General features: G+C 59.9%; 109 protein-coding genes, 4 tRNA genes and 1 riboswitch (1 of these 114 only partly in view). Of the genes, 70 read left to right on the top strand and 43 right to left on the bottom strand.

Going from position 1 to position 112,254, the window contains the following annotated elements; all coding sequences use genetic code 11:
• Positions 1–270, top strand: the 3' portion of a protein-coding gene (locus AC07TV_RS14545) for a S49 family peptidase (protein ID WP_494649088.1). The gene continues 693 nt to the left of window position 1, outside the view; the window shows 270 of its 963 coding nt (coding positions 694–963); its start codon lies beyond the left edge, outside the window; the stop codon is at positions 268–270.
• A 3-nt stretch (positions 271–273) separates the two neighbouring features.
• Here the strand turns inward: AC07TV_RS14545 and AC07TV_RS14540 are convergent, their stop codons facing one another.
• Both AC07TV_RS14540 and AC07TV_RS14535 read right to left on the bottom strand, forming a co-directional pair.
• Entirely contained in the window at positions 274–981 is a 708-nt protein-coding gene (locus AC07TV_RS14540) for an SAM-dependent methyltransferase (RefSeq protein WP_494649087.1), read from the bottom strand.
• Positions 981–1,562, bottom strand: coding sequence for a Maf family nucleotide pyrophosphatase (locus AC07TV_RS14535; protein WP_494649086.1), 582 nt, complete (start codon positions 1,560–1,562; stop codon positions 981–983). Before AC07TV_RS14535 ends, AC07TV_RS14540 begins: the two co-directional genes overlap by 1 nt.
• A gap of 36 nt (positions 1,563–1,598) precedes the next feature.
• Between AC07TV_RS14535 and AC07TV_RS14530 the strand changes: the two genes are divergently transcribed.
• The 9 genes from AC07TV_RS14530 (at position 1,599) to AC07TV_RS14490 (ending at position 8,169) form a co-directional block, all read left to right on the top strand.
• Positions 1,599–2,162, top strand: coding sequence for a YceD family protein (locus tag AC07TV_RS14530; RefSeq protein ID WP_494649085.1), 564 nt, complete (start codon positions 1,599–1,601; stop codon positions 2,160–2,162).
• Between the two features lie 18 nt (positions 2,163–2,180).
• Positions 2,181–2,360, top strand: a complete 180-nt coding sequence (rpmF, locus tag AC07TV_RS14525; RefSeq protein ID WP_117608599.1) for a 50S ribosomal protein L32 — start codon at positions 2,181–2,183, stop codon at positions 2,358–2,360.
• Between the two features lie 54 nt (positions 2,361–2,414).
• Positions 2,415–3,443, top strand: a complete 1,029-nt coding sequence (gene plsX, locus AC07TV_RS14520; protein WP_494649084.1) for a phosphate acyltransferase PlsX — start codon at positions 2,415–2,417, stop codon at positions 3,441–3,443.
• Positions 3,444–4,403 carry a beta-ketoacyl-ACP synthase III gene (locus tag AC07TV_RS14515; protein ID WP_494649083.1) on the top strand — a complete coding sequence of 320 codons (960 nt, stop codon included), beginning with the start codon at positions 3,444–3,446 and terminating at the stop codon, positions 4,401–4,403.
• 16 nt (positions 4,404–4,419) lie between these two features.
• Positions 4,420–5,346 carry an ACP S-malonyltransferase gene (fabD, locus tag AC07TV_RS14510; RefSeq protein WP_494649082.1) on the top strand — a complete coding sequence of 309 codons (927 nt, stop codon included), beginning with the start codon at positions 4,420–4,422 and terminating at the stop codon, positions 5,344–5,346.
• Positions 5,347–5,349: 3 nt separating this feature from the next.
• On the top strand, positions 5,350–6,090 hold the full coding sequence (fabG, locus tag AC07TV_RS14505) for a 3-oxoacyl-ACP reductase FabG (protein WP_494649081.1): 741 nt from the start codon (positions 5,350–5,352) through the stop codon (positions 6,088–6,090).
• Between the two features lie 73 nt (positions 6,091–6,163).
• Positions 6,164–6,400, top strand: a complete 237-nt coding sequence (gene acpP, locus AC07TV_RS14500; protein WP_066883607.1) for an acyl carrier protein — start codon at positions 6,164–6,166, stop codon at positions 6,398–6,400.
• Positions 6,401–6,471: 71 nt separating this feature from the next.
• Positions 6,472–7,707, top strand: a complete 1,236-nt coding sequence (gene fabF, locus AC07TV_RS14495; protein ID WP_494649080.1) for a beta-ketoacyl-ACP synthase II — start codon at positions 6,472–6,474, stop codon at positions 7,705–7,707.
• 24 nt (positions 7,708–7,731) lie between these two features.
• Complete coding sequence (locus AC07TV_RS14490; protein WP_494649079.1) at positions 7,732–8,169, top strand: hypothetical protein; 438 nt, start codon at positions 7,732–7,734, stop codon at positions 8,167–8,169.
• Here AC07TV_RS14490 and nadB read toward each other — a convergent pair.
• On the bottom strand, positions 8,144–9,724 hold the full coding sequence (gene nadB / locus AC07TV_RS14485) for an L-aspartate oxidase (RefSeq protein ID WP_494649078.1): 1,581 nt from the start codon (positions 9,722–9,724) through the stop codon (positions 8,144–8,146). The two genes, AC07TV_RS14490 and nadB, sit on opposite strands and share 26 nt — an antisense overlap.
• A 170-nt stretch (positions 9,725–9,894) precedes the next feature.
• On the opposite strand from nadB, the gene rpoE reads away from it, so the two are divergent.
• The 13 genes from rpoE to nagZ are packed head-to-tail and all read left to right on the top strand — an operon-like array spanning position 9,895 to position 20,039.
• A complete protein-coding gene (gene rpoE / locus AC07TV_RS14480) occupies positions 9,895–10,494 on the top strand; it encodes an RNA polymerase sigma factor RpoE (RefSeq protein WP_494649077.1) in 600 nt (199 codons plus the stop codon).
• A 2-nt stretch (positions 10,495–10,496) separates the two neighbouring features.
• Positions 10,497–10,931: a SoxR reducing system RseC family protein gene (locus AC07TV_RS14475; protein ID WP_494649076.1), complete on the top strand. Its 435-nt coding sequence runs from the start codon at positions 10,497–10,499 to the stop codon at positions 10,929–10,931.
• 24 nt (positions 10,932–10,955) lie between these two features.
• Positions 10,956–12,377, top strand: a complete 1,422-nt coding sequence (locus tag AC07TV_RS14470; RefSeq protein WP_494649075.1) for a DegQ family serine endoprotease — start codon at positions 10,956–10,958, stop codon at positions 12,375–12,377.
• Positions 12,367–12,612, top strand: a complete 246-nt coding sequence (locus AC07TV_RS14465; RefSeq protein WP_494649074.1) for a glutaredoxin family protein — start codon at positions 12,367–12,369, stop codon at positions 12,610–12,612. Before AC07TV_RS14470 ends, AC07TV_RS14465 begins: the two co-directional genes overlap by 11 nt.
• Before the next feature lie 59 nt (positions 12,613–12,671).
• Positions 12,672–14,462 carry a translation elongation factor 4 gene (lepA, locus tag AC07TV_RS14460; protein ID WP_494649073.1) on the top strand — a complete coding sequence of 597 codons (1,791 nt, stop codon included), beginning with the start codon at positions 12,672–12,674 and terminating at the stop codon, positions 14,460–14,462.
• Positions 14,463–14,470: 8 nt separating this feature from the next.
• A complete protein-coding gene (gene lepB / locus AC07TV_RS14455; RefSeq protein ID WP_494649072.1) occupies positions 14,471–15,259 on the top strand; it encodes a signal peptidase I in 789 nt (262 codons plus the stop codon).
• Between the two features lie 6 nt (positions 15,260–15,265).
• Entirely contained in the window at positions 15,266–15,619 is a 354-nt protein-coding gene (locus tag AC07TV_RS14450) for a DUF4845 domain-containing protein (protein WP_494649071.1), read from the top strand.
• A gap of 3 nt (positions 15,620–15,622) precedes the next feature.
• Positions 15,623–16,291 (top strand): ribonuclease III, encoded by a 669-nt coding sequence (gene rnc / locus AC07TV_RS14445; protein WP_494649070.1) that lies wholly within the window; start codon positions 15,623–15,625, stop codon positions 16,289–16,291.
• Positions 16,288–17,172 (top strand): GTPase Era, encoded by an 885-nt coding sequence (gene era / locus AC07TV_RS14440; RefSeq protein ID WP_494649069.1) that lies wholly within the window; start codon positions 16,288–16,290, stop codon positions 17,170–17,172. The genes rnc and era overlap by 4 nt, the downstream gene beginning before the upstream one ends.
• Positions 17,169–17,897 carry a DNA repair protein RecO gene (recO, locus tag AC07TV_RS14435; protein WP_494649068.1) on the top strand — a complete coding sequence of 243 codons (729 nt, stop codon included), beginning with the start codon at positions 17,169–17,171 and terminating at the stop codon, positions 17,895–17,897. Before era ends, recO begins: the two co-directional genes overlap by 4 nt.
• Positions 17,894–18,649, top strand: a complete 756-nt coding sequence (locus AC07TV_RS14430; protein ID WP_494649067.1) for a pyridoxine 5'-phosphate synthase — start codon at positions 17,894–17,896, stop codon at positions 18,647–18,649. Before recO ends, AC07TV_RS14430 begins: the two co-directional genes overlap by 4 nt.
• Positions 18,646–19,023, top strand: a complete 378-nt coding sequence (acpS, locus tag AC07TV_RS14425) for a holo-ACP synthase (RefSeq protein ID WP_494649066.1) — start codon at positions 18,646–18,648, stop codon at positions 19,021–19,023. The genes AC07TV_RS14430 and acpS overlap by 4 nt, the downstream gene beginning before the upstream one ends.
• Complete coding sequence (nagZ, locus tag AC07TV_RS14420) at positions 19,020–20,039, top strand: beta-N-acetylhexosaminidase (protein WP_494649065.1); 1,020 nt, start codon at positions 19,020–19,022, stop codon at positions 20,037–20,039. The genes acpS and nagZ overlap by 4 nt, the downstream gene beginning before the upstream one ends.
• A gap of 53 nt (positions 20,040–20,092) precedes the next feature.
• Here nagZ and efp read toward each other — a convergent pair whose 3' ends face one another.
• Complete coding sequence (gene efp / locus AC07TV_RS14415; protein WP_226405584.1) at positions 20,093–20,650, bottom strand: elongation factor P; 558 nt, start codon at positions 20,648–20,650, stop codon at positions 20,093–20,095.
• 39 nt (positions 20,651–20,689) lie between these two features.
• Complete coding sequence (gene earP / locus AC07TV_RS14410) at positions 20,690–21,781, bottom strand: elongation factor P maturation arginine rhamnosyltransferase EarP (protein ID WP_494649064.1); 1,092 nt, start codon at positions 21,779–21,781, stop codon at positions 20,690–20,692.
• A 15-nt stretch (positions 21,782–21,796) separates the two neighbouring features.
• Here earP and AC07TV_RS14405 point away from each other — a divergent pair, with 15 nt between their 5' ends.
• The 9 genes from AC07TV_RS14405 to AC07TV_RS14365 all read left to right on the top strand — a co-directional run bounded on the left by AC07TV_RS14405 (position 21,797) and on the right by AC07TV_RS14365 (position 26,327).
• A complete protein-coding gene (locus AC07TV_RS14405) occupies positions 21,797–22,444 on the top strand; it encodes a uracil-DNA glycosylase (protein WP_494649063.1) in 648 nt (215 codons plus the stop codon).
• Positions 22,445–22,453: 9 nt separating this feature from the next.
• Positions 22,454–24,265 (top strand): excinuclease ABC subunit UvrC, encoded by a 1,812-nt coding sequence (gene uvrC, locus AC07TV_RS14400; protein WP_494649062.1) that lies wholly within the window; start codon positions 22,454–22,456, stop codon positions 24,263–24,265.
• A 5-nt stretch (positions 24,266–24,270) separates the two neighbouring features.
• Positions 24,271–24,849, top strand: a complete 579-nt coding sequence (pgsA, locus tag AC07TV_RS14395) for a CDP-diacylglycerol--glycerol-3-phosphate 3-phosphatidyltransferase (RefSeq protein ID WP_494649061.1) — start codon at positions 24,271–24,273, stop codon at positions 24,847–24,849.
• 54 nt (positions 24,850–24,903) lie between these two features.
• Positions 24,904–24,979: transfer RNA gene (locus AC07TV_RS14390), tRNA-Gly, on the top strand.
• A gap of 54 nt (positions 24,980–25,033) precedes the next feature.
• Positions 25,034–25,107 (top strand) — tRNA-Cys (locus AC07TV_RS14385).
• 7 nt (positions 25,108–25,114) lie between these two features.
• Positions 25,115–25,190, top strand: a tRNA-Gly gene (locus AC07TV_RS14380).
• A gap of 70 nt (positions 25,191–25,260) precedes the next feature.
• A tRNA-Leu gene (locus tag AC07TV_RS14375) sits at positions 25,261–25,346 on the top strand.
• Positions 25,347–25,357: 11 nt separating this feature from the next.
• Complete coding sequence (locus tag AC07TV_RS14370) at positions 25,358–25,819, top strand: DUF1178 family protein (protein ID WP_494649060.1); 462 nt, start codon at positions 25,358–25,360, stop codon at positions 25,817–25,819.
• A gap of 160 nt (positions 25,820–25,979) precedes the next feature.
• Entirely contained in the window at positions 25,980–26,327 is a 348-nt protein-coding gene (locus AC07TV_RS14365; RefSeq protein ID WP_494649059.1) for a phage protein NinX family protein, read from the top strand.
• Here AC07TV_RS14365 and AC07TV_RS14360 read toward each other — a convergent pair.
• The 6 genes from AC07TV_RS14360 to AC07TV_RS14335 form a co-directional block, all read right to left on the bottom strand.
• Positions 26,321–29,416 (bottom strand): error-prone DNA polymerase, encoded by a 3,096-nt coding sequence (locus AC07TV_RS14360; RefSeq protein ID WP_494649058.1) that lies wholly within the window; start codon positions 29,414–29,416, stop codon positions 26,321–26,323. The genes AC07TV_RS14365 and AC07TV_RS14360 overlap by 7 nt on opposite strands.
• An 18-nt stretch (positions 29,417–29,434) precedes the next feature.
• A complete protein-coding gene (locus AC07TV_RS14355; protein ID WP_494649057.1) occupies positions 29,435–30,904 on the bottom strand; it encodes a Y-family DNA polymerase in 1,470 nt (489 codons plus the stop codon).
• Positions 30,837–31,568, bottom strand: coding sequence for a translesion DNA synthesis-associated protein ImuA (gene imuA, locus AC07TV_RS14350; RefSeq protein WP_494649056.1), 732 nt, complete (start codon positions 31,566–31,568; stop codon positions 30,837–30,839). Before imuA ends, AC07TV_RS14355 begins: the two co-directional genes overlap by 68 nt.
• On the bottom strand, positions 31,565–32,170 hold the full coding sequence (gene lexA / locus AC07TV_RS14345; RefSeq protein WP_494649055.1) for a transcriptional repressor LexA: 606 nt from the start codon (positions 32,168–32,170) through the stop codon (positions 31,565–31,567). The genes imuA and lexA overlap by 4 nt, the downstream gene beginning before the upstream one ends.
• A 67-nt stretch (positions 32,171–32,237) precedes the next feature.
• Positions 32,238–33,584, bottom strand: a complete 1,347-nt coding sequence (locus AC07TV_RS14340) for a deoxyguanosinetriphosphate triphosphohydrolase (protein ID WP_494649054.1) — start codon at positions 33,582–33,584, stop codon at positions 32,238–32,240.
• Between the two features lie 35 nt (positions 33,585–33,619).
• Entirely contained in the window at positions 33,620–34,030 is a 411-nt protein-coding gene (locus AC07TV_RS14335) for an acyl-CoA thioesterase (RefSeq protein ID WP_494649053.1), read from the bottom strand.
• An 87-nt stretch (positions 34,031–34,117) separates the two neighbouring features.
• Here AC07TV_RS14335 and AC07TV_RS14330 point away from each other — a divergent pair, with 87 nt between their 5' ends.
• Positions 34,118–35,764 (top strand): electron transfer flavoprotein-ubiquinone oxidoreductase, encoded by a 1,647-nt coding sequence (locus AC07TV_RS14330; protein ID WP_494649052.1) that lies wholly within the window; start codon positions 34,118–34,120, stop codon positions 35,762–35,764.
• Between the two features lie 89 nt (positions 35,765–35,853).
• Positions 35,854–36,651, top strand: a complete 798-nt coding sequence (gene fabI / locus AC07TV_RS14325) for an enoyl-ACP reductase FabI (protein WP_226405621.1) — start codon at positions 35,854–35,856, stop codon at positions 36,649–36,651.
• 82 nt (positions 36,652–36,733) lie between these two features.
• On the opposite strand, the gene AC07TV_RS14320 is transcribed toward fabI, so the two are convergent.
• The 3 genes from AC07TV_RS14320 to AC07TV_RS14310 form a co-directional block, all read right to left on the bottom strand.
• Positions 36,734–36,940, bottom strand: coding sequence for a hypothetical protein (locus AC07TV_RS14320; RefSeq protein ID WP_494649051.1), 207 nt, complete (start codon positions 36,938–36,940; stop codon positions 36,734–36,736).
• Between the two features lie 154 nt (positions 36,941–37,094).
• Positions 37,095–38,981, bottom strand: a complete 1,887-nt coding sequence (locus AC07TV_RS14315; RefSeq protein WP_494649050.1) for a SurA N-terminal domain-containing protein — start codon at positions 38,979–38,981, stop codon at positions 37,095–37,097.
• Between the two features lie 93 nt (positions 38,982–39,074).
• On the bottom strand, positions 39,075–40,496 hold the full coding sequence (locus AC07TV_RS14310) for an aminotransferase-like domain-containing protein (RefSeq protein WP_494649049.1): 1,422 nt from the start codon (positions 40,494–40,496) through the stop codon (positions 39,075–39,077).
• 144 nt (positions 40,497–40,640) lie between these two features.
• Here AC07TV_RS14310 and AC07TV_RS14305 point away from each other — a divergent pair, with 144 nt between their 5' ends.
• The gene (locus AC07TV_RS14305; RefSeq protein ID WP_494649048.1) at positions 40,641–40,931 is read left to right on the top strand and encodes a DUF2917 domain-containing protein; all 291 of its coding nucleotides are present in this window, start codon (positions 40,641–40,643) and stop codon (positions 40,929–40,931) included.
• 6 nt (positions 40,932–40,937) lie between these two features.
• Here the strand turns inward: AC07TV_RS14305 and AC07TV_RS14300 are convergent, their stop codons facing one another.
• A complete protein-coding gene (locus tag AC07TV_RS14300; protein ID WP_226495164.1) occupies positions 40,938–41,150 on the bottom strand; it encodes a hypothetical protein in 213 nt (70 codons plus the stop codon).
• A 148-nt stretch (positions 41,151–41,298) separates the two neighbouring features.
• On the opposite strand from AC07TV_RS14300, the gene AC07TV_RS14295 reads away from it, so the two are divergent.
• The gene (locus tag AC07TV_RS14295; RefSeq protein ID WP_494649047.1) at positions 41,299–41,463 is read left to right on the top strand and encodes a hypothetical protein; all 165 of its coding nucleotides are present in this window, start codon (positions 41,299–41,301) and stop codon (positions 41,461–41,463) included.
• A 177-nt stretch (positions 41,464–41,640) separates the two neighbouring features.
• Here the strand turns inward: AC07TV_RS14295 and AC07TV_RS14290 are convergent, their stop codons facing one another.
• Positions 41,641–42,207: a rhodanese-like domain-containing protein gene (locus tag AC07TV_RS14290; protein WP_494649046.1), complete on the bottom strand. Its 567-nt coding sequence runs from the start codon at positions 42,205–42,207 to the stop codon at positions 41,641–41,643.
• A gap of 133 nt (positions 42,208–42,340) precedes the next feature.
• The gene (gene purL, locus AC07TV_RS14285; protein WP_494649045.1) at positions 42,341–46,279 is read right to left on the bottom strand and encodes a phosphoribosylformylglycinamidine synthase; all 3,939 of its coding nucleotides are present in this window, start codon (positions 46,277–46,279) and stop codon (positions 42,341–42,343) included.
• 3 nt (positions 46,280–46,282) lie between these two features.
• Here purL and AC07TV_RS14280 point away from each other — a divergent pair, with 3 nt between their 5' ends.
• The 14 genes from AC07TV_RS14280 to AC07TV_RS14215 all read left to right on the top strand — a co-directional run bounded on the left by AC07TV_RS14280 (position 46,283) and on the right by AC07TV_RS14215 (position 63,203).
• Positions 46,283–46,591, top strand: coding sequence for a hypothetical protein (locus tag AC07TV_RS14280; RefSeq protein ID WP_494649044.1), 309 nt, complete (start codon positions 46,283–46,285; stop codon positions 46,589–46,591).
• On the top strand, positions 46,581–47,366 hold the full coding sequence (locus AC07TV_RS14275) for a DUF3348 domain-containing protein (protein ID WP_494649043.1): 786 nt from the start codon (positions 46,581–46,583) through the stop codon (positions 47,364–47,366). The genes AC07TV_RS14280 and AC07TV_RS14275 overlap by 11 nt, the downstream gene beginning before the upstream one ends.
• Positions 47,363–49,720 (top strand): DUF802 domain-containing protein, encoded by a 2,358-nt coding sequence (locus tag AC07TV_RS14270; RefSeq protein ID WP_494649041.1) that lies wholly within the window; start codon positions 47,363–47,365, stop codon positions 49,718–49,720. The genes AC07TV_RS14275 and AC07TV_RS14270 overlap by 4 nt, the downstream gene beginning before the upstream one ends.
• A 2-nt stretch (positions 49,721–49,722) precedes the next feature.
• Positions 49,723–50,367 (top strand): OmpA family protein, encoded by a 645-nt coding sequence (locus AC07TV_RS14265; protein ID WP_494649040.1) that lies wholly within the window; start codon positions 49,723–49,725, stop codon positions 50,365–50,367.
• Positions 50,360–51,061 carry a DUF2894 domain-containing protein gene (locus AC07TV_RS14260; RefSeq protein WP_494649039.1) on the top strand — a complete coding sequence of 234 codons (702 nt, stop codon included), beginning with the start codon at positions 50,360–50,362 and terminating at the stop codon, positions 51,059–51,061. The genes AC07TV_RS14265 and AC07TV_RS14260 overlap by 8 nt, the downstream gene beginning before the upstream one ends.
• A 358-nt stretch (positions 51,062–51,419) precedes the next feature.
• A complete protein-coding gene (locus AC07TV_RS14255) occupies positions 51,420–51,965 on the top strand; it encodes a PEP-CTERM sorting domain-containing protein (RefSeq protein WP_494649038.1) in 546 nt (181 codons plus the stop codon).
• 465 nt (positions 51,966–52,430) lie between these two features.
• Complete coding sequence (locus AC07TV_RS14250) at positions 52,431–56,684, top strand: response regulator (protein ID WP_494649037.1); 4,254 nt, start codon at positions 52,431–52,433, stop codon at positions 56,682–56,684.
• 290 nt (positions 56,685–56,974) lie between these two features.
• Positions 56,975–58,459, top strand: coding sequence for a protein adenylyltransferase SelO (locus AC07TV_RS14245; RefSeq protein ID WP_494649036.1), 1,485 nt, complete (start codon positions 56,975–56,977; stop codon positions 58,457–58,459).
• Between the two features lie 15 nt (positions 58,460–58,474).
• On the top strand, positions 58,475–58,939 hold the full coding sequence (msrB, locus tag AC07TV_RS14240; RefSeq protein ID WP_494649035.1) for a peptide-methionine (R)-S-oxide reductase MsrB: 465 nt from the start codon (positions 58,475–58,477) through the stop codon (positions 58,937–58,939).
• A 29-nt stretch (positions 58,940–58,968) separates the two neighbouring features.
• Positions 58,969–59,355 carry an arsenate reductase (glutaredoxin) gene (gene arsC, locus AC07TV_RS14235; protein WP_494649034.1) on the top strand — a complete coding sequence of 129 codons (387 nt, stop codon included), beginning with the start codon at positions 58,969–58,971 and terminating at the stop codon, positions 59,353–59,355.
• Between the two features lie 90 nt (positions 59,356–59,445).
• A complete protein-coding gene (gene glpK, locus AC07TV_RS14230; RefSeq protein WP_494649033.1) occupies positions 59,446–60,951 on the top strand; it encodes a glycerol kinase GlpK in 1,506 nt (501 codons plus the stop codon).
• The gene (locus tag AC07TV_RS14225; protein WP_494649032.1) at positions 60,948–62,525 is read left to right on the top strand and encodes a glycerol-3-phosphate dehydrogenase/oxidase; all 1,578 of its coding nucleotides are present in this window, start codon (positions 60,948–60,950) and stop codon (positions 62,523–62,525) included. Before glpK ends, AC07TV_RS14225 begins: the two co-directional genes overlap by 4 nt.
• A 129-nt stretch (positions 62,526–62,654) precedes the next feature.
• Positions 62,655–62,972 carry a cupin domain-containing protein gene (locus AC07TV_RS14220; protein WP_494649031.1) on the top strand — a complete coding sequence of 106 codons (318 nt, stop codon included), beginning with the start codon at positions 62,655–62,657 and terminating at the stop codon, positions 62,970–62,972.
• Between the two features lie 69 nt (positions 62,973–63,041).
• Complete coding sequence (locus tag AC07TV_RS14215) at positions 63,042–63,203, top strand: hypothetical protein (protein WP_494649030.1); 162 nt, start codon at positions 63,042–63,044, stop codon at positions 63,201–63,203.
• A 79-nt stretch (positions 63,204–63,282) separates the two neighbouring features.
• On the opposite strand, the gene AC07TV_RS14210 is transcribed toward AC07TV_RS14215, so the two are convergent.
• On the bottom strand, positions 63,283–63,882 hold the full coding sequence (locus tag AC07TV_RS14210; protein ID WP_494649029.1) for a DUF4202 domain-containing protein: 600 nt from the start codon (positions 63,880–63,882) through the stop codon (positions 63,283–63,285).
• Positions 63,883–64,080: 198 nt separating this feature from the next.
• On the opposite strand from AC07TV_RS14210, the gene AC07TV_RS14205 reads away from it, so the two are divergent.
• On the top strand, positions 64,081–64,611 hold the full coding sequence (locus tag AC07TV_RS14205) for a hypothetical protein (RefSeq protein ID WP_494649028.1): 531 nt from the start codon (positions 64,081–64,083) through the stop codon (positions 64,609–64,611).
• Between the two features lie 58 nt (positions 64,612–64,669).
• Here AC07TV_RS14205 and AC07TV_RS14200 read toward each other — a convergent pair whose 3' ends face one another.
• Genes AC07TV_RS14200 through AC07TV_RS14190 form a run of 3 tightly spaced genes read right to left on the bottom strand, consistent with a single transcriptional unit; the run spans position 64,670 to position 66,002 of the window.
• Positions 64,670–65,302 carry a glutathione S-transferase family protein gene (locus tag AC07TV_RS14200; RefSeq protein ID WP_494649027.1) on the bottom strand — a complete coding sequence of 211 codons (633 nt, stop codon included), beginning with the start codon at positions 65,300–65,302 and terminating at the stop codon, positions 64,670–64,672.
• Positions 65,299–65,667: a hypothetical protein gene (locus tag AC07TV_RS14195; RefSeq protein ID WP_494649026.1), complete on the bottom strand. Its 369-nt coding sequence runs from the start codon at positions 65,665–65,667 to the stop codon at positions 65,299–65,301. The genes AC07TV_RS14200 and AC07TV_RS14195 overlap by 4 nt, the downstream gene beginning before the upstream one ends.
• Positions 65,664–66,002 carry a thiosulfate sulfurtransferase GlpE gene (locus tag AC07TV_RS14190; protein ID WP_494649025.1) on the bottom strand — a complete coding sequence of 113 codons (339 nt, stop codon included), beginning with the start codon at positions 66,000–66,002 and terminating at the stop codon, positions 65,664–65,666. Before AC07TV_RS14190 ends, AC07TV_RS14195 begins: the two co-directional genes overlap by 4 nt.
• A gap of 272 nt (positions 66,003–66,274) precedes the next feature.
• On the opposite strand from AC07TV_RS14190, the gene AC07TV_RS14185 reads away from it, so the two are divergent.
• Complete coding sequence (locus AC07TV_RS14185; protein WP_494649024.1) at positions 66,275–67,642, top strand: helix-turn-helix domain-containing protein; 1,368 nt, start codon at positions 66,275–66,277, stop codon at positions 67,640–67,642.
• Positions 67,643–67,697: 55 nt separating this feature from the next.
• Here the strand turns inward: AC07TV_RS14185 and AC07TV_RS14180 are convergent, their stop codons facing one another.
• Positions 67,698–68,102 (bottom strand): CsbD family protein, encoded by a 405-nt coding sequence (locus AC07TV_RS14180; protein ID WP_494649023.1) that lies wholly within the window; start codon positions 68,100–68,102, stop codon positions 67,698–67,700.
• Between the two features lie 221 nt (positions 68,103–68,323).
• Here AC07TV_RS14180 and AC07TV_RS14175 point away from each other — a divergent pair, with 221 nt between their 5' ends.
• The 5 genes from AC07TV_RS14175 (at position 68,324) to AC07TV_RS14155 (ending at position 75,932) form a co-directional block, all read left to right on the top strand.
• A complete protein-coding gene (locus AC07TV_RS14175) occupies positions 68,324–69,196 on the top strand; it encodes an HlyD family secretion protein (protein ID WP_494649022.1) in 873 nt (290 codons plus the stop codon).
• A gap of 92 nt (positions 69,197–69,288) precedes the next feature.
• Positions 69,289–70,533, top strand: coding sequence for an exonuclease subunit SbcD (gene sbcD / locus AC07TV_RS14170; RefSeq protein WP_494649021.1), 1,245 nt, complete (start codon positions 69,289–69,291; stop codon positions 70,531–70,533).
• Positions 70,530–74,024 carry an AAA family ATPase gene (locus AC07TV_RS14165; protein WP_494649020.1) on the top strand — a complete coding sequence of 1,165 codons (3,495 nt, stop codon included), beginning with the start codon at positions 70,530–70,532 and terminating at the stop codon, positions 74,022–74,024. Before sbcD ends, AC07TV_RS14165 begins: the two co-directional genes overlap by 4 nt.
• 237 nt (positions 74,025–74,261) lie before the next feature.
• Positions 74,262–75,038: a hypothetical protein gene (locus tag AC07TV_RS14160; protein ID WP_494649019.1), complete on the top strand. Its 777-nt coding sequence runs from the start codon at positions 74,262–74,264 to the stop codon at positions 75,036–75,038.
• A 93-nt stretch (positions 75,039–75,131) separates the two neighbouring features.
• Positions 75,132–75,932 (top strand): alpha/beta hydrolase, encoded by an 801-nt coding sequence (locus AC07TV_RS14155; protein ID WP_494649018.1) that lies wholly within the window; start codon positions 75,132–75,134, stop codon positions 75,930–75,932.
• Positions 75,933–76,173: 241 nt separating this feature from the next.
• On the opposite strand, the gene AC07TV_RS14150 is transcribed toward AC07TV_RS14155, so the two are convergent.
• Complete coding sequence (locus AC07TV_RS14150; protein ID WP_494649017.1) at positions 76,174–76,947, bottom strand: LuxR C-terminal-related transcriptional regulator; 774 nt, start codon at positions 76,945–76,947, stop codon at positions 76,174–76,176.
• A gap of 140 nt (positions 76,948–77,087) precedes the next feature.
• Here AC07TV_RS14150 and AC07TV_RS14145 point away from each other — a divergent pair, with 140 nt between their 5' ends.
• A complete protein-coding gene (locus AC07TV_RS14145; protein WP_494649016.1) occupies positions 77,088–78,305 on the top strand; it encodes an HD-GYP domain-containing protein in 1,218 nt (405 codons plus the stop codon).
• Between the two features lie 1,011 nt (positions 78,306–79,316).
• Positions 79,317–79,931, top strand: a complete 615-nt coding sequence (locus AC07TV_RS14140; protein ID WP_494649015.1) for a peroxiredoxin — start codon at positions 79,317–79,319, stop codon at positions 79,929–79,931.
• Positions 79,932–80,112: 181 nt separating this feature from the next.
• Here AC07TV_RS14140 and AC07TV_RS14135 read toward each other — a convergent pair whose 3' ends face one another.
• Positions 80,113–81,027, bottom strand: a complete 915-nt coding sequence (locus AC07TV_RS14135; RefSeq protein ID WP_494649014.1) for a 2-dehydropantoate 2-reductase — start codon at positions 81,025–81,027, stop codon at positions 80,113–80,115.
• A 21-nt stretch (positions 81,028–81,048) separates the two neighbouring features.
• Positions 81,049–81,597, bottom strand: a complete 549-nt coding sequence (locus tag AC07TV_RS14130) for a peroxiredoxin-like family protein (protein WP_494649013.1) — start codon at positions 81,595–81,597, stop codon at positions 81,049–81,051.
• A gap of 143 nt (positions 81,598–81,740) precedes the next feature.
• Between AC07TV_RS14130 and AC07TV_RS14125 the strand changes: the two genes are divergently transcribed.
• Positions 81,741–82,574, top strand: coding sequence for a cupin domain-containing protein (locus tag AC07TV_RS14125; protein ID WP_494649012.1), 834 nt, complete (start codon positions 81,741–81,743; stop codon positions 82,572–82,574).
• 167 nt (positions 82,575–82,741) lie between these two features.
• Here the strand turns inward: AC07TV_RS14125 and AC07TV_RS14120 are convergent, their stop codons facing one another.
• From AC07TV_RS14120 to AC07TV_RS14095, 6 genes are all read right to left on the bottom strand, one after another.
• A complete protein-coding gene (locus AC07TV_RS14120) occupies positions 82,742–83,077 on the bottom strand; it encodes a hypothetical protein (protein WP_494649011.1) in 336 nt (111 codons plus the stop codon).
• 209 nt (positions 83,078–83,286) lie between these two features.
• On the bottom strand, positions 83,287–84,588 hold the full coding sequence (gene msrA, locus AC07TV_RS14115) for a peptide-methionine (S)-S-oxide reductase MsrA (RefSeq protein ID WP_494649010.1): 1,302 nt from the start codon (positions 84,586–84,588) through the stop codon (positions 83,287–83,289).
• 117 nt (positions 84,589–84,705) lie between these two features.
• On the bottom strand, positions 84,706–85,233 hold the full coding sequence (locus AC07TV_RS14110; protein WP_494649009.1) for a GNAT family N-acetyltransferase: 528 nt from the start codon (positions 85,231–85,233) through the stop codon (positions 84,706–84,708).
• Positions 85,224–86,339, bottom strand: a complete 1,116-nt coding sequence (locus tag AC07TV_RS14105; RefSeq protein ID WP_494649008.1) for a ribonucleotide-diphosphate reductase subunit beta — start codon at positions 86,337–86,339, stop codon at positions 85,224–85,226. The genes AC07TV_RS14110 and AC07TV_RS14105 overlap by 10 nt, the downstream gene beginning before the upstream one ends.
• 15 nt (positions 86,340–86,354) lie before the next feature.
• A complete protein-coding gene (locus AC07TV_RS14100) occupies positions 86,355–87,155 on the bottom strand; it encodes an ABC transporter substrate-binding protein (protein WP_494649007.1) in 801 nt (266 codons plus the stop codon).
• A gap of 20 nt (positions 87,156–87,175) precedes the next feature.
• Complete coding sequence (locus tag AC07TV_RS14095; RefSeq protein ID WP_494649006.1) at positions 87,176–89,944, bottom strand: ribonucleoside-diphosphate reductase subunit alpha; 2,769 nt, start codon at positions 89,942–89,944, stop codon at positions 87,176–87,178.
• 161 nt (positions 89,945–90,105) lie between these two features.
• Positions 90,106–90,307, bottom strand: a riboswitch (cobalamin riboswitch).
• Positions 90,308–90,435: 128 nt separating this feature from the next.
• On the opposite strand from AC07TV_RS14095, the gene AC07TV_RS14090 reads away from it, so the two are divergent.
• From AC07TV_RS14090 to AC07TV_RS14080, 3 genes are read left to right on the top strand one after another with little or no spacing between them, the layout of a single operon-like run.
• On the top strand, positions 90,436–91,812 hold the full coding sequence (locus AC07TV_RS14090; RefSeq protein WP_494649005.1) for a 3'-5' exonuclease family protein: 1,377 nt from the start codon (positions 90,436–90,438) through the stop codon (positions 91,810–91,812).
• 11 nt (positions 91,813–91,823) lie between these two features.
• Positions 91,824–92,285, top strand: a complete 462-nt coding sequence (locus tag AC07TV_RS14085; RefSeq protein ID WP_494649004.1) for a CreA family protein — start codon at positions 91,824–91,826, stop codon at positions 92,283–92,285.
• Position 92,286: 1 nt separating this feature from the next.
• Positions 92,287–92,655, top strand: coding sequence for a cupin domain-containing protein (locus AC07TV_RS14080; protein ID WP_494649003.1), 369 nt, complete (start codon positions 92,287–92,289; stop codon positions 92,653–92,655).
• 21 nt (positions 92,656–92,676) lie between these two features.
• Here the strand turns inward: AC07TV_RS14080 and AC07TV_RS14075 are convergent, their stop codons facing one another.
• Entirely contained in the window at positions 92,677–93,444 is a 768-nt protein-coding gene (locus tag AC07TV_RS14075) for a class I SAM-dependent methyltransferase (RefSeq protein ID WP_494649002.1), read from the bottom strand.
• Complete coding sequence (locus tag AC07TV_RS14070) at positions 93,431–94,672, bottom strand: BtaA family protein (protein ID WP_494649001.1); 1,242 nt, start codon at positions 94,670–94,672, stop codon at positions 93,431–93,433. The genes AC07TV_RS14075 and AC07TV_RS14070 overlap by 14 nt, the downstream gene beginning before the upstream one ends.
• A 254-nt stretch (positions 94,673–94,926) precedes the next feature.
• Here AC07TV_RS14070 and AC07TV_RS14065 point away from each other — a divergent pair, with 254 nt between their 5' ends.
• The gene (locus tag AC07TV_RS14065; RefSeq protein ID WP_494649000.1) at positions 94,927–95,238 is read left to right on the top strand and encodes a hypothetical protein; all 312 of its coding nucleotides are present in this window, start codon (positions 94,927–94,929) and stop codon (positions 95,236–95,238) included.
• 36 nt (positions 95,239–95,274) lie between these two features.
• Entirely contained in the window at positions 95,275–96,744 is a 1,470-nt protein-coding gene (locus AC07TV_RS14060) for a DegQ family serine endoprotease (protein ID WP_494648999.1), read from the top strand.
• Positions 96,745–96,809: 65 nt separating this feature from the next.
• On the opposite strand, the gene AC07TV_RS14055 is transcribed toward AC07TV_RS14060, so the two are convergent.
• Positions 96,810–97,220, bottom strand: coding sequence for a carboxypeptidase-like regulatory domain-containing protein (locus AC07TV_RS14055; RefSeq protein ID WP_494648998.1), 411 nt, complete (start codon positions 97,218–97,220; stop codon positions 96,810–96,812).
• A 224-nt stretch (positions 97,221–97,444) separates the two neighbouring features.
• On the opposite strand from AC07TV_RS14055, the gene AC07TV_RS14050 reads away from it, so the two are divergent.
• A complete protein-coding gene (locus tag AC07TV_RS14050; protein ID WP_494648997.1) occupies positions 97,445–97,627 on the top strand; it encodes a hypothetical protein in 183 nt (60 codons plus the stop codon).
• Between the two features lie 430 nt (positions 97,628–98,057).
• Positions 98,058–98,705, top strand: coding sequence for a PEP-CTERM sorting domain-containing protein (locus AC07TV_RS14045; protein WP_494648996.1), 648 nt, complete (start codon positions 98,058–98,060; stop codon positions 98,703–98,705).
• A 229-nt stretch (positions 98,706–98,934) separates the two neighbouring features.
• Here AC07TV_RS14045 and AC07TV_RS14040 read toward each other — a convergent pair whose 3' ends face one another.
• From AC07TV_RS14040 to AC07TV_RS14020, 5 genes are all read right to left on the bottom strand, one after another.
• A complete protein-coding gene (locus AC07TV_RS14040; RefSeq protein ID WP_494648995.1) occupies positions 98,935–99,630 on the bottom strand; it encodes a UPF0149 family protein in 696 nt (231 codons plus the stop codon).
• Between the two features lie 72 nt (positions 99,631–99,702).
• Positions 99,703–100,302: a nucleotidyltransferase family protein gene (locus AC07TV_RS14035; protein ID WP_494648994.1), complete on the bottom strand. Its 600-nt coding sequence runs from the start codon at positions 100,300–100,302 to the stop codon at positions 99,703–99,705.
• The gene (locus AC07TV_RS14030; protein ID WP_494648993.1) at positions 100,299–101,294 is read right to left on the bottom strand and encodes an XdhC family protein; all 996 of its coding nucleotides are present in this window, start codon (positions 101,292–101,294) and stop codon (positions 100,299–100,301) included. Before AC07TV_RS14030 ends, AC07TV_RS14035 begins: the two co-directional genes overlap by 4 nt.
• Before the next feature lies 1 nt (position 101,295).
• Entirely contained in the window at positions 101,296–103,494 is a 2,199-nt protein-coding gene (locus AC07TV_RS14025) for a xanthine dehydrogenase family protein molybdopterin-binding subunit (RefSeq protein ID WP_494648992.1), read from the bottom strand.
• An 11-nt stretch (positions 103,495–103,505) separates the two neighbouring features.
• Positions 103,506–103,964, bottom strand: a complete 459-nt coding sequence (locus tag AC07TV_RS14020; RefSeq protein WP_494648991.1) for a (2Fe-2S)-binding protein — start codon at positions 103,962–103,964, stop codon at positions 103,506–103,508.
• Between the two features lie 177 nt (positions 103,965–104,141).
• Between AC07TV_RS14020 and AC07TV_RS14015 the strand changes: the two genes are divergently transcribed.
• Entirely contained in the window at positions 104,142–105,095 is a 954-nt protein-coding gene (locus tag AC07TV_RS14015; protein WP_494648990.1) for an AraC family transcriptional regulator, read from the top strand.
• Between the two features lie 49 nt (positions 105,096–105,144).
• On the top strand, positions 105,145–105,543 hold the full coding sequence (msrB, locus tag AC07TV_RS14010; protein ID WP_494648989.1) for a peptide-methionine (R)-S-oxide reductase MsrB: 399 nt from the start codon (positions 105,145–105,147) through the stop codon (positions 105,541–105,543).
• Between the two features lie 53 nt (positions 105,544–105,596).
• On the opposite strand, the gene AC07TV_RS14005 is transcribed toward msrB (AC07TV_RS14010), so the two are convergent.
• The 3 genes from AC07TV_RS14005 to AC07TV_RS13995 form a co-directional block, all read right to left on the bottom strand.
• Positions 105,597–107,792, bottom strand: a complete 2,196-nt coding sequence (locus AC07TV_RS14005) for an OsmC domain/YcaO domain-containing protein (RefSeq protein WP_494648988.1) — start codon at positions 107,790–107,792, stop codon at positions 105,597–105,599.
• Between the two features lie 145 nt (positions 107,793–107,937).
• Complete coding sequence (locus AC07TV_RS14000) at positions 107,938–108,504, bottom strand: DNA-3-methyladenine glycosylase I (protein ID WP_494648987.1); 567 nt, start codon at positions 108,502–108,504, stop codon at positions 107,938–107,940.
• A gap of 91 nt (positions 108,505–108,595) precedes the next feature.
• Positions 108,596–109,414: an AraC family transcriptional regulator gene (locus AC07TV_RS13995; RefSeq protein ID WP_494648986.1), complete on the bottom strand. Its 819-nt coding sequence runs from the start codon at positions 109,412–109,414 to the stop codon at positions 108,596–108,598.
• A gap of 88 nt (positions 109,415–109,502) precedes the next feature.
• On the opposite strand from AC07TV_RS13995, the gene AC07TV_RS13990 reads away from it, so the two are divergent.
• Positions 109,503–110,711, top strand: coding sequence for an MFS transporter (locus AC07TV_RS13990; protein ID WP_494648985.1), 1,209 nt, complete (start codon positions 109,503–109,505; stop codon positions 110,709–110,711).
• A gap of 680 nt (positions 110,712–111,391) precedes the next feature.
• On the opposite strand, the gene AC07TV_RS13985 is transcribed toward AC07TV_RS13990, so the two are convergent.
• Complete coding sequence (locus AC07TV_RS13985) at positions 111,392–112,201, bottom strand: radical SAM protein (RefSeq protein WP_494648984.1); 810 nt, start codon at positions 112,199–112,201, stop codon at positions 111,392–111,394.
• Positions 112,202–112,254: the final 53 nt, after the last annotated feature.

Here is a 112,254-nt window from a genome sequence, read left to right as displayed (position 1 = left end):
AAAACCGGGCGAGGCAAGCGGCTCAAGGAAACGCCTGAAATGTTTTCGGGTCTGATGTGGACAGGCTCACAGAGCGTCCAGCTTGGGCTGGCTGACGATTTCGGTAGCGTCGATTCGGTAGCTCGTGATGTCATCAAGGCCGAGAAGGTCCTTGACTATTCGGTCAAGGACAACATTGCCGAACGTTTCGCCAAGCGCCTCGGCGCCAGCACCTTTGCCGGCTTCTGGAAAGGCTTTTCGGAAAGCGCCGCAGGCGTCAGCCTTCGCTAGAAATTACGCCAGCAGTAGAAAAACTGTGGGACGCCGCTCGATTTCGGGCGGCGTTTGCTTTTTCCAGGCTGTGATCGAACGTGTCAGCACGGACTCCCCTGGCATGGTCAGGTCGGTCGCGACTGTTAAACGCGTCGTTGGCTGACAGGACTGGAGAATGGCGTCAAACATTGCCCGGTTGCGGTACGGAGTTTCTATGAAAATCTGGGTCTGCTGGCGCTTTTTCGATTCGCTCTCCAGGTCGCGCAGCATTTTCGTGCGCTCGACTTCCTTCGCGGGCAGGTAGCCCTGAAAGGCAAAGCGTTGCCCATTCAGCCCGGAAGCCATCAAGGCCAGCAGAAGCGAAGAGGGGCCGATGAGCGGCACGACACGAATATTTTCTGCTTGCGCCAGCGCGACGAGATTGGCACCCGGATCGGCAACTGCCGGACAGCCGGCCTCGGAAAGCAAGCCAACATCGTGACCGGCGCGTAATGGTTCGAGCAGGCGATCAAGTTCATTCGCCTTGGTGTGCTCGTTCAGCTCCTGAAGCAGCAGTTCCTGTAGCGGCAAATCGGTTCCTGCTGCCTTCAGGAAGGCGCGTGCTGTCTTGGCCTGCTCGACGACAAAATGCGTTAATGGACGGACAACAGCAAGTACGTTTGCGGGCAGGGACTCTTGCGGCGCAGTTGGGCCAAGTGGCACCGGAATCAAATAGAGCGTTCCGGCCATCAGAGGACCGCCACACCCTGGTTGCGCAGCATGTCGCACAGGGCGATCAACGGCAGCCCGACCAGAGCATTGGGGTCGTCGCCGCGCATGCTGCTCAGCAACGCAATTCCCAAGCCTTCCGATTTGGCAGAGCCTGCACAGTTATAGGCCGGCTCGCGGCGCAAGTAATTTTCTATTTCTTGATCATTTAATTGCCTGAAAGTAACCAGCATTGGTACGCCCCGAACTTCGGCTTCTCCAGTCCTGGCATTGAGCAGGCAGAGTCCCGTAAAGAAATTGACAGTCTTTCCGGATAGTGCACGCAACTGCTCAACGGCACGTTCATGGGTGCCCGGTTTTCCATATATTTGGCCGTCGACCGTGGCAACCTGATCACTTCCGATAATCAGTGCATCGGGATATGTTGCAGCGACGGCCTTCGCCTTGGCTTCTGAAAGTCGCAAGGCGATCTCCTCGGGGGTTTCTCCGGGAAGAGGGCTTTCGTCTGTTTGGGGGTCGGCAACGTCGAATGGCAGTCCCAGTCGGCCGAGCAGTTCACGGCGAAATGGCGAAGTTGAGGCGAGAATAAGGTTCTGGGGCATGAAAAATCCGTTACAACAAAGCGTTGCAGTGAATACTTGAAGCAGCACTTTGTTTTGACTTGGAAAGCCAAAAATAATATCATTCAATGTTTAGGTCGGAACAGTTCAAGATTGAAAAGGATTTCGGACGCTTTCGCTTTTGCCAGAGATGGTCGTGTTCTCGAGGGAACGCTGGCCGTCGAGGATCTTGACCGCCTGCATGATTTGCTGGCGGAGATGGATGGAGAGGTTACATTCCGTCTGGCTGGGTTCAAGGGCGATAGCGGGGAGCCCATGCTGCATCTGGTGGTGTCGGGAGTGCTCCCGCTTGCCTGCCAGCGCTGCCTGGAAGCCGTGCCTTGCGATCTTGATGTCGACAGTCTTCTGGAATTAATTCCTGAGGGTGCCGAGTTGTCGCAAGATGAACTGGAAGACGATACCCGGGATTTCCTGCCGGTAGTGCGCGAACTGGATGTGGTCGAGTTGGTTGAGGATGAAATCCTCCTCGGTCTGCCTGTAGCGCCGCGGCACGAAAAATGTGGTTTACCTGGCGCGGCCAATGCTGGTGAACGGATTAATCCGTTCGCGAAATTGTCTGGGCTAAAAGGTAAGCCGAACTGATTTTTTTGGAGTAAGAAAATGGCCGTTCAACAGAACAAAAAGTCCCCGTCCAAGCGTGGCATGCACCGTGCTCATGACTTCCTGACCGCCCCCCCGTTGGCCGTCGAGCCGACCACTGGCGAGGCACATCTGCGTCATCACATTTCGCCGGCCGGTTTCTACCGCGGCAAAAAAGTAGTCAAGGGCAAGGGCGAGTAATCGTTCAATGAAGGGCAGGCGGTTCGTAATGAGCCGCCTGCCTTTTATTTTGCCATGACAACCCGCATTGCCATTGATTGCATGGGGGGTGACCACGGTCCGTCGGTGACGGTGCCCGCGGCCATTCAATTCCTTGCGGAGCATCCGTCAGCCAATCTCGTCCTGGTCGGTCAGGATGATGTGTTGCGCCCGTTGCTCGGCAACCATGCCAACGATTCCCGCATTCGCCTCGTTCATGCCTCCGAAATCGTCGGCATGGATGAGTCGCCTGCGCTTGCCTTGCGCAACAAAAAAGATTCGTCGATGCGCATCGCCATCAACCAAGTCAAAGAAGGCTTGGCCGATGCCTGCGTTTCAGCCGGCAATACTGGTGCCCTGATGGCGATATCGCGCTTTGTTTTGAAAATGCTGCCAGGCATTGACCGGCCAGCAATTTGCGCGCCTTTGCCAACTGTCAACGGCCATACGCACATGCTGGATCTCGGGGCCAATGTCGATTGCGGGCCTGAGCATCTTTTGCAGTTCGGCATCATGGGCGCCATGCTGGTTTCGGCAATGGAGCACAAGGATCAGCCAACGGTCGGCATTCTGAATATTGGCGAAGAAGACATTAAGGGAAATGAAGTAGTGAAGGCTGCGGCTGCTTTGCTGCGCGCCTCCGATCTGAACTTCATCGGAAATGTTGAAGGCGATGGCATCTACAAAGGCGACGCTGACGTGATTGTTTGCGACGGATTTGTTGGCAACGTTGCATTAAAGACGTCGGAGGGGCTTGCCCAGATGCTGGCTTCGTCTTTGCGTGGCGAGTTTAAACGTAACTGGCTAACCAGAATTGCTGCGTTGATTGCTATTTCAGTACTCAATAATTTCAAAAAACGTTTCGATCATCGTCGCTACAACGGCGCCATTCTGCTTGGCCTAAAAGGTGTTTCAGTCAAAAGCCATGGCTCAGCTGATGTCCTGGCTTTTGGTAACGCAATTTCCCGCGCTTACGATGCGGCGGAAAATCGCGTCCTGGAGCGTATTACCAACCGCTTGGCCCAAATGGCGCCAACACAGGTTGTTGTCGTGGAGAGTGTTTGAATGTACGCACGCTTGATCGGTACTGGTAGTTATCTTCCGGGTACCCCCGTTACAAACGATGATTTGGCAGCGCGTGGCATTGACACCAACGATGAGTGGATCATTACCCGAACAGGCATTCGTAGCCGTTATCTGGCAAGCCCCGGCACAACATCGAGTGAACTTGGCTTGATCGCTGCACAGCGCGCGTTGGATATGGCTGGTATTTGCGCAACCGACCTTGATTTGATCATTGTCGCGACATCCACGCCTGATTTTATTTTTCCCAGTACCGCCTGCCTGATACAGGCCAAACTGGGCAACAAGGGCGCTGCCGCATTTGATGTGCAGGCAGTTTGCGCCGGCTTTACCTATGCGCTTGGAATTGCCGAAAAGTTTATCCGTTCTGGCAGCCACAAGAGAGCATTGGTCATAGGCGCAGAAGTTTTTTCGCGCATCCTTGACTGGAAAGACCGCGGAACCTGCGTGTTGTTTGGGGATGGCGCTGGCGCCGTTGTACTCGAAGCATCCGACAAGCCAGGAATCATGTCTACGGCGATGCATGCGGATGGCAGTCAGAATTCAATCCTGAATGTTCCTGGCCAAATTTGCGGTGGCCAGGTTACTGGCGACCCCTTCCTGCGCATGGATGGGCAGGCGGTCTTCAAATTCGCTGTACGCGTGCTGGCAGACATTGCTGAAGAGGTTTGTCAGATTGCAGGAATTCAAACCGGAGATGTAGATTGGTTGATTCCGCATCAGGCCAACATCCGCATCATCGAAGCAACTGGCAAAAAACTGGGCGTTGACCGGAGCAAAGTGATTGTGACCGTTGATCGCCACGGCAATACATCGGCCGCATCGGTGCCGCTTGCGCTGGATGAAGCTGTACGGGATGGACGTATCCAACGCGGCCAAAAAGTGTTGGTTGAGGGCGTTGGCGGCGGTTTTACCTGGGGCGCAGCCCTTCTTGAATTCTGAACCAGGAGACGAAACGATGTCTTTTGCATTCGTATTTCCAGGCCAAGGCTCCCAGAGCGTTGGCATGATGGCAGCTTACGGCGATTCTGCCGTGGTTCGTGCAACGTTTGATGAAGCATCCACCGCTTTAGGTGATGATCTCTGGACCATGGTTGCAGAAGGACCGGCCGAAACGCTTACCCAAACGGTGAATACCCAGCCGGTGATGCTGACTGCTGGAATTGCTGCTTGGCGCCTGTGGCTCGACAAGGGCGGCAAAATGCCCGCAGTCGTCGCTGGCCATAGCCTTGGCGAGTATTCCGCATTGGTTGCTGCCGGCGTGATTGACTTCAAGGATGCCGTACCGCTCGTTCGCTTGCGTGCTGCAGCTATGCAGGAGGCCGTGCCGGTTGGCACAGGCGCAATGGCTGCCGTTCTGGGGCTGGACAATGCGGGGATCGCAGCAGCTTGTGCCGAAGCAGCGCAGGGGGAGGTTGTCGAGCCGGTCAATTTCAATGCCAACGGACAGACCGTGATTGCCGGGCACAAGGCTGCCGTCGAGCGCGCCATGGAAGCCTGCAAGGCCCGCGGGGCGAAGATGGCCAAGGCGCTGCCTGTTTCGGCACCGTTCCACTCTTCGCTGATTCGCCCGGCAGCAGACAAGCTTGCCGCCCGCTTGGCCGAACTTACCCTGAGCTCTCCGCTTATTCCGGTTATCAACAACGTTGACGTTGCCATTGAGAACGAGCCAGGTCAAATCAAGGATGCGCTGATCCGTCAGGCCTACAATCCGGTGCGCTGGGTCGAGACAATCCAGTCGATGGCTGCTCTGGGCGTTACGACCGTCGCCGAATGTGGTCCAGGCAAGGTGTTGGCCGGCCTGACCAAGCGTTGTGCTGATGGTGTTGTTGGCGTCGCTCTGTTCGATGCCGCCTCCATTGAAGCCAATCTCGGCTTGGAGTAATCAATGCTGAAAGAAAAAATTGCTTTGGTAACTGGCGCGACACGCGGTATTGGTCGCGCCATAGCCCTCGAATTGGGCAAGCAGGGAGCTACCGTAATCGGCACTGCAACGAGCGATGACGGGGCAGCCAAAATTTCGGCCTATCTGACTGAATCTGGTATTAGGGGCAAGGGCGTTGCACTGAACGTGTGCGACGTTGCGCAGACTGATTCGGTGCTCGCCGATATTGCCAAGGAATTTGGCGCCGTCACCATTTTGGTCAATAACGCAGGAATTACCCGTGACAATCTGAGCATGCGGATGGGCGACGATGAATGGGATGCGGTTATCGATACGAACCTGAAGGCGGTTTTCCGCCTGTCACGCGGCGTCATGCGCGGCATGATGAAAGCACGTTTCGGTCGCATAGTGAACATCACTTCGGTGGTCGGCTACTCGGGAAATCCCGGCCAAGCCAACTACTGCGCAGCCAAGGCTGGCGTCGCAGGGATGAGCCGTTCGCTGGCGCGTGAACTTGGAAGCCGCAACATCACTGTCAACTGTGTCGCACCGGGCTTTATAGCCACCGACATGACGCACGCGTTGACCGAAGAACAGAAGCAGGCCATGCTGGCGACGATTCCTCTGGGTCGCGCCGGTACGCCAGAAGATATTGCCGGCACTGTCGGCTTTCTCGTATCCCCGGCTGCCGCCTATGTCACAGGCACAACAGTGCATGTGAATGGTGGCATGTTCATGGATTGATTTCCCGAAGCCTCGGCTTTTGGTAAACTAGTAACGTTTTTTTTCGTACCCCTGAGGGGAAGGAGTTTTTCTAATGGATAACATCGTAGAGCGCGTCAAAAAGATCGTCGCCGAACAACTGGGCGTGAACGAAGCGGACATCAAGAACGAGTCCTCCTTTGTGGACGATCTGGGCGCGGATTCCCTGGACACCGTTGAACTGGTCATGGCACTGGAAGAAGAGTTCGAGTGCGAAATCCCTGATGACCAGGCTGAGAAGATCACCACGGTCCAGCAGGCTGTCGATTTCATCCTCGCCAACAAGAAGTAATTCATTCTCGTTGACTTAGGCAAGGCCGGCCCCCATGGCCGGCCTTGCTACATTTGCTTTCGGAGTGCACCGTGGCACGTCGCAGAGTCGTAATTACCGGTCTGGGTATTGTTAGCCCGGTCGGAAACACCGTCGAAGAAGCCTGGCAGAATATTCTTGCTGGCAAATCCGGTATCGCCGCAGTCACCAAGTTCGACACCTCAACCTTTCCGGTTCAGTTCGCCGGTGAGGTCAAGAACTTTGACATTACCCAATATATTTCCGCCAAAGATGCGCGCCGGATGGATGATTTTATTCATTTTGGCTTGGCTGCTGGCATTCAGGCAGTGCGAGATGCAGGCCTGGATAAAGAAAACGTTGTTGATCTCGAACGCGTTGGTGTTGCCATTGGTTCTGGTATCGGTGGTCTTCCGCTGATCGAAGCGACCAAGGACGAATATAACGTCGGTGGTGTTCGCAAAGTGTCTCCATTCTTTGTGCCTGGCTCGATCATTAACATGATCTCAGGCAATCTATCGATCGAGTTTGGCTTCAAGGGACCGAATATCGCCCTGGTTTCTGCCTGCACGACTGGTACGCACTCAATTGGTGATGCGGCACGCATCATCGAATATGGTGACGCCGATGTCATGGTTGCCGGCGGTGCCGAATCAACCGTATCTCCTTTGGGTATGGGCGGCTTCTGCGCCGCTCGTGCGCTATCGACACGGAATGATGATCCGACTACGGCCAGCCGGCCATGGGACAAGGATCGTGACGGTTTCGTGCTGGGTGAGGGCGCTGGCGTCATGGTTCTGGAAGAGTATGAGCACGCCAAGGCTCGGGGCGCCAAGATTTATGCCGAGCTGGTTGGTTATGGCATGAGCGCCGATGCCTATCACATCACAGCACCGAACATGGATGGCCCACGCCGTTCCATGGTCAATGCCCTCAAGAACGCTGGCATCGCGCCGGCCGATGTGCAGTACTTGAATGCCCACGGGACATCGACGCCACTTGGCGATAAAAACGAGTCAGATGCCGTCAAGGCGGCTTTTGGCGACCATGCCTACAAGCTGGTCGTTAACTCAACCAAGTCGATGACTGGTCATCTGCTAGGTGGTGCTGGTGGTATTGAGTCCTTGTTTACGGTCTTGGCTATTCACAACCAGATCTCACCACCGACGATCAATATCTTCAATCAGGATCCGGAATGTGATCTTGATTACTGTGCCAATGTGGCACGGCCGATGGATATTGAATATGGGCTGAAGAACAATTTCGGCTTCGGCGGGACAAACGGATCGCTCGTTTTTAAGCGCATCTAAGCTACACCTGCGGGAAAACGGACGGTGCAGTTTCCGATCCTCATCGGACTGCACCGTTCGCGTCTTCTGGATACCATCCTGCTGATTGCTGTTATTTTGGCCAGTGCAGCAATTCTAGGCTTTCGGTGTTCCCCGTCAATTCATGCCAGTTTGTTCTGTGCAGTGCTGCTACTGGCGATGCAGGCATGGTACGCACTGACTCCAGCAATCAAGCAAATCCGACTCGAAAGGAACGGGGAGATTTTCATTGCGCGAGTCGGTGAAAGCGATTTTGTCCAGGCGGTGCCCAAGCCTGGGGCGATCATTCACCCATGGCTGACCGTTGTCCGTCTGCAAACAGCCGACGCTCGAACAGCAACCTTAATTGCCACGGTCGACCGGAAAAACAGTGAAAATTTAAGACGCTTGCGGATGTTCATGCGTTGGCAGGCGAACTTCAGCGAGCCAAACGACGACGCTTGAGTACGGTATTTTTTGCCTTGGCAGCCATCTCCGGAAAATCGCGGGAGAAGTGCAGGCCCCGGCTCTCCTTGCGCTGCATCGCGCAGCGAACGATCAAGTCTGCCGTGGCGACCAGGTTGCGCAATTCAATCAGATCGTGGCTGACCCTGAAATTGGCATAGAACTCTTCGATTTCGCGCCTCAACAAGCCAATGCGGTGCTTGGCTCGCTTCAAGCGCTTTGTAGTACGGACGATGCCAACGTAGTCCCACATGAAGCGGCGAAGTTCATCCCAATTGTGAGAGATGACCACTTCCTCGTCGGCATCGGTGACTCGGCTTTCATCCCACAGCGGCAAGGATGGAAATTTGGTGGTTTTGCTGGCCAGAATGTCCTGGACCGCTGCTTCGGCAAAAACCAAACACTCGAGCAATGAGTTCGAGGCGAGACGATTGGCGCCGTGCAGCCCAGTGCACGAAGCCTCTCCGGCAACATATAGTCCGGCAACATCGGTCCGACCGTGCAAGTCGCTAACAATGCCGCCACACGTGTAGTGTGCTGCAGGAACTACCGGAATAGGCTCCTGCGCGATATCGATGCCGAGTTCCAGGCAACGGGCGTGAATATTGGGGAAGTGATTGCGAATGAAGTCCTCTCCCTTGTGGGAGATATCGAGAAAAACGCAATCCAGGCCGCGCTTTTTCATTTCGAAGTCGATGGCGCGAGCCACAATGTCGCGAGGAGCCAGTTCGGCGCGATCGTCGTGCTCCGGCATGAAGCGGGTGCCGTCTGGCAGGCGGAGCAGACCGCCCTCGCCACGAACTGCCTCCGAAATCAGGAAGGACTTGGCCTGTGGGTGATAAAGGCAGGTCGGATGGAATTGAATGAACTCCATATTGGCCACCCGGCACCCTGCACGGTAGGCCATGGCAATGCCGTCTCCAGTTGATGTATCCGGATTGGTTGTGTAGAGGTAGACCTTTCCTGCACCGCCAGTCGCCAGCAGGGTGTTTGCTGCGCCGATGGTGACGACTTCTCCGTCGCGATTATTCAGGACATAAGCACCAAAGCAGCGGTTTTCGCCCGTGCCCAATTTGTCGCCCGTAATCAGGTCAATGGCAATATGGTCTTCCAGCACGGTAATGTTCGGATTGGCACGAACCTTTTTGGTCAGCGTGTCCTGAACAGCCATCCCGGTTGCATCGGCGACGTGGATGACGCGACGCGCACTATGGCCACCTTCGCGTGTCAGGTGGTAGCCTGCCTCGTCCTTTGTGAACGGAACACCTTGTTCAATAAGCCAATCAATGGCATGTCGGCCATTTTCGACGACAAAACGTGTCGCTTTTTCATCATTCAGCCACGCACCAGCGACCAACGTGTCCTGAATATGTGCTTCTATCGAATCGCGGCTGTCGAGAACGGCGGCAATTCCGCCTTGCGCCCAGCCGGAGGCAGAGTCTTCTAGGCTGCGTTTGCTGACCAGCACGACATTGCATTGAGAGGAGGCCAGTCGCAAGGCCGCGGATTGACCGGCCAGTCCGCTACCGATGATGAGGACGTCAAATTTCTGCACGCTGTTCTCTGTAAGAGTTATTTTGGGTCAAATATAGCATGCAGAAAACGATTCATCCGGTTACAGATAGTCACAAATAGGGATAAATACCTATCGGCTTCGTGAAAATGGCTGCGCTATACTTGTGCCATAAAGAAAGCAACGACCAAACCCCAGGGAAAACGAGAGCCATGAGTGAGCGCGAGATCGATCAAATACTGGTCGAGCGGGCGCAAGGCGGAGATAAACACGCCTTCGACCAGTTGGTGAGCAAATACCAGCGCAAGCTAGGTCGTTTGCTATCGCGTTTCATTCGCGATCCGGCAGAAGTCGAAGACGTTTCCCAAGAGGCATTCATCAAGGCCTATCGCGCCCTGCCTTCGTTTAGAGGTGACAGTGCCTTCTATACTTGGCTATATCGCATTGGTATCAATACAGCCAAAAACTATCTTGTTTCACAAGGGCGGCGAGCACCGACGACGACCGAATTTGACAATGATGAAGCTGAGACGTTCGAAGACGCGTCGCAGTTGCGCGACATCAACACACCTGAAAGCTTGCTTCTCACCAAGCAAATTGGGCAAACAATCAATGCAGCCATGGATGCGCTTCCTGAAGAGCTGCGGACAGCTATCGTATTGCGTGAAATTGACGGCATGTCTTACGAAGAAATCGCCGGCATCATGGATTGCCCCATAGGCACGGTTCGCTCGCGGATTTTTCGTGCCCGCGAAGCGGTGGCTGGAAAGCTGCGGCCCTTGCTTGATACGGCCTCGGACAAACGCTGGTAAGCATGAGTACCGAACAAAACACTATTCAAGCCATCGTACGTTCCCTGGATGGCAAATGGGTGCACGTGGAAGTAGAGCAGGGCGGATGCGGGCGCTGCCATGAAAAGGGCGGATGCGGAGGGCAGCATCTTACCCAGATGTTCTGCAGTGGCCCGAAAACCTATCGGGTCGAAAACACAATCGGTGCTGATGTTGGTGATCGTGTAAAGATCGCAGTCGCGGTTGGCAGCGTCAGTCGTACTGCGAATTTGGCCTATATTTTGCCGTTGACCGCAACAATCGCCGGGGCGGCACTGGGTGCAACGCTCGGAAGCGACCTGAGTGCGATGGTTGGTGCTGGAATCGGGCTGGGTGCGGCATTCCTTTATGTCATTGCCCGGTCGCATCGCAATACTGGAAATCTGACCGAGCGCCCACATATCATTTCCCGTTCCTGATCGAATCCGGAGGTTATGTCGTCCATGAAGCGCCTGATTGCCTTTTCCATCATTTTGTTTTTTGGTTCGTTTGCCTTTGCCCAGACACGTGGTCTGCCGGACTTTTCCGAATTGGCAGAAAAGCAGGGGCAGGCTGTCGTCAATATAAGTACGACCCACATCATGCGCGGGCAGTCGCAGGCGATGCCATTCCCCTTCGACGAGAGCGATCCCGCATTCGAGTTTTTCAAGCGTTTTATTCCCCGAAATCCTGGCGGAGGAGTGCCGCGTGATTTTGAAAACAAGTCACTTGGTTCCGGCTTCATCGTTAGCGGTGACGGCTACATTTTGACCAATGCTCACGTGGTTGACGGTGCTGACGAGGTAACGGTACGCCTGACCGATAAACGCGAATTCAAAGCAAAGACGATTGGTGCCGACAAGCGAACAGATGTCGCCTTGCTCAAGATCAATGCAACAGGTCTCCCGGTCGTCAAACTGGGTGATCCCGCACAACTAAAGGTTGGTGAATGGGTCGTCGCAATTGGGTCCCCCTTCGGTTTCGATAATTCGGTGACTGCCGGCATCGTGTCCGCAAAAGGGCGCTCTTTGCCGCAGGAAAACTATGTGCCATTTATTCAAACCGATGTTGCGATCAACCCCGGAAACTCGGGAGGTCCGCTGTTTAATATGCGTGGCGAAGTGGTCGGTATCAATTCGCAAATTTACAGTCGCAGTGGTGGTTACATGGGCGTTTCATTTGCCATTCCCATCGATGTGGCCATGGAAATCCAGAACCAGCTGCGCATCTCAGGTAAAGTCAGTCGTGGTCGCTTGGGTGTCGTGATTCAGGAGGTCACCAAGGAGCTCGCCGAATCGCTGGGGCTGGGAAGACCTATGGGCGCCGTGGTTAACTCCGTAGAAAGCAATGGGCCGGCTGAAAAAGCAGGTATTGAAGCAGGTGACGTAATCCTCAAGTTCGACGGAAAGACGATCAACAATTCTGCGGACCTTCCTCGCATGGTGGGTATTACCAGGCCGGGGACCCGTTCGACAGTTCAGGTCTGGCGGAAAGGGGCAACCCGTGAAATCAATGTTGTCATCGGCGAGGTTCCCGACGACAAGCTGGCCAGCGTAAAGCCGCAACGTGGCCCCAAGTCGGTGGAGCAACCGGCGAATCGCCTTGGTCTTGTGGTTAGCGAATTGTCAGCCGATCAAAAGCGCGAATTGAAAATGAATTTCGGCTTGTTGATTGAAGATGTTCGCGGTACTGGCGCACGTTCAGATTTACGGCCCGGTGACATCATCATTGCCGTTATCAGCAAAGGCGCGACGACCGAGGTCAAAACAGTTGATCAGTTCAACAAGCTTCTCACCATGTTCGAGAAAGGCAGCAATGTCACGTTGCTGATCCGGCGCGGCGAAATGCAGACTTTCATTACCATCAAGGGGTTGAATGGCAATTGAGTTAACGCTGATGAGTCGCGGTTATTGCCACCTCTGCTACGACATGGAGGTGGCGCTAAGACCTATCGCTGAAGAATTCGGTGCCTCTGTCACCGTGCTTGACGTTGATGCTGACCCAGCCCTCGAAGCAAACTACGACGAGCTGGTGCCGGTACTGCTGCATGGCGATAAACAGCTTTGCCATTACTTTCTGGATGAAGCCAAAACCCGTGAATATTTGGCTGGAATCCGCTAAAATCGGGGGTCTTCTGAAAAGGGAAGGGCGCGGGACGGCGCCCTTTTTTACTGGCATCAATGGATCATATTAGAAATTTCTCGATCATCGCGCATATCGACCACGGCAAATCGACGTTGGCTGATCGCATCATTCACCTCTGCGGCGGTCTTTCAGACCGCGAGATGGAAGCTCAGGTGCTCGATTCAATGGATATCGAGCGTGAGCGCGGTATTACCATCAAGGCTCAGACAGCATCGCTCCGCTATAAGGCACGTGACGGCAAGGTCTACAACCTGAATCTGATCGATACGCCGGGACACGTCGACTTTTCCTACGAAGTCTCACGCTCACTATCGGCCTGCGAAGGTGCTTTATTGGTGGTTGATGCCTCGCAGGGTGTCGAGGCGCAGACGGTGGCAAACTGCTACACGGCTCTAGAGTTGGATGTCGAGGTGGTGCCGGTCTTGAACAAGATCGATTTGCCGTCAGCCGACCCGGAAAATGCACGGCAGGAAATCGAAGACGTCATCGGTATCGATGCATCCGAGGCTGTTCTTGCTTCCGCAAAGACCGGCCTTGGTGTTGAGGATATCCTGGAGGCCGTTGTCGCGCGTATCCCCCCGCCCAAAGGTGACCCGGAAGCGCCACTCAAGGCATTGATCATCGATTCATGGTTCGACAATTACGTCGGTGTCGTCATGCTGGTGCGCGTAGTCGATGGCGTGTTGAAACCCAAGGACAAGTTGTTATTCATGGCCACCGGCGCGCAGCAGTTGTGCGAGCAGGTTGGTGTATTCGCCCCCAAGTCAGAGTCGCGTGATGCTTTACGCGCAGGTGAAGTTGGTTTCGTTATTTCTGGTATCAAGGAACTGCAGGCAGCCAAGGTCGGCGATACGATAACCAAGATAGACCGCAAGGCTGCCGAAGCGCTACCGGGCTTCAAGGAAATCAAGCCGCAGGTTTTCGCCGGTTTGTACCCAATCGAATCCAATCAGTACGACTCACTGCGCGAATCGCTTGAGAAACTCAAACTCAACGATGCCTCGCTGCACTACGAACCAGAAGTCTCCCAAGCGCTTGGTTTTGGTTTCCGCTGTGGCTTCCTTGGCTTGCTTCACATGGAAATCGTACAGGAACGTCTGGAGCGCGAGTTCGATCAGGATTTGATCACCACAGCTCCGACGGTGGTTTATCAGGTTGTCATGCGGGATGGTTCGATCGTCGAGGTCGAAAATCCGGCAAAGCTCCCGGATATCACCAAGACGGAAGAGGTACGTGAGCCGATCATTACGGCCACCATCTTCGTGCCGCAGGATTATCTGGGCAACGTCATCACGCTATGCAATCAGAAGCGTGGGAATCAGGTCGACATGCACTACCACGGCCGGCAAGTAAAGCTGGTCTATGAAATGCCGATGGCTGAAGTAGTGATGGATTTCTTCGACAAGTTGAAATCCTGCTCAAAGGGTTACGCTTCTCTTGACTATGATTTCAAGGAATACCGCGCCGCCGATGTTGTGAAACTGGATATCCTGATCAATAGCGAAAAGGTGGATGCCTTGTCGCTGATCGTGCACCGTGCAAATGCACAATATCGCGGTCGTGAATTGGCTAGCAAAATGCGTGAACTTATCCCCCGCCAGATGTACGACGTAGCCATTCAAGCTGCGATCGGCTCACACATCATTTCACGCGAGAACGTCAAGGCAATGCGCAAGGACGTGCTGGCCAAGTGCTACGGTGGAGATATCTCCCGGAAGAAAAAGCTGCTGGAAAAACAGAAAGCCGGCAAGAAGCGCATGAAGCAGGTCGGTAGCGTCGAAATTCCGCAGGAAGCGTTTCTGGCTGTGTTGCGCGTCGATAACTGAGAATAGCGATGAATTTTGCCCTGATTCTATTTGTGCTGCTGGTTGCTACCGGCGTGCTGTATGCGGTAGATATCCTTAAATTCCGGAAGCTACGGGCTAAAAATGCCAAGGAACCAATCTGGGTGGAATGGGGTGCTGGTTTCTTCCCCGTGATTCTGATTGTTTTCGTACTCCGATCATTTCTTTTCGAACCCTTCAAGATTCCGTCCGGATCGATGATTCCGACCCTGCTGGTTGGTGATTTTATCTTGGTGAACAAGTTCACTTACGGCATTCGTTTACCGGTAATCAACAAGAAAATTATCGACATGAACTCCCCGCAGCGCGGCGATGTCATGGTTTTTCGTTACCCGGAAGATCCCTCGCTTGACTACATCAAGCGGGTCGTAGGTCTGCCTGGTGACACCGTTACATATCAGAACAAGCGACTGACCATTAACGGGCAACCGGTTCCGACACAAAAAATTGGCGACTATCTGCACCCGGAGCGACTTTATTACTCGGAGCAATTCCTGGAAAAACTAGGGGATGTCGAGCATCGAGCTCTGAACGATGGTGATGCCCCGGCTTTTATCCCGGATGCTGCACGCTTTCCGCACCGAGAAAATTGCACTTACAATGCTGCAGGCGTGAGTTGCAAGGTGCCGGCTGGCCACTATTTCATGATGGGCGACAATCGCGACAATAGCCGTGACAGCCGAGCATGGGGTTTCGTTCCAGAGGCAAACATCGTTGGCAAAGCGTTCTTTGTCTGGTTGAATTTCAGTGATTTCAGCCGGATTGGTTCATTCAGGTAAGGGGATATGATGAAATATCAACGTGGCATTGCCCTCTCCGGGTTGATGTTCTGGAGCATCGTTCTCATTCTGCTTGCTGTTCTGGGCATGAAGGTCACACCGACTTTCATTGAGTACCAGAAAATTATTAAGGATATCAAGGCGACTGCCGCCAAAGCAGGGCCTGACTCAACGGTCGCTGATATTCGCAAGTCTTTCGATAAGTTTGCAGAAGTTGACACGCTCGATTTCAAGGCGAGTCAACTGGATATCACGAAAGAGAATGGCAAGATTGTTATTTCCTTTGAGTACGAGAAGCGCATTCCTCTTTTCTGGAACGTCAGCCTGCTGATTGACTACAAGGGGTCGACTGCGGGATAAGGCATGTCTGCATTGTCTGTCGCTCATCAACTTGGCCACTCGTTTTCCGACCCGCTTCTCCTTCGGACCGCGCTGACCCATCGCAGCTTTGGGGTGCCAAACAACGAACGCCTCGAGTTTCTTGGCGACGGCATTCTCGATTGCGCGATTGCCGCCGCCTTGTTTCACCGCTTTCCGGACCTGCCTGAGGGCGATCTTTCCCGATTGCGAGCAAATCTGGTCAATCAGGATGCTCTGCACCAACTGGCTGTTGGCCTGAATATCAGCGACGCCCTGCGACTTGGTGAAGGCGAACAGAAAAGTGGGGGGGCGCTGCGCCCATCCATTCTTGCAGACGCACTGGAAGCTTTGTTCGGTGCCATTTATCTCGACGCTGGCTTCCTGGCTGCGCAGTCTGTCATAGACAAGCTGTATGCACCGTTGCTTGCCAGGCTAAAGCCCGGCGAGTTTCAAAAGGATGCGAAAACCCGCTTGCAGGAGTGGTTGCAGGGGCGCAAGAAGCCATTACCTCGCTATCAACTGCTGGAAGCTACTGGAGCGGCCCATGAGCAGCGCTTCGAAGTGGCCTGTGAAATCGAATCTCCTTCATTGCGAACGGTCGGCCATGGCTCAAGCCGACGTATCGCAGAGCAGGTTGCAGCCGACAAGGCTCTGAAAGAACTCAACGCATGAAAAAATTTCGTTCTGGATACATCGCCATCGTCGGTCGTCCCAATGTTGGAAAATCAACTTTGCTCAACAAGTTGATTGGCGAAAAAATCAGTATTGTCTCGCGCAAGGCGCAGACGACGCGCCACCGGATTACCGGCATCCTGACCAAGGATGATGCGCAGTTTGTCTTCGTCGATACGCCCGGCTTTCAGACGAAATACTCGAATGCACTGAACCGGGCGATGAATCGTGGCGTGACGCAAACACTGAGCGATGTCGACGTCGTGATTTTCGTCGTTGAAGCCGGTCGATATGATGCCAAGGATAAGGCTGTTGTTCGCCTGCTTCCCAAGGACCGCCCAGTCATCCTGGTCATCAACAAGACTGATTTGCAAAAGGATCGGGCAGCCTTGCTGCCATTCCTGGCCGAGGTTGCAGCCGATCACGATTACGCTGCTGTTATTCCGGTAAGCGCGGCGAAAGGGCGGCAAACCGAGGATCTGCTGAATGAGGCCAAGAAGCACTTACCCAACGATGGCCTGATGTTCCCGGAAGATGACCTGACCGACAAGAGCGAACGTTTTCTCGCTTCCGAATATATCCGCGAAAAGGTCTTTCGCCTGCTTGGTGACGAACTGCCGTATGCCACAGCAGTCGAAATTGAGCGTTTTGAAACCGAAGGCGACTTGCGCCGGATTTTTGCCGCTATCGTTGTTGACCGTGAGGGCCACAAGGCGATCGTGATCGGCAAGGGCGGCGAGCAGCTAAAACGCATCGCATCAGAGGCGCGCCAGGACATGGAGCGCCTGTTCGGCGGCAAGGTCTATCTTGAAATCTGGGTCAAGGTAAAGTCGGGCTGGAACGATGACGAACGACTGCTGAAGAGCCTCGGTTACGAATGAACCTGCGCAGCAAAGTCGACGGCCAGCCGGCTTACGTTCTGCACAGCTATCCCTTTCGGGAAACCAGCCTCATTGTTGAAGTATTTTCCCGTGATTTCGGTCGAATGGCTTTGTTGGCGCGCGGCGCGCGGCGACCCCGTTCAGCGATCCGGGGGGTGCTCATGGCCTTTCAGCCAATTGAAATCGGCTGGGCCGGCAAGGGCGAGGTACTGACCCTGATGAAAGCTGAGTGGCAGGGTGGGCAGCCCTTGCTTTTCGGCGAGGCGCTTTTTTGTGGCTATTATCTCAACGAACTGCTGATGCATCTGTTGCCGCGAGAAGATGCGCATGAGCAGTTATTCGCGCACTACTCCAAAATGCTGGCGCGACTGGCGGCTGATCCATCGGGTAAGGTCAGGGAGGCTGACTTGCGTTGCTTCGAAAAGGCGCTCCTTCAGGAACTGGGCTATGGCTTGACCCTGAATCACGATAGCGCCGGCAGCCCGATTCTCCCGGAAGCGTTTTACACTTACCGCATGGAACAGGGGCCGGTTCGCCTCGAACATGACGAAGCGGCGGCCCAGGTCGTCATTGGCAAGACCTTGCTTGACCTCGAGGCCGAAGACTTTTCAAACCCGCGTTCGCGTTACGAAAGCAAGGCCTTGATGCGCACGCTGATGGCCTACTACCTGGCTGGCAAGGAACTGGAAACACGCAAAATATTCAAGGAGTTGCAGGAGCTATGATCGAACTAGGTGTCAATATCGACCACGTGGCGACCATTCGCCAGGCCCGCCGGACGTATGAGCCCGATCCGGTCTGGGGTGCCGTCGAAGCCCATTTGGGCGGGGCTGATGGCATCACCGTGCATCTGCGCGAAGATCGCCGCCATATTCAGGATGCTGACGTCCGTCGCTTGCGTGAAACGACCCAGATAAAACTCAATCTCGAAATGGCTGCGACTGATGAAATGGTCGATATTGCCTGTACCCTCAAGCCGGAAATGGCCATGCTGGTTCCCGAGGGGCGCCACGAGGTCACGACCGAAGGTGGCCTCGACATTCTGGCGCAGGAAGCACGCTTGAAAGGTGTCATCTCTTGCCTCGCAGATGCCGGCATCGTGACCAGCGTATTCATCGATGCCGAGGTGGCTCAAATCGAAGCAGCCGCCCGGATTGGCGCTAGCGTCTGCGAAATCCACACCGGCCCCTATGCGCACGCCTTTTACGACAAAGGCCGCGATGCCGAAGCCCCGGCTGTGCTCGCCGAACTCGACAAAGTCCGCGTGGCTGGGCAGGCTGTCCGTCAGCTCGACATGCGGTTCAATGCCGGGCATGCGCTGAATTACTACAACGTTCAGCCCATCGCCCGACTGGCAGGCATACGCGAACTACACATTGGCCATGCCATCGTCAGCCGTGCCATTTTCGTCGGCCTGCGCGAGGCCGTCCGCGAGATGAAAGCCTTGATGCGCGAAGCAGCGAAATCGCCCGAATGATCTACGGCATCGGCACCGACATCGTTGCCGTTTCTCGCCTGCGCGGCATGTGGGAGCGGCATGGCGACAGGGCGCTGGAAAAGCTGCTGGCCCCGAATGAAATCGAGGAATTCGCCAAGGCCGCGGACAAAGGCCGCTTTCTCGCCAAACGTTTCGCCGCCAAGGAGGCCTTCAGCAAGGCGCTGGGTACTGGCGTACGCCCGCCTGCCACACTCACGGCTATAGCAGTCGGCCATGACGATCTGGGGAAGCCGGAACTGCACTTCCACGGTCAACTGGAAATAATGCTCAAAAACAAAAACCTGATCGCCCATCTTTCGATCAGCGACGAAGCTGAATACGCCGTCGCCTACGTTATCTTGGAGCACGCATGACGCATTTGCCGCTCGGCCCGCTGATGATCGACATCGCCGGCACCGAACTGACCGATCTCGACCGCGAACGGCTTTGCCATCCGCTGGTCGGCGGGATCATCCTGTTTTCCCGGAACTATGCCAATCCGGAGCAGTTATCGGGTCTGGCCGCAGCCATTCACGCCCTGCGCACACCGGCACTGCTGATTGCCGTCGATCACGAAGGGGGCAGAGTGCAACGCTTCCGCGACGGTTTTACCCGTTTGCCGGCGATGGCCACCCTCGGAAAACTTTGGGATGAAAATCCCGAAAATGCGCTCGCTGCTGCGCGCCAGGTCGGTTACGTACTGGCCGCCGAACTGCGTGCCCGCGGTGTGGATTACTCCTTCACGCCGGTACTCGACCTCGACTATGGCCCGTCACGCGTCATCGGCGACCGGGCTTTTCATCGCCAGCCTGCCACGGTCATTGCCCTGGCGGCCGCGCTTGGCGAAGGTTTGCATCTGGCCGGAATGGGCAGCTGTGGCAAACATTTTCCGGGGCACGGCTACGTCATTCCTGATTCTCATGTCGAATTGCCGGTCGATGATCGCAGCTTCGAGGCCATGCAGGAAGACATCCTTCCCTACCGGCAACTACCACTTGATGGCGTCATGGCCGCCCATGTTATCTACAACTGCGTCGACTGTAATACCGCTGTATTTTCAAATAAATGGATTGATTATTTGAGAAATGACGTCAAGTTTAATGGGGTCGTTTTTACCGATGATTTATCAATGGCCGGCGCTGGCGTGGTCGGTGACATGCTGAGCCGTGTCCAGACCGCCTACAACGCGGGCTGCGACATGCTGCTCGTGTGCAACGCGCCGGATGTCGTCGGCGACGTGCTCGCAAACTGGATGCCGGCAATCGATCCGGTCCGTGGCCAGCGGGTCGAGGCGTTGATTCCTCATTCTTCCGCCAAGGACTGGCAAGCGCTGCAATCCGATAGCGCCTATATCGCAGCCCGGCAGACCATCGCAAAACTGATGGCCTGAAACGCATTCGGGCAGCCTAAGCTGCCCGAATCAAACATTGAAGAAGCCGCGGATTACTTGACGCGGTTCTTGTATTCGTCAGTACGGGTGTCGATTTCGATCTTGTCGCCAATGCTGACGAAAGCCGGAACCGGCAACTCGAAACCGGTAGCCAGCTTGGCCGGCTTCATGACCTTACCCGAAGTGTCACCCTTGACGGCTGGCTCGGTGTAAATCACCTCGCGCACGACGCTGTTCGGCAGTTCGACGGAAATGGCCTTGCCGTTGTAGAAAACAACTTCGCAAGCCAGGCCGTCTTCCAGATATTTCAGCGCGTCAGTCATGTTCTCGGCTTCGACTTCGAACTGCTCGTAGTCGGCATCCATGAACACGTACATCGGATCGGCAAAGTAGGAATAGGTGACTTCCTTCTTGTCGAGAATGACCTGCTCGAACTTGTCGTCGGCCTTGTAAACCGCTTCGGAAGCGGCACCAGTCAACAAGTTCTTGAGTTTCATTTTGACAACAGCGGCATTGCGGCCGGACTTGTTGTATTCGCTCTTCTGAACGACGAGCGGGTCGGCACCGACCATAATGACGTTGCCGGAGCGGAGTTCCATTGCGGTTTTCATTCGGGATTCTCTAAGATCAGAAAAGGGAAAAACGTTAAATTATACATTGGCCGCACAGAATTTGACGAGTGCCGTTGCCAAATCAGGGTTCGCGGCCAGCCTTTCGGCCCATTGCCGGTTGTGGCGGGCAATGGCGACCCTGCTGTCAACGAAGCCCTGCCAGGCAGAAGCGATATTGCGACCAAGATTCCATGCGACAAACATCCTGCGGACGACCGTTTTCATCTGCTCATCCAGTCCATCGCCATAGCACCCGAGAAACGCCTCCAGCTTGGTCAGATGCGCCCCGTCATCCTGCGGATAAACGTGCCAGACGAATGGTTTAGTGGCCCACTGGGCGCGTATGAAAGAGTCTTCGCCGCGCACGAAATTGATGTCACAGCGCCACAGTAATCGATCAAAATCATCAATCGGCATGAAAGAAATTGGCTGAATCAGCGCATTGCCAAGCTGCCACGGCCCGCTCTCACCCAGATGCGCCTGCACCGCAGCCAATGGCTTGCCCGGCGGCACGTGGCAAACCAGGTGGGTCGGCGAATCCCGGAATGCGTCCAGCAAGGCTCCAACCGGGGCTGTGTCATAGCAAAACAGGCAGACCTCAAGCGAACCGGCGTCCGGCTTTGCTGCAATGTAACGGTCACGCTCGGCAAACAGGTCGTTTTCCCGCAACAGTCCACCTGTCTTCGCAGAAAATCCTGGGAAGAAGAAATATTTGACCAAGGGAAGGGTGGGGTGGGGCGACGCCATGCCATGACAATCCTCAGCCCAGGATTCTGCACTCAGGTATTCGAGATTGATCCAGCATGGTTTTGGCGAGCACTGGCTCATCGTCGCCAGATAAGCCGCTGGTAGCTCGCAGGCGAAAGCCTCGATAACGACATCGGCCGAGCAGTCGACCGCAACATCGTCACCCCAAAGGCAGATTTCAACACCCTGGTACGACTGCCTTGCTTTCGACGGATCCACAGACGGACATAGGGGCTGCAGGCTGGCCAGATCATCGACCCACAAACGTACCTCGCGGCCGTGCTCGGCCACAAGTTGCCTGGCAAGACGCCAACAAACGCCGATGTCGCCGAAGTTGTCGATAACCCGGCAAAAGATGTCCCAATGAAGCTGCATGGCCGCCATGCTAACATCTCCGCCATGTCAAGATTTCAAGATCCCACCGGCTGTACTGCCTGCCCACGACTGGCCGACCACCTTTCCTGCATTCGCCAGCGCGACCCCGACTGGCACGCCTTGCCGGTTCCCGCCTTTGGCTCCCTTGATGCAGAACTACTTGTCGTCGGTCTCGGCCCCGGCGAAAAAGGCGCCAACCGGACGGGCCGCCCCTTTACCGGCGACGTTGCCGGCGAACTGTTGTATCCCGCCTTGCACCGGTTCGGCTTTGCCAGCCAACCGGAGCCGCTGGGCGCCGATCATTGGGCTAATCCGGCCATGCAATTGAGCAACTGCCGCATCACCAATGCCGTGCGTTGCCTGCCCCCAGCAAACAAGCCGACAACAGCCGAAATTCGCCAATGTAACAGCCACTTGAAGACCGAGTTGGCCGCGATGCACAGACTCAAAGTTATTGTCGCCCTTGGTGCTATCGCCCACCAGGCATTGCTGTGGGCATACGACCTCAAACTCAAGGAATTCACCTTCGGCCACCATGTCATCCATGCCTTGCCTGACGGCCGAATACTCGTCGACAGCTATCATTGCAGTGGCTACAACTGGCGCACTGGCAGGCTTTCCCGTGAAAGCTTCGAAGCCGTGTTTGCCGGGGTGAAATCACACCTCGCCTGAAGCCGTACAATGAGTTTCGATGCCAAGGCCTTTCTGGCCACGCTGACCGAATTGCCCGGTGTCTATCGCATGCTGGATGCCAATGCTGCCGTTCTTTATGTCGGCAAGGCCAAGAACCTCAAAAAACGGGTTTCGTCGTATTTTCGGGAAAATGTTTCCAGCCCGCGCATCGCGCACATGGTCAGCCAGATTGCCTCTGTGGAGACCACGGCCACGCGCACGGAGGCCGAAGCGCTGCTGCTTGAAAACAATCTGATCAAGTCGCTTTCGCCGCGTTACAACATTCTTTTCCGCGACGACAAATCCTACCCCTACATCGTTCTGACCAAAGGAAAATTTCCCCGGCTCGGCTTCTTTCGTGGCAGTCCGGATCGCAAGGCAGACTACTTTGGTCCCTATCCGTCGAGTTGGGCAGTGCGTGACAGCATCCATCTGATGCAGAAAATGTTTCGCTTGCGCACCTGTGAAGAATCGGTGTTTTCCAACCGCTCGCGACCATGTCTGCTTTACCAGATCAAACGGTGCAGCGGGCCGTGCGTCGGATTGATCTCGCCGGAAGACTACGCAACAGACGTTCAACTCGGCTCGATGTTCCTGCTCGGCAAACAGCAGGAAGTATCAAAGCGCCTGAATCAGGCCATGGAGGCGGCCTCCTCACGCCTTGCCTTTGAACAGGCTGCGGTCTACAGGGACCTGATCCAGTCGCTGCACCAGGTGCAAGAAAAACAGTTCGTCTTCAGCAGCAAGGGCGAGGACATGGACATCCTGGTGGCGCAGAAGGAAGCAGGGGAGTTGTGCGTCAACCTGGCCATGGTCCGGGGCGGCAGACATCTCGGCGACCGTCCGTTCTTTCCGATCAATGCTGGCGAATCCGATCCGGCCGACGCCTGTGCCGCCTTTATTCGCCAGCACTACGCCATTCACCCGGCCCCTTCACGCCTGCTGGTTACCCCATGGCCGGCCGAAGATGAGCCAGGAGAGAGCGAAGCGGTGTTGGGCGAACTGGCCGGGCGCCCGGTTCCTGTCATGCAGGCGCGCAGCCTGGCACACAAAGCCTGGGTCGAAATGGCACTGCAGAACGCGCGGCTGGCTATTCTGGCGCGAAGCCAGGCAACGGCTCAACAGGAAAAACGACTCGTAGCCCTCCAGGAAGCCTTGCAACTGCCCGAACCCATAGTTCGCATCGAATGCTTTGACATCAGTCACACGATGGGCGAAGCAACGGTCGCCTCGTGTGTGGTCTACCAGGAAAATCGCATGAAAAACGCTGATTACCGGCGTTTTAACATTCGCGATATCACGCCCGGCGACGATTATGCAGCCATGCGTCAGGCCGTCAGTCGGCGCTACGACGGCATTGCCGCCGGTGAGGGTACGGCGCCTGACCTTATCCTGATTGATGGAGGAAAAGGGCAGGTTGCTTCCGCCTTTTCCGCCCTTGCCGATATCGGCCTGGCTCATTTGCCGATGATCGGTGTCGCCAAAGGCGAAGGGCGCAAGCCTGGCTTGGAGTCACTTGTTTTCCCGGATGGCCGCGAGCCATTACAATTGCCGGCAGAACACCCTGCGTTGCACCTGATCCAGGAAATACGCGACGAAGCTCATCGCTTCGCCATCACAGGCCATCGTGCCCAGCGTGGCAAGGCGCGAAAAACATCAACCCTTGAAAGCCTGCCGGGCATTGGACCAGCCCGCCGGAAAGCATTGGTTGCCAGATTTGGCGGCCTGCCCGGCGTACTTGCCGCCAGCCCGGAACAATTGTCCGAAGTGCCCGGCATCAGCCGGGAGATGGCTGAAAAGATACATTCCGCATTACACTGAGCCACATGCCCTTCAATCTGCCTATCCTGCTGACCTGGCTTCGTATCGTCGCGATACCGCTTTTAATTGCTGTCTATTATTTGCCGGCAGACTGGGCCACCCTGCACGAGCGCGATCTCGCCGCAACGTCCATTTTCGTGGCAGCGGCGCTGACCGATTGGGCCGATGGCTATCTGGCCCGCAAACTCGATCAGACCTCGGCATTTGGTGCATTTCTCGACCCGGTCGCCGATAAGTTGATGGTTGCCGCGGCATTGATCGTTCTCGTTGAACTGGGCAGGACCGATGCCATCGTCGCCAGCATCATCATTGGTCGCGAGATAACCATTTCTGCATTGCGCGAATGGATGGCCAAGATCGGTGCGGCAAAAAGCGTCGCCGTCTCGATGCTTGGCAAGATCAAGACAGCCGCTCAAATGCTGGCCATTCCCATCCTCCTTTATTACCAGCCGCTGCTTGGTGCTGACATGCAAAGATTCGGTAACTGGTTGATCTGGATAGCAGCCTTGCTGACGCTCTGGTCCATGGGCTACTACCTGCGCATGGCCTGGCCAGAAATTGCAAAACGAACTGCAGAAAAATAGGGGGCAATGTTGACAATTCCCTTGTGTCGCCTATAATGCGCGCTCTGTTTCAGCGCGGCAGTAGCTCAGTTGGTAGAGCGATACCTTGCCAAGGTATAGGTCGAGAGTTCGAGACTCTTCTGCCGCTCCAGATTTTCTGAAACCGGATTTAAGTCAATCCGGTTTTTAGTAGTAAAAGAGGCACGGCGCGATAGCAAAGCGGTTATGCACCGGATTGCAAATCCGTGTAGGTCGGTTCGACTCCGGCTCGCGCCTCCAAGGTTTTGCGGCAGTAGCTCAGTTGGTAGAGCGATACCTTGCCAAGGTATAGGTCGAGAGTTCGAGACTCTTCTGCCGCTCCAAATAGAAAAGGGAAAGCGCTGGTCGCTTTCCCTTTTTTCATATCGGGCGCCGATATAATGATTGCACCCAGCCCGGGTGGTGAAATTGGTAGACACAAGAGACTTAAAATCTCTCGCTCTTTGAGTGTACGGGTTCGATTCCCGTCCCGGGCACCACGAATGAACACATGATCATCTACGACCTTAACTGCGAGAACAATCACCGGTTTGAAGGGTGGTTCCATAACGCGGGCGCTTTTGAATCCCAGTTGGAGGATAAGCTTGTCTGCTGTCCGCAATGCGATAGCCACAATGTCCATCGCGTGCCGTCGGCGGTAGCTATTTCCGGACATCATGCCGAGCCGGTTGGGGCGACATCGGCCAGCTCGGCAAAAGCACCAACAAGCACAGCTTTGATGCCGGTGGGAACGCAAGCCATGGCGCTCTATCGCCAACTCATCCAGACCATCGTCAGTCACAGTGAGGATGTTGGTCACTCGTTTGCCGATGAGGCACGCAAGATTCACTACAACGAAGCACCTCAACGCCCAATTCGCGGCCACGCCAGCGAGGATGAATGTGAAGAACTCAGGGACGAGGGCATCGAGATTCTTAATTTGCCGCTGCCCAAGGATGAGGATCTGAATTGATCCTCTTTTTCTTCTTGCTACATGATTTAACATAATACAAATTATGCGCGTTTTTGGTATGGCAAATTGGTGTGATGGAATAATTTAGGTGGCTATCCCGTTAACTGGACATCGGTGCAATTGATCAGTCACAGCAAACGAACCAAAGAAAGGAAACTTGATGAGGGTCACCAGTCTAGAGGGTGCGTTGCTCGATTTCTGGGTTGCCAAATCGGAGAATCTGAAGCTGTTGCCAGAAATTCCCGATGCTGGGCAACCTCACGTGAATGGAAGCGGATGCTGGCACCCCGACACATACCACCCTTCGAGCGACTGGTCTCAGGGCGGTGCGATCATTGCCGACGATTGGTACGCCATCGAGGATGCCCTGATCGAATGGTTCGGGCTCAACTGGCCATTTATCAAGGCGATTACGGATACGCCGCTGAAGTGGCTGATGCGGGCCTACGTGAAAACCAAATTCGGCGACGAGGTTGAGGACGTCGAGGGCCTTTTACCCGGTCAGTGAAAATCCCGGCTCGATGTTTCCAGCCGGCCCAGCCAGGCAGAAAGGTCTACCAGTCGCTTGGCGACGAGATGAACGACTTCGCCTTCAATCTGTAGTTGCCCGTAGATGCCGAGCAGCGTCGCGCCGAGCAATTCGCGGCGTTGCTTTTCGACCAGTTGCGGATGGACGACGACATTGACCAGCCCGCTTTCGTCTTCCAGCGTGACGAACACGATGCCGGTCGCCGTGCCCGGTCTTTGACGACCGACGACGATGCCGGCGGCACGGATCAGGGCGCAATGGCCGGCGGTTTTGAGGCTGGCAGCAGTGACGAAGCGGCGCTCAAACAGATGCTGACGGAGCAACGCCAGGGGGTGACGGCGCAAAGTCAGGCCGAGGCTGCGGTAATCGGCGATCAGGTTTTCGGCCTCGCTGGGTGCGGGCAGTTCGGCATCCGGCTCGCGGATCGTTGTGCCGGCGAAGAGATCGCCCTGCACCGCCGCCACTGGTTTTTCCACGCCAGCAGCCCAGGCCGCCTGCCGACGGTGGCCAGCCAGGCTTTGCAGGGCATCGGCGGCAGCCAGCTGATCGAGGTCACGGCGGTGCAGGCCGGCCCGGGCGGCGAGGTCGGCAATATTCAAAAAAGGGCTTTTTTTCCGGTTGACCGTAGCAATGCGCTCGGCGACCGCTTTTGAGAAGCCGGATATCTCGCGCAAGCCAAGGCGGACGGCGCCGGTGTCATCGATGTGGCTGTCCCAGTCGCTGACCGTAACGTCGGGCGGCAAAACGCTAACGCCGTGGCGCCGGGCGTCCTGGATCAGCATCGACGGCGAGTAGAAGCCCATCGGCTGGCTGTTGAGCAGGCCACAGAGAAACACGGCGGGATGATGGCGTTTGATCCAGGCCGAAACATAAACGAGCAGCGCAAAACTGGCGGCGTGAGATTCTGGAAAGCCGTATTCGCCGAAGCCCTGGATCTGTTGGATGATGCGTCGGGCAAAACCTTCCGGCAGGCCGTTGGCGGCCATGCCGGCAAGCAGTTTCTGCTCGAATGGTTCAAGGCCACCCTTGCGCTTCCAGGCGGCCATTGCCCGGCGCAACTGATCGGCCTCGCCGGGCGTGAAGCCGGCGGCGACGACGGCCAGTTGCATGACCTGTTCCTGGAAAATCGGCACGCCGCAGGTCCGTTTGAGCACCTCATCGACGGCCGGCGAAATTTTCTCGATGCGCTCCCTGCCCTGCCGCCGCTTGAGGTAGGGATGCACCATGTCGCCCTGGATCGGCCCGGGCCGGACGAGCGCCACCTCGACGACGAGATCGTAGTAGCAGCGCGGTTGCAGGCGCGGCAGCATGGCCATCTGGGCGCGCGATTCGACCTGGAAGACGCCCATGCTGTCGGCGTGGCAGAGCATCTCGTAGGTTTTTGGGTCTTCGGCCGGGATATCGGCCATCTTCCACGGTCGACCGGAAAAATTGCCCAAAATTGAAAGCATGCGGCGGATGGCCGAGAGCATGCCGAGCGCCAGCACATCGACTTTCATGAGGCCGACGGCGTCGAGATCGTCCTTGTCCCACTGGATCACCGTGCGCTCAGGCATCGCCGTGTTTTCAACCGGAACCAGCCGGGCCAGCGGCCCGCGCGACATGACGAAACCGCCGACGTGCTGGGTCAGATGGCGGGGAAAACCGCGCAACTGCCCGGCAATCCACAGCCATTTCTCGACGCGTGGCGAAGCCGGGTCGAGGCCTTGCTCGGCGAAGCGTTCGGGCAGTTGTTCGCGCTTGTCCCACCAGGCCAGCGAGGCTGTCAGGGCGTCGATGCGCGCCGTCTCGAAACCGAGTACCCGGCCCGCATCGCGCAGCGCACCCTTGGTCCGGTAGGTGATCAGCGCCGCAGCCAGCGCCGTCCGCTCGCGGGTGTATTTTTGGTAAATGTAGGCAATGACCTCGGGGCGGCGTTCGTGCTCGAAATCGACATCGATGTCCGGCGGCTCGCCGCGCTCCTTCGAGATGAAGCGCTCGAACAGCATGCCCGAGCGATCCGGGCTGACTTCGGTGATGCCCAGCGCGAAGCAGACAATCGAATTGGCCGCCGAGCCGCGCCCCTGGCACAGGATATCGACACTGCGCGCGAAGCAAACGATGTCATACACCGTCAGGAAATAGGCCTCGTATTTGAGCTCAGCGATCAGCGCCAGCTCGTGCTCGATACGCTGTCGCACATCGTCCGGAACTCCGCGCGGATAGCGGCGCAGCAAACCGCTCTCGGTTTCGTGGCGCAGCCAAGAGGCCGGCGTATGGCCGGCTTCAACAATTTCTTCCGGATATTCGTAGCGCAGTTCATCGAGCGAGAAGCTGCACAGATCGACGATCTTCAGCGTTTCAGCCAGCAGTTCGGGTGGATAGAGGCGCGACAGGCGCAGGCGCGTCCGGACATGGCGTTCGGCGTTGGGAAACAGCGCGTAACCGGCGTCGAAAACCGTCGTTTTGAGGCGCAGAGCAGTCAGCACATCCTGCACCGGCCGGCGGGCCTTGACGTGCATATGGACGTCGCCAGCCGCCACCATCGGCAGTCCGCAAGCCGCGCTGAGCGCCTGCAGATCGGCCATCCGGGCCGCATCGTCCGGCCCGGCGTGGAGTTCGACGGCGATCCACGCCCGGCCGGGAAAACGCTCAGCCAGCCAGCGCCCATCATCGACTGAAGCCCCCTCGCCCGGCACCCAGAGCACGAGACAATCGGGCACCGCGCCGTTCGGCGAAACGACATTCAGGTCATGCCGTTGCAAGGTGTAGGCGCCCTTCTCCGCCCGCCGCCGGGCCAGCGTGATGAGCGCCGACAGGTTGCCGTAGCCCTCTCGGTTTTTGGCCAGGAAGACCAGCTTGAGGCCATCAACCGTCGTCATTTCGCTGCCGACGATCAGTTTCAACCTGGCCTGTTTCGCCGCCTGATGTGCCCGCACGATGCCAGCCAGTGAGCACTCGTCAGTCAATGCCAGCGCCGTGTAGCCCTGTGCCACGGCCTGCGCGATCAGTTCGCCCGGATGCGAAGCCCCGCGCAGGAAAGTGAAATTGGAGAGGCAATGCAGCTCGGCGTAATCGGGTAGCGACATGGTTTCACCCGCGTCCGCTCAGGCGAACAGGCCGTGCAGGAACCAGCCGTCGGCGTTCCTGAACACCCAGGCCCACTGGCCGAGCGGATTGCGCGCGACGAAATAGTCGCGGCGCACATCTCCGGCTGCCCCGCCCTCGCCTTCATCCCACCAGCCGCTTTCCAGCCGCTCGGCGCGCGACAGCAGCTTGAGCGGGCCATGCCATTGCGGACTGCCAGTCCGTTCGGCCAGCGCCTGCGGGATCGGTAACAACCATAGCGGGCGGGATCGGTTGCTGTTCCCTGTCGCCGCAGCCATTTCTCGCGATTCCACGGTCGACCGGGAAAAACGGCCAAAATTGAAATCCACCTCATGCGCCCGCGTCGCGCATTCGGGCCGATGATCGGCCAGCTCGCCGAGCGCCTGCACCGCTCCTTCGCCGAGACGGGCCCGCAAACGTTCAAGGCAGGCCAGCGTGCCCTCGCCGGCCGTTGCCTGCTCGAACAGATGGGCGCTGGCGCCGGGCTTGTCGACCAGTTCGTCGGCCAGCAAGCGCAAGGCTTCGACTGGCGACGTGAGGTGCAGCCGGGAAAGATGCTCGCGCAGCAGGCGGACGAAACGCCCCTCGTCAGCCGCCGGTTCGGCAAAATTGAGCGCTAGCACCGTTGGTGGCCCGTCGTCGTGCGTCAGTTCCAGGGAACAACGGCGGACCAGCAACTGCCGGCCATGCAGCCAGCCGGCCAGCGCCGCAAACAGGCGTTGCCCGGCGAAAACCAGCGCCTCGGCGTGTTCGACACGCGATGGCAGCTCGATATCGATGGCGAAGCTTTCCGGAAAAACGAAGGATTTTTGCGGATCGGGCAGATCGCCCCAGGCACGCAGCAGATCGTCGACCGGCCCGTTGCCGATGCGCCGCCGCAAACCGGCGCTGGGCAGTTGGCGCAGATCGCCCAGCCGCCGCAGGCCGAATGACTCGAGCCGCTTCGTCACCTCATCGGGCCAGCCGGGGATGGCACACGGCAAGGCGGCCAGGGCAGTCTGCATGGCTGCCTGTTCCGCATGAATCTCACTGCTGCCCATCCGTGCCAGCCAACCCGCCCCGAGCGGCGTTGGCGCCACCGACCAACGGGTCGAATAAGACTGTTCGGTGCAACCAGCGAGCACAGCCGTAATGATCGACTCGGCGCCGCCAAACAGGCGCAGGCAGCCGCCGATTTCGAGCAACAGAGTATCCGGTGAGACCAGGCTGATTGTCGGTGTGAAGCGCCCGGCCCAGCAGGCCAGACTTTCCAGCGCCTGTTGTTCGCGGGCCGCGCAATGTTCGAAAACGCTTAGCCCGGGCTGCAGGCCAAGCGCCGTCGACAGCTTCTGGCCAGCACAAACACCCGCCGCCACCGCCTCGGCATCGCCCACCTGCACTCGCCCGCGAGCGACGACCGCGCTAGGCGACTGGCGCAGCGGCAGGGCCTCGAGCGGTAACAAGGGAAAGTGCAGGGCCAGCCACAGCACGCGAATTTCTCCCGGCGAATTGAACAGGACGAGGTATGGACAAGGCGAGCGGCCGGGAAACCGGACGGCCACGCCGTTTGATGATGCGTACCGACAAATCGCTGTCGCCGTCTGCCGCGTTCAACATGACGCGCAGGGGTGCCGGCGACGGTACCCCGGCTGCTGCGGTCGACCGCCATAAACAGGCAAAAACCGAACGCCCTTCAGCGGCGATCTGCAGCCGGCGCAAGGCGCGGGCATCGATATTTGCTTCAGGCCAGGCCAGTACGCCGGCAAAGCCGCCGCTGGCCAGCAACTGTTCGACACTCCAGCCGACGCTCTTGCCGGCCTTGACGACGACCAACCGCTCCAGCGCCACACCGGCCGCCGCCCAGGCCGGGGCATGCGGCAACCACGGCGGCGCGACGAGTGCCAGCCAGCCGCCGTCGGCCGACAAGCGGGCCAGGGCTGGCAGCAGCAGGCTCATTTCGCCGACGCTGCCACGGTCAACGAGAATTTCGGTCAAATTTCCCCGTGGCCAGCCGCCACCCGGCAATTCGGCATCGAGTTCGGCATGGCCGCTCGGGATGGCGCTTTCCGGCAGCGAAGCCAGCGTGTCGCCGCGCCAGACATCGCCCCGGGCCAGCACATCCGCCAAGGCAACCGGCAACGGCTGGGTGTTCATGACAGCTTTGAAACGGCTCCGCGAATGAGGCCGACGGCGATGCCTTCAATGGCAAACTCGACCTCTCCGGGATTGACGATGATCGGTTGAAAATCGGGGTTCTCGGCAATCAGTTCGATGAAGCCATCGCGGTGTTGCAGACGCTTGACGGTGACCTCCTCGTCGATCCGGGCGACGACGATCTGCCCGTCACGTGCCTGGTTGGTCTTGTGCACGGCGAGCAGGTCGCCGTCGTACATGCCGATATCGATCATCGACGTGCCGCGCACCTTGAGCAGGAAATCGGCCTTGGGCGAGAACATGCTGGCATCAAAGGCGTAGCGGCCCTGAACGTTTTCGACGGCGAGAATGGGCGAACCGGCGGCGACGCTGCCGATCAGCGGCAGGCCGAGCTGCTCGACGAGCCGGATACCGCGCGCCGAGCCTGGCTCAAGAACGATGGCGCCCTTCTTGGCGAGCGCCTTGAGGTGGTCTTCGGCCGCATTCGGCGAAGCAAAACCGAAGGCGCTGGAGATTTCCATGCGCGTCGGCGGCGCGCCGAGGACTTCCAGCGTGCTTTTGATGAAATCGAGAATTTCCTGCTGACGTGGCGTGAGTTTCATGGCCGGCCTCCGCTAAAAACCAATGACTGTATTTTTGTACAGTAACCGGTTTTTTGCAAGCGGAAATTCAGGTCGGCAGATCGAAACCCTTCAATTTACGGTACATGTCGACGGCGTAGGAGTCGGTCATCCCGGCGACGAAATCGGCGACCTGGAGCAGACGAATGTACGGGTCGGCATCCGGCTCGCCACCGTGGCCGAGGAATTGCGTCGGCAGCAGTTTGAGCAGCATGCGTTCGCGGGTCGTGTAGCGGGCGTGCCCTGCCCTCGCCTCGACCGCATTGGTAAATAAGCCGAGCAAGGCGCCGAGGACCTCGAAACCGGCGGTTTCGATCTCGAGCGCCGGACGGGCGGTGTAGATGGTTTCCTTGGCCAGCTTGAGAATAGCCTGCAGCGGATGGGCGATGGGCGAGCTTTCGAGCAGTTCGTCGTCGAACTTGCCGCTCAGGATGGCGTCCTCGTTTTCGAGAAAGACTGCCGCGGCGCTTTCGAGCAGGCAGCCAATGGCCTTGGCGCGCAGGTATTCGAGGCGTTCCTTGGGGTCGTGCAGATGGTGCAGCCGAGCGCCATTAATGGTGTTGCCGGCCAGGTCGGCAAGCAGGCATTCGGCATCCTTGTAGGGCACGAAGCCGAGCCGGGCAGCGTCTTCGAGATCGACGATCAGGTAACAGGTATCGTCCGCCACTTCAACGAGAAAAGCCAGCGGATGACGGTGCCAGGCGGTATTTGGAATTCGCTCGATTAATCCGGTTGACCGTGCAATCTGCCGAAAATTATCGGCATCCTGCTGGAAGAAGCCGAATTTCTTGCCGCTTTTGCCATCCAGATCGGTATCGAGATGCGATGGACGCGGATATTTGGTGAAAGTCGCCAGCACCGCGCTGCTCAGTTGCAGGCCGCCCGGGTTGGCCGGGCTTTGCAGCCGGCTGACGATGCGAAAGCCCTGGGCGTTGCCTTCGTAGCGCTCGAAGTCGGCTCTTTGCGCCGGTGTCAGGTCATGGCGTTCGAGTAGGTTGGAATGACGGAACCACTCGCGAATGGCGTCCTCGCCGGCGTGGCCGAAAGGCGGATTGCCGATGTCGTGGGCCAGGCAGGCGGCGGCAACGATGGCGCCAAAATCGCCCGATTCAACGTGCTGCAAGCCGTGTCGGGCGATGATCTCGCGGCCGACCACGGCACCCAGCGAGCGGCCGACGCAACTGACTTCCAGGCTGTGCGTCAGGCGGGTGCGCACGTAATCACTCTTGGACAGCGGGAAAACCTGCGTCTTGTCCTTCATGCGCCGGAAGGCGGAGGTAAAGACGATGCGGTCGTAATCTTGCTGGAAGGCCGTACGCTCTGCCGTGCCAGGTGCCTTGCCGGCCCCCAGTCGTTCGCTCGACAGCAGTTTTTCCCAGACTTTTCGTTTGCCCATGCTCTTTTGTTTCGACGATGCGATGGGCAGCGAGTTTACTCCGCTTCGAGCAAAGCCCGCACGTGATCGGGCAAAGGCACCGATTTTCCGGTCTGCGTATCCATCCAGACTACCTTGGCGGCCCCCTCGGCAAAAATGCGTTCATCGCCTTCGATGCGCATTTCAACGTAGGTCTGGCAACTGGAGCGGCCGATGGCGCCGACAAAGGTGCGCACCTCGACGGTTCCCGGATAATTCATCGGGATCAGAAAGGTGCAACTGGCATTGATGATCACCGGCCCGGCACCGCCCGGACGAACGGGGATGTTCATTTCCTCTACCCACTCGACCCGTGCTTGCTCCATGTAGCGGAAATACACCGTGTTATTGACGTGCCCGTAGGCATCCATGTCGCCCCAGCGGATGGGCATTTTGGTGACGTGAATCAGCTTTTTCTTGTGGTCCATAAACTTGAATACTAGAGTAGGGTTGATCAAAATATTTCCATACTGTACCGTATTGAAATCAAGTCAACAATAAAATCAGGAGACATCATGCAGCGCGAATCCATGGAATTCGACGTCGTCATCGTCGGCGGTGGCCCGGCCGGCTTGTCGGCGGCGATCCGCCTGAAACAGCTGGCGGCCGAAAAAGGCACCGATCTGGGCGTCTGCCTGATCGAGAAAGGCGCCGAAATCGGTGCCCATATTCTTTCCGGCGCCGTCATGGACCCGCGTGCCCTGAACGAATTGCTGCCCAACTGGCAGACCGATGGCGCGCCGCTCAATGCCCCCGTTTCCGAAGACCGTTTCTTCATTCTTTCCGAAAATGGCGCCACCAAGGTGCCGAACAGCCTGTTGCCCAACTGCTTCCACAATGAAGGCAATTACGTCATCTCGCTGGGTAACGTCTGTCGCTGGCTTGGCGAACAGGCCGAGGCGCTCGGCGTCGAGATCTACCCGGGCTTTGCCGGTGCCGAGGTGCTGTTCGACGAGAACGGTGCCGTCAAGGGCGTGGCGACCGGCGACATGGGCCGTTTGCATGACGGTTCCGAAGGCCCGAATTTCCAGATGGGCATGGAACTGCACGGCAAATACACCTTCTTTGCCGAAGGCTGCCGTGGCCACCTCGGCAAGCAGCTCGAAACCAAATTCAATCTGCGCGACGGCGTCGATCCGCAAACCTACGGCATCGGTCTCAAGGAACTCTGGGAAATCGATCCGGACAAGCACCAGCTTGGCCTGGTCATCCACAGCGGCGGCTGGCCGATGCAGCCGGATACCTACGGCGGCGGTTTCCTGTATCACCTGGAAAACAACCAGATCGCCGTCGGCTTCGTTGTCGGCCTCGGCTACAGCAACCCGCATCTGGCGCCCTATGAAGAATTCCAGCGCTTCAAGACGCATCCGGAAATCCGCAAATTCCTCGAAGGCGGCAAACGCATCGCCTACGGTGCCCGTGCGCTGACCGCCGGCGGCCTGCAGTCGCTGCCCAAACTGACTTTCCCCGGTGGCGTGCTGATCGGCGACGACGCCGGTTTTCTCAACGCGGCGCGCATCAAGGGCTCACACTGTGCCATCAAGACCGGCTCGCTGGCGGCCGAAGCCTGTTTCGCGGCACTGGCCGGCGAACGCCAGCGCGACGAACTAACGGCCTATCCTGAGTCGTTTAAAAACAGCTGGTTATACGACGAACTTCATAAAACACGTAACTTCAAACCGTGGATGAACAAAGGGCTGGCGCTCGGCTCCATCATGTTTGGCATCGATCAGGTCGTGCTGCGCGGCAAGGCGCCGTGGACGCTGCACAATCGCACGCCGGACCACGCCAAGCTCAAACTGGCGGCTGATTGCGAACCCATCACCTATCCGAAGCCGGATGGCGTCATCACCTTCGATCGCCTGTCCTCGGTCTTTCTCTCCAGCACCAACCACGAGGAAGACCAGCCTTGTCACCTGCAATTGAAGGATGCCAGCGTGCCGATCGCCGTCAATCTGGCGCAATACGACGCCCCTGAACAGCGTTTCTGCCCGGCCGGCGTTTATGAAATCCTGCGCGACGAGAGCGGTGCCAATCCGCATCTGCAGATCAACGCCCAGAACTGCGTGCATTGCAAGACCTGCGACATCAAGGACCCGACCCAGAACATTAACTGGGTGGTGCCGCAAGGCGGCGAAGGCCCAACCTACCCGAATATGTAAGCCCGAACCCGGAAACCGTGTTCGCATAACGCGAATCACTGTTTCCCGGTTTATAATCCTGCGGCTAAACCCCTTAGGGAGAACAACACATGGGCTTTCTCGCCGACAAAAAAATTCTGATCACCGGGCTGCTGTCCAAGCATTCCATTGCCTATGGTATTGCCAAGGCCTGCCACCGCGAAGGCGCTCAACTCGCCTTCACCTACCAGACCGAGCGTTTCGAAGACCGCATCAAGAAGTTCGCCGCTGAATTCGGCAGCGACATAACCATTCCCGTAGACGTCGCCAGCGACGAGCAAATCGACAACCTGTTCGTCGAACTGGCCAAGCACTGGGATGGTCTCGATGGCCTGGTTCACTCGATCGCCTACGCCCCGACCGAAGCCATCGAAGGTGATTTCCTGAACGGCATCTCGCGCGAGTCCTTCCGCATTGCCCACGAAATCTCGTCGTACAGCTACCCGGCGCTGGTCAAGGCCGCCCGTCCGATGATGCAGGGCCGCAAGAGCGCCGCGCTCGCCCTGTCCTACCTCGGCGCCGAGCGCACCATGCCGAACTACAACACCATGGGTCTGGCCAAGGCCAGCCTTGAGGCGGCCACCCGTTACCTGGCTTTCTGTCTCGGCCCCGAAGGCATTCGCGCCAACGCCATTTCGGCCGGCCCGATCAAGACCCTGGCCGCTTCCGGCATCGGCAACTTCGGCAAACTGCTCGCCTACAACTCGCACAATGCCCCGCTACGTCGCAACGTGACCATCGAGGAAGTCGGCAACGCCGCCGCCTTCATGTTGTCCGATCTGGCCAGCGGCATTACCGGTGAAATCCTTTACGTCGATGGCGGCATGAACACCACCGCCCTCGGCAACGCCGACCCGCTCCCCGCCTGACAAATTCGTACGACCGCGGGTTTCCACGGTCAACCGGAAAAAAGGGCCAAAAACGTCGACCGGTTAATTCCGGCCGACGTTTTTATTTTGGCAGCCGGTTTGCAAGATGCAGCCTGACGGCACGATTTTGCTGGATTACCAGAACGGCCATGCCGATCAAGAACAAGTTGACCAAACAAACGCCCAGCCACAGCAAGCGAATATAGCCATGACGCTTCTTTACAGATGCGACCAAGCCTGGATCACCCGTCATACACTTCCCTGAGCAGTTGCGTTTCTGGGCGCTCATTCCAGAAAGCCGGCAAACCCGCCTCCCGTGAGCATCTATTTACTTGAGGAGAATAGCACCCCCCTTATGGACTGCCTACAGGGATTGAACTCAACAGCTATCCACAAACGAAAAAACGGGCCGCAGCCCGTTTTTTTACACAAACCGCTGCTGGTTATTTGTCTTTCAACTCCAACGCGGCCTGATTGACTTCCACCTTGTAGCGGCTACGCAGGGCTGCCAAGTAGAGCTGGACTTCTTCCTGAGCGGCCAGATTGCCCAGTTGCTTGAGCATCGCCTGCTTGCTGGCATCGTCGAGCTTTTCCCCGGCCTGAACCTTGGTCAGCTTGAACAGCGCATAACCTGTTCCCGGCAGTTCGACGCCGGAGTAGGAAGGCAGCTTGCCGGTTTCCATGCGAAACACGGACTGCGCGACAGGCGGCGGCAGTTGGCGGGCTTCCATGCGCGATACGCTCCTGGCTACGCCCCAGGCCAGCTTGTCCTCGCCCTTCTTCAAGGCTTCCAGACGCGATTCGCCATCCTTGCTGGCCAGAACCTGTGCTTCCTTGTTCTTGAGCAAGGTTTCGATGTTGGCCTTGACGCTGTCGAACGGCTGCAATGCCTTCGGCTTGTAATCGACCAAGCGCGCAGCAACCAGCGTATTGGCGGCGATTTCAACTGCTTCGGTATTGCGCCGGTTCTTGACGGAATCTTCGGAGAACAGCGCAGCCATCAGTTTTTCGTTGCCAAGCACACCATTGGCCGGGTTGGCCTGGCGGGCAAGCCAATCGGAGGATTTGACGGTCAGTTTGAACTTCTCGGCAACCGGCTTGAGGCTGTCCGACTGTTCGTAGACCATGTTGCTGAAGGTTTCAGCCGCTTCGGCAAACTTGCGGGATCCGGCAGTCTTCTTCAACTCGGCTTCGATTTCGCCTCGAACGTCAGCCAGCGGTTTTTCCTTGGCGGCGTGGATGCCGGTCAGCTTGATGATGTGGAAGCCGAAATCCGACTCGACGACGCCGGAAATCTCACCTTCCTTGAGGCTCATGGTGCTGTCTTCGAACGACTTGACCATGGCGCCGCGCCCGAAGAAGCCGAGATCGCCGCCCTTGGAGGCTGAACCCGGGTCGTCGGAGTTCTTCTTGGCCAGATCGGCAAAGGCGGCCGGATTCTTGCGCACTTCAGCAAGCAGTTCTTCGGCCTTCGCTTTGGCCTTGTCCTTGCCGAGTTTTTCCGAGGCGATCAGGATGTGGCTGGCGCGACGCTCTTCCGGTTGCAGGAAGCGATCCTTGTGGCCGTCGTACCAAGCCTTGATCTCGGCCTCGCTGACGGCCAGCTGACTGGCGATGGATTCCATCGACAGCACGACGTACTCGGCCTTGGCTTGCTCGGGCACTTCGAACTGTTTGGCGTTCTCGTCGTAGAACTTCTTGGCTGCATCGTCAGCCAGCTTGACCTTGCCGAGGTAGCTATCGAGGTTCAGGCGATATTCCATGACCTCGCGCTTTTCGGTCTGCATGGCCAGTACGCGATCGGCAACGGAACGGGAAACCACGCCGGACTGACCGATGGCACCCGCCAGCTGCTGCAGCGTCAAGTCCTGGCGCAGTTGCGCCTCGAAACCGGCCGGCGACATGCCCTGGGCACGCAACGCAGCTTCGTAGCGTTCGACGGAGAACTTGCCGTCAACCTTGAAAGCTTCGATCGCGCCGATGGCTTGGCGTATGGCGTTGTCGCCAACGACCATGTTTTTCTTGCTGGCCTCGATAACGAGCAGGCGCTGGTTGATCAGGTCGTCAAGAATCGCCTTGCGGGCTTCGGGGTTTTCCAGCATCTTCGGGTCGAACTGAGCGCCCATCTGGGTGCGCAGGCGCTCCTGCTGTTCGCGGAGGGTCTGCTGGAACTGTTGCTGGGTAATCTTGACGTCGCCAATCGTGGCCACATCGCCGCCGGAGCCGTCGCTGCGCATGTAGGAATCAACGCCGAAAAAGGCGAACGGCAGCGTGATCAGCGCCAGAAATACCTGGACGATTCTTTTGTTGTTGCGGACTGCGTCGAACATGAGGAGAAAAATCCTTCGAATGCGTTCAAAAAGGCAAAGCCAGCTTGCCCAAAAGGCCGAATGATACCGTAGTTTTCTTGGCCTCCCGTTGATTTAGGCGCCAGAAAAGATCGCTCCCAGGCGACGCACGGCGTCTTCGATTGCCGGCGTGTGGGGGTTGCCGCAATTGAGACGCAGACAGTTGCGATACATGCCGCTGGGCGAGAACAGATCGCCCGGCACGTAGGCCAGGTTTTCGCCGATGGCCCTTTGGTAGAGGCGTGTGGTGTCGATGTTTTCCGGCAACTCGACCCACAGGACGTAGCCGCCCAGCGGTTGGGTGATGCGCGTCGCCGCCGGAAAATAATGGCTGACCGCAAGCCGCATCGCCTCAACTTGCTGAGTATATGCCCGGCGCAGGGTGCGCAGATGACGCTCATAGGCGCCGGACTCCAGATATTCGGCCAGCACATGCTGGGTGATTGGATTGGTGCCGCCGCTGGTGATGGTTTTTTGCAAGGCGATGGCCGAGTGGTAGCGACCGGCCGCAACAAAGCCAATGCGCAGGGCGGGTGACAGGCTTTTCGAGAATGAGGAGCAGAGCATGACGTTGCCAACTTTGTCGAAGGCCTTGATCGGCCACGGCCGTTCGCTGCCGAGGTGGAGATCGCCGTAGATGTCGTCTTCGATCACCGCGACGCCTCTTGCTGCGGTCAACGCCGAAAACAGCCGTTTTCTGTCGTCCGGCATGACACAGCCGAGCGGATTGCTGCCATTCGAGACAATCAGGCAGGCGGCAATGCCGCCGTTGCGCGTCGCCAGGTCGAGCGCTTCGACCGACATCCCGGTGCGCGGATCGGTCGGGATTTCCAGCGCCTTGAGGCCGAGCGTTTCGAGCAACTGCAGCATCAAATAGTAGGCCGGCGACTCGACCGCCACGGTGTCTCCGGGCTTCGTCACAGCCCGCAAACACAAGCCGAGCGCTTCGGTACACGAATTCGTGATGACGAACTCCTCGGCAGGCAGTGGCCCGCCCCAGGCCAGCGAACGACGCACCAGCTGGCGAACCAGCGCCGGCTCGTCGGTATTGATGTGACTGCCGCCTTCGAGCAACTTGGGATGGCGCCGCGCGACACCGGCGTACAAACGCTGCAGCGCGGCGACCGGTAATAATTCGGGCGCCGGCAAGGCGGCGGCGAGCGGCGCGATGCCGTTTCTCGCCCCGGCGCGCAAGACGCTGACCAGCCTTTGCGAAATATCGACCGGGCTCGGCTCCTCCGGCGTTGAGCGAACCACAGGCTCGGCGCGCGCGGCCTTGGCGCGCTGGACAAAAAACCCGGACTGCGGCCGCGCTTCGACCAGGCCGCGATCCTCCAGCAGGCGTAGTGCCTGGACCACGGTCGACACGGAAAGCCGCCGCTGGCTGGACAAGCGCCGCACCGATGGCAGGCGGTCGCCATGATTCAACACGCCGCTGGCGATCATGCCGCTTAACTCCGCCGCCAGTTGCTCATAGCGCAACAGTTCTTCAGCCATTGGGCACCTATACAGTTCGCGTCAGCTACGACCGGTACAGTTCATATTTTAGCGAACTGTATTGGTCACAATTTAAATTCATTGCAACTGTACCACCCACCAACCGGAACCTAAAATTTCTCCATGAACAATGCGGAGAGCGCCATGAACAGCTATCGGGTTTCGGAGGAAATAGGCCTGCAGCCGGACTGCCCCATCCGCCTCAACGACGCCGCAGGCACCCGTGTCCGCTGCCTGCGCGGAACGGTCTGGATTACCGTCGCCAACGAACCCGACGATGTATTTCTCGGCAGCGGGCAAAGCTATCTGATTTCGCGTAATGGCCTGAGCCTGGTCGAACGGATAGGCAACAGCAGCATTCAACTGGAGAGACTGCAACCAGGAGGATGGTTCTCTGGCCTGATCCGGCGCCTGAAGTTCAAGCCGACTCGCTAACGGAGCTCAGTCGAACAAATCCGGTTCCATCGGCAGCAGGTTTTCCCGCTTGACGGTCAAGCGAACGGGAACGCCCTGCTTGCCGATTGCCTCGACCACCATGCGCCCGGCCGAAGCCTCGGCCACCACGCGAACATTACGCGTCGCCTTGCGGGTGCGGCCGCGGTAGGTCGCCAGCGTTCCGGCAGGTGGCAACCAGGCAGGCTTGGGGCGCGACATTCGGGTGCCTTTCATGCTTTTGGGTAGCCAAAGCCTACCGCGGAAAAAAGATTTCTCGAATACTGTACATCCATACAGCTTTCGGATATTCTGCACTCGAACGCGCACCACTGTTTATCCATACAGCCAAACATAAGGAGTCGCCCCCATGAAACGTCTTCAACAATGGTTCGATCTGATCGCCGGCATCTCCCACGACGAACATGCTCGCCTGGAGCGGGCCAGGGCCATATTCGGCGCCACCGGCCCGGACGTCGAGCAGTTGCAGATGCCTGCGTGCTGGCGACGGAGTGCCCGCGTCGTCATCCACTGACAGCGGACGCACCGCTGTATTTGTTATTGGACAAAAGTTCGGGACGAATTTGAAAGCAGGCAAACCCCTGGTTAATAATCAGGCTTGCCACGGTCAACCCGAAAAAATGGCCAAAAATAAAAACGGAACTCCGTGGAGTTCCGTTCGGTTAGCCGATAAAAGCGGGCTGAAAAGTTATCAGAAATCATCCTTTACGATCGGGAAGCCCAGCGCATCCCAGTCGAGCATGCCGCCGCGGTAGTAGTAAATCTTGTCAGCCGGGAAACCATCGCGAACCATGGCGTTGATGGCTGACGGGCTCTGTGGGCAGACCGGGCCGTTACAGAAGGCATAGACTTTCTTGGCCTTGCTGCAGTCCCACTTGCCGGCCTTCTTGGTGCAGCCCAGCTCGTCCATGCGGCCGGAAACCAAGGTGTAGGGGATGTGATACGAGTTGGGGATGGTGCCTTTGATCCGGTCATCTGGCTCACGCATGTCGACGATCAGCGCATCCTTGTCATTCATCGCATGCAGCATTTCGATCTCGGTGACCGGATGGACGCCGGGAACCGGAATCAGCGGCTGAAGCCAACCCTTGTTCTTGGCACATGGCGTCATCGTGCGGGTGATGACGAACGGCCCGTTCTTGGTCTGCACGACGAACTGCTTGTCCTCGCCGATGATGCGCAGCAATTCTTTCTCCTCTGCGATGGCCCCCATCGAAACAGCAACAATTACCGCACCCAGCAATGCTTTTTTGATCATGTGTTTGCTCCTCCATTGGAATTCATTTGGCAACCACTATTTATAAGTGATTGCGTATATTGTAATTTAACAATGTAGGTCTGTGAAAAAAGAAAGGCGACCCGCAGGTCGCCTTTTCTGTTTTTCCGGTCGCTTAACCAACCCAGCGCCGCGCGTTGCGGAACATGCGCATCCATGGTGAATCGCCTTCACCTTCAAGCCAGTTTTCCGGATGCCACGACATCTGCACGGTGCGGAAGACACGTTCCGGGTGCGGCATCATGATCGTGAACCGGCCGTCAGCCGTGGTCACCGCGGTCAGACCGTTCGGCGAACCGTTCGGGTTGTACGGATAGACCTCGGTCGGTTCGCCCTTGTTGTCGACGTAGCGCACGGCGGACTGCACCTTGCTCTGATCATCGGCGTTATCGAAGACAGCGCGACCTTCGCCGTGCGAGACGACGATCGGCACTTGCGAGCCTTCCATGCCGGCGAAGAAGATCGACGGCGAATCGAGGATTTCGGTCATCACGAAACGCGCTTCGAACTGCTCGACCTTGTTGCGGCGGAAAGCCGGCCAGTGTTCGGCACCGGGGATGATGGACTTGAGCGCGCTCATCATCTGGCAACCGTTGCAGACGCCAAGAGCGAAGGTGTCCTTGCGGTTGAAGAAGGCAGCAAATTCGTCACGGCAACCATCGTGCATGAGAATAGTCCGTGCCCAGCCCAAGCCGGCGCCGAGCACGTCGCCGTAGGAGAAGCCGCCACAGGCGACCAGACCCTTGAAGTCCTTGAGGCTGACGCGGCCGGCCAGAATGTCGCTCATATGGACGTCGACCGAGGCAAAGCCGGCGTTGTCGAAGGCAGCGGCCATTTCGTAATGGCTGTTGACGCCCTGCTCGCGCAGGATGGCGATGCGCGGCTTGCTGCCGAGTTCACGGTAAACCTTGGTGAAATCGTCCTGCAGATCAAAGGTCAGCTTCGGCGTCAGGCCGGGATCGGCGAGGTCGAGAATACGGTCGAATTCCTGCTGGGCGCAGCTCGGGTTGTCGCGCATGGCCTGCATCTGGTAGCTGGTCTCGGACCAGGCACGCTGCAGGTCGACACGCTTTTCACGCAGCACGCGCTTGGCGTTGCGGGTGACGCGGATTTCGTCCCACTCGTTCATGTGGCCGACGAAATGGTAAGGCACACGCAGGGCGCGCAGGATCGGCGTGACCTTTTCGCGGTCGGCGCGGCGGATCTGGATCAGGGCGCCGAGTTCTTCGTTGAACAGCGCGCGGACGATATTTTCGAAATCGCGGCCAGCCAGCAGGTTGGTCAGCTTCTCCGAACCATCGACATCGCCGGCGCCGGCGTCGTAGCAGAGTCCGTCGAGATCAAGCGAAACGCCGCGGCGCGTGGCGAAGGCCATTTCGCAGGCAGCGACGAACAGGCCACCGTCGGAACGGTCGTGGTAGGCGAGCAGCAGACCGTCACGATTGAGTTTCTGCACAGCATCGAACAGGCCCTTGAGCTTGGCCGGTTCATCGACGTCCGGCGCATCGCTGCCGGTGGCGTTGTACACCTGGGCCAGACAGGAGCCGCCGAGACGGTTCTGGCCGAGGTCAAGCAGCAACAGTTCGGTTTCGCCCTGATCGACGGCGAGCAACGGCGTTTTCGTCTTGCGCACGTCGTCGACCGCAGCAAACGAGGTGACGACCAGCGACAGCGGCGACACGACCTGCTTCTTGATGCCGCCATCTTCCCAGGCGGTGCGCATCGACAGCGAATCCTTGCCGACCGGAATCGACACGCCAATCGCCTTGCACAGGTCAGAGACGGCTTCGACGGTATCGAACAGGCGGGCATCTTCACCAGCAACGCCACACGGCGCCATCCAGTTGGCCGAGAGCTTGACCTTGCCCAGTTCGCCGACATCGGCAGCGGCCAGGTTGGTCAGCGCTTCACCGATGGCCATGCGGCCGGAAGCCGGCGCATCGAACACGGCGAGCGGCGTGCGCTCGCCCATGGCGAAGGCTTCGCCGAGGTAACCCTGGTAGCCCATCGTCGTCACGGCGACGTCGGCCACCGGCACCTGCCACGGGCCGACCATCTGGTCGCGCGCCGTCATGCCGCCGACCGAGCGGTCGCCGATGGAGATCAGGAAGGTCTTGTCGGCGATGGTCGGCAAACGCATCAGGCGGTAGGCGGCATCCTTGAGTTCGATAGCTGTCGCGTCGAAGGATACGAAGGTTTCCGGCTCATGCTTGACGTCGCGGGTCATGCGCGGCGGCTTGCCGAGCAGCGCTTCCATTTCCATGTCGACCGGATTGACGCCGAAATGGGCATCGGTGACGGTCAGGTGGCCGTCGCCGGTCGCTTCGCCAACCACGGCAAACGGGCAGCGCTCGCGCTCACACATGGCCTGGAATTCGGCGATGCGGTTCGGCGGAATGGCCAGCACGTAACGTTCCTGCGACTCGTTGGACCAGATTTCGGCCGGCGACATGCCCGGCTCTTCAGTCGGCACCTTGCGCAGATCGAAAATAGCGCCGACGCCGCCCGAATGGGCCAATTCCGGCAGGGCGTTGGAAACGCCACCGGCACCAACGTCGTGCACCGACAAAATCGGATTGTTCTTGCCCATCTGCCAGCAGCGGTCGATGACCTCCTGAGCACGGCGCTGGATTTCCGGGTTACCGCGCTGCACCGAGGCGAAATCGAGGTCTTCGGCGTTGGAGCCAGCCGTCATCGACGAGGCAGCACCGCCGCCCAAGCCGATCAGCATCCCGGGGCCGCCGAGCTGGATGAATTTCGTGCCGACCGGGAAGGTTTCTTCCTTGAACGATTGTTCGGCCTGGATGGAACCGAGGCCGCCGGCGATCATGATCGGCTTGTGGTAGCCGCGCACCGTGCCGGCGACATCCTGCTCGTAGGTGCGGAAATAGCCGGTCAGGTTCGGGCGGCCGAATTCGTTGTTGAAGGCAGCGGCACCGATCGGGCCTTCGAGCATGATGTCGAGGGCCGAGGCGATGCGCGATGGGCGGCCGTAGGCGTGTTCCCAGGGCTGCGGCGCATCGGGCAGGTTCAGGTTGGAGACCGAGAAACCGCAGAGGCCTGCCTTCGGCTTGGAGCCCTTGCCGGTGGCACCTTCGTCGCGGATTTCGCCGCCGCTACCGGTCGACGCGCCCGGGAAGGGCGAAATCGCGGTCGGGTGGTTGTGCGTCTCGACCTTGGTCAGGATGTGGGTCAGCTCTTCCTTGTAGCTGTAGCCACGGTCGGCATCCGGGTAGAAACGCTGGATGGTGGCGCCCTCGATGATCGAGGCGTTGTCGGCGTAGGCCATGATCGTGCCCTGCGGCGCGGCGGCGTGGGTTTCGCGGATCATGCCGAACAGGGTCTTGTCCTTGGCCTGGCCGTCGATCACCCACGAGGCGTTGAAAATCTTGTGGCGGCAGTGTTCGGAATTGGCCTGGGCGAACATCATCAGTTCGACGTCGGTCGGGTTGCGGCCGGCCTTGGTGAAGACGTCGAGCAGGTAGTCGATTTCGTCGTCGGACAGCGCCAGACCGAGCGAACCATTGGCGTCGATCAAAGCGGCCTTGCCGCCACCCAGCACGTCGACGGTATTGAGCGGCTTCGGCTCGAAATGGCGGAATAGTTCGTCGGCGGCGTCGAAGCCGGACAGCACCGATTCGGTCATGCGATCGTGCAGCAGGCCGGCGACAGTTTTCTTCTCGTCGGCGCTCAGCGCGCGGTTGTTCTTGACCACGACGTGGAAGGCGATGACGCGTTCGATGCGCTCGATGGCGTCGAGGTCACAGTTCCAGGCGATGTCGGTGGCCTTCGACGACCACGGCGAAATGGTGCCAATGCGCGGGGCGACGAGGAACAGTTCGCCGGCATCGCTGCCAGCCGCCTTCTCTTCCAGCAGCGTCGCCAGCTTGGCGCGCTCGTCGGCATTCAGGGCGCGCTTTTGCGCCACGACATGCCAGTAATCGGCCACCACGGCTTCGATGTCGGCGACGGCTGCCGTCAAGCGGTTGGTCAAGCGTTGCAGACGGAAGGCGGAAAAGGCGGCGTCGCCCTTGAGGCAAAGAATGTCGGCCATGGGATGAATTCGGCGGTAGCGGAAAGGGCGAAATTATACCCGAGCCCGGCCCTCCTCTCGGCGGCTAATCAGCAATACAACGCGACTGCGGGGGCGGTGAAAACCCCGGAATTCCACGGTCAACCGGAAAAAATGGCCAAAATTGAAATTCGCCATGCCACCCAAATCACGCGCCTCGTGCGGACGCTCGACGCCTTCCGTCGGCAGCGCTGCTCGCACAAGGGCAAACGCGGACCGCTGACCGCGTCGCAAAGTTGTAGTAGCCTTGCCACCCCTTTCGACGTCGAACCAGGTCATGATCATGACGCGTGAATTTCAACGCGCCACTTTCAATCGCTCTGCCCTCGTCCGCGTCCTGTCCGACACCCTCCCGGAAGTCCCTGATCCGAAATACGATTTCGGCGAACGGCTCGGGCAGTGGCTGGACTTTTCGGATGCGCTGACGCTGTTTTCGGTCCTCAACACCGAGGCCGGTAGCGGCACGTCCATCGCTTCGGCCAACAGCGACTTGCCGGCCCAATTGGCCCGCGTCCGCCGCAATCTGTACGATTCAATCCACAACGACGGCGTTTTCAGCACGGATTCCGACACCCCGGCGCGCATCCCGTTCCCGACGCCCTTGCCCAACGCCACACCGGAAAGCGCCGCCGATTTCTCGCCCTACCACCGCTATTACCTCGCCCACCAGCGCGACATGAATTCCGCCATCACGGCCCTGCGCGCCAATGCCCGCAAGGCGCTGGCCGGCCAGTCGGCAGCTGGCAAGCAACTGGCCGACCTCGACGCCGCTTTCGAGAAATTCCTGAGCGTGCGCGAACGCAACCTGCTATCGAACATCCCGATCATGCTCGGCAAGCGCTTTGACCAGCGCTACGCCGAACACCGCGCCGCGCTGGCCGACGAATTTGCCAACGGCGCCACCGACGATCCGACCACCTGGACGCAGCCGGGCAGCTGGCTCGAAGCCTTCTGCCACGACGCCCGGACGGCGCTGCTCGCCGAACTGGAACTGCGCCTCAAGCCCGTCGCCGGCCTGATCGCCGCCCTCGGCAGCTCGGCCGAAATCAAGGAAACAAAGCCACAATGAACCGCAATCTCAGTCTCTTCGCCTTCATCCTCGGCCTGTTTGCCGTCGTCTGGGTCGCCATCGGCTACATCGGCGGCCATACACTCGCCTTCAGCGTGTCTTGCCTCATTGCTACGGTCTACGTCGCTGGCGCCCTCGAAATGAGGCGTTTCCACGACAACACCACGGCGCTGGCCAAGGCGCTGGGCAACATCCCGGACGACATCGGCTACCTCGGCGAATGGCTGCAACTGGTGCCGGCTGCGCTGCAAAACGCCGTCCGCCTGCGCATCGAAGGCGAGCGCGTCGCCCTGCCCGGCCCAGGTATCACGCCCTACCTCGTCGGCCTGCTGGTTTTGCTCGGCATGCTCGGCACCTTCCTCGGCATGGTCGTCACGCTGAACGGCGCCGTGCTGGCGCTGGAAAGCACGACCGACCTGCAAACCATCCGCTCGGCGCTGGCCGCACCGGTCAAGGGCCTAGGCGTCGCCTTCGGCACCTCGGTGGCCGGCGTCGCCACCTCGGCCATGCTCGGCCTGATCTCGGCGCTGTGCCGGCGCGACCGCCTGCAAGTCGGGCAGTTGCTCGACAGCAAAATCGCCAGCGTGCTGCGCGATTTCTCGCTCACCTACCAGCGCCAGGAAACCTTCAAGGCCCTGCAGGCCCAGTCCCAGGCGCTGCCCGAACTGGTCGGCAAGCTCGACGCCATGATGAGCCAGATGGCCGAACAGAACCGCCTGCTTGGCGAGCAGTTGGCAGCCGGTCAGCAACGCTTCCACGAAGAAGCCAAGGGCCTGTACACCGATCTCGCCCAATCCGTCGACCAGTCGCTCAAGGCCAGCCTGCGCGACAGCGCGACGGTGGCGGCCGAAACCATCCAGCCCGTCGTTACCGCCACCATGGCCGGTATCGCCAACGAAACGCGCGGCCTGCACGACAAGCTGTTCGGCACCGTCGAAACGCAGCTGGCGGGCATCGCCGGCCAGTTCGCGCAAACCGTGACCACCGTCAGCGACACCTGGACGCAGGCCCTGACCCGTCACGAACAGGCCACCGACACCCAGCACCAGCACCTGCAAACCGCGCTCACCGCCTACGCCGAGACCTTCGAGCAGCGCTCCGCCGCCCTGCTCGCCTCGGTCGAAACCACCCAGGCCAAGGTGCAGACCGATGCCGCACAACAGCACGCCGCATTGGCCGAAACCACCGCCGCCAGCCAGCAACAACTAGCCGCCACGCTGGCCAGCCAGTTCGACGGCGTCACCACCCGCCTCGATCAGGCCGTCAGCCAGGTCGCCGACACCTTCGGCGAACGCACGCAGGCGCTGCTGACGTCCATCGACGCCAGCCACGCCACCTTCGCCCAAACCACGCAGGCCCAGCAGGCAGCGATCAGCGGGCAGGTGGCCAGCCAGCTCGACGGCATCGCCCAGCGTTTCGATGGCGCCGTGCAGACCGTGTCCGAGACCTGGACCGGCGCCCTCGCCAAACACGAACAGGCCAGCGACCGCCTGACGCAAGCGCTGGAACAGACGCAAACCAGCCTCGCCGACACCTTCGCGCAACGTACCGCTGCGCTGCTCGCCGACATGCGCGCCACGCAGGCTGATTGGCAACGCGATTGGGCGACCGGCGAACAAACCCGCCAGGCCAGCTTCACCGATGCTCTTGCCGCCATGGCCGGCAAGCTCGAAGCGCAATGGCAGCATGCCGGGGACGCCACGCTGGCGCAGCAGGAAAAGATCACGCAGACGTTGGGCGACACCGCCCGCGACCTCGTTGCCACCCATCAGCGCCAGGCCGAAACGACCATCGCTGAAGTCACCCGCCTCATGCAGACTGCCGCCGAAGCGCCCAAGGCGGCGGCCGAAGTCATCGGCCAGCTGCGCCACGAACTGTCGGCGAGCATGGCGCGCGACAACAGCCTGCTCGAAGAGCGCAGCCGCATCATGGAAACGCTGGGCGCCCTGCTCGACGCCATCAACCACGCCTCGACCGAGCAGCGCAGCGCTATCGACGCGCTGGTCGCCTCGTCGGCCGACCTGCTCGAACGCGCCGGCAGCCAGTTCGCCGCCAAGGTCGAGAGCGAAGCCGGCAAGCTCGTCGACATCGGCACCAGCATCACCGGCGGCGCGCTTGAAGTCGCCAGCCTGGGCGAGGCTTTCGGCGCCGCGGTGAAACTCTTCGCCGAATCGAACGACAAGATGATGGCCGCCCTGCAACGCATCGAAGGCGGGCTGACCAAGTCGCTGACGCGCAGCGACGAGCAGCTTGCCTACTACGTCGCCCAGGCCCGCGAAATCATCGACCTCAGCATCATGTCGCAGAAGAAGATGGTCGACGACCTGCAGCGCGTCGCCGCTAGCGAGGCATGAGCGTGGAAGACATCGACGCCAGCGTCGACCACGGCACGCCCGTCTGGGCCGTTTTCGGCGACCTCATGGCCGGCCTGCTCGGCGCCTTCGTGCTCATTCTGGTCGGCGTACTCGGCGTGCAACTCGAACTGGTCACCAGCCTCGAAGCCGAAATCCAGAAACGCCAGCAGGAAGAACAGCGCCGCGAAGCGCTCGAGAAGGCCTTGGCCGGCCCGCTCGCCTCCGGCCGCGTGACACTCAACAACGGCAAGATCGGCATCAGTGGCAACGTGCTCTTCGCTCTCAATTCCGACCAATTGCAGCCGGAAGGCAAGCAGTTGCTCAAGAGCCTCTCCCAGCCCATCGCCGCCTACCTCGGCGCCAGCGAACAGATGCTCATGGTCAGCGGCTTCACCGACGACATGCCGGTGCGCGGCAGCAACAGCCGGTTCGCCGACAACTGGGAACTCTCGGCCCAGCGCGCCCTGACCGTAACGCGCACGCTGATCGATGACGGCGTGCCCTCGTCGTCCATCTTCGCCGCTGCCTTCGGGGCGCAACAGCCGGTCGCTGACAACGCCGATGCCGATGGCCGCGCCCGCAACCGCCGCGTCGAAATGGCGCCAGTGCCCAAGTCGCGGACCAACGGCAAGGACGCCAATGGCTGAAACGGGCGACATGGGCGCAACGGATGACATCCCGGCTCAAATCAGCGCCCTGCGCACTAGCGGCGCCGCCGACCGCGACCCGGTACGTTTTGCCTACCTCGAAGCACTAAGTCGCCGTGCCGCCACGCAACCGGAAGCCATCCGCCAATTGCTCAAGGCCAGAATCAGCGCCGCCATGTATGAACTGGCCAGCCGCCCAACCCCGGCGCCAGCCGAGAGCACCGAGACAAGCCACTCCAGCCCGCTCGCCGACCTCCTCGCCTACATCAGCGGACAAGCCCACGGCCAGCAGGACGCCACGCCGCCCGCCAACGAGGCTTCCACGGTCAACCGGAAAAATCGCCCAAAATCGAAAACCGCATCGGCGGAGCCCCGCCAGCAAGGCCCGGAACTCAAGTCCGTCGCCATCTTCCGCAACGAGTGGTCCAAGCTCAGCACTGAGCAACAACTCACCCAGACCCTGGCCCAGGCCCCGGAAAACGCCGGCCCCATTAACTCCCAGCACCTCGTCCTGCGCAGCCTGGAACGCATGCGCGACATTGCGCCGGACTACCTGCAGGGATTCATGAGCTACATCGACACCTTGATCTGGCTTGAACAAGCAGATTCAACGCGGGCAATGGCAGGTCGGATATCCGCAGGTGACGCAGGAAAACCCGCGCGCCCCGGAACGCGCCGTACGACAAAGCGGTAGCTGACTACTAGCTATCTATACTTGCGACAACCAATCGTTGATCGCGCCAGCTGAAAATCCCCGCACATGAAACTCTGTTTGTTCAACGATCAGTTTCATCTTCTTTACATGTTCAGACAGCCCTGTAACCCGCCCATCACAGAGCAAACGGAGTTCATATTTGGATATATTCCCAAAATTTCTTTAAAAGCATAAAAACCGGGGAATTGATGTCGGAAATTTTTACATCAGGCATATCAAGTGGTCACAATATACAAATATTTAATTTAAAAACAACGCTATGTAAACATGGCTTAATTATTGCTTAAGAGGATCGCGTTTTCGACAAATCAATAAATCATCAAACTTTGGGGTAAAAATGAAAAAACTATCAGTCGCATCTTTGGGATTGTCGTGTCTTCTGCTTTCAGCGGGAGCAAACGCAGCAATCGTCACTCAAGACCTAAACATTCTGCTCCCCACACAAGGAACCCTTGCTGTTGACCTCAATGGTGACTCGATAAACGACATCGGGCTTGCTGAGGATTGCTGTTCCGCGAACAATACATGGACTTCTGCTGGCGCCTACACGACTCAAGTGTCGTTGAACTGGCTGTCGGTCGGTGCCATCATTAACAACTCCCTGCCGTGGAGCACAACTGGTGGGTACATGCCAGTTGGTGGTCAAATCGTTGGCTCAAATTACATTGCAGTACAAGACTTCAGTCTCGGCAATCTGTTTGGTTACATCACTCTCGATTACGATGGTACGAACCTTGTCGTCGACCGCTTCACATACGAAGACAGCGGCGCCGCCCTGATGGTTGGAAGCAGCGCAGTACCAGAACCCGGTTCGTTGGCCCTGCTGGGCCTTGGTCTCTCTGGTCTCTTTCTGTACCGGAGAAAAAAAAGCAGCAATCAATAATTGCAACAATCTGGAACGTGTAACTCTCTTCGATTAACTTAGAGGTTTACGCTGATAGGGCAAGGAGATCAATCTCCTTGCCTTTTTCTTTTGCGCAATCCTTTATTGCCTTGATGTCACTACATTGACACACTGGTCTGGCTCATCCACGGAGCCCCGACGCGAGCGATGGGTGGACAGTTGCCAGGTGGCGAAGTGGAGAAAAACAGAGAACGGCTCGATGTGGTGCGATCAAACGATAATCGCACTTTGATTTCCAGCCACAAGTGATCACAGCGCTTCAATAAAGCAAACCTGGCTCAAGGTGGAACAGAGTCGGCCCATTCTGCCTACGGAGGTGAAAATTAGGCGAAATACGCGCCAGATATTTTTGTTATTTCTGGCGATATCCCTAATGTCAGGGCGGTTACATTGGTGCTAACCTATTCTGACCCTTGCTTCACCACGCAAATCAGAGGAAATCGGATGGAATCGAAGGGCCGGAAACGGATATCTGACTACTGGGATTCGCTTCGAATCCAGCTGACCTTTGGCGTGTTGCTGCTACAGGCTGTGTGCCTCGCTTCGCTTGCGTTGATTGCCGAAAACCAGCTCAAGAGCAGCTTCCTCGATCAATTGCAGGAGCAACAGGAAAGCAATCTCGGGTTGGTTAGCAACTGGATCGATCACGGCGTGAAGGAGCGAATCGGCTTGCTTCAGGCAGTGGCCGAAAGTCTGACACCCGAAGACTGGACTAACCGCGATACCGTCCAGCATCACCTGTCCAGCCAGCCCAGTATCAATCGCTTCTTTGCGCGCGATGTTTATGTCATTTCGGCAAAAGGAACCCGGATTGCCGAGGTTCCGCAGCGCCAGAAGGTCAATGCGGATTACAGCGCAGCACCTTATTTCACTCGCGCCATCGAGACGCGCCGTCCGGTCATCATGCCGCTGATCGGACGATTTTCCGGACGTCCGAATCTCATCTTTGCGGTTCCTGTGCTGGACAAGGCGGGAGCCGTCGTCGCCGTTATTTGCGGCTCGGATGACTTGGGCTCCGGCAGCCAATTCTATATTTCCGATTTTGCCCATAACGGTCCGTCTGGGGGCTATCAGGTCATCTCGCTCGACGAACGGAGCTATGTCGCCAGCACCGATGCATCGAAGGTTTTGACCAAGGTTGTGGGGGAAGTGGCCGACCCGCTCATGGAGCGCAGGATCAACGAGGGGTTCACCGGTGCCGGGTGGTCGATAGGTGAAGGAGGTAACGAACTGATCTCCCACGCAACGATCATCAAGGACATCAACTGGCTGGTGGTCGCCTACGTCCCGGTCAAGCAGGCGCTCGCGCCGCTGGCAGACCTTACGCAAACCATCTGGATTGGTGCCATCCTGGCCATGCTCATCACCGGCATTGTGGTTCTACGACTTTTGAATAGCCAGCTCAAGCCACTCGAAAACGCAGCAACAAAGATCGCCAGCCTTCTGCCAAACAAGGAACTGATAGAGCTACCCGAAAGTGGGAGTCGTGAGATCCGCACCTTTCTGCAGCATTTCAACCGCCTTCATCAGGTCATTCGTGAACAATTTCTCGACTTGCAAAACGAGCGGGACCACCTGGAACTAGCAGTCAATCAACGAACCGAGGCGCTGACAGCAACCGAGCAATTTACCCGCGCGATCACCGATGCGCTGCCCAGCATGATTGCCTATTGGGACACCGAATTGCGGAATCGTTTCGCGAACCGGGCCTATTTGGAGTTGTATGGAATAAGCGCTCAAGAAATCAAGGGAATGCGGTTGCAGGAGCTACTTGGCGAAGAGACCTACCGCCTCAGAGAAGCACACGTACAAGCCGCCCTGAACGGTGAACGACAATGCTTTGAACGCGTCTTGTCGAATCCTGGCAAAGCCGGGCGACATATTGTGGCCCATTACATTCCCGATGGTCCTCCAGGATCGGTAAAGGGCATCTTTGTCCTGCTCTACGACATCACAGAACTGAAAGCTGCCGAGCAGCAGATCCAGCGCCAAGCGGACGAACTGGATGACTTGTATAACCATGCACCTTGCGGCTATCACTCGCTGGATCAGCATGGCTTCATCCAGAAAATCAACGACACTGAACTGGCCTGGCTGGGATACACCCGCGAGGAACTTGTCGGGCAACGGAAAATCACCGAGTTTCTGACGCCTTCGGCAGTCGAGACATTCAGACAAAACTTCCCGAAAATCCATGCCGGTGAGGCGATACGCGAACTGCCGCTGGAATTGATACGCAAGAACGGCAGCACCTTTCCTGTGCTGCTGTCGGCATCGGCTGTCCTCGATGACGCCGGCCGGTTTATCTCTACGCGTTCAGCAATCATTGATTACTCACAACTGCGTCGGCAGCAGGAAACGCTGGGGCGGGTACTCGCCGCTTCACCGATGGCTGTTCGCATTGCCCGCGTTGAAGACCACCACATCCTGTTCGTGAACAAGGCATATTGCGATCTGGTACGCAGAACCCAAGAAGAGGTGAATAACGAAGAGGTAAGCCACTATTACGCCGATCCGGATGTTTTCGAAGAAATCCGCGCCACCCTTGCCCGTGGCGAGTCAGTACTCAATCGCCTGGTCGAAATTCACTTTCCCGACAATCCGGACGAACCGCATGTCTGGGCCATGGGCTCTTACATGAACATCGATTACGAGGGAAGTCCAACTGTCCTCGCCTGGTTCTTCGACGTTACCAAGCTGCAGGAAGCGAAGTCCGACGCCGAGGCTGCTACCAGGGCAAAAAGCGCATTCCTGGCCAACATGAGCCACGAAATCCGGACACCGATGAATGCCATTATCGGCATGGCGGAATTGACCCTGGCCACCGATCTTAGCGCGCGACAACTCAACTACGTGTCGAAGATCAAGTCGGCGTCGGAAAGCCTGCTTACCATCATCAACGACATCCTCGACTTTTCGAAGATCGAAGCCGGCAAACTGGAAATGGACCAGACGCCCTTCGTACTCGAGTCCGTTTTTGACCGCCTTTCAAGCGTGGTCGCCCTGCGTGCAGAGAATCAGGGAATCGAACTCTATTATGATATTGACGAAGATACGCGCCTGCTGGAGGGAGATCCGCTAAGACTGGGACAGGTTTTTACCAACCTGGTCAGCAACTCCCTGAAGTTTTCAACCGGTGGCAACGTCATTGTCAAAGTCAGAACCACGACGCTCGGCGAGGACGATCTCGAACTTCACTGTTCGGTCAGTGACGAAGGCATTGGCATGAGCGAAGAACAGGTTGGCCGGTTGTTCGATCCGTTCACTCAGGCCGACTCCTCGACAACGCGTCGTTTTGGCGGAACGGGGCTGGGTCTGTCGATCAGCCGACAGTTGGTCGAACTGATGGGCGGGCGAATTTGGGTGGAAAGCGAACTGGGACATGGGAGCACCTTCCATTTCACGGTTCGCCTCAGAATTCTCGGCCCCGATCGGCGTATCGGCCTTCGCGAGTTCGGATTGCGTCTTGCCGAGCAGGCGCAGCGGCCAGTATTGATCGTCGACGACAATCCGGTCTCCCTGAACATACTGTGCCATCTGACCAGCCAGCTTGGTCTGAAAGCTGAAATCGCCGCCAGCGGCTACGAGGCCATTCGGAAAATGGATGTCGAGGTGCCGTCGGACTACTTGTTGTGCATCGTCGATTGGCGCATGTCGGGCATGGATGGCATCGAAACCATCCGGAAAATGCGCGCCATATATGCCAAGCGGAACAAGAGCGCGCCACGGGCAATTCTGATCACGGCCTACAGCCACCACAGCGAACTTGACGGCGTTGCCAGTGATATCGACGGCCTGCTCAGCAAGCCGGTTTGCGCCCGCCATCTTTATGTTGAGTTGGCCAACTGTCTGGGTGTTTCCACACCGGAAACACCTCCGGTCGAACGGCGCAAGGTTGCCGTCCGGCAATGGTCGCGCTTTAGCGGCTTGGACATCCTGATTGCGGAAGACGTCGAAATCAACCGTGAAGTCATCGGCGAGCTGCTCGCCAACGCCGGGCTGACGGCCCGCTTCGCCGTGAATGGCGACGAATGCCTGAAAGCAGTATCCGAAAAGCGCCCCGACGTTATTTTGATGGACGTCCAAATGCCGATCCTGGACGGCTACATGACCACCCGGCGGTTGCGCGAGCAATCCGAATATGTCGATCTGCCGATCATCGCACTGACCGCAAATGCACTACTCGAGGAGAAGGAGCATTGCCTCCGGGCAGGAATGAATGGCCATATCGCAAAACCAGTGCGAATGGAGCATTTTTACGAGCAGCTGGTTGCCTGCATCCCGGACTGGCGGCCCCATGCGCCACCGCCAGAACCTCCGGAAGCTCACCGAGATGACAGGAATGCCGGGAACGCACCCTACCCTGAACTTCCAGGCCTCGACGTGGCAGTCGGATTGACCCATGTCGGCCAAATGCCGCTGTATCTGCGGTTGCTGGCCAAGTTTCGCGATACGCACGGCGCCGTATTCGAAAAAGACTTCATCCAGGCGAGAAATACTGACGACTGGGGAACGCAGTTACGGATGGCTCATTCCCTGAAAGGGGTCGCCCGCACCCTGGGCGCTTTTGACCTTGGCGAAGCGGCGGCGCAACTCGAGCTGGCTGCCGACTCAAAGGATGGCGACGCATGCGCGATATGTCTCGCGCAAACCCTGGCCCAACTGTATGTGGTGGTGGACGGCTTGCGGAGCATTTGAAGCGCGATACAGGTCTTCTCTGCCGGGACAGGCAAAGCGTAACGGGCTGCAGCACGACCTGCAGCCCGGCAACCAATAAGCCTTTGTCGCCTTCCCACGGTCAACCGGAAATTTTGCCCAAAATCGAAAAGTTCCGGTTTGCCCGCTCCCGCACCATTCTCGGCCGCCAGGGAACCAAACCCACCCATTAGCATCGAAATTGCTTGAAGCGGTGGCCGCAGGGAGATTTCCGACAAAATTCCTGCCGACCGCAACTTTTTCCGCCAGCCAACCTTCCTTTGACGATTTCGATGAACGCCCCTGCGCCCCGTTTTTTTACCTTTGACAACTCCTACGTCCGGGATCTGGAAGATTTCTACGTTCTCTGGAAGCCGACGCCGGCTACCAAGCCGGCCCTGATCCGTCTGAACGACGAACTGGCCCGCGAGCTGGGGGTCGATCCGGCAGAACTGGCATCGCCGGCAGGCATTGAAACCCTGGCCGGGAGTCGGTTGCCGGAAGGGGCCGAGCCAATCGCCCAGGCCTATGCTGGCCATCAGTTCGGCCAGTTTTCACCGCAGTTGGGCGATGGACGTGCCTTGTTGCTCGGTGAGGTGATCGACCGTAACGGCGAGCGCCGCGACATCGCTTTCAAGGGCTCCGGACGCACCCCGTTTTCACGCAATGGCGACGGCAAATGCGCCCTCGGCCCGGCCTTGCGCGAATACATCATCAGCGAGGCAATGCACGCCCTGGGCATCCCGACCACGCGCTCTCTGGCCGTCGTGGCGACCGGCGACATGGTGCGCCGTGACCGCGCCCAGCCCGGCGCCGTGCTGACACGCGTCGCCGCCAGCCATGTGCGCGTCGGCACCTTCCAGTACTTCGCCGCTCACCAGGGGCCGGAACAGGTCAAGCGCCTGGCCGACTACGTCATCGCCCGCCATTACCCGGCGCTGGCCGCCAGCCCGCAGCCCTACCTCGACCTGCTGGCCGCCGTCGGCGAGCGGCAGGCCGAACTGGTGGCGCGCTGGCTCGGCGTCGGCTTCATCCATGGCGTCATGAACACCGACAACATGACGCTGTCCGGCGAAACCATCGATTACGGCCCCTGCGCCTTCATGGAAACCTACAGCTCGGGCACCGTGTTCAGTTCCATCGACAGCGCCGGACGCTACGCCTACGGCAAGCAGGCCGGCATCGCCCGCTGGAACCTTGCCCGGCTGGCCGAAACCCTGCTGCCGCTCATCGACACTGACGCCGAGCGCGCCGTGCAGGCCGCCACGGCGGTCATCGACGCCCTGCCCGAGCGCCAGGCCGTGCACTGGCTGGGCGTCTTCCGGGCCAAGCTCGGCATCGACGAATCGGGCGACGCCGAAGCCGATCGCACCCTGATCGACGATTTCCTGCGCCTACTCAAGCAAAACCGTCTCGATTTCACCGTCGCCTTCCGCGCCCTGTTCGACGCCGCAGCCGACAACCCCTCGCGCCTCGACGCGTTGATGGGCGAAGCGTCTTACTTGGCCGACTGGAGCACCCGCTGGCAAGCCCGCCAGCCGGCACGTCCGGCCGAGCTGCTTGCTGCCATGCGGCACGCCAACCCCTGCTACATCCCGCGCAACCACCGCGTCGAGGCGGCCCTCGATGCCGCCGTCGATGACAACAATCTCGCTCCCTTCGAACGCCTGCTCGCCGTCATCCAGGCCCCGTTCGACGAACGCCCGGGCGATGCGGAATACGCCGAGCCGGCACCGACCGAATTCACCACCACCTACATGACCTTCTGCGGCACCTGACCCCTGGAGACCCCCATGCCCCAAACCACGACCGACCTGCTCGACTGGGCCGGCATCATCGAGATCATCCGCAACGGCAACCCCCTGCCACCGCGTCGCGACGAGCGCAGCCCGGCCGACTGGAAAGCCGTGTTGACGCCCGACCAGTTCTACGTGATGCGCCAAAAAGGCACCGAGCATGCCTTCAGTTCCAGCATGTGCGCCGTCTTCGAACCCGGCCGCTACGCCTGCGCCTGCTGCGGCACCGAACTCTTCGACGCACAGACCAAATTCGACAGCGGCAGCGGCTGGCCCAGCTTCACCCAGGCCGTTGCGCCCGGCCTCGTGAACTACATTCTGGACACCGGCCACGGCATGCAGCGCGTCGAAACCACTTGTGCCGTCTGCGACGCCCATCTCGGCCACGTTTTCCCCGACGGCCCGGCACCGAGCGGCCTGCGCTACTGCATCAACGCCCTGGCGCTGAAAAAACAGGCCTGAATGTGCAATTCCACGGTCAACCGGAAAAAATGACCAAAATTGAAATCCTCAACCGCCCTCAATCCATGACCGTCACCATCTACCATAACAACCGCTGCGGAAAATCCCGCGACACTCTCGCCCTGCTCAAGGAAAAAGGCATAGCACCCGAGATCGTCGCCTACCTCGAAACCCCGCCCGACGCCGCCACCCTGCGCGGCCTGCTCGAGAAACTCGGCTTCGCCGACGCCCGCGCCCTGATCCGCAAGGGTGAAGCCGAATACAAGGCGCTCGACCTGGCTGACCCGTCGCTGTCGCAGGACGCCCTGATCGACGCCATGGTCGCCAACCCCAAGCTCATCGAGCGGCCCATCGTCGTCAACGGCAACCAGGCCGCCCTCGGCCGTCCGCCGGAAAACGTGCTGGCGATTTTGTAAGTCCCGACGAATTCTGGCGGCGCGCGAAAGCGCTGCCAAGCCCGCACCCGGCCGGCTATACTGGCCGCACAACGCTTGCCGGAGTTCGCCATGCCTGCATCTTCCGAGCAGTTCATCCTCGCCCTCGACCAGGGCACGACCAGCGCGCGCGCCATCCTGTTCGACCGCCAGGGCAACATTCACGGCCTCGCCCAGCAGGAAATCACCCAGCATTACCCGCAACCTGGCTGGGTCGAGCACGACGCCGATGAAATCTGGCAGGCACAGCTCGCCGTCGCCCGCGCCGCGCTGCGCGACAACGGCGTGTCGGCCACGCAGATTGCCGCCGTCGGCATCACCAACCAGCGCGAAACCACCGTCCTCTGGGATCGCACCACTGGCCAACCATTGCACCGCGCCATCGTCTGGCAGGACCGGCGCACCGCCGGGATTTGCGACGACCTGACCGCCGCCGGCCACGCCGACCTTTTCCAGCAACGCACCGGCCTCGTCCTCGACGCCTACTTTTCCGGCACCAAGCTCAAGTGGCTGCTCGACCACATCCCCGGCGCCTGCGCCCGGGCCGAGCGCGGCGAACTGGCCTTTGGCACCATCGACTGCTGGCTGGCCTGGAAGCTGACCGGCGAGCACGTCACCGACCCGTCGAACGCCTCGCGCACCCTGCTGTTCGACATCCACCGCCAATGCTGGGACGACGAGTTGCTGGCCCTGCTCGGCATTCCCGCCACCCTGCTGCCGCGCCTCGTCGCCAGCAGCGGCGAGATCGCGACGATCAGCGCCGAGTGGCTGGGTGCGGAGATTCCGCTGGCCGGCATGGCCGGTGACCAGCAGGCCGCCACCTTCGGCCAGGCCTGCCTCAACATCGGCATGGCCAAGAACACCTACGGCACCGGCTGCTTCCTGCTCATGAACACGGGCCCGCAGCCCATCGCCTCGCAGCATCGCCTGCTCACCACCGTCGGCTGGCAACGCAACGGCCAAACAACCTACCTGCTCGAAGGCAGCGTCTTCATGGGCGGCGCCACCGTGCAATGGCTGCGTGACGGCCTCGGCCTGATCGCCAGCGCCGGCGAGGTCGAAACCTTGGCCGCCAGCGTGCCCGACAACGGCGGCGTCTACCTCGTGCCGGCCCACACCGGCCTTGGTGCACCGTACTGGGACCCGACTTCCCGCGGCGCCCTGTTCGGCCTGACGCGCGGCACGACCCGCGCCCACATCGCCCGTGCCGCCCTCGAAGCCATTGCCTTCCAGAGCGCCGAAGTGCTGCAGGCCATGGAAAACGACGCCGGCCAACCGATCAGGGAAGTCCGCGTCGATGGCGGTGCTGCGCGAAATGACCTGCTCATGCAATTCCAGACCGACCTGCTCGGCGTGCCCGTGGTGCGGCCCAAGGTTACCGAAACCACCGCCCTCGGCGCCGCCTACCTGGCCGGGCTGGCCGTCGGTTACTGGCATGACGAAGCCGAACTGACCGCCCTGTGGCAGGCCGAACGCCGCTTCGCGCCTTCGATGGCCATTGACCAGCGCGAAGCCCTGTTTGCCGACTGGCGCCGCGCCATCCAGCGCACCCTCGGCTGGGCAAAAGCCGAATCATGACCAGCCGCGAAGACAAACTCGCCGCCCTGCGCGATCTGCGCCCGTGGGACATTCTGATCATCGGCGGCGGCGCCAGCGGCCTTGGCGCTGCGGTCGACGCGGCGGCCCGCGGCTATCGCACGCTGCTCGTCGAAGCCCGCGATTTCGCCTCCGGCACCTCGATGTGCAGCACCAAGCTCATTCATGGCGGCGTCCGCTATCTGCGCCAGGGCGACATCGGCATGGTGCGCCACGCCCTGCGCGAACGCTCCTTCCTGCTGCGCAATGCGCCACACCTCGTCCATCCGCTTGCCTTCATCATCCCGGCCTGGAATCAGATCGATCGCCTGATGTTCGCCGGCGGCCTCAAGCTCTACGACCTGCTAGCCGGCTGGCACAACCTGGCCGCCTCGCAGAGCCTGAACCGGCAGGAAGTCATCGCCGCCCTGCCCGGGTTGAAAAGCACCGGCCTGTGCGGCGGCATCCGCTACTGGGACGGCCAGTTCGATGACGCCCGGCTGGCCATCACGCTGATGCGCACCGCCACCGACCTCGGCGCCACCTGCCTCAATTACCTGCCGGCAACCCGCCTGCTCAAGACCAATGACCGTGTCACCGGCGCCGTCCTGCGCGATGCCGAAACCGGCGAGGAGTTCGCCGTCACCGCCCGCGCCATCATCAACGCCAGCGGCGTGCACGCCGACAGCGTTCGTCAGCTGGATGACGCCAAAGCCCGGTCGCTGCTGACGCCCAGCCAGGGTATCCATCTCGTATTTGACGCCGACTTCCTGCCCGGCCAGCAGGCACTCATGATCCCGAAAACCGAGGACGGTCGCGTCATGTTCGCCATTCCGTGGCAAGGCAAGGTGCTGCTCGGCACCACCGACACACCACGGCCGGAATTGCAGCAACTCAACGACCCGCAACCGCTGGAAGAGGAAATTGACTTCCTGCTCGGCACGGCAGCGGGCGTCCTGACCCGGCCCCCGACCCGCACCGACATCCGCAGTGCCTTCGCCGGCCTGCGTCCGCTGATCCATCCCGACAACACCGACGCGAACAACACGGCAGCTCTGTCGCGCGAACACGCCGTGCTGGTCAGCCCGAGCGGCCTGATCACGCTCACCGGCGGCAAATGGACAACCTACCGACTGATGGCCGAACAGGTCATCGACCGAGCCATCGAGGTCGCGGGCTTGCCGGAGGTCCCATGCCCGACTGAAACGCTGCAACTGCATGGCTACACAACAGCCCCCGCCAGCATCGGCTACGGCACCGATGCCCTGCAGCTTGCCACCTTGCCCGGCCACGACGCGCTGCTGAATCCGAACCTGCCCTACACCGAAGCCATGATTCGCTTCGCCATCCGCCACGAAGCAGCGCGGACCATCGAAGACATCCTGGCCCGCCGAACACGCGCCCTGTTCCACGATGCTGCCGCCGCCGAAGCGACCATCGAACGGATTGCCGGGATAGTCGTTGAAGAATTACTACTATCGCCAGAGCAACTGACAGCGATGATCAACGCAGCGCGGAGCTATTCCAGACGCTTCAGATTAAGCGCTTGGTGTGGACAGGTGGGGTCCCGGTCCTGATATTGATTGGACATCCCATTCTCCCAAGGCGTGGTTAGTCCATCAGACGTTTCCGAATTTCTGCTTGGGGCAACTCGGCGTGTGGCAACATACCTTCGTACAACGTCAACGATTAGGGGAAGTATCGCTATGTGGAAGGTATTCGACATAAATGACCTGAAGGCAAAGGTGGCAGGTTCGGAGCCTAGTTTCTTCGAGTTTTTGAGAGGCTCTCAAATGTCCTGTGCCGTCTACAGGCTCCCCGCAGGCTCAAAGGATATGCAGGCGCCTCATCTGGAAGACGAGGTATATATGGTGCTGGAAGGCAAAGCCAGGGTTCGCGTCGACACTCAGGAGCAATACGTTGGGCCTGGCACTATTCTTTTCATCCAGGCGACTACGAAACATTCGTTTTTCGATATCACTGACGACTTGACGCTCCTGGCGATGTTCGGGCCAACTACTTGATAATCAAAAGTGCACCAATAGCCTAGAATGGGTTGAGGACAGCTTTGCAACAAGCCCACGGAGCGCTCTGTGTTACAAGCCATTCTTGACAATTACCTGCTCCTTTCAGCCCTCATCCTGTTATTCCTGTTCCTGGTGCCGGCGCTGATCCTGCGTGGCCGCGGCGTGCGCGATCCATCACGGCCAGAGCGCCGCAGCCAGCCACGGCCGGGCACTGACCGTCGAGCCTGAGCCGCGCTCAGGAAAACAGCAATTTCATTTTGGCCATTTTTCCCGGTTGACCGTGGCAACCGGATGCCAACACCCGCGATCAGCCCTCGGCAACCGCTTTCAGTATCAACGGCACCAGCGCCTCGGGCAGCTTGATGCCACCGGTCGTCGCGAAGGCATGGGCGGTGTCGGACATTTTCTTCCACGTCTTGCGGATGATGCCGAGCCACTTTTCTTCGGTGTAATCAGCCTGCTGGCCGGCAAAGCCGAGCATGTAGTGCTCGATGAAGACGAGGCAGCTGACGTCTTCCAGCAACTGCGTATCGGGGTTGGTCTTGAGTCCAACCTTACCGATTGCAGCTTTGACCGGCTCGATCATCGCCTCGTCGTACCCGGCTTGGCGCATCAATTCACCGGCCGTCTCGGCATGAAATTTATAGAGCCCGGTGCGCCAGGCAAAGTAGCCGGGCTTGCCGAGCGGATAGTTGCTGCGCGGCACCGTCCATCGCTTTATGTGCTGGGCACGCACGGCAAGCTGCGCGACTTCGCTGGCATCCGGCGCAAAGCGGCCGATCATCTCCGTCATGCGCTGCGCGTAGAGCAGTTCTTTCGGCAGTCCTTCATCCTGATTCGGATCTTGCGCATTGGCGGCATCAAACAGGGCGATGGTTTTGGTGAAGCGTTCCAGGTTGGCGATCATTGAATTCTCGTGGCGGCTTGTTTTGGCTGGGTCGAAAAGCCCCGCCAATGTAACAGGGCTTTTGAATTCCATCGCGGAGGCGTGACGGCATGGAATGAACTATCAACCACAACGCATAGCACAGGCAGATATACTCATGCACGGCGCGTAACGACCGTAGGCGCCGTCCTGCTTCCATCCAAATCCAAGGGAACACACATGCACTCAAGACTGGTTTTGTCCTTACTTGCCGCACTCGCCTGCCTGCCCGCCGTGAGCCAGGCCCAACAATGCCCTGCTGGATATACAGCCACCACCGTAACCGGCCGTGTCACCACGATGAATATTTCCCAGACCCGGCAAGTCGGCCAGGTCTGCCTGGTCATGGTCACCGCCGACGGCCGTGAATTGTTTGACGACTGCGGCGCGCTGGTCGGCAAGGTAACCGCAATGGACACCGCGACCGGTGCCAGCACGCTGAACCACACCGCCGTCTTCGAGCTTCTCGAATCCTTCCAGACCTATCAGGATGCAGCCCAGATCACCGGGGTTCTGAACACCGATGCCGACGGCAACCCTTGTGCCTTCTCGGTCACCGAGCACATGACCAGAATTCGCTCAGGCACGGGCATTTTCAACGGCGCCACCATTGACGTCGTCGGCGAAGGCAGCATCAGCTTCTGTCCCGACAAGAATCTCAATACCTTCCAGCTCAACGGCACCGGCTGCATCCGCAACCGCCGCCGCTAATCGACACAACAACTGCTCGGCCAGCCCGGTTTCCCGACCAGGTTGGCCCGGGCAGCGCTCAGCGCAACACCGAAGCGTAGCCCTCTTCCGCCAGCACCTGACGCACAGCCGGCCGGGTCAGCATCCGCCGATAGTGGGCCTCGCAATTTTCCGGAAACGGAATGCCGATGCGATCGGCCCAGAACTCAACGTAAAACAGCGCTGCATCGGCGATCGTGAAGTGATCGACGACATATTGCCGCCCGGCCAGTTCGCGATTGACGATGGCGAAAGCCTTGTCGATGATCTGCCGGCCCTGCGCCTTGACCGATTCGTGGTCCGAACTGCTCGGCGCGAAGCGCTCGGTTGTGAATATACGGGCGAAGCCTTGCGTGTGCAGCGTATGCACGGCGTAGTTCATGACGCTGAGCACCTGTACCTCGTCCCTCAAGGCCTCCGGCAGCAGCTTGCGCTTCGGGTAATTGCGCCCGAGCCACCAGGCGATGGCCGAAAACTCGGTGAGCGCCGTGCCGTCATCGAGCACCAGCGCCGGAATGCTGCCCTTGGGATTGATCGCGGCGTATTCCTTCTTGTACTGGTCGCCGGCCAGCAGATTGACGACGTAGGCCTCGAAAACCAGGCCGCATTCTTCGAGCAGGATGTGGATCCCGGTCGAGCACGAACCCGGCGTCATATAGAACTTCATGGTCATTCGGTTTCTTCCTCAAGCGCCAGGCCAGCGAACAGCCCTTCCTGGCGGATCATGGCCTTGAAGGCCTTCATCACCGGGCGGGAGAGTTCGGTTTCAGCCAGCACGCGTTTTTCGTAAATGAAATTTTTGAGCGCCTCGCTCGACTCGCCTCGGGCATCCGCGATCAGGGCGTGGAACTCGTCGCCGAAACGCTGGCCCGGTCTGTCCTTGACCGCGTCGTAGAGCGCCTCCATGACGATCTTGTCAACGCTCCCCATCTTGCATTTGCCATCGAGGATCTTGAGCATGACCGTGGTGGCGCAATCGACATCGCTCGGCGACAGCGGATGCGCCTGCACCCAGTCGCGAACACGCGCTGCCGTCATGCCGCGACCGGCGTGGCCTGGGCGGCGACCAGCGCCTCGTAGCCGCCATCGACGCTGAACACTTGTGAATAGCGGAAATCGATGAACATCTGGGCAAAAACCTTGCTGGCGTTGCCGTGGTAGCAATAGATCACCACCGGCGCCTCCTTCGGCAGTCGTTTCATCCAGGCCAGCAGGCGATCTTCGGACAGGTGCGCAGCACCATCGAGATGCGCCTTCTGGTAGTTGGCCATGTCGCGCACATCAAAAACGATGGGTGGCGGCTCACCGCGCAGCAGCGAGATCGCCTCACGGGCGGAAATACAACGGAAAGCGGGTTTTTCAACGGCGTTCATGATTGGCGGCGGTAAAAGGCAATAAACCTTCCGACGCAAGAGCAATGCCACCCGCTGGAATCGTGGAGAACAGGGAATTTCCGTGCATTGCCAGCTACCTGGCGCCCTGACTTGTAGCCTTCGCGACAATCTCCAAAGAAACCCCTCCCGGCCTCCCCTTGTCAGGGGAGGGGTTTGGACGACACGTTACAGCCTCCAATCCAATCATCCCCGGCCGCCCCATTTCCGGTTAGGCTGTCCTGACTGCCGCCGGCAGCCCACCAAGGAGCGCCATGCCCACCGCAACACGGCCTGATCAACGCCAGAACCAGATTCTGGCCGGTCTGAGCCTGGCCGAAGAATCCCGGCTGCATGACGATCTGGAACCCGTTTCGCTGGAAGCCGGCAGCATGCTGCAGAACGCCGGCGAGCCATTAAGCGAGGTCTATTTCCCGACCAGTTGCGTCATTTCGCTGATCGCCACCACCCGCGATGGCGCTGCCACGGAACTGGCGATGGTCGGCAACGATGGGCTGGCCGGCATCTCCGCAGTGCTCGGCGACGAACTGTCCGGCCACAAACTGGTCGTGCAAGCTGGCGGCGACGCCTATCGCCTGAAAGCCGAAACCCTGCGCTGGGAACTGGCCGCGGGCGGGCGCCTGCAGCAGATGGCGCTGCGTTACGCCCAGGCCCTGATGGTCCAGACGGCACAGGCCCTGCTCTGCGCCCGGCACCACAGCGTCGAACAGCAACTGGGCCGCTGGCTGTTGCTCTGCCTGGATCGGCGCCCGGACAACCGGATCGCCATGACCCAGGAGCGAATCGCCAGCCTGCTCGGCCTGCGTCGCGAGGCGATCACCGACGCCGCCGGCAAGCTGCAGGCGGCCGGCCTGATCCGCTACGCCCGCGGCCAGATTGACGTCCTCGACCGGCCGGCGCTCGAGGCACGGGGCTGCGAGTGCCATGGTGTGGTGCATTTGGAATTTGAGCGTTTTTTCCGGTCGACCGTGGCAGCCGACTTGCCCAGCCGCTTGCGCCCCAACCCGCTCACCCTGCGCCATCGCGCCGAGGCCCGCTGGCGTGAACTGCCGGAAAGCGCGCCGGAAGACCCGAGCGAAGCCGCGTATTTGCGGCATGAACTGGAAATTCGCAAGATCGAACTGGAACTCGACAACGAAGCGCTGCACGAAGCCAACGATCAGGCCGATGCGCTGAGCGAGCGCTATGCCGACATCTACGATTTCGCGCCGATTGGCTACTTCACGCTCGACGCGCAGGGCAACATCCTCGATCTCAACCTGGCCGGCGCCATTCTGCTCGGGCTCAAGCGCTCGCAGAAAAGCCGGCATCGCTTCATCAATTATCTGGCGGCCGAATGTCAGGCGGCTTTCACGCAATTCGTCGACAAAGTTCTGGCCGAGAAAAAAAGCGGCTTCTGCGAGATTACGCTGACGGCCAGCGCGCAACGCCCGGCATCAACGCTCAGGGTCGAAGCTGTCCCGGATGAACATGGCACCGAATGCCGGATGGTGCTCATGGATATGACCGAACAACACAGCGCGCTGCGGGCGCTCAAGCATTCGGAAATTCGTTATCGGCAGTTCATCGACGACCTGCCGGTTGGCAAGGATGCCGCCGCAAAACCGGATAACGACCACTGACCACTGATTGGCCGGACAACAACGGCGAACGCCGTCGCCCGGCCAGCAAGGCCGATCAGGCGGCGACTTTGGGACGCAGTTCCTTGGTGTGCTTCTCGAAGCCCGCGACCTGATTTTCGGCTTCTTCAGGCGTCACTTCATAGAGTTCCTGGACCTGGCTGACCAAAATTTCGCGCTTGCTGTCGATGACAGCCAGTCGGGCATTGTTGATCTTGCCCCAACGCGACTTGATCTTCACGCCAACCGACGTCCAGCCTGCTGCATCAATATCCCAGCTCATATCCGACTCCTTGTATTCGGCCCCCGGGCGAAATTGCCCGGCGCCCGTCCCGACCACAAAGCAGATCGGAAACGACAACCGGAATGTCTGTTGGGCCTTCCGGAATGCGAAACCAAGACTAGTCGGCGGCGCCAGCGCCGTCTGCGCGAAATCGCGCTTAGGGCGAAAATCGCCGGCCAACGACACAAGCCCGGGCTTGTCCGGTCGACCGCCAAAACCGGGATTTTTTCCGGTCAACCGTAAAAATTGCCGCTCGTTATTACCTCGCCCAGGCCCGCCACTGCAGCCGAAATTCCTTGCCGGACAAGGATCTGCGCCAAAACCTGGAGACCCATCCAGCATGGCATCGATATTGCAATTGCACTCGGCAACGAGCAGAAAATTTTGACGGGAGGACAACCATGAGCATCACGACCATAGCATCTTTTTACGGCTCCAGCCCAGCAAGCGCAGTGCGCAGTACGAGCGGCAGCGTGGCAAGCAGCCAGCGCACTGCAGGTACGGCAAGCACGGCAACGAGCGAAAGCACGACAGTGAGCATCTCGAACCAGGCCCGCCAGGCGGCCGCCAGCGGCGGCATCGCCGTCCCGGAATCCATCCGCCAGGACGTGCTGGCCGAACTGAACCGGGTTTTCCCGCAGGACATCCTCGACGAAGCCAAGGCCCGGCTCGACGCCAACCAGGGCATCAGCGGCAGCAGCAGCGCCACGCCCGGCCTCGGCAACCTGCCCCTGCTGCCGGAAAACGAGGCGCTGATAGCGCAGATCAAGAGCGAAATGCACGCCGCGCATGCCGCCAACAAGGAAGGCATGACCAACCTGACGCCCTACGTCCGCCTGATCCAGGCCGTCCAGAGCGAAGGCTGGAAAACGCCGATGAGCATGGAAGACGCGCAGCGCGAAGTCGACATCGCGCAAGCCATGGCCAAGCTGGCGCCGGCCGCGAGTGAGGCACCGCTCAGCGAAGCCCAACAACTGCAAAAGGATCAGGCCGCCATGGCGCAATTCGAAAAGGAACTGGCCGGGGAAGTCCCCGACAAATTGAAACAGCGCTGGCAGGATTCCGGCCTGAGCATGCCGGAATCCGCCACCACGACCTTCCCGAAATCCATCTGGCTCGGCCTGGCCAAAGCCGCCGGGATCGGCGAAGACGAATTCCTCGCCAAGGCGCGCGAGCTGGCCGGCAATTATTCGGGCAACAGCTTCCTGCAAGCCGTCGAAAGTTTTATCAGCGAACGCTACACCGCAGGTTCGGGCACCAAAACGAGTACTTGAGACGGCGCCGGCCGGGCGAAGGCGGACAACGCCGGCTGCAGCACGGGCGCATTGCCGTTTAAACTTCGCCCTTTCCCATTCGGCAGCCCGGCATGCGCCTCCTCCACACCTCCGACTGGCATCTCGGCCAGCACTTCATGGGCAAGAGCCGGCAGGCCGAACATCAGGCGCTGATCGGCTGGCTGCTCGAACAGGTGGAAACCCAGGCGGTCGATGCGGTGCTCGTCGCCGGTGATATTTTCGATACCGGCACCCCGCCCAGCTACGCACGCGAGTTGTACAACCAGCTCGTCGGGCTGCTTTACAAGGCCGGCGTCCCGCTACTGGTTCTCGGCGGCAACCACGATTCGCCGGCCACCCTGGGCGAAAGCCGCGAACTGCTCGCCCACCTGGGCACCACCGTCATCGCCGCGACGCATGAAGACCTCGCCACGCAAGTCATCGTTCTGCCGCAACGCAACGGCGAACCGGGCTGCATCGTCTGCGCCATCCCCTTCATCCGCCCGCGCGACGTGCTGCAAAGCCAGGCCGGGCAAAGCGCCGAAGACAAGCAGTTGTCGCTGCAAACGGCCATCCAGGACCATTACGGCGCAGTGTTCGCGGCCGCCGTCGAACGTCAGACCGCACTTGCCGCTGAACTCGGCCCGAATTTCGGCCGCCAGTTGCCCATCATCGCCACCGGCCACCTGACCACGGTCGGCGCCAGCACCAGCGAATCGGTCCGCGAAATTTACGTCGGCACCCTCGAAGCCTTCCCGACTTCTGCCTTCCCGCCAGCCGACTACATCGCCCTCGGTCACATCCACCGGCCGCAGAAAGTCGGCGGCCTTGAACACATCCGCTACTGCGGCTCACCCATCCCGCTCGGCTTCGATGAGGCAAAGCAAACCAAGGAAATGCTGCTCGTCGATCTCGACAGCGATGGCCTCAAAGCCGTCAGCGTCCTGCCCGTGCCGCGCTTCCAGGCCCTGGTCGCCGTCAGCGGCAATCTCGAGACGCTGGCCGGCGCCATCGGCGCGGCCGCCGCCCAAGGCACGCGCGAATGCCCGGCCTGGCTCGAAGTCACCGTCGCCGAAGACGACTATTTGGCCGACCTGCCGGCCCGTATCGAAGCGCTTACCGAAGGCTGGCCGGTCGAAGTCCTGCGCATCCGCCGCCAGCGCGGCAACGCCGTCGCCAGCCTGGCGGCAGAAGCCAGCGAAACCCTGGACGAACTCAGCCCGCACGATGTTTTCGCCCGCCGCCTGCAACAGGAAGAGCTCGGCGACGAGCTGCAATCCGCCCTCAACGAACGCTACCGGGCCATCGTCGCCAGCCTGCAGGGGGAAGAAGCATGAAAATCCTCACCCTGCGCCTGAAGAACCTCAATTCGCTCAAAGGCGAATGGACCATCGATTTCACCAAGCCGCCGTTCACCGACAACTGCCTGTTCGCCATCACCGGCCCGACCGGCGCCGGCAAATCGACGCTGCTCGACGCCATCTGCCTCGCCCTTTACCACCAGACACCGCGCCTGAAGACCATCTCGGCCTCAGACAACGACATCATGACGCGGCACACCGCCGACTGTCTGGCCGAGGTTGAATTCGAAGTGAAAGGCGCCGTCTACCGCGCTTTCTGGAGCCAGCGCCGCGCCCGCGACAAGATCGACGGTGCGCTGCAGGCGCCCAAGGTTGAGCTGGCCACCGCCGAGGGCACCATCCTGAGCACGCAGACCAACGACAAACTCAAGCGCATCGCCGAGATCACCGGTCTCGATTTCCCGCGTTTCACCAAGTCCATGCTGCTCGCCCAGGGCGGCTTCGCGGCCTTCCTCAATGCCAGCGCCAACGAGCGCGCCGAACTGCTCGAAGAACTGACCGGCACCGAGATTTACGGCGAGATTTCGCGCAAGGTTTTCGAACAGGCCCGCGAGGCCAAGAGCCAGCTCGACCAGCTCAAAGCCCGCGCCGACGGCATGGAACTGCTGAGCGACGAGCAGCGTGCCGCGATGCAGCTCGAAGTCACCCGCGTCGACACGCAACTCACCGACGTCCAGCGCCGCCACCAGCAAACCCAGGCCCAACGCCAGTGGCGCCTCGATCTGGCGCAGAGCGAGCAGGAAGTCAAAGCCGCCGAAGGCAAGCTACTTGAGGCTGACACCGCACTGACCGCCGCCGCCCCGGACCTCAAGAAACTCGCCGACAGCGAACCGGCCGAAGCCCTCAAACCGCTGCACCAGCAATGGCAACAAGCCGACGCCGCCTGCCGGCAAAGCGAAGCCGAACTCAAGGCCCTGCACGCCGAACGCGAAACGCGGCAAGCCGAACAACTCGCGCAACACCAGTCCGCCAGTCAACTCAGCGCCCAACTCGCCGCCCAGACCCAGCAAGCCCTGCAACTCAGCCAGCGCGAAGCCAAGGAACTCGACGACTTCTGCGCCGCCCAGCCGCAACGCGCCCAACTCGGCGAACGCCTCGGCGTCTGGCGCCAGCAGTTCGAACAGCGGGCCAAGCTGGTCCGCGACCTCGCTGCCCAGCAGCAGGCGCAGCAAAAGCTCGCCCGGGAACTCGCCGAAACCGCACAACAGATCGAAAAACAGACTGCCACGGTCAACCGGGAAAAAGAGGCAAAAACCAAAGCCGACGCCGCACTGGAAAAAACCCAGATCGAGCAGAATCAGCGCCTGGCCGGCCAAACCCTGACCGAACTGCGTCAGCACTGGCAACGCGAACAAGCCGGCCTGAATCGCTGGCAACAACTCGAAGCCCTCGCCCAGCGCCGCCGCGAGCTGGCCACCCAACAAACAACGCAAGCCTCGCAACTGCAGCAGATTCAGGAAAAGATCGCTGCTCAGGAAAAGGGCCTGACCACCCTGCGCGAACAGCACAAGGAACTCGCCGCCCAGGTCGCCGACAAGCAAAAGCTGCTCGACCAGGAACGCCGCATCCAGAGCCTGGAAGCGCATCGCCGCCAACTGCAACCGGACGAAGCCTGCCCGCTATGCGGCGCTCACGACCACCCTGCTATCGCCGACTACGCCGCGCTCGACGTTTCCGCCACCGAAACCGCCCTCAAGGAAAAACAGGCGGCGCTCGACGCCCTTGTCCAGAAAGGCCAGCAAGCCAGGGCAGAGCAAGCCGCCACCCAGGCCACACAAAAGGAATGGCAGGCCCAGCAGGCCAAGACCACGCAGGAAACAGCCCGCCTGCAAACGGAATGGGCCGAACTTCTTGCCGGCCTCGCCAACGCTACGCCGCTGGAGGACAGCGTATGGCAGGAACCGGAAACCCTCGCCACCGCCCGCAGCACCGCCGAACAAGCGCTGGCCCGACTCACCCAGCGCCTGCAAGCCGCCGACCAGGGCGAACAAGCCCTGAACGCCGCCCGCAAAACCGCCGCCGACGCCGCCCAAACCCTGCTCAACGCCAGCAACCAGCTCAATCTGCTGCAACAGACCGCGCAAACCGGCCAGCAACGCCAGACCGAAATCGCCAAAACCGCGCAGGCACTGCTTCAGGAACAGACCGAACTCGACGAAAAACTGAGCGCCACGCTGACCGCCGCCAACTACGACACCCCCGCTGAACCCGCCGCCTGGCTACAGGAACGCGACAGCGAATGGCAGCACTGGCAGCAAACCCAGAAACGCCGCCACGAAGTCGCCGAAATCCTCGTCAAACAACAGGAACAATTCAACGCAGCCCAGGCCCAGGCAACGCACTGGTCAGAACAACTGGCCAACCTCCGCTTGCCACGGTCAACCGGAAATATCGGCCAAAATCAAAATCCCGAAACCATCACCGACGACCCCGCAACTGCTCTCGTCAACTGCGCCGACGCGATAGCCGACCTGACCCGCCAACTCGCCGCCCAACAAGGCCGCCACACGCAACTCGACGCCAATTTAGCGCAACAGCAAAAAGCTCTCACCGAGGCCACAACCGCCTGGCAAACCGCCCTCGCCGCCAGCCCCTTCGCCAACCTCGCCGCCTACAGCGCCGCGCTGCTACCGCCGGAAGAGCGCCAGCGCCTGCAGCAAATCAAGGAAACCCGGCAACTGGCGCAGCAACAAGCCGCCGCCGTCCTCAAGGCCACCAGCGAAAAGCTGACTCGCCTGCAAAGCAGCCCGCCGGCCATGCTCCTCCCCCTGCAAGGGGGAGCCTGGGAGGGGGAAGGGTTACCGAAGTTGGCCGAACTGGAAGAAATCCTAGCCCAACTCGATACCCAGCGCCGCACCCTCAGCGAACAACTCGGCGCCCAGCGCGCCCTGCTCACCCGCGACGAACAAGCCCGCCAGAACCAGCAAACGCTATTCGCCCAGATCGCCGCCCAAACAACCGAATCCGACCTCTGGCAACGTCTCGACAGCCTGATCGGCTCGGCCAAGGGCGACAAGTTCCGCAAATTCGCCCAGGGCCTGACCCTCGACCACCTGCTGCACCTCGCCAACAGCCACCTCGCCCGCCTGCACGGCCGCTACCTGCTGCGCCGGAAAAGCAGCGGCGAACTCGAACTCGACATCGTCGACAGCTGGCAAGGCGAAGTTGCCCGCGACACGCGCACGCTATCCGGCGGCGAAAGCTTCCTGGTCAGCCTGGCGCTCGCCCTCGCCCTCTCCGACCTGGTCAGCCACAAGACCAGCATCGACTCGCTGTTCCTCGACGAAGGCTTCGGCACCCTCGACGCCGACACCCTCGAAATCGCCCTCAACGCCCTCGACACCCTCAACGCCAGCGGCAAAATGATCGGCGTCATCAGCCACGTCGAAGGCATGAAAGAACGCATCCCGGCGCAGATTCGGGTTGAGAAGGGGGGCGGGGTTGGGTATTCGAGGTTGAGGATTTAGGCGGAAAAGTGCTGCAGTGGTCGTCATAAAAAACAGGATTTTTTCCCGTCGACCGCAGAACTTGTACCTGCTCAGCCAGTTGTCACACTAGTTTCTTTTGAAGATCCGATGCTTGCGCCATATATATCAGTCAACTAAGCTGCGACTTGCTTTTTGATCGCCAGAACCACGGAATCAAGGAGGCATTTACCACTTAAAAAGACGAATGTTTCTGACCCCAATTGTTATGCATTGCAAATGAACGCTACCGATCGCCTGTTTGCTGAGGTTTGGAATCGCCTGACTGCTGATTGGTCAAGACTCACGACGTTCCGAAAGATGGGCGTTCTTGGGGAAGATGCAGCTCGTGATGCGATGCATCAGAGTAACACCTACTTCGTTCAAAACCAGTTGTTACACGGCGAACACCACAACCTCATAAAGAATCGCGATCAATTCATCCGTGATGGCATGCATCAGAAGATCCCTCAGTTGATGACTGAATCCGCGGTCGCTGAGTTTCGTCGGACACTAAATGCGTCAACTCTCGTTTTTTCCCACTCAATTCTTGATGCTGCAATCTTTGACTGTGTCCGAATTTGCGCTCTGGCAGCACCTGCAGAATGGAGCGAGCAGCTGGCAAATCGAAAGGTAGCTCTTGGCGACGTCGCCAAGAGGCCATACTCAGAATTCCTTTCTGAAGCCATTGAAATAGAAGTGTCCCGGCTTGAACGCGAGTCCTTGCTGGCAAAGGTCGACCGAGTGTTTCAGGTATGTCGTCCGCAAAAGCAGGAATACCTAACAACCGGATTTCGTTTTGATCGCGGGCGACTTCGAGAGCTAGATGAACTCCGCCATAGGGTTGTTCACGCAGCGGATGGAAGCTGGGAATTTGAGTCCATCGAGGACGATATGCAGTTTATGCAAAGCTCTGGCCTACACATATTCTCAATGGTTGGCGAATGTTTTGGCTTGGTAGTTTCCGGCGAGGAAGCAATGGCGGCGCTTGCTGCGCGACGGGCTTCGGTGAAATGAGCTAACCGCAATCGAAGGGAGCGGAGTGAACTGAAAATCCAAATTGCCCTGACCTCCTAATCCGCTGACCCCATTTTTTCCAAGAAGATACAGATGCCCGCGAAAACCCCGGTCATTCACCATCACCCCGCCCATCAACCCAGCACCAAACCGCCCCTGCTTTTCATCCACGGCGGTTACAGCAACGCTGCGCTGTGGGGCGTCCGCTTCATCCCGTACTTTCAGAATCAGGGTTACGACTGCTACGCGCTTGAACTTTCCGGCCATGGCAGCCGCCCGGCGGATCGGGTGGATCTTGATGATTTCGGCATCGACGATTACGTTGCCGATCTGGCGGCTGCGGTCGCCAGCCTGCCCGCTGCGCCGGTGCTGATCGGCCATTCGATGGGCAGCCTGGTCAGCCAGCGTTTTCTCGAACGGGGCACGGCGCATGCCGTGGCTTTTCTGGCGCCGGTGCCGCCGACCGGAACGGGTGGCACGGTCAGCCGCTTCGCGCTGACCATGCCGGATTTCTTTGCCGAGTTGCCGAATGCGGTCAACGGCATGGCCAGCGAACAAACCATGCGGACCATGGCCCGGGTTTATTTTTCGCCGAGCATGGCGCCGGAGGAATCCATCCAGTTTCTGCCGCTGATCCAGCCGGAATCGGAAAAGGCGGTTGCCGAAATGCTGACCGCGCCCTTTCGCATGGCCCGTGGCCGGGCCAGCATTCCGGCGCTGGTCATGGGGGGATCGGCCGACCAGGTTTTCCCGGCCTCGATGCTTCACTTCACCGCAGCTTCTTGGAATGCCAAAACACAGATCATCGACGGGGCCGGCCACATGTTGATGCTCGATCCGCAATGGCCGGACGCCGCCGGCAAGCTTCACGAATGGCTGGAAGCCCTCGCTTGAGGTGCAGAATCTGAATGACAAGCTGATAGCCGGAGGCTTGCGTAAGTAGCCTTTACCGGGCTGCCGTGGGCACGAAGGGTCCGCCCGATCCAGTCGCTCAACTCGCCGTGGCCCGCTCAGCCGGATATCTGCCTTTGCGCACGAATGCCACGGTCAACGGCAAAAAGCGTCGAATTTTGAAGAATGGAAACAGGCCGAGCCCCCTGTTCTAACCACGCAGTTGAGGCGCCGGCCTCTGGCGTTACCGAAGAATATCGGCCTTCTTGACCAATTCAAGCACCGTTTTCACATCCATTTTTTGAAAAATGGCAGCGCGGTGGGTCTTGATGGTATTGATCGATACACCCAGTTCATTGCAAATTTCAGGATTGGTCTTGCCGCTGACGACCAGCCAGAATACCGTGCGTTGCGCCGGCGAGAGCGATTCAAAGCGGCCGCGTATCTCCAGCTTTTTCCCCTTCAATGCCAGGTTTGTCGCGGATGATGCTTTTGCCCGCGTGGGGCGGTTGGGGAATACGTGCTGATCAAGCATCGTCACCAGTTCGCCATCGAAATCGATCTTCGGCGAGTCTGATTTTCCGAGGCTGACCAGACGAGTATCAAACAGGGTGCTGTGATCGCCGAGCCAATCTCCAGCAACCTGCCAGATCTGGGTGCCGACCTTGCGCGGACTGTCGAAGCTGCCCTCCAGCGATAGTTTTTTCAATTGCTTTGCGATGCCCTCATGGGCAGCCTTGTGGGCTTTTATGTGTGATTGGCAACTGGGCGTATTTGGCAACAGTTCCATCATTTTTTCTTCGTAGGCGGAGTGCCCCGCCAGGAAGGCCGCCAGTTCCCCGGCGATGCTGGCGAGGACGCTGCGACAATGCTTTTGCTTGAACGCATTGCAGCCATCACAATTGGCGTCCGGGTTCTGCCCGGCTTCTGAGCAAAACTCTGCCAATTGTCCGACCATGCTGTCGAGCAGGTCATGTTGCTGATCTATTTCGGCGTGGCCGGTGAGATTGATCGTCATTGAGGCGCCGGCAATGGGGAGGTTTTCCAAGTCACTGAATTATATGTGGGGAAGAATGCTCAAACATCACCCCATGGGGTGACGACGACGGTGCATCGTTGGTTATAAAGTGAGCCATCGAACGCAAACGGGGTTGAGAAATGGCCATCAATATTGACTGCGATCATCCGGATTTGTTGAATGAGCTGAACAGGAAAAACACAGTCTCGGAGAAGATAACCTTCCTTCATCGCGTCGTGCACCAGCATTGTGACTTCATTCATCGCATCGGCGTGACGGTCTATGATGCCAAGGCGGACTCGTTGAAAACCTTCGCCCACAGCTCCGATGGCAACAACCCGCTGCCCTACTACCAATGCAGACTCCGGGAGGCCAAGTCGCTTTACCGGATTTATCTCGAAGGCAAACCACGACTGATCAACGATCTTGCTGTATTGGACGGTGGCTCTCGGGAACACACCAAGCGCATCAACCACCATGGTTATCGATCCAGTTATACGGTCCCGATGTATCAGGATGAACGACTGACCGGATTCGTCTTTTTCAACTCGCGTTTTTCCGACTGTTTCCAGGAAGGCAGCCTGGCCTATCTGGACATGATCGCGCGGCTCATCTCCCTGCTGATCAGCGTTGAGTTAAACCAGGTCAACACCCTGCGGGGTGCGTTGAAAACGGCAGCCTGTCTGTCCAGTCACAAAGATCCCGAAACGGGGGCGCACCTTGAGCGCATGGCCCGATTTTCGCGCCTGATCGCCAACGATATTGCCGCCGACTTCGGTTTGAACGATGAGCTCGTGGAAGCCATTTTCTGGTTTGCCCCGATGCACGACGTCGGCAAGATCACGATCCCGGACCACATTATCCGCAAGCCGGCAGCCCTCACGCCGGAAGAGTTCGAGGTCATGAAGACACATACCACCCACGGGCGAAGAATCATCAACACGATGATGGAGAATTTCAATCTGGACGATTCACGGTTTGTCACGATGATCGGCAACATTGCCGAATTTCATCATGAAAACATCGATGGCAGCGGCTACCCAAAAGGTTTGAAAGGTGACGATATTCCCATCGAGGCGCGGATCGTCGCTGTCGCCGACGTGTTCGACGCCCTGACCTCGCAACGCGCCTATAAGCCTGCTTGGAGCAATGAGGAAGCCTTTGCCGAGCTGAGGAAACTGGCCACCTGGAAGCTGGACCCGAAGTGCGTCGCCGTCTTCATGAAAAACAAGGAAAAGATTCGGGAGATCCAGGAGATTTTCCAGGATGAGCAGAACCAGAAAACACCCCGGCAAGCCTTGGCCGAAAGCAGCCGGGCCATTTCGGCTGATTCTTTCTGGATGCTGGCGCCGCAATGACCAGGGGCGAGCCAGGCGAGCATCTACCTTGCCAGGCGAATTCCACGGGCCAGGCTCGGTTTTCATTTGGACAACAACCAACATGGCCTGATGCCGCCGGCAGGCTTGAGGAATGGCTGGAAGCCCTCGCCTGAGCGGGTCTCTGACGGTTGAAGCCTCCTGTCTTGCTTAATGAAATGGCGCTGCACTGATCGGGGCCATTTTTGATTTTGCTGCTTTTTTCCGGTCGACCGTAGCAATCTTCTTCTCGGCCCTCGCCCGGCCAGTCTGCCTCTGTCCGTCCACCTCGGCGTCCGAACTCGACGGTCGGCCGGGGGTTACGACGTGAAACATTAATAGACCAATTTTTAAATTGGCCAGACCGGTCGAAAGCTATCTTCCAAAGCGCATAAATGCCACAACTGGCATTGTTTGACAAATATGTCACATCAAAACCTCACTCGTTTGCTGCTTTTCAAGAGAAACAGATTGTTTTCATTGAATAAGCGGCCTTTCTTCGAGTTGGTATGTGTCTTGCTGATCTTCAGGCATCAGGCAATTGCTTTCCGCGGACATCAACAGGTGTCACGGCAAGAGCAAAAAAGCTCGGTGGCTTCCGGATTCTGACCGGCGATACGGCGGTCAGACCGAATGCCTACCGGGCGGCCACTGGAAGGAAGTACTTAGCTTGCATTAATTTTCCGGCCGGGCAGTCATAGCTTTCGACAATGACACACATCCGTTTTTGCGATTGGCCTACCCGACGGCTTTAGATAGAAAATAAGCAAATGCTGATAAACAATATCAGCAGCAAGATACATCAGAGCAGCCGCCACCGGCGACACTTTGCAGCGAATCGGGATGATGGGCGCTCTGGTGTTTGTGTTGATCTGGATGACTCCACGGGTTTCCCGTCTGGACGATTCCGCTAATACGGGAGATGTCATGAGTTGTGATACCGGTATCAAACCGCGCAAGACAGTCAAGATTGATCAAAACCCTACCCAACAATTTTCTCAGGAGAAAAAAGCGATGAGCTCCACTATGGTTCGCCGTGAAATGCCCGAATTCACCATGGAAGCCTACGATGCCAAGACCGGCCATTTCACCAAGGTTTCCAGCGCCGACTACAAGGGCAAGTGGGCGGTTGTTTGCTTCTACCCGGCCGACTTCACCTTTGTCTGCCCGACCGAGATCGCCGCTATGAACGCCAAGTACGACGTTTTCCAGGAAATGGGCGTCGAAATCCTTGCCGTTTCAGTCGACTCCAAGTTCTCCCACAAACGCTTCGTCGAGACTGAGCCGATTCTGAAGGGACTCCAACTGACCATCGGGGCCGACACCACGCAGGAAGTCAGCGAGATGTTCGGCGTGCTGATCGAGGAGGAAGGCGTTGCGCTGCGCGGCCGCTTCCTGTTCAACCCAGATGGCATTTGTGTGGCTCAGGAAGTTCAGGCTGATTCGGTTGGTCGCAACGTGCATGAGTTCATTCGTCAGGTCGAAGCCTGGCAACACGCCACCAAGACCGGCGAAGTCTGCCCGGCTGGCTGGCGCCCCGGCAAGAAGACTCTGCCCGTAAATACGGACTCGGAAAAAATGACTGGCCGCGTCGGGGATTACATCACCATCGAAGAAATCATGAGCTAAGTCTGAATCCTTCCCTTACGCCCACTTTCCCGAAGCCCCCTCGGGGGCGTGGGCGTATTTTTGTGACCATGGCCAGTTTTTCGGATTTGGGGTGAGCAATCAACACGGGCGGAGCAAATTCGAATCCGGATTTGCTCCGCTCCTGCTTCATTCAGCCCCCTTCGGCCACGGCGCCATGGCGTCAGGCTGAACGTGCCGCCTGCACCGCCAGATGCGTGTACGCCTGGCGTACGAGATCGATGGGCAAACCGAGGGCAATACCGCGTTCGGCCATGGCGCCGAGAATGTGCTGATATTCCGTACGTTGTCCGGCCAACAGGTCGCGCAGCATCGAGGCGGTAAACGACGAGCCGGGCGCAATCAGCATGCCGAGCGCCTTTTCCGTGGCGGCCTGACCGGTTGGATAGCCGCTCAGTCGGGCGACTGCGCAACATTCGTCGTACATCTGGCGGATCAGGGCTTCGCCATAGGGGGTCGCGATGATCTCGCCGACCGAGCCGCGGCACAGCGTGGTCATGCCGGCCAACGCGGCCAGGAAAACCCATTTGTCCCACAGGGCCTGCTCGATATTCTCGGCATAGACGCTGGTAAACGGCGCTTTGCTGCACAGGGCAATGAATTCCCGGGCCAATTCAACGTGCGCTGGGTCACGCGGACCAACGGTCAGGCTGTGCATATCGTTCAATTGGCGAACGGCGCCGGTTTCGGTAATTGTCGCGGCGATATGGGCGACGCCACCCATCACCGCGGCGCGACCGAATTTTCGATCCAGGACGACCAGATGTTCGATGCCGTTCAGGAAAGGCAGCACCACTGCACTGCCGCGAGCGTTTTCGAGTGAAGCCAGGGCGTCATCCAGATCGTAGGACTTGGGTGCCAGGATGATCAGGTCGTAAATCGGCGTCACGCTGGCGGCAGTGACCGTTGCCGGTTGCACCACGAAATTGCCGCGGGGCGTCTCGATGTGCAGGCCCTTATTGGCGATCATGGCCTGGCGTTTTTCGCGCAAAAGAAAGGTCACGTCAGCACCGCTACGCAGCAACTGGGCACCGAAATAGCCGCCTATCCCTCCGGCGCCGAGAATGAGGATTTTCATGAGCGGATTCTCCTTGATAAATCAGACGGGACCGGCATATTCGCCACGTGCCGGGTAGTCATTGGCGATGGCAAAGTCGATAGCGCCAAGCAGGTCTTGAAACTGAGGCCGAGCGAAGGGCATGGTTTGCACCGCACCGTAATACAGCGTGCCATCCGGACGAACGAGAAAGACACCCGGCTCGCTGAACAGCGCCGGCTCCTCGATGCCGATGGACGTCTTGCCACGCGAGGCGCTGATGTACAGCCCCCATTGGCGGGCGCTTTTGAGGCTCAAGCCGTAGCCGATCTTCAGCGCACCGGCCTTGACCTTGTCGGCCATGGCGTGGGCGCGCTCACCATCGTCGCTACTGATGGCGACGACCTGCACGCCACGTTTTTCGAACTCTGGCGCCAGGCGTTCGAGTTCCAGCAGGTACTTGGCGCATATCGGGCAATGCAGGCCACGATAGAAGGCCACAAGGTCAAAGCGTTCTCCCGGAGCGGCACCGAGCACGAAACGGTTACCGTCGGTTAGCGCCACATTGAGCGCGGGAACGGGGTGGCGGGGCATCAGGGCGGTTGCAGTCATCAGGCATCCTTTCGTTGAATTTCTGGCGGCTTTGGAAACAGCGTGGCAGGCCGGGGCTGCGCAACGTGATTCGTTGACCGATACGTGCCATTATGTTGAACTGATCGCAATCATTCGTTCACATATATTTGCAATTCGTACAGATGCAAGCTAAACGCCTCGACCGACTTTCCGCCCTGCTCCAAGGCCTGGCGCCGCGCGTGCAGGTCAACCTGCCGCCAGCCGGCATCGCCAGCCTTACATTCGCGGCGGAAGCGCCGCCCTTCCTGCATATCCACTTGCTGGCGGAAGGTGAGATGCGCTTGCAGCTGCGGTCTGCCGCCAGCTTTGCGCTTCAGGCTCCGTGCATCGTCGTCTGCCGTTCAGACACCGCGCATGCGCTCGAGACTCCCTCGGCAGAAACATTCAGGCGCCTGATGTGCGCCCGCGCCTGGCTCGATGGCCCCGTCGCCCCGCTGCTGCTCAACGAATTCGCTGCCCCGCTGGTGGTTCCGGTCGACGGCGCCGAGTCCTCACTGCGCCATGTCATCAACCTTATTTCCTCAGAACTGGAGGCGCCGCGCTGCGGCCAGCCGGCACTGCTCGACCGGGCCGGGGATATCCTGTTCATCGGCCTGCTGCGCCACCTGATCGCCCACCCGAAAACTGCCGGCGGCCTGTTGAATGGCCTGGCCGACCCGCGCATCGCCCGCGCCCTGGTGGCAATCCATACCAGACCGCAAGATAAATGGACGCTGGAATCGTTGGCCGAAGAAGCCGGCATGTCGCGCACCGCATTCGCCAACACCTTCCGCGAAGTCATGCGGACTACTCCGGGCAAGTATCTCTCGACCATCCGTCTGGCGATTGCCCAGCGCGCCGTGCTGTCGGGCAAAGGATTGAAGGCAGCAGCGCGGGATGCCGGCTACACCAGCCCCTCGGCACTGTCGCGAGCGTTGTCGAACATCAGCTCCGCCCCATATCCTTCCACTCCGTAACCAGACAAGCTGGCGCTCCTGGCTGTCCTCGCCACCATAAACCGGGGCTGGCTTGACGGTGGGCGCCGAATGGCGCTTTCGTCCGGAGTTGCGGGGCGCTGCCTTTCCCCTTTTCTACAACTGCAAGTAGAAAGCTGAAATCCCGCTGGTTCAGCCAGCAGGATTGCCTACGCCTCGCCGTTATGCACGGCGCTCAGGCGCTCGGAAACGTATTCGCCGCGCGCCGTCGAGTTGTTTTCCTGGCCGTTCGTGACACACCAGGCGAAGAACTCTTCGGGAACGATCTGGTATTCCAGGGCCAGCACGCCGGAGCGCTGGAAGTTGCGGCGGGCCAGAACGGCCATCGCCTTCCATTTTTCGAATGACTCTTCGAAACAGTCGGGATCGACGGCCGTGGCCTTGACCTCGGCCCAGGTTTCCGGGGTGTACCAGGTGACGCCAATGACCAGCGACTGGGTGCGGCGCTTGGCCTTGATGCTTTGGTAGAGGGTGGGTTTTCTCATGATCGGGATAGGCGGCAGGAGTTATTGAGGAAAGGCCGACAGCCAGCCAGAGAAATTGGCCACTGCAAGGCACCTCATTAAGCTACAGGTCGCTATCCGGGCACAAGTCCTGCGCAGCTGATTTTTGCAACGGGCTGCCAAATCGGCCAGCCGATTGCCGTCACCTTATCCCGGTTTGCTTTAGCGCCGTTTGGTGGTTCGCACCAGCCTTACGCCCCCTTGTCCGGGACAAACTTCAACACGTTGCCGTTGATGCAATAGCGCTTGTGGGTTGGTGGCGGGCCGTCGTCGAAGACGTGGCCAAGGTGGATGCCGGAACTGGCGCTGCGCACTTCGACGCGCTTCATGCCCATGCTGATATCTTCATGCTGGGTGATGGCTCCGGGCAGCGGGTTGAAGAAGCTGGGCCAGCCGGTGCCGCTCTCGAACTTGGTATCGCTGCGGAACAGCGCGACGCCGGTGATCGGATCGACGAAGGTGCCGGCGCGTTTTTCATCGAGATTGGAGCCGGTGCCGGGGCGCTCGGTGCCCTGCTCGAAGGCGATTTTCTGCTGCGCCGGGGTGAGCAGGTGGAAGCCCAGCCATTTCCAGAAACGCGGCGTTTCGCCGCTGTAGCCGGTGTAACGCGAGACCTCCTTGCCTTTCTCGAAGAGCACCATGGTCGGCGTCGCAAACAGCGCTTTTTCCAGAGTCCAGCCGGCCGGCGGCTCGGGGTTCAGGGTACTGACGACGGCGACCGGCGATTGCCAGTGGTCGAGGACGTCGGCCTTGAACTTGCGGCAGTAGGCGCAGTCTTCGCCTTCGAAGACGATCAGCTGGCGCTCGAAGTTGAGCGCCTTGGCGTCCAGTCGTGGCGCCTTGACGGCAGCGTTCGGCATCGGCGTCGCGGCGCCGGCGACCGGGTATTTGACACCCGTGCCGCCCAGACCGCAGTAGCCGTTCGGATTTTTCTGCAGGTAATCCTGGTGGTATTCCTCGGCCGAAAAATACGTTTTCAGCGGCGCGATTTCGCTGGTGATCTTGCCCTGGCCGGCCGCGGTCAGAGCGCCTTGATAAACGTCGCGGGTTTTAAGCGCGACGGCCTGCTGGCTATCGCTGTTGGTGTACACCGCGCTGCGGTAGTTGGTGCCGACGTCATTGCCCTGGCGGTTGCCCTGCGTCGGGTCATGGCTTTCCCAGAACTGGATCAGAACTTTTTCGACATCGACCTTGGCCGGATCGAAAGTGACCTTGACCACTTCGGCATGGTTGCGCTGGGTTGTCTTGCCCCATTGCAGCTTTTTTTCATGCGCCAGCACTGCATCGTAGGTTCCGGCAATGTCGCCGTTGGCGTAGCCGCTTTCGACATCGAGCACACCGGGAATGGCCGACATCCGCTTTTCGGCACCCCAAAAACAGCCCATACCAAGCACGATGCTCTCGGTGACGGCCGGCATGGCTGGCTTGGCCGCCTTGGCGACGGCTTCGCCGTCAGTACACGCGGCAATCAGAAAACTGCTGGAGATGGCCAAAAGTAGTCCTTGAACGAATCCTCGGGGTGACATTGCTTGCCTTTCGCTGGCGAGGGAGGCTGATCGGACCAATACGCCTGATCACCGCCTTCCGCCTGAAGTGGACGGTCTGATTTCTCAGTGGTTCCCATTAGTCGCTGGCGACAGGGATTCCTTACAGATGGATTGAAATCCGATGAATTTCCCTGACTGCGGTAACTGGACACGCACCCGTGGATAGCCCGCACCTTCCGTCATCGCATAGCCCAACCCGGCGCAGATGTGGCGCGCCGCCGGGTGGCCGGTGGCGAGATGGATTTCGCGCATGCCGCCGGCCGCTGCGGCGGCCAGCGCCGCACCGAAGAGCAGCCTGGCCCGGCCTTGCTGACGCCAGTGCGGCAGCACGCTGGCCCCCAGTTCGGCGACGGCCCCATGCACCGCCAAGTGGATGAAGCCGGAAAGTCGGCCATCCGATTCCTGCGTCGCCAGACAAATATCGTCACCGAAATCGATGCGCCCGTTATAGGCGACGATGCCGGCATCGGACAGCGCCGTGGCAAAGCGGCCATAGCGGTCATCGGCACTCAGGGCCAGCAGATGCGCCAGCACCGCCGGGCGGGCTGCCGCCGTCAGCCGGCGCGGCTCGCCATCGCCACTCAATCCCAAGCCAGCGCCCCACCCGTCTGATACTCGGTGACGCGGGTTTCGAAGAAGTTTTTCTCCTTGCGCAGATTGGCTTGTTCGTCGAGCCAGGGCAGGACGTTTTCGGCACCGGGGAAAGGTTCGGCGACGCCGACTTGCCGCGCCCGCCGGTTGGCGATGAAGCGGAACTGGGCGACATGCAGTTCGGCGTTGTAGCCGAGGATCGGTTCGCGCAGGATGTAGCCGGCGTAGGCGGTTTCGGCCGCCTCGGCTTCGTCCCACAGTTGGCGCAGGGCGGCCGGGTCGAGCGTCAGGTTTTCCTCGATCAACAATTCGCGGATGACGCGGATGCCGAAGGCGCAGTGCAGGACCTCGTCGCGCATGATGTATTGCAGCTGCTCGGCGGCGCCTTTCATGAGGCCGCGCCGTTGCAGCGCGAAGACGGGGGTGAAGCCGTTGTAGAACCAGCAGCCTTCGAAGATCACGGCGAAGAAGAAATAGGACAGCGCGAATTCGTGCAGGTTGGCGCGGTCGGTGAGGTCGAAATCAGAGCGCAGCACCTTTTCCAGCCGACGGTTGGCCAGGGCGATCTTGCCGTGGATTTCCGGCACGACGCGGTAGCGGTTGTAGATTTCCTGCTGGTCGAGACCGAGGCTTTCGATGCAGTGCTGGTAGGTCCAGGTGTGCAGCGCTTCTTCGTAGACCTGGCGGGCCTGGTAGATCTGCAATTCCGGCGCGCTCATCTTTTCCATGACGGCCAGGCCGATGTTGCGCATGGCGAGGATGTCGGAGGTCGTCAGGTAGGCCAGGACGTTTTCGAAAACGTGGCGCTCAGCCGGCGAGAGTTTGTGCTGATAATCGTGCACGTCCTGCGCCATGCCGATCTCGAGCGGCGTCCAGTGGTTGCGGTTGGCTTTGAGGAAAAACTCCCAGGCCCACGGGTACTTGAACGGGGCGAGCTGGTTGATGTCGGCCTTGCCGTTGACGATGCGCTTGTCGGCGGCGTTGGTTGGGGCCAGGCTGGTGGTGGCGGTTTCCATTTTTGGCGAAAAATTCCGGTTGACCGTGGGAATCCCGGAAGCAGCGGTTTGGACTGGCGTATCCCAGTCGTCGAAGCGAAAAGCGTTCATTTTCTGGACTCCTGATCAATTGCCGAAGGCGGCCATCGTTTGCCGCAGCTCTTCAAGCCCCTTGAGCAGATCGGGGCCGGGATGAGTGAAATACTCGCCGGTCAGCGGCAGGATGGGGATGCCCGGCTTGGCGATGGCCGGGTTGCAGCTTTCGCCGCGCCGGCTTTGCAGGGCAAAGATCAGATCGGGCTGGCGCCGGCCGATCCAGGCGGCAACGTCGCCATCCGGCGTATCCGGCTTGAAATTGCGGATGCTGTCGTGGTCGGTCACGACCTCGAAGCCGGCGGCGGAAAAGACTTCGTGCAGCGTCGTACCCTGGCCGAACGAATACGGTGCATTGCTGCAGGCCGAGAGAATCAGTACGCGGCGCTGGCGGCTGTCGACCAACGCGGCAGCGCGCCAGTCGGCGGCGAATTTGTCGACGCGACGGTCGATGTCGGGGACCCCGGCAGCCCGGCCGATGTCGCGCAACATCGCCTCGACCCCGGCCATGCCGCGAAAGCCACCAACGCGCAACACCTTGGCGCCGGCAGGCGTCGCCTCCGTCACTTTGGCGGCCGGCGTCCATTCGGAAAAGATGACCAGATCGGGCGCCAGCATGTCGATCACTCCGGCATCGGGATCGATGACGCCGCCGGTATCCGGCCGCGCCAGGGTGTCGTAACGACTGACGCCGACAACGCAGTCGCTCAGCCCCAGCCAATCGAGGGCGCGGCTGATGTAGGGCGACTGGCTGACGATGCGCGGGCAGTCGGCTGCTTGGGCGAGGCTGGCCGAGAGGGTCAGACAGAGCAAGGCAATGTGGCGGAATTTCATGGTTTTCCTGTGGATGGGATTCATTGGCATGCTTCGCACTCCGGGTTGTCTATCGCGCAGAACTTCGGCTCTTCCGGCACCGCCGCCTCGTCGCGCCCGCCCGCTTTCTCGGCCTGGCTGGCGCCCAGCGTGCGCAGGTAGTATGTGGTTTTCAAACCGCGCAGCCAGGCCAGTTTGTAGATTTCATCGAGCTTCTTGCCCGAGTGCAGCGCCAGGTAGAGGTTCAGCGACTGGGCCTGGTCGATCCATTTCTGACGACGGGCGGCGGCTTCAATGAGCCACACCGGGTCGATCTCGAAGGCCGTCGCGTAACGGGCCTTGAGTTCGTCCGGTACGCGCTCGATGCGGGCCAGCGAACCGTCGAAATACTTGAGATCGGCGACCATGACTTCGTCCCACAGGCCAAGCGCCTTGAGGTCGCGGACCAGCGCCTCGTTGACCACGGTGAACTCGCCGGACAGGTTGGATTTGACGTAGAGGTTCTGGTAGGCCGGCTCGATGCTGGCCGAGACGCCGACGATGTTGGAGATGGTCGCCGTCGGCGCGATGGCGACGCAGTTGGAATTGCGCATGCCGTGGCGGGCGATGCGTTCGCGCAGGGCGTTCCAGTCGAGCTTGGCGTCGCGATTGACGTCGAGATGCCCGCCCCGCCCTGCTTCCAGCAAGTTGATTGAATCGAGCGGCAGGATGCCCTGATCCCACAAGCTGCCGGCAAAGCTCGAATACCGACCGCGCTCGCGGGCCAGTTCGCTCGATGCCGAATAGGCGTGGTAGCAGACGGCTTCCATGGTTTTGTCGGCGAAATCCACCGCCGCGGTCGACCCATAAGGCAAGCCGATTTCGTACAGGCAATCGGCGAAACCCATGATGCCGAGGCCGACCGGCCGATGCCGCAGGTTGGCGTTGCGCGCCTTGGGCGTGGCGTAAAAGTTGATGTCGACGACGTTGTCGAGCATGCGCAAAGCGGTGCTCACGGTGCGGGCCAGCTTGGCCTGATCCAAGGCGCCGTCCTTCAGATGCGCCAGCAGATTGACGGAGCCAAGGTTGCAGACGGCGGTTTCCTCGTCCGAGGTATTGAGCGTGATCTCGGTGCACAGGTTGCTCGAATGCACGACGCCGCAGTGCTGCTGCGGCGAGCGCAGGTTGCAGGCATCCTTGAAAGTGATCCACGGATGGCCGGTTTCGAACAGCATGGTCAGCATCTTGCGCCACAGCTGGACGGCGGGGATTTTCTTGTGCAGCTTGAGCCGGCCGGCGGCGGCCTGCACCTCGTAGCCGACGTAGGCCACCTCGAACTCGGCGCCGAATTTTTCGTGAAGATCGGGTACATCGACCGGTGAAAACAACGTCCATTCGGCGTTGTCCATCACCCGTTTCATGAACAGGTCGGGAATCCAGTTGGCCGTGTTCATGTCGTGCGTACGGCGGCGCTCGTCGCCGGTGTTCTTGCGCAAGTCGAGGAATTCCTCGATGTCGAGGTGCCAGGTTTCGAGATAGGCGCAGACGGCGCCTTTGCGCTTGCCGCCCTGGTTCACGGCGACCGCCGTGTCATTGACCACTTTCAGGAAAGGAATAACGCCCTGACTCTGGCCGTTGGTGCCCTTGATCCGGCTGCCCAGAGAGCGCACCGGCGTCCAGTCGTTGCCGAGGCCGCCGGCGTATTTCTGCAACAGCGCGTTTTCCTTGATGCTCTGGTAGATGCCGTCGAGATCGTCGGCGACGGTGGTCAGGTAGCACGACGACAGCTGCGAATGCAGCGTGCCGCTGTTGAACAGCGTCGGCGTCGAGCACATGAAATCGAAGCTGGAAATCAGGTCGTAGAACTCGATGGCGCGGGCTTCGCGGTCGATTTCGTTGAGCGCCAGGCCCATCGCGACGCGCATGAAGAAAATCTGCGGCAGTTCGATGCGGCGTCCTTCGATGTGCAGGAAATAGCGGTCATACAGCGTCTGTAGCCCAAGGTAGCCAAACTGCAGGTCGCGTTCCGGCTTGAGCGCGGCGGCCAGACGCAGCAGGTCGAAGCTGGCGAGGCGCGGGTCGAGCAACTCCGCGGCGATGCCCTGCTTGATGAAATTTGGCAAATATTCCGGGTTGACCGTGGCAAGCTCATCCAGCTTCACCGGCCGGCCGAGCACTTCGCGCCCCAGGCTGGCCAGCAACAGGCGGGCGGTGACCTGGTTGTAGGCTGGCTCGCGCTCGATCAGGGTGCGCGCGGCAAGGATCAGCGCCTGGTAAACGTCGGCCAGCGGCACCCCGTCGTAGAGATTTTTCAGGGCGCTATCAAAGATGGTTTTACCCGAAACCACGTCGCCAAGCCCGAAGCAGGCAGCTTCGCAATTCCTGAGCAGCAAGGCGCGATCAAGCGGCTGACGCACGCCGTTATCGAGCACATGGAGTTCGATAACAGCGGGCTCGTCCCCATGGCTGGCCGCCCGCTCACCGGCGCGGCGCTCGCGGTAAAGCACGTAGGCGCGGGCCACGTCATGCTCGCCAGCGCGCATCAACGCCAGTTCAACCTGATCCTGGATGTCCTCGATATGCACCGTGCCGCCGTCGGGCAGGCGGCGGGTCAGCGAATTGACCACCGTCTGCGTCAGGCGGGCGACGACCTCGCGCAGACGCGACGACACCGCGCTCTGGCTGCCCTCGACAGCAAGAAAGGCCTTGCTCAGCGCGACGGCGATCTTGTCGGCGTCGAAGGCAACGAGCGCGCCGTTGCGGCGGATGACTTGCAGAGCAGCAACCGCGAAGGCGTTAGCGGCTGAAAGAGACTGGACATTGGATGGCAAGGCGATTCTCCGTATCGGGGGGCGGAGAACCGAGTGCGTAACCGGCCGGCGCACGCGGACCAGCGCTGCGGAGACAAACCCGGCAACGACTGGACACGACGGACAAACAGCAATGGACCACGCAAAAAACCTCTCGTCAGGGACACCCCGCCCCAAAAACATGAAAGAAATTTGTCGTGGCAGGTCTCCTGGCTCTCGGTTCATTGCGTTTCACCCGCCTTCCCGGACGCATCCAGTGGCATGTGTTGGCGAAACGCTCGCCGATTACAGTTGCGGGGGCAGCCCCGGAATTCAGACCTTGCGGCCTGGCACCGGATTCCCGTTTTAATCCCCTGAAAGGGAACCATCAACAGCGCCGAGTCTAACGACGACGCATGCCATGGTCAACACCGGAACACTAAATAAGGCCTCAGTACTCACACCAGACACTACCGGTAGTGTTTTTTACCGGAACAGACGCCAGAGGATGCCGTCCGTGAGAAAATCCGTCCATGCGACCCCTAGCCTTCGTAGACCTCGAAACCACCGGCGCCACCGCCACCCATGACCGCATCACCGAAATCGGTATTGTCGAAGTCGATGCCGACGGTTCCGTGCGCGAATGGCAGCAGCTGGTCAATCCCGGCATGCGGATTCCGCCTTTCATCGAGCAACTGACCGGTATCAGCAACGACATGGTGGCCGATGCGCCGCCGTTCGAGGCTGTCGCCGCCGAAACCATGAAGCGCCTCGAAGGCCGGCTGTTCATTGCCCACAACGCGCGTTTCGACTATGGCTTTCTCAAGAACGAGTTCAAGCGCCTCGGCATCACGTTTCGCGCCTCGGTGTTGTGCACCGTCAAGCTGTCGCGCACCTTGTTTCCCGAGCACAAGCGGCACAATCTCGACAGCCTGATCGAGCGTCATGACCTGCAGGCCGAGGCCCGGCACCGGGCGCTGGCCGACGCGCAACTGATCCACCAGTTTTGGCAAAAAATCCACGTCGACCGCAGCATTCACGACATCGAAGCCGCGCTCAAGGCGCAGAACGCCCACCCCAGCCTGCCACCGCATCTCGACGCCGGGATCATCGATGAATTGCCCGAAGGCCCCGGCGTTTATCTGTTTTACGGTGAAAACAATCTGCCGCTCTATGTCGGCAAGGCCAAGGACATCCGCCAGCGCGTGCTCTCGCATTTTGCTGGCGACCACAGCGCTGCCAAGGAAATGGAACTCGCCCAGCAGGTCAAGCGCATCGACTGGGTCGAAACGGCTGGTGAAATTGGCGCGCTGCTCAAGGAATCGGCGCTGGTCAAGCAATTGCAGCCAAGTCACAACCGCCAATTGCGCAAGAACGACGAGGCCTGCACATGGACGCTGGTCGACGAGGGCGAAGGCTGGCTGCGCCCGCAACTCATGGCCCTGGCCGATATCGATGCCGGCCTGACCAGTGCCTGCTACGGCCTGTTCAAGACCACAAAAGAAGCCAACAAGGTGCTGCAAGCACTGGCCCAGTCGCACAATCTGTGCGATGTGCTGCTCGGGCTGGAAAAAGTAAAACCCGGCAAACCGTGCTTCGGCCACCAGATCCGCCGTTGCAAGGGGGCCTGCATTGGCGCCGAACCCTACGCCAAACATACAGTTCGTCTGATCTCGGCGCTCGTCGGCCTCAAGCTCGTCGCCTGGCCCTTCGCCGGCCCGGGGCTGTTTCGCGAGGGCGACCAAATCCACCTGATCGAAGGCTGGCGCTACCTCGGCAGCGCCGCCTCGGACGAAGAACTGCACGCCCTGCTCGACAGCCCGCGCCCGGCCTTTGACCGCGACATCTACAAAATCCTCACAAAATACGTCGGCAAGCTGATTCCGTTATCATCGAGCCGACCATCCTGAACGGAACCATCATGAAAACCGCCGCCCTTGTTATCGCCACCCTCTCGGCTTTCTCCCTGCCCACCGTCGCCGAAGAAATCGGCTGCTCGACAACGACCTGGAAACTGATCGGAGCCAATCACCGGGTCTGCATTTACGCCTACGACGACCCGAAGATTCCCGGTGTGACCTGCCACGTCAGCCAGGCCCGCACCGGTGGCGTCAAGGGCAGCTTCGGGCTGGCCGAAGATCCGTCGCAGTTCTCGCTGGCCTGCCGCCAGATCGGCCCGATCACCCTGCCCCCCAAGCTGTCGGAAGACGAAATCGTGTTCAGCAACGACACCTCGATTTTCTTCAAGGAAACCGATGTCCATCGCTTCTTCGACCACAAGCGCAACGTCCTGATTTACATGGCGATCAGCCGCAAGATCATCGAAGGCGCCCCGGCCAATGCCATCTCGACCGTGCCGATCCAGCCGTGGGGCGGCAAGTAAGGTGAAAACCTCGCGCGACGCGATCAGCCCCTACATCACCAAGGACGGCTCGGAAATCCGCGAATTGCTGCACCCGGCCCACCACGGCGCGCGAAACCAGAGTCTGGCCGAAGCGCTGGTGCCGGCCGGCTGCACGACCTTGCTGCATCGCCATGAAGTGACCGAAGAGATTTACCACGTCACCGGCGGCACGGGAATCATGACACTGGGCGCTGAAAAATTCCCGATCGGCCCCGGCGACAGCGTGCTGATCCCGCCCGGGACGCCGCATTGCGTGGTGAATACGGGGGAAGCGACGCTGGTCATTCTGTGTTGCTGTGCGCCGGCTTATTCGCACGAGGATACGATTTTGCTGGCGGAGTCGGCTTAGGAAATACGCCGCCTGTTGGCGTCAGCCCGCCTTCTTCAACCATTCCGGCAGTGTCGCCGAAAGCTGACTCCCCTCGCCTACCAGTTCAGGCCGCTCCCCGACAAACAGGTAATACGGTGCCTGAACGCCCGGCAGATAGGGAACCGGTGCCCGCAGCTCAGCCGAAAACTGCTCGACGAACATTCGCCTGAGCATGGCCAGGTGCTCTCCCGACAAATGCACGCCGTCATGGCCGAACCATTTGCGCCAGAAGGTGTTGCTCAATCGACCACCGGCGGCTGGCAGATGAAAATCAACGACGCCGATGCGCCCACCCGGGGCCAGCATGGCCTGGGCATTGGCGATCACTCGCGACCAGTCGGGAATCATCGTCAGCGCATACGACATGAAGACGAAATCGACCGGTTGATCGGGCTGCCAAGTCGTCGCATCGGCCTCGATGACCCTGATCCGCTCATGGCCGGCCGCCCGTTGCCGGGCCACGTCGAGCAAGGCCGGGCAGAGGTCGACCATGTCGAAACTGGCGAACTGGCCAGCCCGGGCACCGATCCGCAGCAGGCTGCTGCCCGTGCCGCAACCGAGTTCGGCGACCCGGGCGCCGGCCTGCAGACCCAGCCGCTGGATCAGCTCCTGCCGGCCGTGCAGCAGGCGCTCGCGAAAGGCATCGTAACGGTCGGCCTGCGGCGCATAGAAAGCCTGCAGGCGTTCGGCGTGGCTGCCCGAGTTCGGCTGACCACGCAGCAAGCGCCACAGAATTCGGGCGTCGGCCGCCAGATCAGCCGCGGCCATGTTCCGCCAGTTGGGCAACGACAAACCCGGCGTAGGTGTGCACACGGTCGTCGCCTTGCAGGTGGGCGGCGAGCTCGGTCTCATAGTTGAGCATTTCCTTGAGCGGCTTGTGCTGCGGGCCGGCCGTCACCCAGTCGAGGAACGGCGGATTGGCGTGGGCGCTGCGTAGCAGCAGCCGGGCCTTGGGTGCCGCCCGCTCGAAGATGGCGTTCCATTCTTCGATCAGCGCCGCCGGGTAATAGCAGCTCATCCAGTCCATGTGGTCGAGCAGCACGAAGCGCGTGATCGGCTCGTCGCCGGCCTGCAGGAACTCGGTGACGGTGCAGGTATGCGGCTCGATGCAATCGACCAGGCCGCCCTTCAGTGCGTTGAAGTTTTCTTCTTTCAGGTAGGACGGGCAGCAGTCGCGGGTGTAGCTGCCGGTCAGATAGACGCGCCAGAAATAGTTTTCACCGACCGGCAAGTTGCGGAAGACGTATTCGATGGCATCGCGGATGAAGCCCGAAACGCCGCCCGGGTGCTGGCCCTGGACCAGTCGGCGCTGCGGATGCGGCACGCCGAGGAGGCTCATGGTCAGCTGGCGGTTGAGCACCCAGTTGATGACCGGCGTCCACAATTCGCTGGCGATCTTCTGGTCGTAAATCTGGCGTTGTTCGACCAGATTGGTCGAGGCGAACAGTTCGGTGACACGCTGGGCCAGCGCCGGCCGCATGCGGAAATAGGTACGGAAACCGCGCGCCACGAAACCGGCCAGGCCATGAAAATAGAAGCTGCCGTGACGGCTGCAAAACCAGTTGAAACGGCGATCCCAGTAGGTTTTGGCGAAATCGGACAATTCGGCCCGCAGCTGGTGGCGGTAGATGGTCTTGATGTTGGGGTGAAAGCCGCTACCGAAAATGGCGAAGAAATCGTCGAAGCCGAGCTTGCGGATACCCGCCATCTTCAATTCGAGCAGCGCGTTCTGGCGCGGGTTGGCATCGATCGCATAAACCTTGGCCGGCCCCTGCAGGGCGTAATCGAGCGCATTGCAACCGGCGCTGGTGATCACCATCACCGTATCCTGCGGCCCGAGGTGCAGGGCCTGGCGGTCGACCGCCGGGTCTTCCCAGCAGGTGTTGTAAACCAGCGAGCGCGAATAGAGCGCATCGAAAATCTTCTGGTCGATGCGGTCCTTGAGGGTCAGATTGAGAGCGGGTACAGCCAGGTTCTGCGGTGCGGGTGCGTTCATGTCGGCGCGGGTCGGTTTGGAATTTCCCGAAATTAAGCGCCGCGTGTTACGACCCCATGACAAACGGCAATCGATCGCATATCAGGCCCGCTTTCCGGCCCGCTGCCGGTTTCAATTTTGGCCGTTTTTTCCGGTTGACCGTGGCATCCGGCGCTCTGTAAAAATTTGATACAAATCGTCGCAAAAACACCCATCGAAAAAAGTCCGATCGGGGCAAAACTGCGGGTCTACTGATTTTGCAAAAGGAGTGACCGATGCAGACTGATCCCCATTGGCAAGAACAGACCCTTGCCCGCTTCATACTGGCCTCTCGCCAGCACCTCGGCCTCATGCAGGCCACTGCCGGCCTGGAACCGCCCCGCCGCATCGCCGGATCGACCCGCAAGCTGTTGCGCTCGCTGGTCGTCGCCAGTTCCCTCGGCGCCTTGTTCGGCGCCCCGGCATTCGCCAGCGAGGCCAGCCGCGAACCTGCCAAGCGCAGCCCGAACGAACACGGCACCCGCCTCAAAGCGGACGACCATGCGGCCCACGCGAACCGGCTCTCCCTCTACGGCCGAAAGCGCTGATCAACATTCCCCAAACCCACTCAACAAGAGGATCCCATGAAACGTAACTCACTGAAGATGACCGTCGCTGCCGTCGCCGTCACGGCAGCCCTCGGCGGCGCCTATTCGCTTGGCCAGAACGTGCCTTTTGGCCATGCCAACGCCGCCACCCAGCCGACCGCAGCAGCAGTTGCCGCCCCGGCCATCAGCGTCGCCATCCCGAACGGCCTGCCCGACATGCGCAGCATCGTCGCCAGCAACGCCCCGGCCGTGGTCAATATCAGCGTCACCGGCACGCGCAAGACGGCAGCCAATATGCCCGACCTCCAGCAGATGGATCCGAACGACCCGTTCTTCCAGTTCTTCCGCCACTTCCGCGGCCAGATGCCGGAAAGCCGGCAGCCGATGCAGGGCCTCGGTTCGGGCTTCATCGTCACGGCCGACGGCACGGTGCTGACCAACGCGCACGTCGTCGATGGCGCCGAGGAAGTCACCGTCAAGCTCAACGACAAACGCGAATTCAAGGCCAAGGTGCTCGGCCTCGACAAGGCTAGCGACGTCGCCGTGCTGAAGCTCGACGCCAAAAACCTGCCAACGGTGAGGATCGGCACCTCGCTGCAAACCCAGGTCGGCGATTGGGTGCTCGCCATCGGCTCGCCCTACGGCTTTGAAAGCAGCGCCAGCGCCGGCATCGTCTCGGCCAAGTCGCGCAACCTGCCGGACGGCAGCTACGTGCCCTTCATCCAGACCGACGTCGCGGTCAATCCCGGCAATTCCGGCGGCCCGCTGTTCAACATGAATGGCGAAGTAATCGGCATCAACTCGCAGATTTACTCGCGCAGCGGCGGCTACCAGGGTCTCTCCTTCGCCATCCCGATCGAAGTGGCGATGAATGCCGAGAAGCAGATCGTCGCCCACGGCAAGGTCCAGCGCGGCAAGCTCGGCGTCAGCATCCAGGAAGTCAATCAGTCGCTGGCCGACACCTTTGGCCTCGCCAAGCCGGCCGGCGCGCTGGTCGCCTCCGTCGAAAAAGGCAGCCCGGCTGCCAAGGGCGGGCTGGAGCCGGGTGACGTCATTCTCGGCTTCGATGGCAAAACCATCGAAGCCGCCGGCGAACTGCCTGCCGCGGTCGCCACCAAGATGCCCGGCGAAACGGCCCGCCTGCGAGTCTGGCGCAAGGGCGAAACGCGCAACATCGACGTCAAAGTCGGCAGCTTCGGCGAGGAAAAAGTGGCTTCAAGCGAAGCCCAGTCCCCCGACAAAGGCCGCCTCGGCGTCGCCGTCCGCCCGCTGACCCCGGAAGAACAGCGCCAGGCAGAAGTCAAAGGCGGCCTGCTCGTCGAACAATCCGGCGGCCCCGCCGGCCGCGCCGGCATCCGCCCGGGCGACATCATCGTTTCGGTCAATGGCCAGCCGATCGGCGACATCGACCAGCTACGCGGCATCATCGCCAAATCCGGCAAGAAAGCCGCCATCCTGATCGAACGCGGCGATTCACGGATATTCGTGCCGGTTGATCTGGGCTAAACGTCAATAAGGCCGTTCATCTGAACGGCCTTTTTTCACGCCGGGAACCCCTTGCAAAGTCGCCGTTACCAGCGAAAAACACCTTCAGATCTGCGCTTGTCGGTGATCGACAGCTTTCTTTGCTGCTCCTGACCGTTCATCGAAACCTTGATCACATAGCTTCCCGGCGGCAACCGGGCGAGCAGGAACGGTCCCGCCGAATTGGCTTCAAGAACCTTCTCGCCCTTGGCATTGAGCACGACCACATCAACGCTCCCGAGATAGGAGCCATCGCGTTCGGCAAAAAGAAGCCTCAGATTGAAATCCCCTTCACGCAAGCGGATTTCCTCCCGCTCCTCGTCACCGATACCACCACTGACATAGGTGACATTCCCAAAATGTTTTTCGACAAGCGTCGAAGCATCACCTTGTGCCAACACCTGCGAAGGAAGCAAACAGGCGAGCAGCAGATACACGATAAAAAAGAGTTTTGTCATGACACGCACCTTTCCATTCGAACCCACAGTTCAAGCGTAGCCTGCTGCGGCAATTCGTCAAATATTATCCCGGAGACCGACGGCTTTATTGACGATGCGAAATGGCAGTCGATAGGCAACAAAATTGGCCGGATCCATCGCCATCAAGCTGCCACGGTAAAATACCCGTAATAAATAACTGTTAGAGTCTGTGCCTCTGGAGACAAAGACAACACGGATTTCAAATGACAAACAAAATTGAAGAACTTCGCCAGAAGGCGATTCAGCTGTGCGCCGAGCACGGCGTGACGGTGCGCTCCTATGGGCAAGCCTGGTGGTTGGTCGGCAACGGAATAAATCGCGTCGTAGCCGAACTGGCTGGACTCTGCCGCACCGACATCACCCCGCTGACCATCGCCGAGCGCTAGGCGTGGCGCAAGAGCAGCCGCAACAAACCCCAATCACGCCAAACCCTTCAGCACCTAGCCAGGATTGGCACGCCATGCGACTTGCCCAAGCCCAACAACAAAGCGGCGATCTCTAATCGGGATTTTCGTGCGGCAACCGGGATATCTTCGGGAACTTAGAATTGGTCACAACAAAGCAGCCAGCATTTCTAACCGCAGAATGCCAGCGAGTGGCTATGGTGTGCTCTTTGCTGTCAGCCTTCGATGCCGTTCCAACGGCAGGAATACAGCGGTAGCGGACCGGTCGGCTCAACCTAGAATTTAGCCCATTCAGACTATTGCTCCGCCAACAATGGAAATGAGAGCATTAATCAATAGGCATTAGCCTGATTACCATTTGGCTGGACTGTACTTCACAAGAACTGCGCAAATTGCACCCGGAGAACCCGAGATGAAATTGACTCACTACCCTGCATACCTTTTCTGCACGATCCTTGGCGTATTGTCCGGCCAGGCAAGTGCCGCTGTGATTGACTTCAATTCCCTGGCAACGACGACTACCAGCCCAATTGTTACGGTTGGCCAACCCTATGTCGAAGACGGTTTCAGCCTGATCACCCGTTCCGGCGTATCTTTTACCTACGGGGGCGGTACGATCCATGCCACCACCGACAAGAACGCCAACTGGACCGGCACCCCAGGCGTCTATTCGGACTACGTCTACCAGTACGGCAGCGCCTTCGTATTGGAACGGGTCGGCGGAGGCACATTCGATCTGGTGAGTATGGATGCGGCGTCTTTTTATACCGGCGGGGCAGGCAACTACTTTAGTGTCTATGGATACCGGGCTGCAGGTGGTTACGTCAATCAGAATTTCACACTGGATGGCACCACCAATACCTTGGAAACACTGACCTTCAACGACAGCTTCAAGGGCCTTAACAAGATTATCTTCAGCTCGGTGTACGCCCAGGTTGACAACATCAATCTGAGCGTCGCAGCAGTCCCCGAACCCGAAACCTACGCCATGCTGTTGGCAGGCCTTGGTTTGATCGCGGGTATTGCAAGCCGTAAACGCAATAACAACGCATCGGCCTGACAGCCCTTTCAGGCTATACACAAGCGGGGGCTGCGGCTCCCGTTTTGCTTTATTGCTCGGCAGCCTCGGAGAAACTCAGATGTCTTTATTCAGTTGCTGATGTAGCCCAAAAGCTTGGGGGCTTCTTCTTCGCAGAATACAGAAACCATCTTCTCAAAAGAGCCCAAAGCCCCTTTCGGGGCTCTTTGCAGTACAGCTACTGCCGGAAAATCAGCCAGCAAGGGGCTGATCAGTTCAACTTTTCCGGGCTGCCGCAGCACTGCTTGAATTTCTTGCCGCTGCCGCAGGGGCAAGGGTCATTGCGGCCGGCTTTGTCGCCTTCACGCTGGACGGTGCCGCCCGTCCGCTTGTTGCGCCAGAAGTTGTACAGGGTCTGGACGATGACCGGCAGATTTTCCTGGATGTCGGCGATCAGGCGCGCTTCTTCGGCTGGAGGGAACCAGCGTTCGCCGCTTTTTTCGGCATCTTCCTTGAGCATGCCGTTGAGCACGAACATGGGTTCGAGCAGTTCTGACAGGTCGTCGGCATGTTTGCCAGCCATTTCGTACCAGTCACCGGCCAGACCGGCGCCGAAGACGTAGGAATCGGCCCAGGCTTCGTAGTCATATTCGGTGCAGGCTTCGTCGAGCGGATAGAGCACCGGGGCAATCGTTTCATCGGCCAACAGCGCGGCGGCGAGGTCGTTGTTCAGACGCATGAGCAGTTCGAGTGCGGCTTCGACGTCCGGGTTGCCGCCGGCTTCGAGACCCTTGCCGAGGGCTTCGGTCAGCCAGATGGCGGGAGGCACCGGCTCGGGTGCGCTGACAACGGCGCACAGCATGGCCTGGATTTCGTCGAGGCGCATGGCCTCGCCCTGGAAAACGTCGGATTCGAGCAGTTCTTCAAGCCGGTCAAGATCGGCATCGGTCAGGGGTGTTGGGTTCATCGCGTTGGTCCTCGGCAATTGCAGAATGATAGCCCAGAACCGCCCTGCCCGCAGCCTCTGGCTGCCATCTGGCTATCCGGAAAGTGCACCAGCCGGACTGCCCAAAGCTTCGATTTGGACCGGCACATCGACATCCTTGAGCACGCCGGGATCGTCGACCGGGCAGAGCACCAGCGCAGCTGGATCGGCCTCGAGAATGGCCTTGCCCCCCTGGTCGCCGGTCAGCGCCAGTAGCTTGTCGAGATGAACCGCGGCGAAGGCGACCGGATGACCAGGACGTCCATTGTGGATTGGCCGGGCCAGCGCTGCCCCACCCAGCATGGCGTGAAGGACTGCGTGATAGCTGGCTGACTGGATGTAAGGCATGTCGGCCAGCGCGACCAGCCAGCGGGCGGCATCGGCGGTTGAGGCGACGCCGCTGGACAGGCTGTGGCCCATACCCTGCTGCGCCTCTGCGCAAACAACGATTTCCAGCCCCTCCTCCGCAAGAAGGCTGGCTAGCACCGTATCGTCGGGCCGGATAACAACGATGGTGCGGGCACAAACGACGGCCAGATTCCGCGCCGAGGCGATCGCCATCGGCGTGCCGTCGGGCAATGGATGCAGCCGCTTGTCGGCGCCGAAACGCCGGCTGCTGCCCGCCGCCAAAAGAATGCCGACGATCGGCCTCATTCGACCCGACAGGCGTAGGGATCGGGGACTTCCACGGTGAACCGGAAATTTTGCCCATTTTTCAAAGCCGTCATTTCGGCCAGGATGGAAACAGCGATTTCGGGCGGCGTCCGGCTGCCGATGGGCAGGCCGACCGGGCCGTGCAGACGGTCGACTTCGGCCTGCGACAAATCGAAATACTGCAGCAGTCGCTCGCGGCGTTTACTGTTATTGGCCTGCGAACCAAGCGCGCCGACGTAGAAGGCTGGCGACTTGAGGGCTTCGAGCAGGGCCATGTCGTCGAGCTTGGGGTCGTGGGTCAGCGCCACCACGGCGCTGCGCGGATCGAGGCTGAGTTCGGTCACCGCATCATCGGGCATCGCGGCGATGCGCTCGGTGCCGGGCACATCCCAGCCGTCGGCATACTCGCTGCGCGGGTCGCAGATATAAACGCGGTAGCCGAGGGCCTGCGCCATGGTCGCCAGGTAGCGCGATATCTGCCCGGCGCCGATGATCAGCAGTCGCCACGCCGGGCCGTGCAGGGTAACCAGCATCTGGCCGTCCCACTGCTGGCTGTCGCCGGCGCTGCCGCCTTGAAGGCTGACTACACCGGTTGCCAAATCCACCCGGCGCGTGACCAGTTGGCCGGTGCCGATGCGCTGGGCGAGATGTTCGAGCAGGCCCACATCGGGTGCCGGTTCGAGCACCAGTTCCAGCGTGCCGCCGCAAGGCAGGCCGAAGCGATGCGCCTCGTCGGCCGTCACCCCGTAGCGCAGCAGGCGCGGCGCGCTGCCCGTGAACTCGCCGGAGGCGGCGCGGCGAATCAGATCATCCTCGATGCAGCCGCCGGAAACCGAACCCTGCACCTGCCCGTCGTCGCGCTGGATCATCCAGGCACCCGGCGGCCGCGGGGCGGAACCCCAGGTCCGGGCGACGGTGATCAGCGCGAAGCGATGCCCGGCCGCCGCCCATTTTCGGGCGGCGTCGAGTACCTGCATATCCAGGCTGTCCATCTCAGGCCACCAATTCGGCGGTGTTAAACGGCATCTTGTGCAGGAACTTGCCGGTCGCGGCAGCGATGGCATTGGCCACGGCCGGCGCCAGCGGCGGCACGCCGGGTTCGCCGATGCCGGTCGGGGCGGCGGTTGAGGGCATGATGTGCACCTCGACCACCGGCATGTCGCCAATGCGCAGCAGCGGATAGCCATCGAAGTTGCCCTGCTCGACACGCCCGTCCTTGAGCGTGATTTCACCGCTCATGGCAGCAGTCAGGGCAAAGCCAACCGCCCCTTCGACCTGCGAACGGATGTTGTCCGGGTTGATCGCCGTGCCGCAATCGACCGCACAAATGACGCGGTCGACCTTGATCGAACCGTCTTTTTTGACCGTCACTTCGGCCACCTGAGCGACAAAGGAGTTGAATGACTCATGCACCGCCACGCCGCGCCCACGACGCTCGCCGGCGGCTGCCTTGAGTGGCGTTCCCCAGTTAGCCTTGTCGGATGCCAGCTTGAGCACCCCGGCGTGTTTCGGGTGCTCGGTCAGCAGTTCGAGGCGCAGTGCGACCGGGTCCTTGCCCATCGCAGCGGCAACCTGATCGAGGAAAACCTCAGTCGAGTAGGCTGTATGCGACGAACCGACCGAGCGCCACCAGAGTACCGGCACGCCGATATTGGTCGGCGTATGCAGATCAACCAGCAGATTGGGAATCGCATACGGCAGATTCGAAGCGCCTTCGACCGAAACGTGGTCGATGCCGTCCTTGATCATCATCGACGCGAAAGGCGATCCCGCCATGATCGACTGTCCGACCAGTCGGTGATGCCAGCCGACCAGCTTGCCGCTACCATCGAGCGCCGCTTCCAGCGCGTGATGGAAGAGCGGCCGGTAGTAACCGCCGCGCATGTCATCCTCGCGCATCCAGACCAGCTTGACGGGCGCCTTGCCATTGATCGCCTTGACGATCTGCGCCGCCTCCAGCACGTAATCCGACTGGGTACAGGCCCGCCGCCCGAAACTGCCGCCGGCGTAGAGCATGTTGAGTTTGACCTGCTCGGGCTTGAGGCCGAACAGCGCCGCCACCCGGCCCTGATCGACGGTCTGGAACTGCTCGCCATTCCACACTTCGCAGCCATCGGCCTTGAGCTGGACGACACAGTTCATCGGCTCCATCGCGGCATGGGCGAGGTAGGGAAAATCGAAGGATGCGCTGACCACTTTGGCGGCGCCGGCAAAGGTTTTCGCCGTGTCGCCAGTCTGCTTGGCGACCAGACCCGGCTTCTTGGCCATTTCCTTGTACTGGGCCAGGATTTCATCGCTGCCCAGCTTGAAGGCATTGCTGTCGTCCCAACTGACTGACAGCGCATCACGCCCCTTCTTTGCGCTCCACGTGTCGGTGGCCAGCACAGCAACGCCCTGCGGAATCTGTACCACATCGACGACACCCTTGATCGCCTTGGCCTTGGTCGCATCGAAGGACTTCACCGTAGCGCCGAACTGCGGCGGATGGGCGACCACGGCGACCAGCATGCCGGGCAGGAAAACGTCCTGCGTAAATTGGGCCGTACCGTTGGTCTTGGCCGCACTGTCCTTGCGCTTGGCCTGCTTGCCGATCAGGCGAAAATCCTTGGGGTCCTTGAGTTTGGCCTCGGTCGGCACGGTTTCCCTGGCGGCATCGAGCGCCAGTTCGCCAAAGCTGGCTTTACGGCCGCTGGCGGCATGGCTGACGATGCCGTCGCGCACGACGATCTCCGCTGCGCCGACATTCCAGCGCTTGGCCGCGGCCGAAACCAGCATGGCCCGCCCGCTTGCCCCGGCCTTGCGCATCTGGTCCCAGGAATTGGCCATCGCCGTGCTGCCGCCGGTGCCCTGCGCCGGGCCCCAGAAGGTGTTGTTGTAGCGCTTGGCATCCGCCGCGGCGCCTTCTACGCGCACGTGCTTCCAGTCGGCATCGAGTTCGTCGGCCAGAATCGTGGCCAGCCCGGTGTAGGTACCCTGCCCCATTTCGAGGTGCTTGGACATGACGGTCACGCTGTTGTCGGCGCCGATACGCAAAAAGGCGTTCGGCTCGAAAGTGGCCGTGCTGGCTGCGACAACGCCCGACTTTCCGGCGGCCCCGGCAGCCATCACCGGCAGGCAAAAACCCAGCGTCAGGCCGGCGCTACCTTGCAGGAAACGGCGGCGGCTGAGGTTTTCAATGATGATTTCGCTCATGATCTATCTCCTCAGGCCAGCGCTTGGGCGGCTTCGTGGATGGCAGCGCGGACGCGCACATAGGTCGCGCAGCGGCACAGATTGCCCGACATGGCGGTATCGATGTCGGCATCGGTCGGCTTGCGATTCTGGCTGAGCAGCGCCACGGCACTCATGATCTGGCCGGACTGACAGTAGCCGCACTGCACGACATCGAGCTTGCGCCAGGCTTCCTGGACGACCTTGCCGACGCGCTCGCTATCGACCGCCTCGATGGTCCTGATCTTGCGCCCAACCACCGCCGAGACCGGCGTCGAACAGGCGCGCACCGGGGTGCCATCGACATGCACCGTACAGGCGCCGCACAGTGCCTGGCCGCAGCCATATTTCGTCCCGGTCATCTGCAGCGTGTCGCGCAGCGCCCAAAGCAGCGGCGTATCGGGCGCCACATCGAGTTGATGCGCCTTGCCGTTAATAGTCAGTTTGATCATCTGCATACTCCTCGTCGGAAGGGGATCAGCAGCCATCCCGTGGCTGCTGTTTGTGCGAATAGTGTGGGCGAGGCAAGGCGGCAAGCGATAACCCAATCGTGCAGACTTATTGCCTGATCCTCCAGAACATGTCCGCAGCCTCTCGCCGGCCAGCGCCAAAACCGCTACTCTCCGGTCATGGATACTGCCGTTCTGACCACGCCTCGCCCAAATGATTCCAACGCCATGGAAAACGCCGATCTGGCGCGCCAGCGCACAGAGCTGGCCGCCATCATCGACCGTCACTGCCAGGCGGACGGCGGTGTCGACACGGCCATTCCCAACCTCAAGCTTTTCCGTGGATCGAACACCGAGGTGCCCAACTGCGCCATCATGACCTCGGTGTTCGCGATGATGGCCCAGGGCGCCAAGCGCATCACGGTCGGCGACGACACCTACGACTACGATGCCCGCCATTACCTCATTTCATCGGTCGATCTTCCGATTTTTGCGCGCATCACGCAGGCCTCAATCACCGAGCCCTACCTTGGTCTGGGGCTCGCCATCGACCCGCTCAAGATCAACGAGCTGACTGCGGCCATGCCCAAAAATCGCGCATTTGAAGGCGTTGACCGTGGCATTGCGGTCGGCCAGCTCAGTGTCGACATCCAGAACACCGCCCTGCGCCTGGCCCGATTGCTCGATACGCCAGCCGACATCCCGGTGCTCGCCCCGATCATCGAGCGCGAACTGCTCTACCGCCTGCTCGCCGGCCCCCTCGGTTCACGCCTGCGCCAGGCCGCCGCCAGCGGCAGCCACAGCCACCAGATCGTCCGCGCCATCGACTGGCTGAAAACCAACCTCGACCAACCGCTCAGCATCGAACGGCTGGCCAGCCTGGCCAACATGAGCCGCTCGTCGCTGCACCATCATTTCAAGGCGCTGACGGCAATGACACCGCTGCAATACCAGAAGCAGCTGCGCCTGCAGGAGGCCCGCCGCCTGATGCTGGTCAACGACACCGATGCCGCGTCCGCCGCGCATCACGTCGGCTACGAAAGCCCCTCGCAATTCAACCGCGAATATCGCCGCATGTTCGGCGCCCCGCCGGGCCGCGATGTCGCCCAGTTTCGCCAAAGCCAGACGACCTGAACCTGCGCCTGCCACGCTGGTCAGACTTGGTCATCACAAGGAAAAAAACATGCCGAAAATCGAAAAAACCGACGCCGAATGGCGTGCCCAGCTCGACGAAACCGAGTACCGCGTCACCCGCCAGAAAGGCACCGAACGCGCCTTCACCGGCAAATACTGGGACACCCACGAAGACGGCACCTACCACTGCATCTGCTGCGGCGCCCCGCTCTTCCGCTCGGAAGCCAAGTTCGATTCCGGCTGCGGCTGGCCGAGCTTCCACACACCGAACGATGAAAAACTGATCGACGAACACGTCGACCGCAGCGTCGGCATGATCCGCACCGAAGTCACCTGCCACGACTGCGGCGCCCATCTCGGCCACGTCTTCGACGACGGCCCGGCGCCGACGGGGCAGCGCTACTGCATCAATTCGGCATCCTTGAAGCTGGAGAAGGACGGGGCGTAAGAAGCAGCCGAGGTTTGCCCTCTGAGCGCAACGCGGCTTGGGCTGACCTTGGATTACCGGGCAGAATTGCCCCGCGCCATGTGCAGTTTTTTGTAGCTGTCGATCAGGCGCTGGTGCCTGTCGAGCCCTTCCAGTTTCGTGCTCGTTGGCGTCAAGCCGAAGAAGCGCACGCTGCCGTCCACTGACCCGATCACCGCGTCCATCCGCGGGTCGCCAAACATGCGGCGGAAATTGACCACGTAATCGTCCAGTTCCAGTTCGTCGTCGAGCAGCACCTCGAGCACCACGTTCAAGGCCTGATAAAACAAACCGCGCTCGACCGTGTTTTCGTTGTATTGCAGGAAAGTGCCCACCAGTTCGTGCGCTGCTTCAAATTGCTGCAAGGCCAGATTGATCAGCAGCTTCAACTCCAGAATGGTCAGCTGGCCCCAGGCCGTATTCTCGTCAAACTCGACGCCGATCAGGGTGATGATGTCGGTGTAATCATCGAGCTCACTGTCTTCCAGGCGTTCAAGCAAGGCCGCCAGGCCGGCATCGTCGAGTTGATGCAGGTTCAGGATATCGGCGCGGAAGGCCAGCGCCTTGTTGGTGTTGTCCCAGATCAGGTCTTCCACCGGGTAGATTTCCGAATAACCCGGCACCAGGATGCGGCAGGCCGTGGCGCCAAGCTGGTCATAGACCGCCATGTACGCTTCCTTGCCCATGTCTTCGAGAATGCCGAACAAGGCGGCGGCTTCGTCGGCATTGGAGTTTTCGCCGTGGCCGGAGAAATCCCACTCAACGAATTCGTAATCGGACTTGGCGCTGAAAAAGCGCCACGACACCACGCCGCTGGAGTCGATGAAATGCTCGACAAAGTTGTTCGGCTCAGTGACGGCATTGCTTTCGAAGGTCGGCCGGGGCAGATCGTTGAGGCCTTCGAAGCTGCGCCCCTGCAGCAGCTCGGTCAGACTGCGTTCCAGCGCCACTTCCAAGCTGGGGTGGGCGCCGAAAGACGCAAACACGCCGCCCGTGCGCGGGTTCATCAGGGTGACGCACATCACCGGAAACTCTCCACCCAGCGACGCATCCTTCACCAGCGCCGGGAAGCCCTGATTTTCGAGTTCCTCGATGCCGGCCAAGATGCCGGGGTATTTCGCCAGCACGTCCTGCGGCACATCGGGCAGCGCGATCTCACCTTCGAGGATTTCGCGTTTGACCGCCCGCTCGAAAATTTCCGACAGGCATTGCACCTGCGCTTCGGCCAGCGTGTTGCCAGCGCTCATGCCGTTGCTCAGGAATAGGTTGTCGATCAGGTTGGTCGGAAAATACACCATCTCGCCGTCCGACTGGCGCACATAGGGCAGCGTGCAGATGCCGCGCTCAGTGTTGCCGGAGTTGGTGTCGTAGAGGTGCGAAGCGCGCAGATCACCATCCGGGTTGTAGATCTCCCGGCAGTATTCATCGAGCATCCCGGTCGGCAACGCATCCTTGCGGCCCGGTTTGAACCAGCGCTCGTTCGGGTAATGCACGAAGGCCGCGTTGGCAATCTCTTCGCCCCAGAACTGGTCGTTGTAGAAGTGATTGCAATTCGCCCGCTCGATGAACTCGCCCAGCGCCGAGGCCAGCGCGCTTTCCTTGGTGGCGCCCTTGCCGTTGGTAAAGCACATCGGCGAGTGCGCATCGCGGATATGAAGTGACCAGACGTTGGGCACCAGGTTGCGCCACGAGGCGATCTCGATTTTCATGCCCAAGCCCGCCAGAATGCCGGACATGTTGGCGATAGTCTGCTCAAGCGGCAGATCCTTGCCGGCAATATAGGTGCTTGCCTCTGAGTCGGAATTCAGCGTCAGCAAGGCCTGCGCATCGGCATCGAGATTTTCCACCTCCTCGATTACAAACTCGGGCCCGGTCTGCACCACCTTCTTTACGGTACACCGGTCGATGGAACGCAAAATGCCCTGCCGGTCCTTTTCAGAAATATCCGCCGGCAACTCGACCTGGATCTTGAAAATCTGCTGGTAGCGGTTTTCCGGATCGACAATATTGTTTTGCGACAGGCGGATGTTCTCGGTAGGAATGTTGCGCGTGTCGCAGTACAGCTTCACAAAATAAGCCGCACACAAAGCCGACGAAGCCAGAAAGTAATCGAACGGCCCCGGCGCTGAGCCATCGCCCTTGTAGCGGATAGGCTGGTCGGCGATGACCGTGAAGTCGTCGAACTTGGCTTCAAGACGAAGCTTGTCGAGAAAGTTGACCTTGATTTCCATGCGGGGCTTCCAAAATAGCGTTCAAAACAAATTGGCCGCCATTATCCGGTTTTCACGGTGAGAAAACCGCGCTTCTGAGCAGTCTGAGGCTCGGGGGTATTGGTGCCGACAACAGCATGCATAGCCGCGACGAGCGTTGCAAAAATCAGCGCCCCTGCACTTCCTCATAGCGCGGGCAACTGATCAAATGATCATTTACCATCCCCGTTGCCTGCATGAAAGCGTAGCAAATCGTCGAGCCGACGAATTTGAAGCCGGCGCGAGCCAAGGCTTTGCTCAGGGCATCGGATTGCGCGGTTTTGGCGGGGACTTCGGCCAGCGATGTCCGGGCGTTTTGCAGCGGCGTCCCGCCGACGAAAGACCACAGGAAATCGCTGAACGATTGGCCGCCGGCGGTCAGCGCCAGATAGGCCTTGGCGTTCTGGATGGTCGCGGCGATCTTGGCGCGGTTGCGGATGATGCCGGGGTCGGCCAGCAGGGCGGCGACTTTTTGTTCGTCGTAGTGGGCGATCTTGTGCGGGTCGAAGTTGTCGAATACCTGCCGGTAGTGCGCGCGTTTCTTGAGCACGGTGGCCCAGGACAAGCCGGCCTGGGCGCCTTCGAGGATCAGCAGTTCGAACAGGGCGCGGTCGTCGCGCAGCGGCAGGCCCCATTCGGTATCGTGGTACTCGCGGTAGAGGTCGAATCCTTCGCACCAGGGGCAGCGTTCCATCGTCTTGCATCCGTCAGTGAAAGACGCAGTGTAGCTGTGTCCGCCACACGCCGACAGTTTCAGGCGGGCAGCAGCAGCTTCGATCTCCTGGTCAGTCGTCCAGCTCGACTGCGGGCGGCGTACTGCGTTCCTGCATGAAGCGCCCCGGCGGCACGCCGAAGGCGCGCTTGAACATGGCCGAGAAGGCGGCCTGGCTGGCGTAGCCCAGTTCCGCCGCGACTTCGCCGTACGGGCGGCCGCGGCCAATCAGGTCGAGCGCCCGGGCCAGGCGCAATTGCTGGCGCCAGGCGCCGAAGCTCAATTTCAGTTCGCTGACAAAGAGGCGGGCCAAAGTCCGCTCGCTGGCGCCGACGCGGGCCGCCCACTCAGCCAGCGACAGCGCGGAGGCGGGATCGTCGATCAGCGCCTGACACAAGGCTTGCAGGCGCCGGTCCTGCGGCATCGGCAAACCAAGCGAAAGCGGCGGTGCGCGGCGGATTTCGGTGAGCAACAATGCCGTCACCTGACGCTGGCGCAACGACGCATCCTGGCCGTCGCCGTCAGCCTCGCTGAGTGCCTCGAAAAGCGCCCGCATCAGGTCGGAAACCTCGATCACCGAACAGGCATCGAGCGGCAGCGGGGCCACTTCGGGAGCGATATAAACGGTGCGGAATTCGACTTCACCGAGCATGAGCAGATCGTGCTGGATATGCGGCGGAATCCACACGGCGCGCAAAGCGGGCACCAGCCAGGTCATGCCGGCCGCCGAAATGCGGATGCCGCCGCGCAGCGGATAGGCCAGCTGCGCCCAGTCGTGGCGGTGCGGCGGCACATAAACATCGGCCGGCGGGCAACGCAGATTGACCGTCATCGGCAACTCGGCGGTGGGGGCGCGGCGGGGTAAGGGATCGAAGCAAAGGTCTGTCTGCATTGCGATAATTTTTGTCCGAATATCGCGTCGCGGTCAAGCACTCGCAAAGCTAGACTGCAATCCTTAACGTTTTACTCGGACTTTATCCATGACGGCCGCCACCCTGCCCGCGCCCCAGCGCAACGACATTGAAGTGATCACCCTGATCGGCTTCGTGCATGGCGTTTCGCACTTTTTCCACCTGCTGCTGCCGCCGCTTTTTCCGTGGCTGATGCAGGACTTCGACCTCAGTTTTACCGGCATCGGCATGACGATGACCGTGTTTTTCATCGTCTCCGGCATCGGCCAGGCGATGGCCGGCTTTCTCGTCGACCGCTTCGGCGCGGCGCGGGTACTTGGCGGCGGCATCAGCTGCTTTGCGCTGGCCGGCGTCGTGCTGCATTTCGCCACCGGCTACCCGATGCTGATCGCCACCGCCGCGCTGGCCGGCCTCGGCAACAGCGTCTTTCACCCGGCTGATTTCACTGTGCTCAACCACCGCGTGTCGCAGGCCCGGCTCGGCCACGCTTTCTCGGTGCATGGCCTGTCCGGCAATCTCGGCTGGGCCGCTGCACCGGTCTTCATGACCGGCGTCGCCACGGCCTATGGCTGGCGCAATGCGGCGCTCGGCGCCAGCCTCGTCGCCCTCGTTGCCCTCGCCCTGCTCTTCTGGCGCCGGGAAACTATCAACGAGGCGCACGACCATCGCGCAGCAAAAAGCGACGAAGCGAGATCGCCGACCTTCGCCTTTCTCGGCTCGCGCGCCGTCTGGCTGTGCTTCCTCTTTTTCCTGCTCATCACGGCCGCCTTCGGCGCCATCCAGAACTTTTCCAGCCCGATATTGCAGGCGCTCTACGGCCTGTCGCTGACGACGGCCGCGCTGGCCCTGTCGACCTATCTGGTCGGTGGCGCCGCCGGCATCATCCTCGGCGGCTTTCTCGCCCAGAAGAACGCCCACGACTACCTGATCGCCGGCGCCCTCGGCATCGCCGCCCTGCTTGCCGTTCTGCTCGCCAGCGGCATCCCGCCGGGCTGGGCCATCCTGCCGCTGATGGGCGGCATCGGCTTCTGCACCGGCATCGCCGGGCCGTCGAGGGATCTGCTGGTACGTCGCGCTGCCACGGCGCGCTTTGGGAAATCCGCTTACGGGCGGGTTTATGGGTTTGTCTATTCCGGGCTGGATCTTGGGCTGGCGATGGCGCCGGTTATTTTTGGCGGGATGATGGATGGGCGGCGGTTTGGGGAGGTGTTGATTGGCATTGCCGTTTTGCAGACGTTGGCGATTTTTAGTGCATTGCGGGTTGGGAAGGCGGTTTAGGCGAATGCCACGGTCAACCGGAAAATTTGGCTAAAAATGGAATGTGTTTATTTGGGGGGCTTGGTCGGAGACTGAAGCCGGCCGCTTCGATTGGCTTGGGGTTCCGCCTTGCTGGCGGGCGTACTTTCTTCTTGCTTCGCCAAGAAGAAAGTAGCCAAAGAAGAAGGCGACCCTGGGTCGGTGCCGGCTGCGCCGGTTCCCTGCGCTACTCGTCTGACGCGGGGGCTGCGCAACTCGGGCTTCGCCCTCAAACAGTGCTCGCCCTTTTCCCGCGCCAGCCTGCGTTGCTCGGCACCTCCCAAGGGGCCCGGAAACCAACCCCCTCCCGGCCTCCCCCTGTCAGGGGGAGGAGAGAGGCGTCCACGAACGACCAGCGGATTTCATTTTTGGCCGTTTTTTCCGGTTGACCGTAGGAATCATTTTTTTCCGGCAAACCGGTTGCCCGTGGACGCCTTTCGGGTCCCCATGAGAGGCGCTGAGCAACGCAGGCGGGCCGGGGGCCTTCGGCGAGGACTGTTTGAGGGCGTAGCCCGAGTTCCGCAGCCGCCCGGCCTGCCGAGTAGCGCAAGGAACCCCGAAGGGGCGCCGACCCTGGGGTCGCCTTTTCTTTGGCTACTTTCTTTTGGCGAAGCAAAAGAAAGTACGCCCGCCAGCAAGGCGGAACCCCAAGCCAATCGAAGCTACAACCCCCTAGCCCAGGCCGGCCGCAACCGCGCCGCATCAGGCGAGGCAATCGCCATCCGAACCTGCGCCAACAACCGTTCCTTATCAGCGCCCAGCGTCCCCTTCAACACGAGCCAGTTCGACGCATGGTCGCTGCGAAACACCGTCCGCTTGAGCTCCAGCAAACCAAGAAACCGCTCCATCTCAACAAACAGCTCATGCTGATCAAGCGGTTCCCACCCCGGAAATCCGGCCCGGAACCGTTCCTCGCCCTGCGGAAAACTGACCACCAGCGTCGCCAGATATTCCGGCTGCGTGGCGTTGGCCAACCGCGCCGAATTTTCGGCGTGCTGCAACGACAAAGCCTTGCCACCCAGCCCGTTCAGAATCATCACCGAACGCGTAATGCCGGCCGCGCCCAGCTTGTCGAGCGCGTCGCGCGTGGTGTCGAAGGTTTCACCCTTGTCGACAGCTGCCAGCACCTGATCGTCGCCCGACTCGGCGCCGACATAGACCATTTTCAGGCCGGCCGCCGCCAGTTCGTCGATTTCCGCCTGCGACTTCTTGCGCAGATTGCGCGGCAGGCAATACGACGAAATGCGCCGAACGGCCGGCAGGTGCGTACGGATAGCTTCGAGAATATTGATCAGGCGCCGGGTTGGCAGCACCAGCGCATCGCCATCGGCGAGGAAGACGCGGCGGATTTCACCACCATACCGCTGGCCGGTCAGCCGGATGCTTTCCAGGACTTCGTCTTCGCTGCGCGCCAGGAATTTCTTCTGCGGCGCCGTGTACATCTGTAGGCTATATTGTATAAAACCCATCATAATTTATGAGTACGTGAGTAAAACCAATCCATACTGGACTGTTAACTATCATG

Source organism: Azonexus sp. GW821-FHT04F04 (genome assembly GCF_059420025.1).
Note: the sequence above shows the minus strand (reverse complement) of the source record. Positions and strands in the feature narration are given on the sequence as shown.

Coding starts and splice junctions, on each gene's coding strand:
- AC07TV_RS14540 (WP_494649087.1), bottom strand. CDS start 981: ATGGCCGGAACGCTCTATTTGATTCCGGTGCCACTTGGCCCAACTGCG.
- AC07TV_RS14535 (WP_494649086.1), bottom strand. CDS start 1,562: ATGCCCCAGAACCTTATTCTCGCCTCAACTTCGCCATTTCGCCGTGAA.
- rpmF (WP_117608599.1), top strand. CDS start 2,181: ATGGCCGTTCAACAGAACAAAAAGTCCCCGTCCAAGCGTGGCATGCAC.
- plsX (WP_494649084.1), top strand. CDS start 2,415: ATGACAACCCGCATTGCCATTGATTGCATGGGGGGTGACCACGGTCCG.
- AC07TV_RS14515 (WP_494649083.1), top strand. CDS start 3,444: ATGTACGCACGCTTGATCGGTACTGGTAGTTATCTTCCGGGTACCCCC.
- fabD (WP_494649082.1), top strand. CDS start 4,420: ATGTCTTTTGCATTCGTATTTCCAGGCCAAGGCTCCCAGAGCGTTGGC.
- fabG (WP_494649081.1), top strand. CDS start 5,350: ATGCTGAAAGAAAAAATTGCTTTGGTAACTGGCGCGACACGCGGTATT.
- acpP (WP_066883607.1), top strand. CDS start 6,164: ATGGATAACATCGTAGAGCGCGTCAAAAAGATCGTCGCCGAACAACTG.
- rpoE (WP_494649077.1), top strand. CDS start 9,895: ATGAGTGAGCGCGAGATCGATCAAATACTGGTCGAGCGGGCGCAAGGC.
- AC07TV_RS14475 (WP_494649076.1), top strand. CDS start 10,497: ATGAGTACCGAACAAAACACTATTCAAGCCATCGTACGTTCCCTGGAT.
- AC07TV_RS14470 (WP_494649075.1), top strand. CDS start 10,956: ATGAAGCGCCTGATTGCCTTTTCCATCATTTTGTTTTTTGGTTCGTTT.
- AC07TV_RS14465 (WP_494649074.1), top strand. CDS start 12,367: ATGGCAATTGAGTTAACGCTGATGAGTCGCGGTTATTGCCACCTCTGC.
- lepA (WP_494649073.1), top strand. CDS start 12,672: ATGGATCATATTAGAAATTTCTCGATCATCGCGCATATCGACCACGGC.
- lepB (WP_494649072.1), top strand. CDS start 14,471: ATGAATTTTGCCCTGATTCTATTTGTGCTGCTGGTTGCTACCGGCGTG.
- AC07TV_RS14450 (WP_494649071.1), top strand. CDS start 15,266: ATGATGAAATATCAACGTGGCATTGCCCTCTCCGGGTTGATGTTCTGG.
- rnc (WP_494649070.1), top strand. CDS start 15,623: ATGTCTGCATTGTCTGTCGCTCATCAACTTGGCCACTCGTTTTCCGAC.
- era (WP_494649069.1), top strand. CDS start 16,288: ATGAAAAAATTTCGTTCTGGATACATCGCCATCGTCGGTCGTCCCAAT.
- recO (WP_494649068.1), top strand. CDS start 17,169: ATGAACCTGCGCAGCAAAGTCGACGGCCAGCCGGCTTACGTTCTGCAC.
- AC07TV_RS14430 (WP_494649067.1), top strand. CDS start 17,894: ATGATCGAACTAGGTGTCAATATCGACCACGTGGCGACCATTCGCCAG.
- acpS (WP_494649066.1), top strand. CDS start 18,646: ATGATCTACGGCATCGGCACCGACATCGTTGCCGTTTCTCGCCTGCGC.
- nagZ (WP_494649065.1), top strand. CDS start 19,020: ATGACGCATTTGCCGCTCGGCCCGCTGATGATCGACATCGCCGGCACC.
- efp (WP_226405584.1), bottom strand. CDS start 20,650: ATGAAAACCGCAATGGAACTCCGCTCCGGCAACGTCATTATGGTCGGT.
- earP (WP_494649064.1), bottom strand. CDS start 21,781: ATGGCGGCCATGCAGCTTCATTGGGACATCTTTTGCCGGGTTATCGAC.
- AC07TV_RS14405 (WP_494649063.1), top strand. CDS start 21,797: ATGTCAAGATTTCAAGATCCCACCGGCTGTACTGCCTGCCCACGACTG.
- uvrC (WP_494649062.1), top strand. CDS start 22,454: ATGAGTTTCGATGCCAAGGCCTTTCTGGCCACGCTGACCGAATTGCCC.
- pgsA (WP_494649061.1), top strand. CDS start 24,271: ATGCCCTTCAATCTGCCTATCCTGCTGACCTGGCTTCGTATCGTCGCG.
- AC07TV_RS14370 (WP_494649060.1), top strand. CDS start 25,358: ATGATCATCTACGACCTTAACTGCGAGAACAATCACCGGTTTGAAGGG.
- AC07TV_RS14365 (WP_494649059.1), top strand. CDS start 25,980: ATGAGGGTCACCAGTCTAGAGGGTGCGTTGCTCGATTTCTGGGTTGCC.
- AC07TV_RS14360 (WP_494649058.1), bottom strand. CDS start 29,416: ATGTCGCTACCCGATTACGCCGAGCTGCATTGCCTCTCCAATTTCACT.
- imuA (WP_494649056.1), bottom strand. CDS start 31,568: ATGAACACCCAGCCGTTGCCGGTTGCCTTGGCGGATGTGCTGGCCCGG.
- lexA (WP_494649055.1), bottom strand. CDS start 32,170: ATGAAACTCACGCCACGTCAGCAGGAAATTCTCGATTTCATCAAAAGC.
- AC07TV_RS14340 (WP_494649054.1), bottom strand. CDS start 33,584: ATGGGCAAACGAAAAGTCTGGGAAAAACTGCTGTCGAGCGAACGACTG.
- AC07TV_RS14335 (WP_494649053.1), bottom strand. CDS start 34,030: ATGGACCACAAGAAAAAGCTGATTCACGTCACCAAAATGCCCATCCGC.
- AC07TV_RS14330 (WP_494649052.1), top strand. CDS start 34,118: ATGCAGCGCGAATCCATGGAATTCGACGTCGTCATCGTCGGCGGTGGC.
- fabI (WP_226405621.1), top strand. CDS start 35,854: ATGGGCTTTCTCGCCGACAAAAAAATTCTGATCACCGGGCTGCTGTCC.
- AC07TV_RS14320 (WP_494649051.1), bottom strand. CDS start 36,940: ATGAGCGCCCAGAAACGCAACTGCTCAGGGAAGTGTATGACGGGTGAT.
- AC07TV_RS14315 (WP_494649050.1), bottom strand. CDS start 38,981: ATGTTCGACGCAGTCCGCAACAACAAAAGAATCGTCCAGGTATTTCTG.
- AC07TV_RS14310 (WP_494649049.1), bottom strand. CDS start 40,496: ATGGCTGAAGAACTGTTGCGCTATGAGCAACTGGCGGCGGAGTTAAGC.
- AC07TV_RS14305 (WP_494649048.1), top strand. CDS start 40,641: ATGAACAGCTATCGGGTTTCGGAGGAAATAGGCCTGCAGCCGGACTGC.
- AC07TV_RS14300 (WP_226495164.1), bottom strand. CDS start 41,150: ATGTCGCGCCCCAAGCCTGCCTGGTTGCCACCTGCCGGAACGCTGGCG.
- AC07TV_RS14295 (WP_494649047.1), top strand. CDS start 41,299: ATGAAACGTCTTCAACAATGGTTCGATCTGATCGCCGGCATCTCCCAC.
- AC07TV_RS14290 (WP_494649046.1), bottom strand. CDS start 42,207: ATGATCAAAAAAGCATTGCTGGGTGCGGTAATTGTTGCTGTTTCGATG.
- purL (WP_494649045.1), bottom strand. CDS start 46,279: ATGGCCGACATTCTTTGCCTCAAGGGCGACGCCGCCTTTTCCGCCTTC.
- AC07TV_RS14280 (WP_494649044.1), top strand. CDS start 46,283: ATGAATTCGGCGGTAGCGGAAAGGGCGAAATTATACCCGAGCCCGGCC.
- AC07TV_RS14275 (WP_494649043.1), top strand. CDS start 46,581: ATGACGCGTGAATTTCAACGCGCCACTTTCAATCGCTCTGCCCTCGTC.
- AC07TV_RS14270 (WP_494649041.1), top strand. CDS start 47,363: ATGAACCGCAATCTCAGTCTCTTCGCCTTCATCCTCGGCCTGTTTGCC.
- AC07TV_RS14260 (WP_494649039.1), top strand. CDS start 50,360: ATGGCTGAAACGGGCGACATGGGCGCAACGGATGACATCCCGGCTCAA.
- AC07TV_RS14255 (WP_494649038.1), top strand. CDS start 51,420: ATGAAAAAACTATCAGTCGCATCTTTGGGATTGTCGTGTCTTCTGCTT.
- AC07TV_RS14250 (WP_494649037.1), top strand. CDS start 52,431: ATGGAATCGAAGGGCCGGAAACGGATATCTGACTACTGGGATTCGCTT.
- AC07TV_RS14245 (WP_494649036.1), top strand. CDS start 56,975: ATGAACGCCCCTGCGCCCCGTTTTTTTACCTTTGACAACTCCTACGTC.
- msrB (WP_494649035.1), top strand. CDS start 58,475: ATGCCCCAAACCACGACCGACCTGCTCGACTGGGCCGGCATCATCGAG.
- arsC (WP_494649034.1), top strand. CDS start 58,969: ATGACCAAAATTGAAATCCTCAACCGCCCTCAATCCATGACCGTCACC.
- glpK (WP_494649033.1), top strand. CDS start 59,446: ATGCCTGCATCTTCCGAGCAGTTCATCCTCGCCCTCGACCAGGGCACG.
- AC07TV_RS14225 (WP_494649032.1), top strand. CDS start 60,948: ATGACCAGCCGCGAAGACAAACTCGCCGCCCTGCGCGATCTGCGCCCG.
- AC07TV_RS14220 (WP_494649031.1), top strand. CDS start 62,655: ATGTGGAAGGTATTCGACATAAATGACCTGAAGGCAAAGGTGGCAGGT.
- AC07TV_RS14210 (WP_494649029.1), bottom strand. CDS start 63,882: ATGATCGCCAACCTGGAACGCTTCACCAAAACCATCGCCCTGTTTGAT.
- AC07TV_RS14205 (WP_494649028.1), top strand. CDS start 64,081: ATGCACTCAAGACTGGTTTTGTCCTTACTTGCCGCACTCGCCTGCCTG.
- AC07TV_RS14200 (WP_494649027.1), bottom strand. CDS start 65,302: ATGACCATGAAGTTCTATATGACGCCGGGTTCGTGCTCGACCGGGATC.
- AC07TV_RS14195 (WP_494649026.1), bottom strand. CDS start 65,667: ATGACGGCAGCGCGTGTTCGCGACTGGGTGCAGGCGCATCCGCTGTCG.
- AC07TV_RS14190 (WP_494649025.1), bottom strand. CDS start 66,002: ATGAACGCCGTTGAAAAACCCGCTTTCCGTTGTATTTCCGCCCGTGAG.
- AC07TV_RS14185 (WP_494649024.1), top strand. CDS start 66,275: ATGCCCACCGCAACACGGCCTGATCAACGCCAGAACCAGATTCTGGCC.
- AC07TV_RS14175 (WP_494649022.1), top strand. CDS start 68,324: ATGAGCATCACGACCATAGCATCTTTTTACGGCTCCAGCCCAGCAAGC.
- sbcD (WP_494649021.1), top strand. CDS start 69,289: ATGCGCCTCCTCCACACCTCCGACTGGCATCTCGGCCAGCACTTCATG.
- AC07TV_RS14165 (WP_494649020.1), top strand. CDS start 70,530: ATGAAAATCCTCACCCTGCGCCTGAAGAACCTCAATTCGCTCAAAGGC.
- AC07TV_RS14160 (WP_494649019.1), top strand. CDS start 74,262: ATGAACGCTACCGATCGCCTGTTTGCTGAGGTTTGGAATCGCCTGACT.
- AC07TV_RS14155 (WP_494649018.1), top strand. CDS start 75,132: ATGCCCGCGAAAACCCCGGTCATTCACCATCACCCCGCCCATCAACCC.
- AC07TV_RS14150 (WP_494649017.1), bottom strand. CDS start 76,947: ATGACGATCAATCTCACCGGCCACGCCGAAATAGATCAGCAACATGAC.
- AC07TV_RS14145 (WP_494649016.1), top strand. CDS start 77,088: ATGGCCATCAATATTGACTGCGATCATCCGGATTTGTTGAATGAGCTG.
- AC07TV_RS14140 (WP_494649015.1), top strand. CDS start 79,317: ATGAGCTCCACTATGGTTCGCCGTGAAATGCCCGAATTCACCATGGAA.
- AC07TV_RS14135 (WP_494649014.1), bottom strand. CDS start 81,027: ATGAAAATCCTCATTCTCGGCGCCGGAGGGATAGGCGGCTATTTCGGT.
- AC07TV_RS14130 (WP_494649013.1), bottom strand. CDS start 81,597: ATGACTGCAACCGCCCTGATGCCCCGCCACCCCGTTCCCGCGCTCAAT.
- AC07TV_RS14125 (WP_494649012.1), top strand. CDS start 81,741: ATGCAAGCTAAACGCCTCGACCGACTTTCCGCCCTGCTCCAAGGCCTG.
- AC07TV_RS14120 (WP_494649011.1), bottom strand. CDS start 83,077: ATGAGAAAACCCACCCTCTACCAAAGCATCAAGGCCAAGCGCCGCACC.
- AC07TV_RS14105 (WP_494649008.1), bottom strand. CDS start 86,339: ATGAACGCTTTTCGCTTCGACGACTGGGATACGCCAGTCCAAACCGCT.
- AC07TV_RS14100 (WP_494649007.1), bottom strand. CDS start 87,155: ATGAAATTCCGCCACATTGCCTTGCTCTGTCTGACCCTCTCGGCCAGC.
- AC07TV_RS14090 (WP_494649005.1), top strand. CDS start 90,436: ATGCGACCCCTAGCCTTCGTAGACCTCGAAACCACCGGCGCCACCGCC.
- AC07TV_RS14085 (WP_494649004.1), top strand. CDS start 91,824: ATGAAAACCGCCGCCCTTGTTATCGCCACCCTCTCGGCTTTCTCCCTG.
- AC07TV_RS14075 (WP_494649002.1), bottom strand. CDS start 93,444: ATGGCCGCGGCTGATCTGGCGGCCGACGCCCGAATTCTGTGGCGCTTG.
- AC07TV_RS14070 (WP_494649001.1), bottom strand. CDS start 94,672: ATGAACGCACCCGCACCGCAGAACCTGGCTGTACCCGCTCTCAATCTG.
- AC07TV_RS14065 (WP_494649000.1), top strand. CDS start 94,927: ATGCAGACTGATCCCCATTGGCAAGAACAGACCCTTGCCCGCTTCATA.
- AC07TV_RS14060 (WP_494648999.1), top strand. CDS start 95,275: ATGAAACGTAACTCACTGAAGATGACCGTCGCTGCCGTCGCCGTCACG.
- AC07TV_RS14055 (WP_494648998.1), bottom strand. CDS start 97,220: ATGACAAAACTCTTTTTTATCGTGTATCTGCTGCTCGCCTGTTTGCTT.
- AC07TV_RS14050 (WP_494648997.1), top strand. CDS start 97,445: ATGACAAACAAAATTGAAGAACTTCGCCAGAAGGCGATTCAGCTGTGC.
- AC07TV_RS14045 (WP_494648996.1), top strand. CDS start 98,058: ATGAAATTGACTCACTACCCTGCATACCTTTTCTGCACGATCCTTGGC.
- AC07TV_RS14040 (WP_494648995.1), bottom strand. CDS start 99,630: ATGAACCCAACACCCCTGACCGATGCCGATCTTGACCGGCTTGAAGAA.
- AC07TV_RS14035 (WP_494648994.1), bottom strand. CDS start 100,302: ATGAGGCCGATCGTCGGCATTCTTTTGGCGGCGGGCAGCAGCCGGCGT.
- AC07TV_RS14030 (WP_494648993.1), bottom strand. CDS start 101,294: ATGGACAGCCTGGATATGCAGGTACTCGACGCCGCCCGAAAATGGGCG.
- AC07TV_RS14025 (WP_494648992.1), bottom strand. CDS start 103,494: ATGAGCGAAATCATCATTGAAAACCTCAGCCGCCGCCGTTTCCTGCAA.
- AC07TV_RS14020 (WP_494648991.1), bottom strand. CDS start 103,964: ATGATCAAACTGACTATTAACGGCAAGGCGCATCAACTCGATGTGGCG.
- AC07TV_RS14015 (WP_494648990.1), top strand. CDS start 104,142: ATGGATACTGCCGTTCTGACCACGCCTCGCCCAAATGATTCCAACGCC.
- msrB (WP_494648989.1), top strand. CDS start 105,145: ATGCCGAAAATCGAAAAAACCGACGCCGAATGGCGTGCCCAGCTCGAC.
- AC07TV_RS14005 (WP_494648988.1), bottom strand. CDS start 107,792: ATGGAAATCAAGGTCAACTTTCTCGACAAGCTTCGTCTTGAAGCCAAG.
- AC07TV_RS14000 (WP_494648987.1), bottom strand. CDS start 108,504: ATGGAACGCTGCCCCTGGTGCGAAGGATTCGACCTCTACCGCGAGTAC.
- AC07TV_RS13995 (WP_494648986.1), bottom strand. CDS start 109,414: ATGCAGACAGACCTTTGCTTCGATCCCTTACCCCGCCGCGCCCCCACC.
- AC07TV_RS13990 (WP_494648985.1), top strand. CDS start 109,503: ATGACGGCCGCCACCCTGCCCGCGCCCCAGCGCAACGACATTGAAGTG.
- AC07TV_RS13985 (WP_494648984.1), bottom strand. CDS start 112,201: ATGATGGGTTTTATACAATATAGCCTACAGATGTACACGGCGCCGCAG.